Origin of the sequence: Actinomadura sp. WMMA1423, from assembly GCF_006547145.1 — a bacterium.
In the GTDB taxonomy this organism is placed as follows: Bacteria; Actinomycetota; Actinomycetes; order Streptosporangiales; family Streptosporangiaceae; genus Spirillospora.
This window is the reverse complement of the sequence record NZ_CP041244.1, coordinates 4109387-4224729: the sequence shown is the minus strand read 5'-3', so window position 1 is coordinate 4224729 and position 115343 is coordinate 4109387. Positions and strand designations below refer to the sequence as shown.

Below are 115343 nucleotides of genomic sequence, written 5' to 3'. Positions count from 1 at the left end.
GATGATCTCCTGGACCGAAGCGGTGGGAGCGGCCCCCCAGCCCCAGCCCCGGCCCCGCCGGGCCGGCCGGCCGGATCCGCCCCGTGGCAAGGGGCGGGGCGCGGCGGAGTCCGTTGCCGGAGCCGCGCGGCCGCGGGCTCTGCCGAGGGAGGGGCCGTCGGATGGTCCCGGCGTGGCCGCCGGACCGGGCGCGGCGCCCGACCGCCGGCGGGAGCCGCTCGCCGAACTGGCGGAGCGGGTCGGCGCGACGGCCATGTCGTGCCCGGACGTCCTCGGACTGACGGCGGGTCCGCGCGGGTGGATCGCGACCTACCGCGCGGGGCCCCCTTACGCGGGGGTCGCGGTGCGCGACGCGATGATCGAGGTGGGGGTGGTCGTCCGGTACGGGCGGCCGTTCGCGGAGATCGCCGAGGACGTGCGACGTCGGGTGCGTCCCCTGACCGGCCGGCGGCCGGTGGACGTGCTGATCGGGGACGTGCTGACGGGGGACGTGCTGACGGGGGGCGGGGCCGATGCCGGCTGAGGGCCCCGCCGAGCCGAGAGGGCGGTCGGGATGGATGTGAGAGTGCCGTGGCCCGTGGTCGGCCTGGCCTTCGGGGTGGCACTGGGGTTCGCCGGAGCGTTCGGCGGCGCCGGCGCGTTCTTCCTCGTCCTGTTCCTGGGCGGGCTCGGCTTCGTGGTCGGCCGGGTGATCGAGGGCAGCCTGGACCTCGGGGAGATCTTCTCGACGGGCCGCACGGGGCGGCGGCCGCGATGACGGGCGCCCCGACGGCCGGCGCCCCGATGACCGGCACCCGGCGGGGCAGGACGACGATCCGGGACCGGACCGTCGCCCGCATCGTCGCGGAGGCGGTGCAGGACGTCGAGGCGTCCGGCGGGCTCGGCCGGACCATCGTCGGCGTGCCGGTCCCCGGGCGGGGTCCCGCCCGTACGGAGGTGCGCGTGCACGGTGACATCGTCACGGCCAGGGTGACGATGTCGGTGGCGTACCCGGTGCCGGTCCGCGCGGTCGCCCGCCAGGTGCGCGAGAGGGTGCGCGAGCGGGTGATGGAGTTGACCGGCCTCACCGTCCGGCAGGTGGACGTCGTGGTGGCCGAACTGGGGCATCCCTCCAGGGGTGAGAGGACCGTGCTGTGACCGCGCAGGCCGGGGCTCGCGCCGCCGTGGAGCCGGCCTCGCGGCCGGACGGCACGCGGAGGGGCGATCGGGCGGCAAGGCACACGTTCCGCTCGTACCGGGCGCTGCCGGCCCTCGCGGCCGCGCTGCTGATGGCGGCCGCCGGCGTGCTGACGGCGATCGAGGTCATCTCGACGTCCGTGGACCGCCCCGCGCACATCTTCCCTTACGGGTGGGTGCGGGACGCGAGCTGGGACGACTGGTACGTCCGCGCGATCTTCGCCGCTCTCGCACTCGTCGGCGTCTGGTTCGTGCTGGCCGCCGTACTGCCGGGAAAGTCCCGGATCGTCCCGCTGCGCGGGCGGGATCCGAGCCTGATGATGGGCGTGAGCAGGCGCGGGCTCAAGCGGGCCCTCGCCGCCGCGGCCGAAGGCGCCCCCGGGGTCTCGGGTGTCAGGAAGGTCCGGCTGGGCCGCAGGCGGGTACGGGTGGTCGCGGAGACGCCCATGCGCGAGACCGCCGGCCTGGACGCGGGGATCGCCGCCGCGGTGCGGGACCGGCTCGACGCCCTCCGTCCCGTGCCCGACCGCTCCGTCACGGTGCGGATGAAGCACCGGGAGGGATGATGGACCGCCGCAACGCGCACATCAACCGCACCGGCCTGCTCCTTCTCGGCGCGCTCCTCGCCGCCGCGGGCGGGCTCGGCCTCGCACGCGGCCTCGGCTCCTTCGGGAGCGCCCGGGCCTCGGGCCCCGTGCTCACGGCGGAGGCCCGCCGCTTCGCCGACGGCCACGGCTGGTTCTGGCCGGCCGTCGCCGCCGTGGCCGTCGTCGTGGCCCTGGCCGGACTGTCCTGGATGCTCGCGCAACTCCGTTCGAGCCGGTTGCGGGGCCTCTCACTGGAGCCGGACGCCAGGGACGGCGCGACGCGCGTGGAGGCCAAGGCCATCACCGACGCGCTGGAAACCGAGATCGGCGACTACCCGGGCGTGCGCAAGGCGAGGGCCCTGCTGATCCGCTCGTCGAAGAGGGCCGGGCTGCGGCTCGACATCGCCTACGGGCAGGAGGCGGACCCCGCCGAACTGCGGCGCCGCATCCAGGACGAGGCCCTCCCGCGGCTCTGTGCCGCACTCGAACGCGAGTCGATCCCCACCGTGGTCCGGCTGCGCCTGACACCGGGAGAGCGACCGGCGACCGTGATCTGACCCTGGATCGGGGCGCTCAGGCGAAGGGCGGCGGGCCGCTTCCGACCAGCGTGACGACGTCGGACCAGACCGCCGAACCGCCGAGCGCGACCTGCGCCTCGCGCCCGTCCGGCAGCCTCAGCGTCAGGTCGTGGGGATCGCCGGAGTCGAAGTCGCCGATGGTCGCGGTCCCGGACCACTCCCGCTGCTTGGAGCGGAGATCGACGTAGACCTCGATCTCGGCTCCGCCGCTGTCGATCAGGGTGGCGGGCCCCCGGTAGCGGCTCACGCCCGGCTCTTGTCGTGGGGACTGGCGTTGAGTGTGCTCATGAAGACGCACCATAACGCCCGCCTCCGACGTTCCCGCCCCGCACCGCTCCGCGAGTGCCGCAGCCGTCGGCCCCGCTTCTCCGGACCGTGCCGTAGGAGGCGCGTGAAGATCGCGCGCATGAGCGTAGGGAATGCGTCAAGACGAGCCCTTTTCCCTCGACCTCCTTCGTCGCGCATCGCCCCGACTCGGTGCTCGGAGCGAGGAGGCCGGATATGGCCGTGACATCAGACCTCCATATCCACATGCTGCTCGAATCTAGGGTGGATCCGAGCAGGCCTCCGGTGCATCAAAGCGGGGAGGTGAAACGGGGGTCGAGATGAGCATTTTTTCGCGCAGGAGCGGAAAAGTCGAGTTCACCGCCGAGCAGTTGTGCGCGGGCGGAGGCGCGGGTCCGGAATGGAAGGCCCAAGTCGAGTTGGGCCGCGCGATCGTGACCGAGGTCCGCGAGGCGGAGGTCCCCGACTTCGACGCGATCGTCGCCGAGTACCGGTGCGATCCGGTCCGCGCCTTCGGGGCCGGACGGCTCAGGGCCCCGGTCGGCATGGGCGTCGATGTCGGGCTGGTCACCCCGTACGTGCTGGCGATCGTCTCCCTGCTCATGAACGCGACGGCGGGCAGCGCCGCCACCAAGGTGATCGAAGCCGCTCTCGCCAGGGCGCGGGCGGCCCGTCGCGTTCGCGGGGGCGCTCCCGAAGGGACGGTGATCGAACTGGACGGCGCGGAGAGGCGGGTGCTGGCGGAACTCATCACCGACCAGGGGGTCGCCCTCGGTCTGGACCCCGACCAGGCACGGATGCTCGCCACGTCGGTCCTCCACGCGCTGCTCACCGACCGGGGGGACGAAGCTTGAGCGATGCCGCCCGCGGCACGCCGCTGCCCGGGCGACCGGGCCGCGAGTTCCTGTCACTGCCCTCTCCCGGCCGCGCCCGGTACCTGACGCTCATCTGCGTCCTGGTCCTCGCGGGCTCCTACGCCGGCCGGCTGATCGCGAACCAGATGACGATCGCGGCCACGGTGACCTGCATGAAGGCGGTGGCGGCCTCCGGCGAGCGGGGGCCGGCACTGCGGGAGGGCCTGCTCGCCTGCCGGGGGCATGCCGAACTGGTCGGCGAAGTGGCCGGCGGCCTGGCCGTCCTGCCTCCGGGGGTGCTGCTGATGTGGTTGCTGCCCTGGCGGCTGGCGCGCAGGGCCGGCCCGCTCACCGACGCGCCGCAAGAGTGGCAGGACAGGGCGGCCGAACTCGCCGGCGGCGGGATCCGGCGCCGGATCGTCGTGAGGTTCGGACGGCTCAGCCTCCGCGAGCCGTTCACCGTGGCGGGCCCGCGGCGCTTCCAGATCATCCTTCCCCGCGGGGTGCGGGCCCTCCCGCCGCCGCAGGCGGCCGCCGTCCTCCGGCACGAGATCGCGCATGCGGCGGCCGGCGACGTGAGCCTCGTCTGGCTCACCCGCGGCGTGTGGTGGACGCTGCCGGCCGCGCTCCTCGCGCCGGTTCTGGGCGAGTTATGGCGGACGCGGGCGATACCGGGCTCGCCCGTCGACGTGCTGACCAGGCCGTTCTGGTCGGAGTACGGGCTGCGCGCGGCGGGCCTGCTCCTGCTGACGGCGCTGATGGCCGCCGCGGTGCTGCGCTCGCGCGAGCACGAGGCGGACCTCCGTTCCGCCGCGGCGGACGCGGACGCCCTCGCCTTCCTCCTCCGAAGCGGTGCAGGGCGCCCGCCGCGTCGGCGGCGGCGCGCCTTCGCGCGCCATCCCGGTGCCGTCCGGCGCCTGGACGCGCTCACCGATCCGTCCGGGATCCTCGGGACCACGACGCTGGAGACGGTCGCCGTCGGGGCGGCCGTGGCGATGGCCCTGGTGGCGGTCGCGATGATCGTCCTGTCCGCTCCCGGCGGGCCGTCGTGGGACCTTCCGGCCCTGCTCGCGGGCCTGCTCGGGGGTGTCCTGCTCGCGTTCGGGTGGGCCGGAGCGGTCTGGCGCACGGTCATCACCACGCCGGGAACGGGTGTGCGCGGCCCCCAGCTCGGGCTCGCCGCCGGGACGGCGCTGGGCATGGCCGTCGGCATCTGGAACACCGGTCTGGGGGTCTCGCCGGTGTTCGGGTGGCCGAGTCTGCTGCTGGTGCCGCTCCTGGTCGCCAACGCGGGGGCGTGCAGCACGGCCCTGGCCAGGCTCTGGGCGCGCCGTGACCCCGCGGCCGATCGGCGTTTCGCCTGGTTCCCGGTCCACCTGGCCAACGTCGTGGTCTTCGTCGGCGCGCTGTGGATCGCGTTCGGCATCTCGATGATCGCCGACCAGGATCTCGACTTCGCCCTGGAGGCGGGCGGCCAGGCCGGGCCGTGGGCGACACCCGCGGCCATCGCGCTGGCCGCGGTCTCGCTGGCCGCCTGGCTGTGGGGCCGGGCGCGCCGGCCGGGGGAGGGCAGGGCGGACGCGTCCCTGCTGGCGGGACTCGCCCTGGCGGCGGGTGGGAGCGTGGCGGTCCTGCGCTGGGCGACCGCGCGCCCCTCCGAAGCATCGCGCCCGTTCTACGCCCTGGAGCTCGACATCTTCGCGGCCGTGGGCGCGGGCCTGTGCTGCCTGGTCGTCCTCCTGCTGGTCTACGGTCGCGACGGGCTCGGCCCGTCCCTTGCCGCGGCCCCGGCTGCCACCGCGATCACCGCGGCCGTTCTGTGGGCACGGGGCCTGCCCCACGCGAGCGATCCGGCGGCCGCGGTCGTGTACGCGGTGCGCCCGCCGGCGCAGCTGGCCTTCTGCCTGCTCGTCGCGCTCCTCCCGGCCGCGCTGCTGCCGTCCGGCGCGCAGCGGCGCCGCCCCGTGCCCGCGATGGTCCTGGCCGGGGCCGTCCTGCTGTCGATCGCCTGGGTCGCCGTCCTGTACCGGCTCGCTTCCCACCTCCCGCCCCCTGCGTGAGGACCGCGGCGAACGCGACCGGCGGCAGCGGCGGGAACCGGCCGGGAGGGTGGGGCGTTCCGGTCGGCGTCGCCGAGACCTCGCCCATCGCGCCCCCTCCGCACTCATTGAGGGGACGGTGGTCAGAGCCGCCACTCGTCGTCGCGGAGGATCACGACGCGGTGCCCGTCCCGGTCGATGCCCGTCACCGTGACCTCGGGGCCGCCGACCATGAAGTCGGTGTGCACGGCCGAGCGGTTCACGCCCATCGAGTCGAGGGCCTGAGGGGTGAGCCCGGCCGCACCGGGGACGGCTTGGGGGATCCCGCTGCCCCAGGCCAGATGGCAGGTGGCGTTCTCGTCGAGCAGGGTCTCCATGAACGTCAGGCCCGACCTGCCGATCGGGGAGGTGCCGTCGACCAGGGCCACCTCACCGAGGCGGGCGCCGCCGGGATCGGTGGACTGGTGCCCGCGCACGACCTCGGCGCCGTCACCGGCCGCCTCCACCCTGGTGACCCGCCCGCCGGCGAAGGTGAGGCGCAGGTCCCGGACCACCGTCCCGGCGAGCGCGAGCGGGCGCGTCGCGCTGACCGTCCCCTCGACGCGGCGGTGGTCCGGCGTGGTGAAGACCTCTTCGGAGGGCAGGTTCGGGACGAAGAACCGGCCGTCGGCGGCCGTGAAGCCGACGACGGTCCACACGGCCCCCGGGATGAGCCCGATCGTCAGGTCCGTCCCCGGCCCCTCGAAGTGCACGGCGTCCAGGTCCAGTCCCGTGAGGTGGTCGGCCCGCGCGCGCAGTTCGCCGAGGCGGGAGCGCCAGGCGGCGCTCGGATCGGGCTGGTCGAGCCTGGCGAAGTGCTTGATGTGGGACCACAGCCGTGCCGGGTCCTCCTCGCCGAAGACGTGCCGCGACCACGCGCGCGTCGGGTAGGCGACGGCGGACCAGCAGACCAGGTCGCCGCTCTGCAGCCGGTAGCGCGAGGCGAGTCCCGGCATGCGGTCCAGGCCGGCCCGCGCGGCGTCGGTGCCGGCCAGCAGGTCCGGTTCCGCCTCGCCCCGGATGTTGATCAGCACGCCGTGCCGCCTGGCGAGCTCGTCGTTGCGCTGGTCGTGCCACGGCGGGACCTCGTGCAGCGTGGACGCGGGCGCGTGGCGGACCCGGGACCGCTTGGCGTGCGGGTCGAAGTACCAGATGTCCACGTACCGGGCCCCTCGGGCGTAGGCCCCCTCGGCGAGCGCGCGGGCCAGCGGCGCGTGCTCGATCTCGGCGTTGACGGCGACGAGGTCGTTTTCGGCGACCGGGGCGCAGACGTCCAGGATGAGCCGGGCGTAGGCGGTCAGTTCGGCTTCCGGGACGTCCGGCGACGCGGGAATGGGCATGACGGCTCCCTGTGGTTAGGAGAGGACCTGTGGTTAGGAGAGGACCTGTGGTTAGGAGAGGACCTGGGTCTAGGGAAGGTGGGGGGAACCGGCGGTCGCGGGGTGCGCCGCCGGGGGAAGAGGAGAAGTAGCGGGGCGGCGGAGACGGCGGCGGCCGCGGCGAACCCCGCCCGCAGGCCGAGGTCCTGGTTCAGCAGCCCGAGCCCGATGGCGGCGGTCAGGAAGCCGACGTCGAAGAAGAGGGTGACCGTGGCGATGACGGATCCGCGCCGGTGCGGCGGGACGGCCTCGACCGCCATCGACAGGAACGCCGGAAGCCCGAGGGCCTGCCCGAAGGCGAGCAGCGCGGTCCCCACGGCCAGGCCGGGCCCTGTCGGGACGGCCACGAGCCCGGCCAGCCCCGCGGCCGTGAACGACAGCGAAGCGCCGGCGGTGACGCGCGGGGGCAGCGCGCCGAGCGGGCGGGCCCCCAGGATCCGGACCGCCGGCAGGACGGTCCCGTAGATCAGGTACTCGGTGCGCGCGTCCGCCCGCCCCATGCTGTGGGTGTAGAGCGGGATGAAGGTGTTGAACGCCGTGTATCCCCACACGCTCGCGCAGTAGGCGATGCCTGGCACGAGCCCCGCCGGATGGATCAGCAGGGCCCTCTTCCGCCCAGGGCCGGGCCCGCTCTCCGCACCGTCGGGCCCCGCCCCCGCGGCCGCTCCGGGCGGGGGCAGCCAGAAGCAGATCCCCATGGCCGCGGCGGAAGACGCGGCCGCCAGGAGCCACACCCCGCCGAACCCGAAGGCGGCCAGTGAGATCGTGCCCAACGGGGCACCGGCGAGGAGCCCCACGTACACGGCGATGGAGAAGCCGGTGATCCGGCCCGGAGCGCCGTCCGACGACCGGTCCGCGCCGGCGGAGACGCTGGCGGCGGCCAGGCCCACGTAGGCCAGGGCCTCGCCGGCGCCCGCCACGGCCCGGCACAGCAGTGCGGCCGGGAACGTCTGCGCGCCCGTCAGGGCCAGCGTGGACGCGCAGAGGACGGCGGCGCCCGCGACGGCCGTCACGCGGTGGCCGCGCCTGTCGGCGAGCCGTCCGACGAACGGACGCACAAGGATCGCGATCACGCTCGGGGCGGCGACGAGGGCGCCGACCGCGCCCGCCCCGTGGCCCATCGGCCCCGACACGTACCGGGGGAGCACCGGCACCAGCAGCCCTATGGACAGAAAGCACGCGACGGCTCCGGCCGGGACGGGCAGGGCCGCGGCGCGGGTCATCGGGCGTCGGGCAACTCGAACAGCAGCGCCGTCATGCTGACGTGCACGGCGCCCTCCGACCGGGGCGGCCGCGCGCCGCGGTGCACGAGGTCGACCGCCTCCGCCACCAGGGAGCAGACCTGGTCCCAGTCCTCGGGGTCGAGCCATACCTCGGCGTCCGCGCTCTGCCGCTGCCTGCTCATGGCCTCCAGCCGCCGGCGCAGGTCGGTGAACGTCGCCTCCTGCATGAGCCGCCGCCCGGACGACCGGTCCAACCGGTCGGCGCTGGAGGGGTCGTAGCGGTAGCGCTTGGGAGAGCGGCCCCGCCCGGGCCTCGCCGGCCGGTCCTCCTCGACCTGTTCGAGGAAGCCCGCCGCGGCCAGCTGCCGCAGGTGGTAGCTCGCGGAGCCGTGCGCCAGCCCGAGTTCCTCGGCCACCTCCGTCGCCGACATGGCCGTCCCCGTCAGCAGCGACACGATCCGGACGCGCAACGGGTTCGCCAGGGCGCGCAGCGGGACGAGCCGCTCCTTTTCCCAAGACATGTTGGGATAATAACCCGGTGCCGGAGCGCGCCGGCGCAAGGAGATCGTTGACGGGGGGCGGCGGTAGATCCGGCTGTGGTTGGATTCCGGCGTGGACCTGATCCGAGAGTTCTCGCCGGAGCGCTACGCCGACGCCCTGGACGCGTGGAAGTGGGCTGATCTCGGAGGCAAGGTCCCGCTCTTCGCGTCCCCGTTCGGGGACGTGTTCCTGGAGTCCGACGACGGCTGCTGGTTCCTCAGCGTCGTGGACGGCACGCTGACCCGGTGCTGGGACGGCGTCCAGGCCCTTCGGGCGGAACTGAACACGCCGGAGGGCCGGGAGCGCTACCTGATGGCCGGGCTCGCCCGGGAAGCGGAACGTGCCGGGATCATCCTCTCCGCCGGGCAGGTCTACGACTTCAGGCACCCGCCGATCGCCGGGGGAGCCGTCGCGGTCGACAACATCGAGGCCATCGACTTCGTGGTCGGGGTCAACGTCGCCGGCCAGATCCACGGACAGGTGAAGGACCTGCCGGAGGGAGCCGAGATCTCCCTCTCCACCGACGTGGAGCCTCCCGGCTGGGCGGCGATCGAACGGGTGTTGCGCGAGCTCTACGGCGACACCGAACCGGTCGGCACCTTCGCACCTCGGGTGCCGTACTCGGCCGGCGGCCCCGATCCGCTGGACGCGATCCGGATCTACGCGCTGGACGAGCCCCGCCCGCACTGGCACCTGGTGAGCTTCGGGATGTCCGAGCTCTACGGGAAGGTGACCGACGACCCGGAGGTGTCGGGCTCGGGCATCGAGTTCAGCCTCCGGATCGCTCGCGGGCCGCACGACGAGGCGCCGCCGAGCTGGTCGGCCGTGCTGTTGCAGCAGCTGGCGAGGTACGTCTTCGCGGAGCGGCCGTTCGCGCCCGGCCACACGATCCACGTGGCCCGCGGAACGTTCGGCGACCGTCCCGACCAGGGCCCGGGCACCGCGACCGAACTCGCTGCGCTCGCGTTCGCCGTCGACCCGGAGCTGGCCGTCCTGGACACCCCGCACGGCGAGGTGGCGTTCCTCCAGGTCGTCGCGTTGACCGAGGCGGAGTACGCCGCGGCGAGGGGCGGCAACGCGGCCGCCGTCCTGGAGCGGATCGAGCGCGAGGTACCCCTGCACATCATCGACACGACCCGCCGCGGCACCATGTGAACCCCGCGGCCGCCACCGCGCCGCCGGTGGCAGGCGTCAGAGGCGGCCGCCCTGGATGCGCCGGCGGGCCCGGACGCGGGCGGCCTCGGCCGGGGTCGAGCCGGTGGCGCGGGCGGTGCGCAGGATGCCGGCGAGGGTGTCGGCGAGCGCACGTCGCGTCTCGTGTGATCACCGGCTACCACGCCGAGATCAGCCTCCCCGCGCTCAACCGGGCGGTCCAGGCCCTGCTGCACGTCCAGGTGCGGCCTCTGAGCCGCACCGTGATCGACGGCTTCAAGGAGTACGCGATGGGGCTGCCCGAGGTGGTCTCGGTGTTCGTCGTGGCCGGCGGCGACGACTTCCTCGTGCACGTCGCCGTGCCGAGCGTGGACGGCCTGCACGCCTTCCTCATGGACAAGTTCAGCGGGCGGCGCGAGATCGTCGGGTTCCGCAGCTCGGTCATCTACCAGCACGCTCGAAAGCAGGTCATCGAACCACTTGACCTGTGAAGAGGCGACGCGGGCCGGAGCAGCCGGAACGCGCGTGCCCGGCGTGGACCGCCGGGCGCGGGGCGGCTGCGTGGAATAACGGTGGGGCGGCGTCCGCTGTAGTCATCGACGAAGGACACGAGGGGGACAGAGAACATGGCAACCGAGAGGGCACTGCTCGCGGGCGGCTGTTTCTGGGGGATGGAGGAGCTGTTCCGCCGTCAGCCCGGGGTGGTCTCCACGCGGGTCGGCTACAGCGGCGGCGACGTGCCCGACGCCACCTATCGCAACCACGGGTCCCACGCGGAGACCATCGAGGTCGTCTACGACCCCGACGAGACCGACTTCCGGGCGCTGCTGGAGTTCTTCTTCCAGATCCACGACCCCACGACCGTGAACCGGCAGGGCAACGACATCGGCACGAGCTACCGCTCCGCGATCTTCTACACCTCGCAGGAGCAGCGGAAGGTCGCCGAGGACACCATCGCCGACGTCGACGCCTCCGGTCTGTGGCCGGGCAAGGTCGTCACCGAGGTGGCCGCCGCCGGCGACTTCTGGGAGGCCGAGCCCGAGCACCAGGACTACCTCCAGAAGTACCCGAACGGCTACACGTGCCACTTCCCCCGCCCCGGCTGGAAGCTGCCGAAACGCGCCGCCCAAGCCTGACACCGCGGACGACGCGGGCAATCAGCGCGCGTCGTCCGTCCTCCTGACCGTGGCCGCACTCGCGTAGAGTGGCCGTTGAGGGTGTGGCCACACGCCTTTGCGGCGAGAGGTACCGGCCCATGAGGCTCGAACTCACCAACCACGAAGCCCTGCACGGCTGGGGCGTAGTCAACAACAGCGCCGGTTGGCATGCCCAGCGCAACCGCAAGCCCCCCGCGGCGGAACAGGCGGTCGGGTACATCCTCTTCACGGCCTACGACTGCCGGTCCAGCACCACGACCACGGTCGAGTTCACCGACGACGAGCGCGCGAGTCTCGCCGAGCTGGTCAGCGAACACATCGCGGCGTGGGGGAAGCGCGGCCAGGAGAACGCCGCCACACCCCACCTGCGCTCGCTGGTCGTGAAGCTCGGCGGCTCAGATGTCCGTACCGGGCAGCCCGCCGCGCAAGCTCCGCTTCGCTGACGGCGCAGGCGGCGCAGGCGGCTAGTCGGTGTCGCGGGCGCGGTCGGCCAAGGCCTGGTTCATTTCCAGTTCACTGTCCTCAAGGTTCCATTGGTCTGCTTGGGAGACCTGGTTGGTGACCCAGTAGACCATCGTGCCGTCGCGCAGGATCCGGCTGTAGCTGGCGAAGGACCAGTCGTTGCCGCCGTTGTGCCAGACGACCCGGCCGTCCTTGGTGCGCAGGACGCCCCAGCCGTAGCCGTACGCGGCCCGCATGCCGGGAATCCGGGCGTGGGGCTGGAACATCTCGGCCTTGGCCGCGGCGTTGAGGATCGTGCCTCCCAGCAGCGCGCGGTGCCACTTGAACATGTCGCGGCCGGTGGACAGCATGCCGCCGTTGCCGCGCAGGTTCCAGTACGGTCCGTCCGCGGCCCACGGATGGTCGAACGGACGTCCCTGGCTCGCTCCGTTCTCGTCGTACTCCACGGCGACCTGGGCCCAGGAGAATTTCGGCAGCACGTAGCCCGTACGGGTCATTCCCGCCGGTGCGAACAAGTACTTCGCCAGGAACCGCTCGTAGCTGGTGCCTGACACCTTCTCGACGACGGCGGCGAGCACGCTGAATCCCGTGTTCGAGTAGTGGAACTCCGTGCCGGGGCGGGACAGCAGCTTGGATTTCAGCGCCTCCTTCAGCATCTCGTCGCGGGAGACGGGGTCGTAGTCGTCACCGAGTCCGTTGGGCAGCCCGGCCGTGTGCGTCAGCAGGTGGTGCAGGGTGATGCCGCGTTTGTCCGGGGGCACCGGGCCGAGGAACGTGCTGATCCGGTCGGTCGTCCGGAGCCTGCCCATCATCTCCAGCTTCACGATCGCGGCCGCGGTGAACTGCTTGGTGATCGACATGACGTCGTAGACGGTGTCGCAGGTGGCCGGGGTCCCGGCCGCCCGGTCCGCCAGGCCGAAGCCCTTGCAGTGCACGAGTTCGCCGCCGCGGGCGGCGACCACCGTGCCGCCCGGTCCTGCGGGCAGCGTGCGGTCGAGGTACCGGGCGATCGAACGGTCGACGGGTTCGGGCGCGCCGTGGGCGGCCCTCGGCGCGCCCACGGCGTCGGCGCCGCAGCCGGCCACGGCCAGCGCGGCCGTGAGCGCCGCGGTGAGGGAGAGCGGACTGATCCGTTGCATGCGGTCTCCAGAGCGGTGTCTCGCGGGGATGGGCCAGAGGCTGGCGGCGGCGGACCGCGTCGATCAAGGGGTCCCGCCGTCCGAGCTTGTGCGAGACGCTGTACGGCCTGTTCAGCGTGGGACATAGTGGAGCGATCAACGAGCTATCGGGGTGAGATCGTGACCGCACCACCGTCACCGGACGTGGCCGCCGACGAGGCCGAGTTCGTCGCCGCGCTGCGGCGGCTCAAGGCCTGGTCGGGCCTCAGCTACCGGCAACTGGAGCGCCGGGCCGCGGAGGCCGGCCGGGTGCTGCCCTACTCCACCGCGTCCACCGCGCTCGGCCGCGAGACCCTGCCGCGCGAGGAACTGCTGGTCGCCTTCGTCCTGGCGTGCGGGCTGGACGATGACGAGGCGGCGGCCTGGGTGGCCGCCAGGAAGCGCATCGCGGTCGGTGACCGCGTCACCGCGACCGAGCCGAGAACGGCCCGGAGGCGGCGGTGGCGGCCCGCGATCGGCTGGGCGGCGGTGGCGCTGAGCCTGGTGCTCGCCGGCGGCACGACGCTCTCCATGCACGTCGGCGAAGAGGTCGAGACCGTGCAGAGCAGCGTGGGGAGATGACCCTGGCGGGCCGAGCGCGGCCCGCTCACGGACGCCGGGCCGAGTCCGCGCCGTCGCCTTCGCGGCCCTCGCTCACCCGGTCGATGGAGCGCAGGTAGCGCTCGCCCAGGACGGCGAGATGGTCGATCAGTCCGGGCGGTCCTGTGACCTCGAAGTCGAGCCCGAGCATGCCGATGTACACCGCGATGGTCTCGAGGCTGTCGGCTCCCGTGACGAGCACGCACTGCTCGTCGCCGACCGACTCGACCACGCCGACGGTGGCGTTGATACGCGACAGCACCTCCTCGGCGGAGGCGAACACCGTGATCCGGGCGTGCACCTTCCAGCCCGTCGAGGCGACGTCCCGCAGGACGAAGCCCGTGTAGTCGAGCCCGGGCAGCGGGGTCGGGGTGAACACGCGGCGGGTGGGCATGCGCGGGGTGATCCAGTCGACCCGGAACGTCGCCCAGGTCCCGGCCTGCGGGTCGCGCCCGACCAGGTACCAGCGGCGCGTCCAGCTGACGAGCCGGTAGGGCTCCACGAGCTTGGGGCCGGACGTCGCCGCCGTGCCCGAGGGCAGCTCGCCCTCCCGGCGGTCGGAACCGACGGTGTAGTCGAAGCGGAACCATTCGCGGTCGCGGACGGCCGAGGCGATCTGTGCCAGGACCGCGGCGTCGACCTCGGGGTCCTCGACGTTGGAACCGGTGTTGTGCGGCCCCTGCGAGGTGGACTGGTGGATCGCCGCCACCTGGCGGCGCAGCCGGTGCGGCAGCACCTGCTCCAGCTTGGCCAGGGCGCGGGCGCTGCTCTCGTGGATGCCGCTGATGCCGGTCGCGGCGCGCAGCCCGATGGCGATGGCGACGGCCTCCTCGTCGTCGAGCAGCAGTGGAGGCAGCTTCGTGCCGGCGCCGAGCCGGTAGGAACCGGTCGCGCCGCGCGTGGCGTCCACCGGATAGCCGAGCTCGCGAAGCCGCGCGATGTCGTTGCGGATCGTGCGGCTGCTCACGCCGAGGCGTTCGGCCAGTTCGGAGCCCGGCCAGGACGGTCGCGACTGAAGGAGCGAGAGCAGGGCGAGCAGTCTCGCCGAAGTGTCCAGCATGATCTGAATGATGCCGCACCATTAGGAATCAAGTCTTCCTATATGCGTTCTACTGTAAGGGCATGACGACGACGAAGTCCGCTTCTTCCGGTTCCTCCGACGCCTCCGCGATCCGTCCCTTCCGCGTGGAGATCGCGCAGGCCGAGCTCGACGACCTCGCCCTGCGGCTGGCCAACACCCGGCTGCCCCGCCCCGCCGCGGTCGACGACTGGGACCTGGGCACGCCGAACGACTACCTGCGCGAGACCGTCGACCACTGGCGCGACGACTTCGACTGGCGGCGGCAGGAGGCGCGGATGAACGAGTTCCCGCACTACCTCACCGACATCGACGGCCAGAACGTCCACTTCATTCACGTGCCCTCCGCCGAGCCGGACGCCACCCCCCTGCTGCTCATCCACACCTACCCCGGCTCGTTCGTGGACTTCCTCGACATGATCGGCCCGCTCACCGACCCCGTCGCGCACGGCGGACGGGCGGAGGACGCCTTCTCCGTCGTCGTCCCCTCGATCCCCGGCTTCGGCTTCAGCACCCCGCTGTCCGGCGGGGACTGGACGATGGCGCGCGTCGCCCGCACCCTCGACGCCCTCATGCGCCGGCTCGGCTACGAGGCCTACGGCTCGCACGGCAGCGACGCCGGCGCCATGGTCTCCAGGGAGCTCGGGCTGCTCAAGCCGCCCGGATACCTCGGGATGCACGTGCTCCAGCTGTTCTCCTTCCCGTCGGGCGACCCGGACGAGTTCGCCGGTTTCGGGCCCAAGGAGTACGCGGCGCTGGAGCACATGCAGTGGTTCCAGTCGGTCGGCGGCTACAACGCGATCAACGCCTCCCGGCCGCAGACCGTCGCGGTCGGCATCGCGGACTCGCCGGTCGGCCAGCTGGCCTGGAGCGAGCTGTTCAACTCCTTCGGCAACGGCACGAGCCTGGTGACCCGCGACCAGATCCTCACGCAGGTCACGCTCTACTGGCTCACCAACACCCAGGCCACCGCGGGCCGCTACCACTACGCCGAGGCGCACTCCGGCGCCGAACCGGCCGTCAACACCGCGCCGACCGGCGTCGCGGTCTTCGCCGACGACTTCCAGACCATCCGCTCCCTGGCCGAGCGCGACAACACGGGCATCGTGCACTGGAGCGAGTTCCCCACCGGCGGCCACTACGCCTCCCTGGAGGTCCCCGACGCGGTGACCGCCGACCTGCGCGCCTTCTTCGCGGCCCTGCGGAAGAACTGAACCTCAGGACAGCGGAGGGAGCGGGCCGGCGTCGGCCCGCTCCCTCCGTGTTCGCGCCGGGCACCCGCCCCGGCACCCCAGCCTGGAGGGCATCTGACCCGCTTCTGCCCCGCTTCCGGGGTCAGTCGCCGGTGGGTGCGGCATCGAAGCGTACGAGGGCGCGCCAGGCCGCGAGCCCGGCGGCGAGCGCGGCGGTCGCGGTGCACAGTGCGACGATCTGCCAGAGGTCGGTCCAGGGAAACGCCAGCGGTGGACGGTCGACGACCCGGCTCAGCGTGAGGTGTTGCGCTCCGAGCACCGATACCGCGGCGAGGACGGAGACCATGGTCCCGACGGCCACGGCCAGCACCGCCTCGCCGACGACGATCCCGATGATCTGCCGGCGGGTGGCGCCGGTGAGGCTCAGGGCGGATATCTCCCGGCGTCTCGCGGCGACGTTCGTCACGAGGGTGTTGACGAGGGCCAGAAGGGCGTAGGCCACCACGATGCCCAGGATGACGACGTTCGCGAGATGCGAGTCCTCCTTCTCGTCCTGGCCCGCTCGGTCCAGGTATGCGGAGACGGGCTGGATTCGCACACCCGCATCGCGCAGTTCGCTCGACCGCGGCGTCCCGCTCTGACCGGGGAGGTTCCGCAAGAACGCCGTGCCGGGCGGCAGGCCACCCGGGAGGTCGTCGGAGACGTAGGCCTCACCGCCTCCGAGCACCGAATCGACCACCGCGGCGACGCGGACGGTGACGCGGCGGCCGTTGCCGGTCCACGCCACGAGGGACCGGCCGACCTCCAGGTCGGCCGAGGCGGCCAGGTCCTCGCCGACCACGATGGCGTCGGCGGGCAGCGCGCGGAGCGAGCCACGCCGCACATGGGGCGTCACCACGTCTCCGAGGGCGCCGAGGTCGACGGCGCGTGCGTCCACCGCTTCGAGCACCGTGCCGTCCGTCGCGGCCAGGGAGACGACCTCGTCGGCCACTTCGACGCTCCGGACGCCGCCGGTGTGGCGCAGGGCGGAAAGAGCCGCGGGGCCGAAGGCGGCGCCGAGGTCCGGAGTGGCGATGAAGTCGGCGTGGACGGCGGCGGCGCGCTGGCGGGCGGCCGCCTCCCGGCCGACGGTCTGCATGCCGATCATGCCGGCGAACATGCCGACGGCGAGGACCACCGGCGTCACGATGGCGGCGACCCGGCGCCCGCCGTTGAGGGTGCTCTGCCGCAGCACCAGCCCGAGCGCGCCGGAGCGCATCAGCGGCCAGGTCACGGCCCGTGCCACGGGGCGGGCCAGCACCGGCGAGAGGATCGCGAGACCCGCCGCGCACAGGACCGGCACCTCGAAGTAGTTCCCGGGGTTCGCGGCGCTCGACGGGCTGATGACGGCGAGCACGGTCGCGACCGTACCGACGGCGACCAGGATCAGGCTCCCGAGTATCCACCGCGCCGGTGACATGACACGGGGTGAGGCCATCGTCTCCCGCAGGGCGTCGAGTGGCCGGGCGCGGGACGCGCGCCACGAGGCGGTGGTGGAGCCGAGGACGGCCGCCCCGGTGCCGACCAGGAACGCGATCACCAGCGCCCCGGGATGGAAACCGACGTGGAACCACTCCGGAGCCAGCCCGTTGGCCACCATCCAGGAGCGCAGCAGCAGGCCGGCGGGGACTCCCAGCAGGCAGCCCAGCAGCGCCGCGGCGGCGCCGACCACCGCGGTCTCCGCGCGGACCATCCGGCGGATCCGCGCGGGGGAGGCGCCCACCAGGCTCAGCAGCGCCAGTTCCCGTGACCGCTGCTCGACGACGAAGGCGAACGTCGCGATCAGGACGAACACCACGACCAGGACCGAGAGCCCGGTGGTCATCTGCACCACGGACCGGGCTCTGCCGACGCCGCCGACGGTGGCCGGATCGGCCAGCCGCCGCAGGTCGCCGGCGAGCACCGCGGCGCTCCCGCCGGCCAGGCGGGCGCGAACCGCGGAGGCCGGCGCCTGGACGGCCACCGCGTTCACGGCCGGGGACAGGCGAGCAGCCTCCGCGTCGGTGAAGAAGACGGCGTCCTCGAACGACTTGCGCCCGGTCGCGCCGACGACGGTGTACCAGGCCGTTCCCAGCGGCGTCGCCAACCTGACCCGCTCACCGGGTGCGGGGGAGTCGGCTTCACCGGACGCAACGACGATCTGGTGGTCATCGACCGGCCGGTGCCCCGCGACCAGTTCGTAGGAGGCGAGGGAGGACGAGGACCACCCGTGCCCCACGGCCGCGATCCCCGCCCCGGTCCCGCCCGGCCGCCGAACCGCGAAGCTGCGGTCCGCCACGGCCCGTCCGGCGCCGGACGCCCGATCCACGGTCTCTCGGGACAGTCCCGCCGGGAGCGGCAGCGGCTGCCCGGAGCCGTCGACCGGGACGACGACGCTCTGAGCCGCCGCGAAACGCCGCGGCTCCGGAGCGGGCGTGCTCGTCGTCGCCACCAGGAGGTGGACGCTGGCGGCCGTGATCATCGTCCCGACCGCCAGGGCCACGAACGCGCCCACGAATCCGGACCATCGCCGCCTCACGCTGGCGACTGCCAGTTCCCAGGTCAGCCGGTCAATCCCGCGCACGGACGGCACCTTCCTCACCGGGCCGGGTGGCCTCGCGACCGCCCTGTCCGTCGGCCCATCGACCGGACTCCAGCAGCGTCATGCGCGCGGCGATCCGCTCCGCGCTCGCACCGGCCAGATCCCCGGCGAGACGTCCGTCGGCGAGGAAGGCCACCCGCTGTGCGTGCGCCGCGGCCACCGGATCGTGGGTCACCATGATCACGGTCGTTCCGCTCCGCGCCACGGTGTCGCGCAGCAGGGCGAGCACCTCCCGCGACGAACGAATGTCCAGCGCCCCGGTGGGCTCGTCGGCGAACAGCACCCGGGGGCGGGTGACGAGCGCGCGTGCGAGCGCGACCCGCTGTTGCTGACCGCCGGAAAGCTGCGTCGGCAGGTGGTCGGCGCGGTCGGCGAGTCCCACCCGCTCCAGGGAGTGCGCCACCCGGTCCGCGTCGGGTGTACGCCCCGCCAGCCGGACGGGCAGTTCCACGTTCTGCTTCGCCGTCAGCGTCGGGATCAGGTTGAACGCCTGGAACACGAAACCGGTGTGGTCGCGCCGCAGCTCGGTCAGGGCCCGCCGCGACAGCCGCGCCGGATCCTGGCCGACCAGCCGCACGAGGCCACCGTCCACGCGGTCCAGCCCCGCGGCACAGTGCAGCAGCGTCGACTTGCCGGAGCCCGACGGCCCCATGATCGCGGTGAACGTCCCGGGCCCGAAGTCGAGCGACACACCGTCCAGGGCGGCCACCGCGGCCTGCCCCTCCCCGTAGCGGCGAACGGCGTCCTCCAGCCGGACCACCACCGGCAGGCCGTCCGCCGGGTCCGAGCCCCTGCGGTTCCGGCGTCTTCCTATGCGCACTGCAACCCAGCCTTCTCACACGGTAGCGGTTCGAACTCGACGTACCGGCGAGCTCGCGAAGATCACGAAGGCAAGTCTCGGCGCCGGTGACCCCCCTCGCCATCGGGGAGACCCCTGAGCGATCCCGGACCTCTCGGCCCGTCCACTAAGGGTCGTCCCGGAAGCGAAGAAGCGATCCGCGCCCGACCCGGACTCCCCGACCCGGCCGCCTGCGGCCTCATGGTGCCGGCCGACGAGGGCTACCGAGCCGACACCTCATTGTTTGCGGCATCAGACCCCAAAGGCCGGCGCAGTTCCGTCATCTCCGCACCCTGCCAAGTAATATGAAACCAATGCCGCTGGACATTGCGTTTGGTGGTGTTTCGCGACAGGTATGGGTTCTTGGTCGAGAGGGGGCCTCTCCCGAGAACGGAGCGATGCCTTGCAGCAAGCCGGACGGATCCCGCCTCAGGTCATCGAGTCGCTCTCGACGCCCGAGCGGGTGGAGACGCATTTGGGCACCCTGGAGTTCCCGCTGGGCAGGCCCACCGACGAGACCACCGACCGCCTCTACGACCATCTGGACCACCTGCACGCCGTCCGAGGATTCCTCGACGCGTACTCCGGGGTCAATATGTGGGCGGCGCGCAAGGGTTTCCTGGAGGCCGGGATAAGCGACCACGACGTCCTGCTCTTCTCGGAGTTCATGGATTCCGAGACGCTCGTGCTGACAGGGAACGCGGACACCGTCTATTTCGTGACGTTCCTCGACCTGACCGAGGGGCCGCTGGTAGTGGAAATGCCGCCCCTCTCCCTCTGCTTCGTCAATGACATGTGGTTCCGCTGGGTCGCGGACCCCGGTATGGCCGGGCCGGATCGCGGTGCCGGCGGCGAATACCTCTTCGTGCCGCCGGGTTATGAGGGGCCTCTCCCGGAGGGCGGCTTCTTCGTCCAGCCGACCCGTACCACGCGGCTCCTCCTGGGCGGGCGGGCGTTCCTGGAGGGCGACGACCCGAGGCCGGCGGTCGAGCGCATCAAGCAGGGGCTGCGCATCCACCGCTACACCCCCGGGTTCTTCGGGACCGGCATCGGGGAGATCGTCACCGGGGGCACGGCCCCGCCGTCACCGTGGACCGCCGAGACATGGACCGCCGCGCTCCGCAGGCCCGACCCTCCGCGCTTCGTCGAGGGCACGGGGTTCGCCGTGAACACGGTCCCGCCCGCGGACGCGACGTACTTCGACTTCGCGAGCGAGCTCGTGCACGACCAGCCCGCCGAGGCGCTCGATCCCGAGATCGCCGGTGCCCTGGCCGCGGTCGGGATCGCCAAGGGCCGGCCCTTCCGGCCGGACCAGCGGATGCGGGAGATCCTCGCCGAGGCGGCCGCGGTGGGGAACGCGACGGCCCGTACCCTCGCCTGCCGCCCGCGCCCGGACGAGGGGGCGCACTTCTACGGTGCGTCCTCCCAGTGGATCAACGGCCTGCTCGTGGCCGGCTACGACTTCATGACCCCGCCCCCGGACATCACCGACCGGGGAGTCGAGCTCCGTCCGAGCGACGGCGCCCGCAAGCTGAACCTGCGGTCCTGGTGGTGGTACCTGGGCGTGGGCATCAGCCCGGCGTTCACCGCACCGCTGACCGGGGTCGGCTCGCAGTACCTTTTCGCGTTCGCGGACCGTCGGGGCCGGACCCTCGACGGGGGCGAGCACTACCGCCTGGTGCTGCCGCCGGACGTCCCCGCCGCCCGTTTCTGGTCGTGCACCGTCTACGACAGCCAGACCCGCTCGATGCTCTCCACGCCGCAGCGCTTCCCCCGGGCCGGCAGCCAGGACTATCCGACGCCCGCGGCGACCGCCGGCGCGGACGGCACGACCACCGTGCGCTTCGGGCCAGACCGGCCGGGCGGCGTGCCGGAGGGCAACTGGATCCAGACCGTTCCGGGCAAGGGCTGGTTCGTCGTCCTGCGGCTCTACAGCCCGCTGCCGCCGTTCTTCGACAGGACCTGGCGCCCGGGCGAGGTCGAACCGGCGTGAGGTAGGCGGCCGTGGGCGACGCGATCGGTCAGGTTCTCTCCTACGGCGTCGGAGTGGCGCTGAGCCCGTTCCCGATCATCGGTGTGGTGCTGATGCTCGCGACCCCGAGGGCGCGGTCCAACGGCCCGGCGCTGCTCCTGGGCTGGGTCCTGGGCCTGTCCCTGGTCGGCGCGATCGTGCTGCTGGTATCGGGCGGCGCGGGCCCGAGCGACCAGGGGCAGCCCGCCGTCTGGGCCAGCGCGCTCGACCTGGCGCTCGGCGTCCTGCTGCTGTGGGTGGCGGTGAAGGAGTGGCGCGGCCGGCCGCGCGGCGACGAGGAGGTGTCGCTGCCGAAGTGGATGCGCACGGTCGACTCGTTCACCCCCGTCAAGGCGGGGGTGCTCGGGATCGTGCTGTCCGCTCTCAACCCGAAGAACCTGCTGCTCGTGATCGCCGCCGCCGCCGCGATCGCGCGCACCGGCACCTCGGGAGGCGCCCAGGCCGCGGCACTCGCGGTCTTCGTCGTGATCGGAGCGCTCGGGACCGGAGCGCCGGTCGTGCTCTACTTCGTCCTCAAGGAGCGCTCACAGCACATCCTCGACGACCTCAGGCTCTGGATGGAGCGCCACGACTCCGCGATCCTGACGGTGATCTGCCTGATCCTCGCCGCGAAGCTGATGGGCAACGCCATCAGCGATCTCTCCTCCTGACGCCGGCGTGAGGCCGAGGCTCCGGCCGGATCTCCCGGGTGCCGGTCAGCGCGGAGGCGCGTCGGGGTTCGGCGGCGTGCCGGTGAGTTCCTGGGACCACAGGAGGTCGGCGAGGCGGGCGGTGGCCTTGGCCAGGTGGCGGCGGTAGGTGGAGAAGGAGAGGTGGAGGGCCTCGGCGGCGGCCTCCTGGGTGGGGGCCGGGTGGAGGTAGGTGCGGTCGAGGACGCGGCGGAGCGGAAGCGAGCGGGGGTCCTGGGCCAGGTGGTCGACGGCGGCCAGGAGGGCGGCGCGGAGGCAGGCGGGCGTGGGGTCGGCGACCAGGCAGGTGCCGAGGAGGGGGTTGCCGGTCAGCTGGTCGGGGCGGTTCAGGTGCAGGAGCGCCTGGCGGACGGCCTGGTCGAAGCGGTCGCGGTCGAGCGGGGCCGGGCGTAGGAGATCGGCCGGCGGAGGGCCGGTTTCGCCGGTGAGTTCGCGTTCGCAGACGAGGTCGAGCCACCGTTCGACCGGCAGGCGGCGCCAGTCGATGCCGTAGACGGTGTGGGACAGGCCCTCGGAGGCGACGGCGACCTGCCTGGTGAGAGCGAGGTAGTTGAAGATCGGGCCCCAGTGGCCGGGGTCGGTGGTGGCGGTGAAGGACCAGGCCAGCGGCCGGGTGGTCCAGTCGACGGTGGACATGACCGAGGCCGCGAGGGCGGCGTGGGGGTCGCGCTCGTGGCCGTCGGGGCCGATGACGTAGCGGGCGATGCTGATCTGCTCTCCGGGCCTGGCCGGGGAGTTCCGGTCCGCCGTCGCCAGCGCGGCGCGCAGGACGGGATCGGCGTCGTGGAGGGCGGGGTCGGCGGGCCAGACGCACTGGAACGCGCAGCCCGCAAGGCCGGCGGAGGTGCGGACCACGACGAGGTTCTCGGGCTGGGCGGCGAGCCATCGTGCGGCGACGGCCGCGCTCTGGACGCCCTCGAACCGTTCGATCAGCGCCAGGACGGCGGGATGGTCGTCCTGGCGTCCGGGCGTCACCGCCGCGGTCCGCAGTTCCGGCAGCGACCAGACGGGACCCGCCAGCGGCGTCCGCCGGAGCAGGAAGACCTTCTGGTGGGCGGCCAGCCACCGGTCCCCCGCGCCACCGGTCCGGCGCAGGCCGCTGACCGCGTGGTCGTGGACGAGGCGGTGGACGCGCCGGTAGGCCTCGGGCGAGCGGCGCCGCAGGTCGGCGGCGAGCAGGTCCCGTACGAGATCGTGGGCGTGCAGGCCGTCGCTGCCCCGGCCGATGAACGGGCGGCCCTCCAGCCATGCCCAGATCTCCGCGGCGCGCTCTCCGACCGCGCGGCGCAGAAGATCCTCGGTGGTGAGCCACGCGTACGCGCACACCGCCAGGCCGGTGGCGTGCGCCTCGTCGGGCACGCCGCCGACGACCCGTCGCACCAGAGCCGCGACGAGATCGGGCGCCTCGCCCAGCTCGTCCGGCGGCGGTCCCGCCGCGGCCGCGTCGGCCAGCAGCGCCAGTACGAGCGGGTGGCCCCGGCCGAGTTCGGCCAGGCGCGCGGTGAGCGGGGCGGCCACCCCGGCCCGGAGCAGCAGCTCGACGCTCTCGGCGCTGGTCAGCGCGGCCAGTTCACGGCAGACGGTGACCGCGCGCCAGCCCGGATCGCTGCGCCACTGCTGGCTGGGCGGCTCACGCCCGGCCAGCACGACGACCATGCCCGCCGGGACGGACGGCAGGAACTCCTCGCGGATCCAGGTGTCCAGCGCGGCGAGGTACTCATAACCGTCCAGCAGCAGGACGGTTTCGGTGCCGCCCTCGGCGTGCCCGGCCGCTCTGCGGAAGGCCTCCGGTGAGCAGTCGACGTCCCGCCCGTCGACCGAGACCACCGGACGGCCCGCGGCCAGCGCACGCATCCGGAACTGGTGCAGCAGCGTGGTCTTGCCGATCCCGCCCGGGCCGTGGATCAGCAGGACCCGGCGTCGCGTCCCGGCTCCGAGGGACTCGCCGAAGGCGGCGAGCTCGCCGGTCCGTCCCACGAACGCCCGCCGGCGCTCCTCGTCGATGACCGACGCGAGGTTCTCCGCCATTTCCCACTCCCGCGGCCGGGAACCTCAGGCTAGCGCCGTCCGCGGCCGGGCGACAGAGCCCGGAAGGCCGCCGCGGGCCCGGTCGGATCCGCGGCGGCTCGGAGAAGTGGGCGGTCAGTGGCGACTATCAGTGGCGACTACGGCGTCTAGGGCCGGTTCCAGGTGACCGTTGCGCCGAGACCGATCGGAGGGATCGCACCCGGGGGCTCGCCGTCACCGATCATGTTGGTCCTGCCGAGCGCGTTCCCGAGCGCGCCCTCGGCGTTGTCGCCCCAGCACCGGACCTCGCCCGCGGTGGTGACGGCGCAGGTGTGCGCGGTACCGGCGGCCAGCGCGACGACGGAGTCTCCGTTCAGGTGCACCCATGAGGCGTCCGACAGCGGTTCGTCGTCACCGAGGTCTTCGAACGTGCCGAGTTCCGGCAGGCCGAGCCGGCCGTCCTTCGACTGCCCGCCCACGTGCCCCCAGCACCAGACGTGGTGGACGTCGCCCGTCAGCGCTGTACAGGTGTGGTCGTATCCGGCGTCGGTCGTCGTGACGCGCCTCTCGCCCAGGCCCACCGGGCCGGAGTCCGGAGGCACGTCGAGGACCGGGGTGCCGAGCCCGGTCGCGCCGTAGGTGTTGTCGCCCCAGCAGCGGAGCGTCGCGTCCTCCAGCGTGGCGCAGGTGTGCGCGCGGCCCGCCGTGACGTCCACCGCCTTCATCCCGTCCAGGTCGACGTGCCCGGCCGACAGCGGCGTCTCGTCGTCGCCGATGATCTGATTGTTCAGATCCTGAGGCAGCCCGAGCTGTCCGTGGCCGTTGTCGCCCCAGCAGTACACGGCTCCGCTGTCGGTCACCGCGCAGGTGTGATCCTCGCCCGCGGCGATCGCCCGGACGGTGCGGTGGCCCAGGTCCACGGCGCCGAGGTCGTCGGGGTCCTCGTCGTCGCCGATGATCTCGTCGGTGTTCGGATAGCCAAGTTGGCCCTTGTCCGACATGCCCCAGCACATGACGTTGTCCAGGTCGTTGATGACGCACGTGTGGGTGCCGCCCGCGGCGATCGCCTTGGCGGTGCGATCCCTCCCGAGGTCGACCATGATGTCCCCTCCGATCGCCACGTCCGCGGGTTCCTCGTCGTCGCCGATCGAAAGGTTGCTGCCGTCGCCCTGGTCACCGGAACCGAGGACGCCCCACTGGTTCTGCCCCCAGCAGACGACCCCGCCCTCGACGAGGACGGCGCAGGAATGCAGGCCCCCGGTGGCCACTTTCCACGCCAGGTTTCCGCCCAGATCGACGGTGCCCGCCGTGCTCGGCGCCTCGTTGTCGCCAACCCTCGTCAGGCTCGGTACGAGGGCGTTGCGGCCGTGGCCCAGCTGGCCCCTGTCGTTGCTGCCCCAGCACCGCACCGCGAAGGCGTCGTCGACCACGCAGGTGTGCTGGATTCCGGCGTCGATCCGCTCGCGGACCTGGGCCGGTACCGGCACCGGAACGGCGCCGACCGGCGCGAGGAGCGCCATCCCGACGCCGATCACCGTCATTACCGCGAGGCACGCGAGCCGTCCCGCTCGCAGCACCCCGCCGATCCGATCATTTTCCACGTACTTCCTCCTCGGACTGCGGCCGTCAGGTCGACCGCGCCCCGAGGATCGGCCGATCGGCCGCTCACTCTCCAGCTCAGAAACCGGTCATCCTCTGGCCACTTCCGTGGGTGCGCGTGAGTTCGTGGCCGCCGGCGGGGTGGATGACCTGCTGATCCGCCTCGCCGGGAGCACAGGGGGTGATCTCGGCGATCGGAATCGGTGGGCGTGCTACCGGCCGGGTGCGTCGGCCGATGGGGCGAGGCCGGTGAGCGCGAGGTCGACGATGGCGTTGATGTGGTCGGTGTCGGCCACGCGCGGGGTGAGGAGCCGGCGGTAGTAGGCGGCGCCGTAGAGCAGTTCGGTGACGAGCACCGGGTCGGCGTCGGAGCGGACCTGGCCTGCGCGCTGCGCCGCACGGATGCGTTCGGCGGCGGCGCCCGCCAGATGCCCGATGAAGTTGTCCCACAGGGCCCGGTGGAGGTCGGGGTCGTGCTGGGCCTCGCCGATCAGTGCGCGGTAGTGCGGAAAGACGTCCGCGTCGCCGAGGATGCGCGAGGCCGCCGCCATCTGCGCCTTGATGTCGGCGACGAAGTCACCGGTGTCGGGGAAGGTCGCGTCCATCTTCCAGGTGGACAGCAGGCCGTCCAGCAGCACGGCCGCCTTGGACGGCCACCAGCGGTAGATGGTGTTCTTGCCGACGCCGGCGCGGGCGGCGATGCCCTCGATGCTGAGCTTGCGGTACCCGACCTCCTGGCACAGGTCCATGGCGGCCTTGATGACGGCGTTGGCGGCCTCTTCGCTGCGGCGCTCAGGACGTCTGGGGGACATGCGGACAGCTTAGCCCTCAGGCGGCACGGAACGTTCCGTATTGACGCGGGCCGCGGCGACGGGCATGCTGAGGCGGCACGGAACGATCCGTGCCGCCAGTGAGGGGCGAGGCCGTGAAAGTTGAGTTCACCCACGACATCGCCTGCGTGTGGTCGGCGCTCGGCTACGCCCGCTTCCAGCGGGCCGCCGAGGAGCACCGGGCAGGCGGCGGCGAACTGGAAGTCGTCTTCAGGCCGTACCAGACGGCGATCCCGTCAGCGGCGACGACGCCGGGCGGCGGCCCTCTCCAACTCGTCCCCGCCGCGCGGATCGAGCAGGTCGCGCAGGCGGCGGCGGTCGACGGCCTGGTGGTTGACCTCGACCGGATCTTGCCCGCCCGCACCGACCACGCGCACCGGCTCATCGCGCTGGCCGCCGCGCAGGGCGCCGCCGAGGACATGGCCGCCCGCCTGTACCGCGCCTACTTCAGTGACGGCCTGGACATCGGAGACGTGAACGTGCTGCGGGGGCTCGCGTTCGCGCTCGGCGTCAGTTGGAGCAGCGAGAAGGGGAGCGGGCGGGCCGGGCCGGGAGCTGCGCGGATCGCTCGCGTGTCCGGCCCGCGGGTGCCGGTCTTCCGGTTTCCGGACGGGACCGTCCTCGTTGGAGCCGTGTCGCTGTCCACGCTGCGGAGCGAGTTGGGTCGGGCCGACCGAACACGGCGACGCGTCCGGCCAGAGCCCGACCACGCGCCGACCGCGGTCTGACCGACTCTTCACGTACGGCGGCGCCTTTGGGGGCGGCGTTTAGGGGTGGAACGCCGGCGCGGCGGCTTCTTACGGTCGGGCTGCTGTTGGGCGTTGCGGCCGCGGGAGCTGTTGGGGGTGCGGCCGCGGACGATGCCGATCAGTTCCTCCATGAGGTCGGTCGTCTCGGCTTCGAGCCAGGCCAGGCCGATCTGGGATCGAGGAGCGTCGGTCACGGGGCGGTAGGTGAGGTCTCTGCGGTGGTGGAGGCGGGCCAAGGACTGCGGAAGCAGGAGGATGCCGGCCCCCGACGCCACCAACCCGATCGCGGCGGCGGTGTCCTCAGGACGGGTGAAGGCGGGCTGCCCGGGGCGGTCGCCCCAGGTCAGGACCTCGTCGAGCGGCTCGAACACGTCCTCGTCGGCGAGATCGGCGAGCTCCACCTCCTCCACCGCGGCCACCGCGTGATCTTTGGGCACCACCACGACGGTCGTCTCCAGGTACAGCGGGATCACGTGGAGGGCCTCGCGGTCGACGGGCAGGCGCACGAACGCCGCGTCCACATCACCCTTCCGCAGCAGGGGGACGATATCGGCGGCGGGGATCTGCACCAGCCGAAGCGGCACGTCCCGCACCCGCTCGGCCCACACCCCGGCCCACTTCGAGGGCGTCACCCCCGGCACGTAGGCCAGCCGGAACTCACCTTCGGTCACTCCCTCAGCCTAGTCACGTCCAGGGGGCCCTTTCCGCTGGCTACCCTTGAGGTCATGAGCGCGTCCAAGGCGAAGACCCCGCAGACCATGAAGCCCGCGACCGCGGCCAAGAAGCTGGGGATCCTGCTGTCGGCAGCGCCCGCCGAGTTCCAGGAGGGCCCGGTCTCCCGGGACGAGTTGAACGCGCTCCAGGCCGACCCGCCCTCGTGGCTCGCCGACCTTCGCCGCGAGGGCCCCCACCCCCGCCAGGTCGTCGCCGCCAAGCTCCGCGTCTCCGCCTCAGGCCTGGCCCGCGCCGGCATCACCGGCCCCCTCACCACAGCCCAGATCGAGGACCTGAAGGCCGAGAACCCCGACTGGCTGGAACGCGAGCAAGCCATCAGGGCCAAAGTCCGCGAAGAGGAACTCCGCCTCAAGCAGCAGCGCGCCAAGGCCTGATCCACACGACGCCCCGCCCCGTCCGGCCTGGCGAACGGCCTGGTGCCGGCGGCTTGACCGATCAGAAATCCTCCGCCGCGTCGTCAGTCCTGGTAGCTCCTCGCCACCCGCGGAAGGATTGACGACCATGACCGACGCCGGACTGCCGGGCGCCGACAAGGCAGCGTTCATCGCGGCGGCCCGCTCGAACGACACGGCGCAGTTCGCGCTCATCACGGAGCGCTACCGGCGTGAGCTGCAGGTGCACTGCTACCGGATGCTCGCGAACTACGAGGACGCGCAGGACATGACGCAGGAGACGTTCCTGCGGGCGTGGAACAAGCGGGAGTCGTTCAAGGGCCATGCCGCGCCGCGCACCTGGCTGTACCGGATCGCGACGAACGCCTGCCTCGACTTCCTGGAGAAGCGCAACGACCGCACACCCTTGCCGGACGCGGACTCAGAGGTGGGCTACCTGCAGCCCTACCCGGACCAGATGCTCCCGGAGGACCCGCAGGAATCGGCGGTGGCGCGGGAGACGATCGAGCTGGCGTTCATCGTCGCCGTCCAGCACCTGCCGCCGCGGCAGCGGGCGGTGTTCATCCTGCGCGACGTCCTGGGCTGGCCGGCGTCGAAGGCCGCGGGCGTCCTCGAACTGACCGTCGCGTCGGTGACCAGCGCGCTGCAGCGGGCGCGCGTGACGATGCGCGAGCGGCTGCCGGGCCGCCGCCTCGACTGGCGGAGCCCCACCACGCACGAGTTGTCGGACGACGAGCGCGGTGTGGTGAAGTCGTACATCGACGCCCATGAGCGCAACGACCTCGACGGGCTGACGGCCCTGCTGCGCGACGACCTGCGCTTCATGATGCTGCCCGGGTCGGGCACCGTGGACGTCACCGCCAAGGACGCGGTGGACGGCTGGGTCGCCGGCGGGCTCTTCCAGCCCGGCAACGACGACTGGCGCTGCGTCGCCACGACGGTCAACCGCATGCCCGCCGCCGTGCTGTACCTCCGCACCCCCGACGACCCGGAATACCGTCTGCTGAACATCGCGGTCCTGCGCATCGTCGACGGGAAGATCGCCGAGCTCACCGGATTCGACGTCACCGGCAAACCATGGCTGGGCCTGCCCGCGACGCTGTGATCGGGCGCGGAGACCACCGCCCCGCCGGCGCTGCCGGCGGGGCGTCCTCACACCGGCTCACGAGCCGAGCGTTCGGCCCGTGCTCATCGCCTCGTCTCGTACCGGGTCATCATCACGCCGCCGGGGAACGTCCGTGTCTCGACCAGGTCCAGGTTCACCCAATTGTCCAGCGCGGTGAAGAACGGCTTGCCGCCGCCCACCAGGACCGGCACGGTGACCAGCACATACTCGTCGATCAGCCCGGCCCGCATGGCCGCCCCGGCGAGCGTCGGGCTGCTGACGTCCATCGGGCCGTCGTCCTCGGCCTTGAGCCGGGTGATCTCGGTGACCGCGTCGCCGGTGACCAGGCGGCTGTTCCAGTCGACCTTGTCGATCGTCGAGGAGAACACCACCTTGGGCATGTCCCGCCAGCGGCGGGCGAACTCGATCTCCGCCGGTGTGGCGCCGGGCTGCTGGTCGGCGGTCGGCCAGTGGGAGCTCATCATCTCCCACAGTCTGCGCCCGTACAGCGCCAGGCCGGTCGCCCCCACCCGGTCGGACCACCACTGGAACAGCTCGTCGCTCGGGACGCTCCAGCCGAGGTCGTCGCCGGGCGCGGCGATGTAGCCGTCCACGCTCAGGTTCATGCCGTAGGTCAGTTTCCGCATGGCGTCAGCCTCCTGTGAGTCGATCTCACACGTACAGACGGGCGCGGGCGGAAACCTAATCGGTGCCCGATCCGCGTCCGCAGGCGGTCCTCCCAGCCTCCTTCGGAGGAGGGTGTGACGCTGATCCAGCCGTGCAGGACGTCTACCCCGACGACAGCACGGCCACCGCCTGAGCCGCCAAGGCTGCCGAGGACCGGCACGGCGGGGAACGACCGGGGTAAGGGGCAACAAGATGGGCAGGAGAACCTTGGAGTCAGACCGTCCGTTCAGAGTCCGTTACGGAAAGTGAGAGTCAAGTGCCTGGTGCCCTCGTCGTCGGCGCCGGCCTCGCGGGGCTGGCGTGTGCGGTGAGGCTGCACGAGGCCGGGGTGCCGGTGCGGGTGCTGGAGGCGTCCGACGGGGTCGGGGGCCGGACGCGGACCGACAGCGTCGACGGGTTCCGGCTTGACCGGGGGTTCCAGGTCTTCAACACCGCCTATCCCGAGGCCAGGCGCGTCCTGGACATCCCGGCCCTGGACCTGAGGCCGTTCGCTTCCGGTCTGCTCGTGTTCCATCAGGGACGGCGCGAGCGGGTGATGCTCCCGTGGAAGCACCCCCGGCACGCGCTGAGCGGCGCTCTCGCTGACATCGGCTCCGTCCGCGACAAGGCCGCGCTGGCCGCGATGACCGCCCGCGACCTGACGTTTCCAGCCTCCCGGATCCTGCAAGGAGCCGAACGCGACACGGCCGCGGAGCTTCGCCACTGGGGCATCTCCGAGCGGATGACCGAGAAGCTGCTGCGTCCGTTCCTGGCCGGAGTGCTGCTGGAACGGGAGCTGGAGACCTCGAGCCGCTTCTTCCACCTGATCTGGCGGTCGTTCGCACGCGGCACGATCGGCGTCCCCGCCCTCGGGATGGGACGGATGGCGGAGCAACTCGCGGCGCGGCTGCCGGACGGGGCGCTGTCACTGGAGACTCCCGTGGGAGCGGTCACCGGTGATGGGATTCAGACCTCCGACGGGGAGACGTTCGAGGCCGATGCCGTCATCGTGGCGACCGACCCCGTCCGGGCCGCCTCTCTCGTCCCCGAGATCGAGGCGCCCGCCATGCGGGCCGTCACCACCTTCTACCACGCGGCGCCGAAGTCCCCGCTGGAGGAGCCCCTGCAAGTCCTGGACGCCGAGGGGATCATCACCGACACCCTCGTCCTCACCGACGCGGCGCCCGAGTACTCCGCCGACGGCCGCGCGCTCATCTCGACCTCGGTGCTCGGGCTCGACGCCGACGAGTCACTCGTGCGCGCCCGGCTGGACGAGATCTACGGTGACACCGCCGACTGGCATCTGATCGCCACGTATCCGATCGAAGCCGCTCTTCCGGCGACGCCCCCGCCGCTGCGGCTGCGCCGCCCGGTGCGAATCCGCAGGGGACGCTACGTCTGCGGCGACCACCGCGACACAGGATCCATCCAGGGCGCCCTGGTGTCCGGCCGCCGCGCCGCCGAAGCCGTCCTGGCGGACCTGCCCGGCTGAGCCGCGCCCCGGCGGGGCAGTGTCAGCCCGTCCGCATCGGGCCCGACTCTCATGTCGGCCCTGCCGCCCCCGCGCGGCGCTGGTGACACGACACCCGGGCCGACGTGCTTAACTATGGACGATCTCGTCGTTACTGTACCCAGATCGGCGAAGCGGTCACCGGAGGTAGCGATGGGGTCGGGACGGTGGATTCTCGTCGCCTGGCTGATCATAGGGGCGCTCGCTGCGGGACAGCGCCACTACTACGCCCGGTTCGACGGCGGCTGTGCCGCGATCGCCACGATCGGGATCACCTGGGCCACCGGTCCGCTCAACTACGTCGGTCTCAACCCCACCGCCAACTGCAAGGTTCCTCAGCCGAGCAGATGACGCCCCGCTCCGCGGCCTCGTCAGGCCGCCGGGGGCGGCGCGGGCGTGCGGGGGAACAGGCGTCGCAGCACGTCGGTGATGGTGATGACGCCCAGGATCCGTTGGTCCCCGGTCACCAGGGCGAGCTGCTCGCTGGTCTCGCGCATCCGGGTCAGCGCCGTGGAGACCGTGGTGTCGGCGGCGATGCGGAGGGCCGGGCGGGTCAGGTGGGCGATGCCGGCGGTCTCGGGCCGGGTCAGTGTGTCGCGCACGTGGATCACACCCCATGCGGTGCCGGGGGCGGTCACGAGGATGCGCAGGTGTCCGGAACCGCGGGCCGCGGTCTGGACGTCGGCGACGGTCGCGTCCGGGGGGACGGAGGCGGGAGTGGAGTTCGGCTCGACCAAGTCGCCGATCTTCAGGTTCCGCAGGTCCAGAGCCTCGGAGAGCTGAGCCGAGTACCCGGCGTCGAGTGCGCCGACGTTGGCCGAGTGCTCGACCAGGTGGCGCAGCGCGTCCGGGTCCTGGCCGGACTCGACCTGGTCGGCGGCTTGGACGCCGACCTTGCGCAGGCACCAGTTGGCCGACTCGTTCAGGACGTGCAGCAGCGGGCGGGTCAGCCGCATGAAGCCGCGCATCGGCAGCGCCAGCATCGTGGCCGACCGCTCCGGATGGGCGATGGCCCAGGACTTGGGCGCCATCTCGCCGATCACCAGGTGCAGGAACGTGACGATGACCAGTGCCAGCACGAACGCCGCCGGGTCGGCCAGCCACCGCGGCGTGGCCCAGGACTCCAGCAGCGGGGTGAGCCAGTGATGGACGGCGGGTTTGGTGATCGCGCCCAGGGCCAGGGTGCAGAAGGTGATGCCGAGTTGCGCGCCGGCCAGCAGCAGCGTCAGTTCGGACGCGCTCCGCAGCGCCGCCCGCGCCGACCGGCTGGAAGGCGCCGCATCCTCCAGCCGGTGCCGCTTCGCGGCGATCAGGGCGAACTCCACGGCGACGAAGAAGGCGCTCAACGCGATGATCGCGACGGTCGCGGCCAGTACCGCCCATGGACTGCTCATCGCTCCGGCCCCTCCCCGGCGTCGGCGGCCCCGGTGGGCTCGTCCGGCGCCGTCAGCCGGATCCGCACCGACGCCGGCACCTGGTGGTCACCGATCTCAAGGACCTCGACATGCAGGAACCTCCTCGGTGGATGGTCGGTGTGCGCCAGGTCGGCGGGCTCGGCCGGCAGTTCGACCTCCAGTTCGGCCCCCGCCTCGGGTAGTGCACCGCAGGCGGCGATCACCAGGCCGGCCATGGTCTCGTAGTCGCCGTCCGGGAGGCGGTGCCCGATGATGCGCTCGATCTCGTCGAGGTGGAAGCCGCCCGGGATGATCCAGGCGTCCCCGTCCCGGATGGCCGCGGGTTCCTCGGCGGCGACGTCGTGCTCGTCGCTGATCTCGCCGACCAGCTCTTCGGCGAGGTCCTCCAGCGTCACGATGCCGACGAAGCCGCCGAACTCGTCCACGACGCAGGCAAGCTGGTCACGATCCCCGGTCAGCCGGTCAAGGGCCGCCGGCAGTGCCATCAGCGTCGGCACCAGCACGGCCGGACGCATGATCGACGAGACCGGCGCGGCGAGGTCGGAGGCGAGCAGCACCTCGTCCAGGTGCGCCACGCCGACGACCCGATCGCGTTCGTCCAGTACCGGGTAGCGGGAGTGGCCGGTGCTCATCAGCCGCCTGACCTCCCCGACGGCCGTGGCGGCCCCGACGGTGTCGACGCGCGTGCGCGGGATCATCGCGTGCTCGACGTCCCGGCGGGGGAAGTCGAGGATGCGGTCGAGCAGGATCGACAGGTCCGGTGGGAGATCCCCGGTACGGCGCGATTCGGCCACGATGTGCGCCAGGTCCCGCTCGGTCGCCGCGTGCTCCACATCGTGCACCGGCTCGATGCGCAGCATCCGGAGCAGCAGGTTCGAGGCCTGGTCGAAGACCCAGATGAGCCACCCGAGCGCCTTGAGATAGAGCAGCGTCGACCGCGACAGCCATCGGGCGACGGGTTCGGGGCGGGCGATCGCCAGGTTCTTGGGGAACAGTTCGCCGAACAGCATCTGCACCACCGTCGAGAACGCCAGCGCCAGCACCGTGCCGGCCGCGATCCCGGCCCCCCTGGGGAGGCCGGCGCCGCCGATCATGTCCCCGAAGGCCCGGCCGATCAGCGGTTCGGCGACGTATCCGACGAGCAGGCCGGTCACCGTGATTCCCAGTTGGGCGCCCGACAGCATGAACGAGGTGCGCCGCGTCACCTTCAGCGCGCGTCCTGCGCCCCGGTCGCCGGCACCGGCGCGTGCGGCCAGCCGGGACCGGTCCACGGCCATGTAGGCGAACTCCTGCGCGACGAAGTAGCCCGTCAGCACGGTGATCAGCAGGACGACCACCACACCGGCGAGCAGGGACAGCACAGTGATCAACGGTGCCCCGCCCCGGGATCGTCAGCGGCGCCGGGAAATCTGTGGTGTTCCATCGGCCTCTCTGGTCGCGAAGGTCATCAGTTCAAACGACGAATGACCAGGTCAGGTTCCTGACACCTGCCCCACCCCCGCCCTCCCACACGGCACCGCGGGATGAACACCATCGAGCCGGTAGCGTCGCTTCCGCAAGGCCGCAACGGACCCTCGCCCCCGTTGGCGCTGCTCGCCCGCAGGCTCGCGGGCCATGGAGTTGATCGAGCGGTGGTCGGACTGACAGATCCACATCCGGGTGCTTATGATGTCCGCGATGAAGAACAACTCCTCATACAGATCGGGGGAACCGTTCGCGCAAGGTGAGTGCTGATGGCACCCCACTTCGCGAACATTCCGGTCCGTCTGCTGATGTGGCAGCGCGTTCGTGAGTACGCCGTACCACCGTCCATGATCGAGACTGCGACCGCACGGCGTCTGGTCGGTGACTGGGCGGGGGCCTGCGCCGCCGCTCGGGTCGACATCGATTTCGATCTGCGTGCCGTGCGCGACCGCTACGGTACCGAGTTCGTCTCCCGCCTCAGAGCGGATCTGCGTCGGCTGGCACCGGATCTGCTTCGCTGGCACATACCCCGCATCGCTCCTCACGGGCGGATCCGGCCCGGCCTGACCATCTCCCTCAGCCGTTACGGCGGTTCCGGCACCACGCCGTTGCAGTTGGTGGTGCGAACACCGCCGGCTTGGGCGGACGCCGGCCAACGGATGTCCTTGGCCCTCTGGGACGAGCACGGCGGCGGCGCACCGGGCCATCATCCCCACCCGCATCCTGCCCGGCGTTTCCGGCTCGACCTGCACCGGCATCTGTGGGACTCCAGTCGGTGCGGCGAACTGGCGTCGCGCTGCGGTGCGGGCGCCGCGCCGGAAGCGGCACCCCCCGACCGGTCCCACTTGCTCGCCTGGCTGAAAGGGCCGGTCCGGCCCGATCCCCCCGAGGCCGACGATCTCTCGTGGGCGCCGGCGCGGTGGGCCGCGGAGGCCGAGATGTTGCTGGGGGCGGAGGGCGACTCCGGCGGGGTCTTCACCGTTCGGCTCGGCGCACGGGACCGCAGGGCGTTCGAACTCGTCGCCCCTGATGACCACCATGTCCCGACGTTCCGGTCGCTTCAGGAGGTGCTGCCGCCTCAGGTGGTCGCGGCGCTGCCGGTGCTACCGGAGGCGTCGGCCCGGGTCCTTCCGGATCTGGCGTTGCTGCGGGCCGGGCTGGTCGCCGCCGATCGGCTGCATCCACTTGTAGCCAAGGCGTTGTCGGCGTCTGGAGCAGGACCCGCGCCCGGGCCCGGGCATCAGCCCGGTGACCCCCACAGGGTGGAGTGCCGGGGCGACGTCCACCGGATCGTGCTGCGGGACGGGGTGCTGACGGCGGTCGACCATGACCCGGTACAACTGCGCCGGGAAGAGCTGCTGGTGGCACTCGGTGGCCCCGCGCTGCCGTGCCTTCGCGCGATCGACGCGGTGCACCGCGACCCGCAGGCACTGCCCGCCGTCCGGGAGCGGCTCGGCCACGGCGATGTCTGCGGGGCGCTGGCCGTGGTCGAAGGCCTGCTCGGTCGTGGTGCGGTCCTGCGCGACGGACCGCTGCGAGAGACGCTCGAGTCGTGTGCGGCCCGCCGCCTCGACGACGGACTCTTCCGTTCCGGGCTGCGCCCCGTACACCCTCCCGCAACGCGCCCCGCACGGCGCGGTCGGGCGCGACGCCGCACCAGTCCAGCACGGGCGAGCTGACCGGCCCGCGCTCGCACCGCGAATTCCGCACGGCCTGGCCCCACCGTCCTCCGGCCATGCCGTCCATTTCCACTACCCCCAGGTGATGCCCATGATCTCCAGTGCCCCTCCGTCCACCTCGGTCAGGACGACCGGTATGTCCGCCGACGCATCCGGAACCGATCCGCAACTCGTTCTCGCTGACGACCTCCTGGCTCTGCTGCGAACCACCACAACCGAGACGCGCCCCGACGAGCAGCTCGAAGCGCTCACCCTGGCTGTGGCGGCCGACCTGCCCGTGCTGCTGTGGGGCGAACCGGGCATCGGCAAGACCGCGGCTCTGACGCAGCTCGCCGCCTCGCTCGACCTGCCGCTGACGACTGTGATCGCCAGCGTCCACGAGCCGACGGACTTCTCCGGGTTGCCCATCGTCGGTGATGACGCGGCGACGCAAGGGGTGCCCATGGCGCCGCCGCAGTGGGCAGTGGACCTCGTACGTGCCGGACGGGGACTGCTCTTCCTGGACGAACTCTCCACCGCCACTCCGGCCGTCCAGGCCGCGCTGCTCAGGGTTGTACTGGAGCGGAGGGTCGGTGCGTTGCGACTGCCGCCGGCGGTACGGATCGTGGCCGCCGCCAATCCGCGCGCGTCGGCAGCGGACGGATGGGAGCTGAGTCCGCCGCTGGCCAATCGATTCGTGCACCTGTACTGGGTCCACGACCGGGACACGGTGGTGCGCGGGCTGGGCGGGGTCTGGCCCCGGGCGCGGCCGCCCCGGCTGGTGTCGGAGAAGCTGCCGGAGGCGGTGGCCTACGCCCGGCGGGCGGTCTGCGGATTCCTGCGTGCACGGCCGACCCTGATCCACCGGCTGCCGAGCACCGAGACACGGCGCGGCGGTGCCTGGCCGTCACCCCGGAGTTGGGAGGCCGCGCTGACACTGCTGGCCTTCGGCACGGCGGCGTCCGTCTCTCGCGAGGTGCTGGCGTTGCTGGTACGGGGCGCGGTGGGGGACGGGCCAGGGCTTGAGCTTCTTGCCCATCTGGACCGGATGGACCTGCCGGACCCCGAGTCGCTGCTGGCCGATCCCGCCTCCGCCGAGCTGCCGGTGCGGGGAGACCTGCGTCAGGCGACCTTGGAGGCGGTAGTGGCCGCCGTGGGCGCACGTCCACAGCGGGAGCGCTGGGAGGCGGGCTGGATGGTACTGGTCCGGGCGCTGGAGACCGGTACCGCGGACCTGCTGGTCGCCCCAGCGATGGTCTTGGCTTCGCTGCGGCGTGACGACTGGGAGGTGCCGGAGTCGGTGGAACGGCTGGCCGGAGTGATCGGTCTCGCCCGGCGGGCCGATCAGTCGGTACTGCGGGCCACGGGGTCGGCCGACGCCGAGCGTACGGCCGGGGTGGGCCGATGACGAGGACCTCGAAGTTTCCGATGGCCCGCCCAGGACCGCCGCGCCGAGTGCGGGCCGCCGCTCCGGCAAGCCCGACCGGCTCCGGCGAGCCGTACGGACCGCCCGGCCTTCCACTGGACCTGGAAAAGTTGCTGGCTGCTCGACTGCACGCGGTAAAGGTCCGTCCTTATCTGGCGAGCGCGCTCTTCGCGCTGCATGTCGTGGAGGACCGTTCAGTGCCGACGATGGCGGTGGATCCGCACTGGCGCTGCTATGTCTCCCCCGGCTTCGTCGTGCGCACCCCGGTGGAGGAGCTGGCAGGCGTCTGGGTGCACGAGGTCTCCCATCTGCTGCGAGACCATCACGGACGGGGGGATCGGTACGCGAGAGAGCACGGGGAGTACGGGCCGGGTGAGCGGCTGCGGCGGAACATCGCCGCCGACTTCGAGATCAACGACGACATCTACGGTGACGGTCTTCCCCGGCCCGCCGGGGCGGTCCTGCCGTCGATGCTGAGGCTGCCCGCCGGGATGCTCATGGAGGAGTACCTGCGGACGACTTCCCTGTCCGGGCTCACGCCGGACCTGGCATGGCTGGACTGCGGCAGCGGGGCCGACGGACAGGACCGTCCGTGGGAGTTGGGGCCCGACGGGGCACATGGTCTGAGCAGACAGCAGCGGGACGCGGTGCGCTTTCGGGTCGCCGAGGGAATCAAAGGTCGGCCGGGCGACGCGCCGGAAGGCTGGCGCCGCTGGGCGGACGAAGCGTTCCATCCGCCCCAGCCGTGGCGGCAGTTGCTGGGGGCGGCGGTCCGCTCGGCAGCAGGAGCCCCTGGAACAGGAGAAGATCACAGCTATCGGCGTCCGTCCCGGCGCGCGGCCGCTGTCCCCGGTGTGCTCCTGCCGAGCCTGCGCCGTAAGCCGCCCCAGGTCTGTGTGGTGATCGACACATCCGGCTCAGTCAGCGATGCCGAACTGGGCAGCGCGCTGCTGGAGGTGGCAGCGATCTCACGGGCGGTGGGCGGGCGGCGCGACCTGGTGTCGGTGATCTCCTGCGACGCGGCGGCCGGGGTCGCCGTCCCACTCTGCCGAGCCGAGAACCTCCAGCTGATCGGTGGCGGAGGAACCGATCTGCGCTCGGGTTTCACCCGGGCGCTCCGCTCTCGGCCCCGCCCGGACGTGATCGTCGCCCTGACGGACGGCCAGACGCCCTGGCCCGCCGAGCAGCCACCCTGCCGGACCGTAGTGGGTCTCTTTCCTCGTCCAGCGAGCGCAGTAGACGAGGAAAACCCCGACTATGCCCCGGCCAACCCGCCCCATTGGGCCCGCGTCGTCACGATCAACTGAGAGAGCAGCTGGTACCTGCGACTGGAGTCGGGCACCGGTGCGGACGGTCGTCGTCCCTGAGGCACGTGCGCCCACCACCTGTTGGTGGTGGGCGCACCGTGCGGCCGGGTGGCGGGGATCAGGTGCGCTTCCACATCGGCCGCGTCCAGGCCGTGACCCCGGCCGCTCTCATGACCTGAGACCGGCCACCGTCGAATCCGATTTCTCATGTCGATCAATACCGCCGGGTGCTGAACGGTGTGGAGGAGTTCGTGCTGCCGCCGTCGGCAAAGGACCCTGCCGGGGGAGTTCGGCGCACCTGGCCGAGGTGTACGGCACCTCGGGGCATCGCTCAATGATGATCGTTTTGGGTCGCCCGTTCACGGCGGGGCTTCGGCGAGCGTTTCGTGAGGTCGGGAAGTTCGTGGCCCGCTCCCGCGAAGCGGCGGATCCCCGGCTCGGCGGCTCCGTGATTGGAACGATCCACAATCTCGGTGGCGATTACTCCGGTGGGTAACCGCATCGGAAGTCGGGCAGTACGGAGCAAAGGGACAGTAGTTCGCTGAAGTATCTCCCCTTACTCCTGTGTCTTCGTGCATCATGGGTTTCGCCCCATTTCGGGGGCTCGTGCGAGTTAAGGTCCGCATCCGGACCGGGCCGCAGTCCGCTGGGCCTGCGCACGGTTCCATCAGCCAGCCCCTCGCTCAAAGGACAGGATGGATGCCGGTGCCCGCAGGCCGACTCCGCATCGAGCGCGCCCCCCTGGAACGCGCAGTCCTGGTGTGGCTCATCATGGCGATCGTCGGCGGCAGCACCTTGCTGGCCGCTCTGTTCGCCGTCGGCCCGCCGTCACGCGCCCTGGTCGCAGGCGGCGGTGGAGGCATGCTCCTCGCGCTCAGCGTCGCCATCGGGGTCGCCGTGTACTTCGCCGCGGACAACCAGCGGCTGCGAGACCGGCTGGCGCAGGTCACCGCCCAGGACGACCGGCTGGAGAGGCAACTCGCGGAACTGGTCGACGGGCCGCTGCCCACCCTGGTGGCCCGCCTGCGCGACGGCGCCCCGCCCGAGAAGGTGCTGGTCGGCTTCCCGCCGGTGACCGACCGGACCCTCGGGCGGCTGCTGCGCATCGTCGTGGACGGCCTCGCGGCCAGTGAACGCGCGGCTGCGCAGGTGCGGGCGGAGTCGGCCGCGCTCGACGCGGAGATGGCCTGGCTCGCCGACACCGCGCTGCCCGCCCTGGCCACCCGGATCAGGCGCGACCGGGTCGGCGTCCCGGCCGTCCTGGCCGAACTCGCGGACCCCGCCCACGACACGACACGGCGCGCCCTGCGCCGGGTCGCCGAGGACTTCGCCGAGGGCGAGCGGACCAGCGCCGCGGCACTGGCGGCCTGCGCGAGCGCGGCCGCGCGGATCCAGGCGCGGACGACCCGGATGCTCGGTGAGCTGCGCGACCTGGAGGACCGCTACGGCGACGACAAGGTCTTCGGGGACCTGCTCGGCCTCGACCACGACGTCTCCCAGCTGGGACGGCTGGCCGACAGCATCGCGCTCCTCAGCGGCGGCCGGTCGGGGCGGCGCTGGACCAAGCCGATCGTGATGGAGAGCGTGCTGCGCGGCGCCATGGGCCGGATCGGTGCGTACCAGCGCGTCCAGTACCACCTGACCAGTACCGCCGCGGTCGCCGGATTCGCCGCGGAAGGCGTGATCCACGCGCTGGCGGAGCTGATGGACAACGCCGCCAACTTCTCGCCTCAGGGCAGCGCCGTGCACGTGTACGTCGAGGAGGAGGACGCGGGGATCCTGGTCACGATCGAGGACGGCGGCCTCGGCATGCGGCAGCGCGAACGGCAGCGCGCCGAACGGCTCGTCAGCGAGGCCGCCGACCTCAGCTCGCTGCCCGGCACCAGGCTCGGCTTGGCCGTCGTCGGGCGCCTCGCCCGCAAGCACGGTCTGCGGGTCAGCTTCCGCCCGTCCTCGCGCGGCGGAATCGGCGTGATCGTGCTGATCCCCGCCAACCTCATCGTCTACACCCCGCCCGGCGCCACGGACGCGGCGGACGCGGCCGTCCCCGCCGTCCCCGCAGCCCGCCGCCCGCCGGAGCCGAAGCACGAGGTCGCGGCGGCTCAGCCGGCCGGCGCGGAATCCGATGACGTGGTCCTGCCCAAACGCAGACGCGGCGCCGCCCTCGCGAGCGCGCCCGCGGGACGAGCCGCGGGGCGGGAAGCCCGTCTCCGCGACTCGGGGACCCGGTTCGCCGCGTTCCGCCAATCCGCGGCCGGGTCGCCCGCCGCGTCCGCCTCCGGTGCCGAGCCGGACGGGGCCGGGGCCGAGGCGACCGGGGGTGGGGGTGCGGGGGAGGCGGGGTCGGCCGCGGACGAGTGAGATCCGCGACAGGCCCCGGCAGAACGACGGACAGCAGGATTCACAGATGGGAGGAGGGGCGTCCCGGACCACCGGCCGCCCCAGGAACCGATGAACACCGATCAGCGTGATCTTGACTGGTTGCTCGCGGGGCTGCTGGAGCGGGCACCGGGTGCCAGGCACGTCCTGGTGCTGTCCAGGGACGGCCTCAAGATCTGCTTTACGGCCGGACTCGAAGAGGACGGGGCGGACCAGCTGGCCGCCATCGCATCCGGCATCCAGAGCCTGTCGCTGAGCGCGTCCGCCGAGTTCGGCGAGGGCCTCGGAGCGGGTCAGTCCATGGTGGAGTTCGCCGGCGGCGTGCTGCTCATCGTCCCGGCGGGCCAGGGTGCGCACCTGGCCGTGGTCGCGGACGAGGTCGCCGACGTCGGCCTCGTGGGGCACTGCATGAACGAGCTGGTCGAGCAGATCGGCGGGTACCTGACGGCCGCGCCTCGCAGACTTGAGCACGACGCCCGCACATGAACCGCCGCCCTCTGGACAGGGAGGACCCCGACCGGCTCTACACCGTGACCCGGGGCCGCTCCGAGGCGGACGACGACACGCTCGATCTGGTGGCGCTGATCGTCGCCGAGGACGAGCCCGAAGCCGGCATGCAGTCCGAGCACGCCGCGATCCTGCGGCTCTGCCGCCACAACCCGGTCGCGGTCGTCGAGTTGTCCGCCCGGCTGCGGCTGCCGGTGAGCGTGATGAAGATCTTGCTGCTCGACCTGCGCGACATGGGTCGCATCACCGTCCGCCATCCGTCCTCGGCCGCCGCCCCAGCCGCGTACACGGCCGACCTGGACACGCTGAAGCAGGTGCTCGTTGGACTCGAAAGCATTTGACAGGGCGCCGGGCGTGCGGCCCGCCGACCGGCGCGCCGGGACGCCCCTGCCGCATACCGCCCGGGACGCGTTGAAGATCGTGATCGTCGGCGGGTTCGGCGTGGGCAAGACGACCATGGTCGGCTCGGTGAGCGAGATCAGGCCGCTCAGCACCGAGGAGACCATGACGCGGGCCGGGATCGGGATCGACGACCCGGGCCAGGTCGAGACGAAGCGCACCACCACCGTCGCCTTCGACTTCGGGCGTATCTCGCTGGACGAGCAGCGGGTGCTCTACCTGTTCGGGGCGCCCGGCCAGGAGAGGTTCTGGTTCCTGTGGGACCAGTTGTTCTCAGGAAGCCTCGGCGCCATCGTCCTGGTGGACACGCGCCGGCTGGAGGATTGCTTCTACAGCGTCGACCGCCTTGAGGCGCACGCCATGCCGTTCGTGGTGGCGGTCAACCGGTTCGAGGGCCCGCAGCCGTCGCTCGACCGGGTCCGGGACGCGCTCTCCCTCGACGACGGCATCCCGCTGATCGAGTGCGACGCCCGCGCCCGCGACTCCGCCAAGGCCGTGCTCATCACGCTCGTCCGGCACCTCGCCCATCTCCGCGAACCGTCTGCCGTCCAGGAGGTCGCACCGTGACCGAATCGTCCATCCCGCGGTCCGCGCCCGACGGGGACGCCCCCGACACCGCCGTGCGGCTGTACGGGGCCACCGTCACCCGGGACCCCGCCGAGTTCTACCGTGAGCTGCGCCGGGACCACGGCCCGGTGGTCCCGGTCCTGCTGGACGGCGACGTCCCCGCGTGGTTCGTCATCGGCTACCGGGAGGTCAACCACATCACCAACAACCCCATGCTGTTCGCGCGCGACTGCCGGCGCTGGAACGCCTGGGACCGGGTCCCCGACGACTGGCCGCTCATGCCCTATGTCGGATGGACGCCGTCGGTGATGTTCGCCGAGGGGGAGGAGCACCAGCGGCGGGCCGGCGCGATCGGCGACGCCCTCGACGCGGTCCACCGCACCGAACTCGCCGCCATCTGCGAAGAACTCGCCGACGGGCTCATCGACGAGTTCGCCGGGAACGGGGAGGCCGACCTCGTCGCGCAGTACTCCCACCGCATCCCGCTGCTGGTCATGGCCCGGCTCTTCGGGCTGCCCGACTCCGACGTGCCCACGCTCGTCCAGGACGTCGCCGAGTCCCTCGACGCCGACGAGAAGGCCGTCGCGGCCCATCAGCGCATCCAGCAGCGCATGACGGACCTGGTGGCCGAGCGGCGGCTGCGCCCCCTACCGGACTTCCCCTCCCGGCTGCTGGCGCATCCGGCCGGGCTCAGCGCGGAAGAGGTGATCATCGATCTGCTGGTGGTGATGGCCGCCGCGCAGCAGCCCACCGGCAACTGGATCGGCAACGCCCTGCGGCTGATGCTGGTCGACGACCATTTCTCCATGACGTTCCAGGGCGGCAGGAGCAGCGTCGACCAGGCGCTGACCCAGGTGCTCTGGGAGGACACCCCCACCCAGAACTTCATCGGCCGCTGGGCCGTGCACGGCTGCCGGCTCGGGGGACGCGACATCCGCTCCGGTGACCTGCTGGTCATGGGCCTGGCCGCGGCGAACGCCGACCCCCAGGTAAGGCCCGAGGCCGGCGCCGCCACCGGCAACCGCGCCCACCTGTCGTTCGGGCACGGTGAGCACGGCTGCCCGTTTCCCGCTCCGGAACACGCCGAGGTCATCGCGCGGACGGCCATCGAGGTGCTGCTCGACCGGCTGCCGGACATCGAGCTGGCCGTCCCGCCGGACGGCCTGGAGTGGCGGCCGTCCTTCTGGATGCGGGGGCTGCACGCGCTCCCGGTCACCTTCAGTCCGGCCGCCCACGGCCTCGGCGCGGTGCCGTTCACCCCGCGGGCGTGAACTCCAGCGGCAGGTGAGCGGGGCCGCGGGTGAACACACCGCGCTCGACCGGGTCCGCCCCCTCGGCCAACCGGACGTCGGGCATGGCGTCCAGGAGCATGTTCGTCCCGACCTCGATCTCCGCCTTGGCCAGTAGCGCGCCGACGCAGAAGTGCCGTCCCAGCGCGAACGCCAGATGGTCGGCCGCGGCGGAGAACGCGCTCGTGGTCGTCAGATCATCGCGGAAGATGTCGAAGCGTTCGGGGTCCCGGTAGCGTTCGGGGTCCCGGTTGGCCGAGCCGATCAGGCAGGTGACCGTGCTGCCGGCGGGGATCGTTCCGCCGGTCACCGTCACGTCCTCGTCCGGCTGCCGCATGATCATGTGGACGGGCGGCGAGTAGCGCAGCGTCTCGGCGAACGCCCGCGGTATCAGATCACGGTCGCGCTGCACCGCCGCGAGCTGGTCCGGATGCGCGAGCAGGTTCGCGAACAGCGCGGAGACGGCCTTGTCGGTCGTCTCACCGCCCGCAGCCAGGAGCAGGCTGACGAACGCCTTGATGTCCTCGTCGCTCATCCGCGTCCCGTCGATCTCCGCCAGGCACAGCCGCGACAGCAGATCGTCTCCGGGCTCCTCGCGGCGGCGCGCGATGATCGGCAGCATGTGGGCGGCGAGTTCCTCCCGCGTCCGCAGCCCGGCCTCCGCCACGTCCGGATCCTGAGCGAGGTTCCCCAGGAACGCGATGATCGAGGTGTACCACCGCTGGAACCGCGCGTGATCCGCCTGGTCGAGCCCGAGCATGTCGACGATGACATTGATCGGGAAGTGGGTGCTGAACTGGCCGACCAGCTCCACCCTGCCCGCCGTGCGGAAGCCGTCGATCAGGGTGCGCGCGTTCCGCTCGATCACCGGCAGGAATTTCTCCCGCAGCTCGTCACCTCGGAACGCGGGCGCCACCAGGCCCCGCCGCACCGCGTGCTCCCGGCCGCTGAGCTGCAGAATCGTCCGCCCGTGCACGGGTTCGAGCTGCCAGTCGTAATTCGCGGTCGTGAACACCGGCTCCCGGAAGGCCCGCGCCACGTCCTCGTACCGCGAGATCACGTAGCTCTGCGTCCCCTCGTGCCAGTAGAGCGGCGCCTTTTCGCGCAGCACTTGGTAGGCGCCGTAGGGATCAGCGGCGAATCCGTCCGCCAAGATATCGGGAAGCTCCGCACTCGTGGTCATTCCACTCCCATGAATGTGATTCGGTCGACCGTTGTCGTAGGTTAGAAACCTACGGGGTTAAAGTCCAGAAAACCGGATTTTCGGACACGCGATCAACCGACCGAAACCAACCGCCCCGGCTCCCGCTAACCGCGATGGCGGGTAGTCGTCGAGGCGCATGGAGTTGCAGAGGCGTGCGCTGCTGGTACTGAGCCGGACGAGTGCGCGGCTGGGCCCCGAGGGCAGGGCGGAGACCAGGCCGGCGCCCTGCGCCAGCCCCCCACACGCCGAGGCGGGACGTTGGGACGAGGGTCTTCGCCGTATCCGCGTTCTTCGCGCCACGGTCCACCCCACCGCGGCGTGCGACCAGGGTGGGCGCAGCGCCCGAGACCGCGTAAACCTCATGCAGGTGGGCGGGCTGGGCGGATGGCCCTGCCGACGCCGCAGCCGTTCCGCGACGTCATCGACTACACCGTCGCCTCGTCCTGACCGCCACCGATCTGGCCATGCCTCCACCGCCGACTCCACTGACGGCTACTTCCTCGTCCACGGGGCGCCGGCGGCGGGAGACGGCACGCATCAAGTCTGACTCTTGATACGGGTCAGGTTCCCGGCTACGGGGGCGAGGGCGCCCAGCGGTCTGCCAGCAGCCTGAAGCTGGGCACATCGTCGAGCGATATCGAGTATTCGTAGGTCCGTTCATAGCCGATGCCACTGATGCGCCATCCGCCGTCCGCGCAGCGCCGATACGTCTCCTCATAGAAGGCGGAACCGCGGATCAGCACCCGGAATGCCTTGGCGATGACGGTGTCCTCCAGGCACCACGTGCCCTCGGCCCTGTCGCCGTCCACCCGGATCTCGGGCTGGCCCGCGAAGTGCACCGTGGTGATCTCGGGACCGAGATTGTCGCGCATGTAGCCGACGATGGCATCGCGGCCTTCCAGGCGCAGCGCCTCGCCGACCGCGCGGGTTCCGTAGGCGCCCAGGGCATCCTCGGTGAGGGTGTCGGCGAACCCGTCCCAGTCCTTCAGGTCCAGGCAGCGCAAGTAGCGGTACTTCACCTGACGGATCTCTTCCAGGGCGTTCAGGTCCATGCGACGTAGCTTGCTCGACACCGCCGCCGTTGACAAGAACGTGTTCTAATTCCCTGGGCGTCCCTCCCGCTCGGCGTTCGGCACGTCGACCTGTGAGCCGTACCGGTGCCGTGCAGGGGTTCAAGTCACCCTCCGGCATGGCCGAGGCGCCGGCGCCTTCGGCTTCGGCATGCTGGACGGGGATGGCGGCGGCGCCTTTTCGTGCACACGATGAGCGCATGCGGAGAGCGAAGATTATTGGTGGGTGTACCGGCGGTGCGGCTGTGAGGCCCCGCTGACCGGCCGGGCCGTTGTGGCCGCAGCTGCCCGCGTCCCGCTCGGCCCCGCACGCGCGGGGATGGTTCGACGCCGTGGAGACAACCCAGCCGGCGGGGGGCTCGATCCCGGACGCGCGAGGGAGGAATCCAAGGAGATGGGAACCGCCGCGTTTCGAAGTGATGGGGCTGACGAAGAGACTTGGCGGTCAGCGGGTTACAGATGCGCGCTCTCGATGCGGTCGAGGAACTCTCGTGCTGAGTGGTTGCGGCGGTAGGGCTGTAGGTGTTTGGCGAAGCGAGACAGGTGGCCGCGGCAGCGGGCCGAGTCGACTTGGCCGGAGAGGGTGTCGAGGGCTCGGTGTGCGTTGGTGAGGGCTGATTCCAGGTCGGGTTGCGGCTGTTGGACGTAGGTGGTGGCGAGCAGGATCTGCCGTAGAGCGCCCTCGCGTGAGGACGTGTCGTCGTGGAGGGCTTGCCGTAGGTGGTGGCGCGCCCGGTGGTAATCGTGGTTGCGCAGGTGGCTAGCCGGCTTGGCCGTGTGCGTGGGTTGTGGTCATCCAGTAGCTCCAGCCGGGGTCTCCTGTAGGGGAGTCGGTGGAGAGGGCATCGAAGGCGGCGTCGATGGAGCGCCGGATGTCGGTCGCGCGGCGGGCGGTGGTGGCCGTCTGGTCGTTGGCATGTGCTTCCGCGGCGCGCAGCTCCAGGATGGCGGTGACTCGGTTGCTGGCTCCTGGGTAGCCGGTGCGGGCGGTTTGGGCGAGCAGGACGGCCTCGCGGCCGCCGTCGAGGTCTTTGGCCTGGCAGGACATGAAGCCGATGACGTTGGCGCCCAGTGCGCGGTCTCCTGCGGTGTGTGCGGCGTGCAGGCCGGCCACCCAGTAGCGTTGCGCGAGTCCGTGCTGGCCGTCGTCGAACGCGACGAATCCTGCCAGCCGGAGGAGCTCTGCTGCGGTGGAGTGCAGCCGACGGCCGGAGGTGTCGTCGTAGCGGCTGTGGTGCAGCAGCGTAGTGACGTAGCGCAGTGCCCGTGGACGAGTTGCAGTGAAGCCCACCGGGTTCGATGAAGTCCTTCAAGCCAGCGTGATCTTGGCCGGCAAGGAGGAGAATCACCGCGATGGCAGCACCATGCAAGTACCCCCAGGAGCTCCGGGACCGGGCCGTGCGGCTGGCGCTGGAGTCCGGTCGTCCGATCGCGCAGATCGCCGCCGATCTGGGTATCCACCGCGAAGCCCTGCGCACTTGGGTCCGCTAAGCTCAGGCCGACGCCGGTAACCGCCCCGAGCAGCTGACCACCGCCGAGCGTGACGAGCTCAAGCGGCTGCGCTGTGAGAACACCGAACTCAAGCGGGCCAACGAGATGTTGAAGGCCGCCAGCGCGCTTTTCGCCGCCGAGCTCGGCCAGCCTCGGACGAAGTAGTCATGCTGGTCGACCACCTGCGTGACCGCTTCGGAGCCCGTGCCGGTCTGCCGGGTTCCTGGACCTGTGCCCGGGCACCTATTACGGACGCAAACACCGCCCGCCCTCGGCCCGCGCCCAACGCGATGCTGTACTGACAGAGCACATCAAGGCCGTTCATCAGACCAGTTATGGCGCCTACGGTGCCTACCGCGTGCACAGGCAACTGCGCCGACAAGGCGTCCAGGTGGCGCGCTGCACGATGGAACGGCTGATGGCGCGCCCATGGCCTGCTGGGCGTGCACCGCCGCGACCGGCGGCGCACCACCAACCCTGACGAGTCTGCGCCGCGACCGCCGGACCTGGTCAATCGGCAGTTCACCGCCGACCGGCCGGACCGATTGTGGCCGGCCGACATCACGTATGTGCGCAGCTGGGAGGGGTGGGCGTACGTGGCGTTCGTGCTGGACGCCTTCTCCCGCAGGATCGTGGGCCGGCAACTGGCCGACCACCTGCGCACCGACCTTCCGCTGGACGCACTGGAGATGGCGCTGCGGCAACACGGCCGCGAACGGCCGGTGCAACCGGGCACCCTGATCCATCATTCCGACAGGGGCTGCCAATACGTCAGCTTCCGCTACACCACCCGGCTGGCCGACCTGGGCGTGACCGCCTCGGTCGGCTCGGTCGCCGATTCATATGCCAATGCCATGGCCGAGTCGCTGAACGCCACGTTCAAGACCGAGTTGATCCACCGCCGCACCTGGCGAACCCGCGACCAGGTCGAGTATGCCATGGTCGAATGGGTCGGCTGGTACAACCACCGCCGGCTGCGCACCGCCATCGGCGAGGTCCCACCTGTCGAGTACGAAACCGTGTACTACCATTCCATCAGCACACCAGCGCCGATCGGCGCCAGGTAAACCGGACTTCATCGAACCCGGTGGACTTCACCCACGGTTTCCTCGACTGGGTCTCCCGCCAGCGGCTGAAGTACTCGATCGGGTTCAACCTGACCGACGACGTCTGCGCCGCGATCCTCGCCCTGCCCGAGCACGTGTGGCAGTGCGCCTACGACGCCGACCGCCAACCCCGCCCCGGGGCGGGGTTGGCCGAGCTGACCGGCATGCTGGACCTGACGGGCTAGCCGAAGGGGATGCGGGTCATCGTCCGCCGCGAACGCCCCCACCCCGGCGCGCAACTGCGGATCACCGACATCGATGGGCACCGCTTCACGTGCTTTGTCACCGGCACCCGGTGCGGGCAGCTCGCCGATCTTGAGCTGCGCCACCGCCGCCGCGCCCGCTGCGAGGACCGCATCCGCGGCGCCAGGACACCGGACTGCGCAACCTGCCCCTGCACAGCTTCGCCGCCAACCAGATCTGGCTCGAACTCGTCGCGCTCGCCGCGGACCTGACCGTCTGGACCCAGATGCTCGCCTTTGCTGATCATCCGGCCTGCCCACGGTTGGGCCACTCCGCGGCCCAACCGACCTCACGAAAGATTGAGGCTAAAACCGCCTTATGAGGGTGTCCGAATCGGTTAGATCGGAGAATCTTCATCTGCTAAAGATCTCTATAGGCGGATTCTCGCGATCTTGCTCGTCCTGGCTGCATCGAATACCTGGTTTGTCGGCAGCTATGTAGTTCTGAGGGCTACCATGTGTAGTCTGGAACCGGAGCGCGAAAGGTGGGAGCAACGGTGCCGGTTGTGTTCATACACGGGGTCGCTACACGGCAGAACGACAGGTACTTCCAAGCGCGCCTCCACCGCAGCGTCCACATGCGTCGGATACTCTTCCCCGCACTGGTCAAACAGCCAGAACGGGTGACGGTCGTGGAGCCTTTCTGGGGTGCGGTCGCTTCGTCCTTCCTCTGGGAACATGCCTCTTTGCCCGACGACGGCGTGGAGCGCTTTGGAGGTGACGAGGAGTCAACAGAACTCTTGTCGGAGGAGTTTCCCCTCGACGGCGGCGGGCGGGACGACACGATCCTAAGCGTCGCCCGGCGTTCGTTGGTGGACGCGGTAGACGTGATGTCGGCGTTTTCCTGGCAGGTCGCCCGGGAGGAAGGGGACGAGGCGGATCTTGTCATGCTGGCGGACTTCGCGGCTGATGCCGTCGAGTACGCCATAGCGAACCCGCATCCCGAATGGCTCGGGGACGTCGACAACGACGATGCCTTTCTCGGCCATCTGCTCCGTGAGGTTGAACGGCCGGCAGAACCGGCAACGCGGGAGGTATTCGGCGGAAGACCACGGCTGCGTTCGTGGCTGGCTGAAAGCGCGAGCCGTGCTTCGGACGCGCCAGCGCGGATTACCTCGACTGCCGTGCTGCGGGCGGCGCGGCCAGCCGGGCATCGAGCGGCGGCCACGTTCCTGGGGGACGCGATGACCTACTTGCGGCAGCGGGAACAGCATGGCGCGCATGGCCAGATCGCCGCCATCGTGGCATCTGGCCTGGAACAAGCGCAGGCGGCGCGTACTACAGACGACCCGCGGACGCTGGTCATCGCGCACAGCATGGGCGGCAACATCGTTTACGATTTGCTGTCCCACCTGCGCACCGACCTGAGTTGCGACACCCTGGTGACCGTAGGGTCACAGCCCGGGGTCTTCGCGGAACTAGGGCTGTTCCCCGCCGTCGAGCGGCCCGCAGACCCAACTGTCGATCGTGTTCCCGCGCTTACCAACGTCAGGCACTGGATCAATGTGTTCGACCCTGCCGACGTACTGGCGTTCGCCGCCGAGAGGATTTTCGACGGGGCCGAGGATTTCTGGTATCGGACCGGGAAGGGGCTTCTCAAGGCGCACTCGTCCTACTTTGGGCGGCCGAGCCTCTACGTCCGGCTGGCTGCGCGTCTGAGCGAAAAAACAGCATGACAGAGTTGTTCTACAGTTCGACGTCCCAGCAAGAAGAGCAGGGCGGGCTTCATGTGCTAGCCATCGGGGCGGGGCACTATCCACACCTTGGCTCTCCCGGTACCGTGGATGTCTTCGGACATCTGGAGGAGTTGACTTCCCCGGCAGTGTCGGCCCGGTGGTTCGCCGAGCGGCTGCGTGATTCTCCCTCCGCAGAATGGGCTGTCCCGCCAAAGAGCATCGACTTGTTGACCTCGGAGCCAGGGCAGGAGACCTTCACCACGAAGCGGGCACAGATACAGCAGGCCTTCGACCAATGGCATCAGCGATGCCGGTCACATCCCGCCAACATCGGGCTGTTCTATTTCTGCGGCCACGGGTTCCAACATGATAATCACCTGCTGCTCACGAGCGACTTCGCCGAGTCGGTCCACAACCGGTTCGCAGGATCGTTCGATTTTGATAACACCCGGCGAGCTTTGGCCCACAACGGCCCCGTCACCCAATGCTTTATTATCGACGCCTGCCGCAGCCCACTCCCCACGAGCGAGGCCCGCCAGCAGGCTCGTTTCTCCACGCCTTTGCTCGCCTCGTTCTCGGTAAGGAGAAAGGCCTGCCAGGCCGGGCTTACGCTCCGAGTATCACTGGGTGAGGAAGGAGCGGCAGACCGCTATAAGGCCTCAGCCTTCACCAAGGCAGTTACGAAGGCCCTCCAGGGGCATGCCGCGGAACTCGACGGCGAAACAGGTAGGTGGGTTGTCAGCAATCAGTCGATTGGCACTGCCATCGGCGCCATTCTTCAGGAAACGGTGGGGAACGATGTCACCGCGCCTCCGGTGGCGATAGAGCATGATGGCAGGTACCACATATTCCGAAGGCTGAACTCGCCACCCACTGGAACCCTCGAGTTGTCGTGCGACCCAGGTATGGCACAGGCTAGAGCGCGGTTGTCCTATGAACCGCTGCCTGGTGGAGGGGACCAGCGCGTAACACGGCGTAAAGCGTCCGCGATGCCATGGCGGGTCCCGATCCAGGCTGGGCACCACAAAGTGGACGCGCGTTTCCCTGATGGGGACTACACCGACGCCTCCGACATGGTATTCGCCGTGCCGCCGGTCTGTCAGAAGAAACTTTGGGTCGCCCGATGAACGCCGCTCAGAGCCGTAGGAGTTTCAGTGGGGAGATCCTCCTCACCGGGACCATCTGTGAGCCGGGCATGCCTGTCGTCGTAGAACTTTATCCGAGCTCGGATCAAGTAATTAGCCTGATGGTGGAGGTTTGGAGCCCGTTTCGAGTCGATATGGAGCCTGGGCTGTGCGGTGTGCGGGTACTCCTCCCCTCTGGCGCCGTTCTTACGGAGGCTATACGCGTGTCCGGGCTGGAGCATCGCTACGAGATCCGCCTGGATGAAGCGCAACAACCCCAGGTCTGGGGGAACTTTGGTGCCGATATGTATGCCTCCTCATGGGCCAGGCTCTGGCGCCTGGAGGGAGATGCCTGGAGGGTCGTGCCGTGGAGAGCGCAGCGGGAGATGCTGCCTGGGCCGGGGGTTCATTTCCGATTCAGTAGACTCCCGGATCAGGCACACGTGCTGCAATTCGGATGTGACGGGACCGCCCCCCAGATGATCGCGTTGCCCCGTGGGAACCGCGCTAGCGCGACCATACGCCCAATGGCCAGCCCGACCCCGAGATTGACCGCAGTGGTCATGGGCAGCGACCTCGTCGGCGAGGCATTGCGAGGCTATATGGCGCTCGGCGCCGTCAGGCACGCCGAAATAGTCGCCAACCGTGTCCGTCGAGCCTTGAACGAGGCAGAAGGTCCCCAGCTCGGCGAGCGGCAGACTAGCCTGATCGCACTCGCCAGGCTCTTGGTGAACGAAGGCGATGTCCAGGGCCTAATCGAACTAGCACCGTTAGATCGCTCACCATACGCGGATACCACCGATCTGCTTATCTTGCGCGCTTGGCGGCAGATCTTGACAGAAGAGATCTTAAGATACGAACAAGATTTTGATCGTTTCTCTTTTTCGCGCCAGAGAGTGACATTGCGAGAAGGGTTGCTCACTGCTGCCCGGCTCACTTGTCCAAGTTCTCTGGAACTGCTGCGGCTGCTGGCCGAAGGTTTGGATTATCTGCAAAACCGGGGCCGAAGCCGAGTAGTGCAAGCGAGACAACGTGATCTCGGCCCAGCTCGCGACAAGGTCAGTGACCGGCTCGCAGTGGCCGACCACAGCACCGATACGCTAACGATCACCGGGTACGCCCCAGATCGACCATCTCCACGTGCCGATCCTGACTTCGCAGGGCTCCCAGAGCATGCGGTTCCCCTCACCGTTCACCGAACCGGCCCCCTGTCAAATGAGACCATCGACGCGGCCGCCGAGATACTCAGCGAGGTCGATGACTGGCGCATGCAACTGGCGCACTGGGCGGAAGTCGACCGAGCGCTAACCCGAATGCAGACGGCTCTGCAGCGCGGGGTTCCCGACGAGTTGAACCTCTGCGTAAACATCCTGGAACAGATGAACGGCCCGATAGACACCTTGAGGTGGCCGCCGCCGATTACCCATGCACTCGACGGAGTCGATATTCCGGTCACCGTCTCCGCTCTGCTGGGCGAGTTGCGCAGGAGCCTCATACCGCACTGACGGGGTAAGACACGCATGCTCAGGTGCGTCACCGAGGACGGGCGCCTCGAGCGCGTCGGTCAGCTTGCAGCGATTCTGCCGGCTGACCCGGGGATCAGCCGACGGGGGACTGTCCTAAAGATCGTGTGGGTGGGGTGGTGATCCGGAAGGCTGGGGGCGATGCCCCGGCCGGGAAGGATCATCTGTGACCAATCACGATGAGGACGAGCCGCGGGGCGGGTTGGATGTGCAGCTCGCGGCCGAGCTGGTCGAGAAGGCAATGGCGCAGGGGGTGTCGCTGGTCGGGCCGGACGGGCTGCTGGCCGGGATCACCAAGACGGTGCTGCAGGCCGCGCTGGAGGCCGAGATGGTCGAGCATCTGGGCTATGAGCGGGGCGAACGTCCGGCCGCTCGGTCCGGTAATCACCGCAACGGCAGTTCGGCCAAGACGGTGTCGACCGAGGTCGGGCCGGTGCGGATCGATGTGCCGCGGGACCGGTCGGGGGAGTTCGAGCCGCAGATCGTGCCCAAGCACGCCCGCCGGATCGAGGGGTTCGACGAGGCGATCATCTCGCTGTATGCCAAGGGCCTGACCACCGGGGAGATCCGTGCGCACCTGGCCGAGATCTACCAGGTCGAGGTCTCGCGCGACCTGATCTCGCGGGTCACCGACAAGGTCGTGGCCGAGATGGAGGCCTGGCGGGCACGGCCGCTGGACGGGGTGTATCCGGTGGTGCTGATCGACGCGCTGTATGTGAAGATCCGCGAAGGCCAGGTGGCCAACCGTCCGATCTACGTGGCGCTGGGCATCAACTGCCACGGCGAGCGGGACGTGCTGGGCCTATGGGTGGGCACCGGTGGTGAGGGCGCCAAGCACTGGATGACCGTGCTGGCCGAACTCCGCAACCGCGGCGTGCGGGATGTGTGCATCGCCTGCTGCGATGGACTCAAGGGCCTGCCGGAGGCGATCGAGGAGATCTGGCCGCAGGCCACCGTCCAGCAGTGCGTGGTGCACCTGGTCCGCTCCTCGCTGCGGTACGCGTCCAAGGCGCACTGGAGCCGGCTCACCCGCGACCTGCGGCAGATCTACACCGCCCCGACCGAGTCAGCCGCCCAGCAGCGGTTCGCCGAGTTCGAGGCCGAGTGGGGCGAGAGGTATCCGGCGGTGATCCGAGTCCGCGAGTTCGCCGAGATGATGGTCCATCGCCAAGGACGGCGGCACGAGACCTGGATGAGCACCGCTGCCGGTGACGACCTGCGCGAACTGCACTCCCTCGTCACCGGGCTGCGGCGCGACCAAGACGCCGTCACCACCGGGCTCACCCTGCCCTAAAGTTTCCGGCCCCGTCGAAGGCCACGGCAACCGCATCAAAATGATCAAGAGACAGATGTACGGCCGCGCCAACCTCGACCTCCTGCGCAAACGCGTCCTCCTAGCCGACTGACACACTCCGCTTCACGGAACGTGTGCCAGAGCCAGAATTCGGCCGTCGGTGAAACCGCATACCGCTTCCGCGCTTGACGACCGGTCGGTGCGCGATCCAGCATGCCCGAACGGCGGCCTGGGGGAGAGCCTCTTTGTAGGTCTCTGCGCCTGCATCCCGGTCTCCAGGAGGGCCTCCTCCCGGCCCCAGGCATGATCACCGGCCGGCTATCGAAGCCGTGTTATCCCTAGTCAGGAGTGGTTGGTCACGTGGACTCGAACCCACAACCTACGGATCAAAAACTGATCGACATGACGGACCGTCACACCACCCAGAACCTATCATCCTCCGCGAACGACCTGAATGTTCACGATCAAACCGCAGTTCAACGGCTATGGCCTGCGTCTTCGGCGCCGACAGATCCTGCATAATGGTCACCACCTAATGCGATGGACTGATAGTCGTTCTTCGAATGTAGAAACGTTTTAGAATATGCTATGGTAACTCTCATGGCAGCGTCTCCTGAGTCACGGCGGTGGGCCCTCGCGGACTACGTTTCGTCTGGCGGGTGCGCTGGCAAGATAGACGCTCAGAGCCTCGACGTCATTCTGGCTGGCTCTGAAAAACCCGCCCGGGGGCCGGTCCCCGTCGTCGGGCTCGCCGATCGTGACGACGCCGCAGTCCTGAAGATTAACGAAAACCTGGGGTCGGTAGTCACCGTAGACGTCATTCCGCCACCGACCGGAGACGCGTTCGACTGGGGCTGGGTAGCGGCCGCTAACGCCCTGAGCGATGTCTTCGCCATGGGTGGGGTCCCGCAGTTCGCGCTCAGCGTCCTCGGGATGCCCGCCGCGCTGGGCACATCGGTGGCTCGAGCTGTGATCGACGGGGCCTTGGCCTGTCTGTCAGACGATTGCGTGACCCTCGTTGGCGGTCATTCCATCAAATCTGAAACGCCGTTCTTCGGCCTCTCGGTCCACGGATCGACTCTATTGGACCGTATCTGGCGCAAGGCTGGAGCACAACCCGAGGACGTAATTCTCCTCACCCGGCCATTGGGCTTCGGCGTGTTGCTGAGTGCTCTGAGGAACGATCCATTCGACGCGTGCGCAGACGAGCTCTGGCAGCACCTCAAGGTGACCAATCGCACCGCAGCCGAAATCTTGCGCGAATACGACGTGCACGCTGCAACAGACGTTACCGGTTTCGGCCTCGCAATCCAAATCTCCGACATGGCCCGCGCTTCTGCCGTATCAGTCCATTTGGACATAGACAGGGTTCCGGTACTCCCGACTGCCGTCCGCTACGCAGAAGAAGGAATTGTTACCTCACTGACGGAGGCCAATCGTCGCCACTCTGCGAACACGCTGACAATATCCGAGGAAATCTCATCCGCCTCTGGCAAGCTTTCGCTCATTTTTGACCCTCAGACGAACGGTGGCCTTCTCGTGGCCTTGCCTGAGCGCGACGCAAGAAACGTGATCTCGCGACTGCTGGACGCTGGTCTGACGCAAGCATCCATAGTCGGCCGCGTGGCCACAGGCGATGGTCACGTCGTGATCACTACTTCGTAGGAAGGTCGAACACCATCGAAGGCGCGTAGAACTAATGCCGAAAGAGCGACTTGATTCTAGCACCGGACATCTTGAATCCATCGTGATGGTGGTAGCCAGCGAACTGCAAACGGAAAGGCCGACGCAGGCGAGCGGGAATTTCGCCAATGCCGTGTATCTCGGTGATGAGTGCGTGTACAAGTTCGTCCGTCTGCTTGCGGATGAAAGCCCGGACAGCTCGAAAGAGGCTCGAGCCAGGACACTGATTCCGCAGCGAAACCTCAGGTCGCAGAATCAAACCGAGTTTTCGAGCGGCACAGCACTGGGCGGGAAATCACACAGATTCCTTAAGGGTAACGACTGCCTGCTGCACGAGAGTGAGCTGCGGTGAACATTTTCGAAGCCTCCGCCGTGTACCAAACGCAAAGTTATGGATCCTTTCACCTGAACGTGACAACACCCGACCAGCGAGGACGCGTGGATCTTGTACTGGTCAAGGGCGAAGTCCGGGGCCGCTCAGACGTCCTTTGTAGATTGACTTCGAGGTGCACGACATCAACAGCGTTCGACGCCTACGACTGCGACTGCGCGGCACAGATGCGCTCAACCCTGAAGAGGCTCCAGAGCATCGGATGCGGTCTAGTCATTTACCTAGATCAAGAAGGCCGAGGCCACGGCTTGGCCACCAAGGTACGAGCCATGAAGCTGAAGAACCGTGGTCTCGACACATTCTCCGCGATAGAGGCCCTCGGCCTACCCAAGGACATCACCGACTATTCGCGCATCCCACAGATGTTAGCCGGACTCGGTGTCCTCTCCGTACGGCTCTTTTCTAACAACCCTGAGAAGCGTGCCTCACTGCAGGCCGTGGGGATCAACGTCACGTCGCTGGTGCCATGCACACCAGACGCTCCGCCCACAGGTGCCTTGCGTCATCTGGAGGCAAAGCGTAAGCGCGGTCACATCATGGAAGGGTAACATTGCTTTCAGATCTGGACATTCACAAAGCTATCAAAGACCGGTCGGTCGGACTGAGTTACTCATTCCTCCCGAGCGAACACGGAACTTTTGCGCGAGCGACTCGGATTCAACAAGCATGTACAGACCAGGCGGCGGAAGAATTCTTCGAAGATCATCTAGTTCGAAGCCGGTTGGCCTTAACTCTTGGCGCTCTCGTGAGACCGGTCTCTCGAGGAACGCGTGTCCCCCGTCGTCTAAGATTCGGGGGTCACGAACGCATCATCGATCTACAGAGTTGTCGTGACAAAGGCTGGGACCTTATGCCATCTCAGTCAGTAGTCGTCTTTACGAACGAACAACTACGTCTACCTCCTGATGTCATTGGGCTCATCGTTGGTCGCGTTTCTACCTACAACAACGGGTTAGTGACCGCCACATCATACCTTGACTCCGGCTGGGACGGACTTGTAAAACTACACCTAATCAACACTAGCCAGAGGCCGCTTCGGCTGTACTTAGGAATGGAGATCGCTAGACTCTTCTTGGATAGAACGGCTAACGCTTCCCTGGACACGAGTCGCGTCGGCCAGCAGGGTGTTCACTTTGGACTAACCTGGACGAGGATCCTGGACGATAAGATCGACCCGTTCCCGCAGGCCAGCTCTCCCCGGAAGTGGCGACTGACCACCGGTGTCTCTGCAGTCAATGAACTGCTGCAGAGATACGCTGGGCTCGGACTCATCGCTCTTGCCCTCTCAGGTCTCGGAGCCGCTGGCAAAGTGTATATTGACATTCGGGACACACTGTCACAAGCGAACTCACTGCGGCAGACTCGTGACGCCGTGACAGAGATTCGCAGGGCGCTCGTAGTTAGTGGCGCCGCAAGCGTGAAGATCCCGCGAGGGGAGCAGGTAGCTACGTCCGTGGTCACTGTCCCCAACGGATCTCTCTACCGCGGCCGGCAGTCCAACGGCCTCGTCTTTCTACGTGATGCTCCCGGCGGAAGCACGGCAAGCGCAACTATCGAGCAGGGGGACGGGGGCAGAGTACTACTGCGCATAAGCGTGCAACTGAAGCACCCTGCCCAAGATTTACTGGACATTATAGTGAATTGGACGTACCTGCCATGATCGCCCATCGCTCCTCGAAGAACCCTAACTGGGGCTTAGGAGGGTTCGACCTTGACGGGACGCTTGTCCATGGTTCGACCGTTCTTCTGCATGTCGGACAGAGGCTTGGTCAGTTCGATCTCGTGGAAGAACTAGTCTGCGGCTACGAATCATTTAAAATGACTAACGAGGAGGTATCCAACGAAGCGGCGAAGATGTTCCAAGGCCTGACTAGGCGACAACTCATGCAACTACTGAACGGCATTCCACGTCTACGGGACATTGAGCGAGCCATCGGGCTAATGAGACGTGCGGACATACGCTCAGCCATCGCGACAATCACCTTCGAGTTTGCATCTCAGTGGTTCGCGAAGAGGTACGGATTCGATGCTTACTCGGGCATAGAGCTTGAGTTCGGCTCCGAGGGCACCGCGACCGGACGGGTTCGCAAGCACGTTTCCGAGTACGACAAAGTCGAATTTCTCGCTTCGGCCGCCGACAGATACCAGGTAGAAAGGTCCCAAGTATTTTATGTAGGAGATTCTAGATCTGACCTTCCAGCATTCGATTTCGCGGCCTTTTCAGTTGCCATCAACGCGTCGGAGGAGGCGCGCGAACGCGCTACGACTTGCGTTAACAGCGACAGTCTCCTTGATGTCGTCCGGGTCGTCCCGGGTCTAGCGGATGATCTATCGTGGGGCAGTTGACTGTCAGCCTTCGGTGATCCTCTGCTCTCGGTTCAATCCGCTGGTCGCGGTATCTAGGTTGACCTTTATACCAGCCCGAAGCGTCACATGCGCATCCGGTAGTACTAGTGCAGGCACTCCGCGTTCACGTAATATGACGGCCGGGTGTCCAAGGAAGGTCGCATCTGAGAACGCAAAGCCGCAGTTGCTTTCTGCGGTTAGAGAATTGATTAGCGAGAAAAGGTCGATCGAGGCGCGTTTAGCCACAAAGACCGTATCTCGAACCGCTCCATTCGACCTGTCGAGGTCATGAAGGTGACCACGTAGCATCGCGTTATCGTCCTCATTGAGAACAACAACGCGACCGCTAGCGCGGCCTCTGGACAGCACACCCGTCGTGATGTCCGAGTCGGAGACAATGTCACCAGCGAACTCGGCGACGTCGATGAGGTAGGACACAAACATGTCACCCTCAAACAGTAGCCCGAACTCGAGTGATATCGAATCTTCCGTCAACAGGGGAGACAGATAAGCAACTAACTCCGTCAGAACATCGTCGCTAGGGCTGAACGCCTCGGCAAGGGGAGACTCCTCAACTACATGACCATCTAAGAACCTGAACGCACGCTCCTGGTCATTCAGTAGACGTCCAGTGACGCGCATCCTCTTATCTAGCAGATACGAACTCGTTCGAACCGACCCTTTGGGCACAAAATGACCCACTGCCAATTCCACTAGAAACCCGGAACTGATTCGTTTTACTATGCCGGTTGCAGTTGCGTCAAGGACTTCCTGAGTTATGGCGCTGGATACCCAATAGTCTGTCAATCCCTGCCGCAGGACCTGTCTCCTTGTGGCACCGACGTCGTGGTGAGTTGGGTAGCTCCTGATCGCATACCGTTGACACTCTTTGATGAGGAGTTCGACGTCATAGTTCGACGACGGGCTGAACTTGCGCACAATCTGACTGTCGACACGTGGCGGATACAGAAGGACCACACTCAGTCCCGCAGACCATGAGGAGGGAGGCGCGTCATCCTTCGACTCCACGGTGACTCCGGAATCGGTTGCGACGTCGACTCGCGCCGGCGACATCCGCACGCCAATTTCCGCAGCTCGGCGCCGCAGTTCGATCTTGCTATGCCCCTTGGTAATGTCCGGAAGTATTGCGAAATCTTTTAACTCATTCAACGTATACGCGCCGGGAGCAGGCAGAACCAGCGGACGAACCTGGACTGTCATCATCTTTCCGTCAGCCGCTAGTACCCATTCGACCTCAAGGGGCTGGTTGAAGTGCTTTTCGAGGCTCGTCAGCATTCCGAGGAGAGAGTCACGGGCTGCTGGACCAATTGGTGCATCTTGGTCCCCGTCGACTGAGGATGTCCCTTCGAAAATGAGTCGCTCGCCAGGCTCTTTTCCTGACAGCAACCCGTCTGCCAGCTTGTTCCTCACGAAATCGACCAGAATGCGGCCCTTCTTGAAGGAGATAGGATCGGCAGTCGTGGCAACTCCAGCGAGAAGCGGGGTGGCCAGGACCTGCACTATGACTCCTGTGCGTCCCGTTTTAGAACCTTCCCTGACGCTTCGTATTGCTTGGCGGATTTCTTTGAGATCAAGGTCCCCCAAGACGCTGAGATTCGCGCCGGATGCTGCAAGGCTTGGGCTGCCCTCAGTAAGACCGCTACTGCGAATCGCCACCAGGTTCCTTCGGCAACCCGCATTTATAACTTGGTGCTGAGCCAATAAATCCCTCAAGGCCGTGGGGCTAGGGATCGCATCATCGACAGCGAGAACGGAAGCTACAGGAACCTGCACTCCTTCTAGCGCTGTTGCTTCCGCGAGCATGTGCGCCTTCCAGCCATAGAGGTCGACAGGTGCCCGTCCTGCCTCAAGGGGTATCACAATCATCTCCTGGCGTAGTTGCGCGGATCGGGATGGCTTAAACCTGCTGCTGCCGCTAGTGTCGTGAGTCGATAATTCGTTGGCAGTATTCGGCGCGGATGTTGAGGATCTCGTCGGCGGTCTTGGTCCATAGGAACGACTTGGGGTCGGTGATCCACTCGTTGACCCAGCCGCGGACGTCGCGTTTCAGCTCGATGAAGCTGTGGAGGGCGGAAGGGCGGAGTTTGTGGTTGGTGAGCTCGGTGAACCAGGGCTCGACCAGGTTGAGCCAGGACGCGCTGATGGGGTTGAAGTCCAGGTGGAATCGGCGGGTGGCGAAGCAGCCATTTATTGACTGCTCGGTCTTGTGGGTGGCGTAATTGTCCAGCACCGGGTGCAGGGCCAGATCCTTGGGGACTGCGGTGTCGATGAGCTTGAGGCACCGCAGGAACGCCTGGTGGCGGTGGCGCCGGTAGTGCTGGGCGATCATCGATCCCGAGCCCAGGTCCAGGGCGGCGAACAGGCTGGTGGTGCCGTCCCGGACGTAGTCGTGGGTCATCCGGGCCGGGGTGGTCGGTGTGATCGCCTGCATCTTGGCTGTTCTCATCGACCGCGAACACGAGGGCGTTCTCGGGCGGATTCAGGTTAAGCACCGACCGCTTCTCGTCGGACAACACCACCGGATCAAGCTTCGGGCTCGGCATCCCCATAATGTACCGACTAACAATGAGCAATTGACTCAGGACACTGGATGTATGCGTGCTTGAAACACTCTTTATGCATGCCTCGGGGAAACGTTTCGATCTAACGCTGCTCGGGAGGAGTGATTTATCAGGAACGATGCACCTCCTCAAGAACCGATCTGGTGCCTTGCGGAACTAATGACGCAACATCCTGTCCCGACTCGATCAAGGCCCTCACCGCCTCCCCCGACGCTCGGCGATGCATCTGCACCCGCCGCACAGCAAACCCGTAAGCCAAGAAGGCCCTTTCCTTCACTTCATCCCAAGGGTCAAGCAAATTCATTAACTGCACTGTAACTTGCGGTATGAATGACCAAGATGCCTCGTTATGAATATCAAACGGAACGATCAGAACGTCTGTAGTTCGGATGTGATTTCTTGCCGAAGTAAGGGATCTTTGGACCATGCGGGCGCGATCCACGTATGAATATGGATTCGCCTGTGGGAGGTGCCTGTGCGAATCAGAGGCGTCAGGGCGCGCGCTGTCTGGCCACGGATTTGTAATGCCGATCAGTAATAGCTTTGGCTCGAGGGCGAGAGCAGCGAGAGCGTACTCATAGTGTCCTAGATGAAACGGCTGGAAGCGCCCGTGAATCATGACGACCGAACTCATAGGAAGTCTCCGATCGTTGGAGCCAGTAGACTCTCGCGATGACGCCAAGCTAGGGTTATACAAGCTTGACTAGCCGCGCTTAGGCTGTTTAACGTAACCAAATCATTGATGTGTTGCTCTTCGAAACGTGTGAATTGCAGACCAAATACGGATTTAGAGTGGCCTACCAGCAGTCCTTCCGTGTTTCGTTCCACCACAGACCACCCTGCATCGTCGAACACCGACTGGTCGATGACCATGGCAGTCAACATCTGCGGAGACAATTCCATTGGATCCATGCCCAAGCCCATGTAGTGGATTCGTAGCTGGCCATTCTGTCGCGCCCGCTCGAGCTGCACATACGGCGAATCCAACTCATAGTTGATCGTTACTCCGCTGGATCCGTCCGCCTCGGGATGACCGAGAATCTCTTCGCTAAACTCTCTCATAATGTTCAGCCATAGGTTGCAGTCCCGAGCGGCGGAGTACGGCGACTGGGTGGCGGGCTGGAAGATGCCAATCGGGGATACCATGTAATGTCCGGCAAAGGTGGCGGTCGCTCTGTTATCGCGCTTATGCAGGATGAATTCCAGTTTTCCGTCAGCACGTCTGATGAGAGTGATGGTGTTGATCGCAAGCGACAGTACGCGAGATTGGGCATCGAATAGGCGCGAGGACACAGCTGAGCGAATCGGTAGCAACTTCACCAGTTCCCGCGGGTTGCGTGAACGCAGATCCTGCGGAAGTGTTGCGAGTTCGTGACAGACACTTTCTGCCCAGTGAATTGCTTGGAAGTATGTTCCGTCGGAGAACATGAGGGTAGGGAATTCGAGATCGGCTTGGTTGACGTCTGTGAGCCGATAGATCCGACCATCAAAGAAGAGACTCGGCCGTGCCAGCTCCTCCATGGCTGCCGCGTACGTGGGGTACTTGAGCCCAGCGGAATTCAACGGAAGGACGTCTCGTTTTAGGTGCTTGTCGAGGAAAGATCCAGACGTCGCGCTAGTGTACAGTACGCGCACATTGGTGAGCGGCACCAGCCGGTCAAGGTGCGTCGCTGCCCTGAGTAGCCTTGTGCCAGGGATGAATTCGTGCCGCATGGGCCCCGAACGGTGAAGTCTATATGCAATGGCGTTCAGGGTAGGGCGCTGCTCCCATAGGGTTACCCGGCCCTCACGGAAGCTCTGCTGACTCTTCGCAATTTTGTTACCCCGTGTTGCTCGGACCGCAAAGACGGTACTGATCAGCGCGAGTGGTAGGCCCACGGCAGCAATGATCAGGGATGCCGTCTCCAAGATGTCCCCCTTATCGGAGTCGCGCCCCGTAGGGGCGACCAACTCAGTCCACTGGTTGCATCGGCAACCCGCCCTAGTATCTCCGTGGAGGGCCAAGGCGTGTGCTTCTTCTTGACGAAGCTGCCCGGAAAGTAGCCCAAGCCATCGCACGGTGCGGCGCTCGATTATTGGGTCACGCGGCCTGACCTGCAGCTTGCGGCGCAAGTTGGTGGGTTCGGACGTGACTCGGGTCGGCCGACACTGGCCACGCCCATGCAGGGGGTGTATGAGAAGGCTGCCTCGTGATCTATGCATTACTTGAGCACCGATTACCTCAATTTTCACATTTGCATCATTGAGCCTTTTTCAGCGTGAGGGGGGTCTCGCGGAGCTGCAGGGTGTGGATGGCCTTGGCGAGGCGGCCGGTGCGGTGGGGGCAGCAGCGCAGCTTCCGCAGGATCTTCCAGGACTTGAGTTGGGGGTTGGCTCGTTCGCCGGGTCCGCGGAGCTTGGCTTGTGCACGGTTGGCGTCCTTCTGGGGCTCGGGCTTGTCGCGTCCCTTGTAGGGCGTGAGGATGTGCGGGCCGGCGCCCTGGTAGGCCTTGTCGGCCAGCACGAGCAGCTCGGTAGCGGCCAGTGCCCGGATGACGCCCCAGATTCGGGCCGCGGTCAGGTCGTGGACCGAGACTGGCAGCGGTCCCGACACCCACAGCAGGGTCCCGTCCGGAGCAGCGATGACCTGGAGGTTCATGCCGCGGCGGCGATGCTTTCCCGAGTAGTAGGGCCGGTCGGCGGTGACCCGGTCGATCGAGACCAGGGTGCCGTCCGGCACCAGGTAGGGCAGCCCGGCTTTGACCGCTTTGGCCAGCGCCGCGCCGAGTTTGGGCGATTGGGCGGCGAGCAGGTCGACGGTCTCGAGGCGTAGGTCTCGCCCTTGCGCAGGTAGACCAGGGTCATCAGAGCCTGCATGCCCGGGGGAAGGCACCGTCCTATGCTGCCGATGGCCCGGCGGTGGCGGCGGACGACACCGGTGGCGTAGGCCAGGGTCCGGCGCCACAATGGCAGCGAAGCACGGTACAAAAGCGTGTGAAGCCTCTGGTGGCGACGGGACGTTGTGAGAGACCAACCGTCCTACCAGGGGTTTCTTGACGTCCGGCGCCGCCCGCGCCGCCCGCGATCATGCTTTGACCAGCGCACACCGAACTGCCGCTGAAAAAGACTCATTGGTGTCGGATTCGGTGCCGACTTTCTGGCAGGCGGCGAGTAGTTCGACGCCCAAGGGGCGGCGCATCTGGCGCGGAATGCTCCAGGTGCCCTGGGCGGCGGGGTGTGGCTGATCCGTCGTCTGCCGTTGAGTGGCTTGAGCGTGATGGCCGCCTTGCTGTCCGGGCCTGTGGGGTTTCAATATCCGGATTCTGGCTTTGACCTGGGGCTCGGTGTCGCTTCAGACGTGGTGATCGCTATGCGGCGTGTTGCGGTATTCGTTGATCACACCGCTGAGGAGGTGTGCCCCCGGCGGATGGCAGCGTTGCTGCTGATGGGAATCGGTTCGGGCCGGGGAAGTATGCGGTCGTTGCCCCAGGGAACGAGGCGGACGGTGACCATTGAAATGATCGGTGTAGATCCTGAGCACGGCTTTCAGATGGCGTCGGGAGAAGGTCAGTAGCCGGTCGGTGCACTCGCGGCGGACGCCACCGCTCGGCGAAGGCGTTTTGCTCGTCGGCTTTGCGGCGGTGTCCGCAGTACGATGATGCTGGCCGCTCCGAAGACCGCGTTGAAGGCATCGGTGAACGTGGCGTCCCGGTCGCGTACAAGGAAGCGGAAGCGTTGAGCGCTCTCGTCCAGGTCCATCAGCAGATTCTGGTCTTGCGGATGCCGAGAACGTCGTCCATGCAGGTGAGAGTCCATGCGGCTGTTGTTCAAGCACCAGATGCGGTGGTCCTGGTTGTCCCGCTCCGAACGTCCCCTTCACCTCAGCCTCACCTGTCACCTTGTATCTGACCCTAAGGCATGTACTAAACGAGGTACAACTAGGTTGCGTCACCTCGGCGGATCTTCGCGGGCCCTGGTGCGCTACGGTGCCCCGACGATCAAGAACCGTTCGCGAGAGGAGGAAGGGAACACTGGATGATCCGGTCGACATCGACCAGTTGCAGGTCCTGGTGAAGTCTCATCGCGAACAGCTCGGCCTCAGTCTGCGCTCCGCCGCAGAGCAATCGGGCGTACCCTTCAACACCCTCGCGCGCGTGGAGAAAGGGCATCTACCTGACCTGGCCAACTTCCGGCGACTCGTCCTCTGGCTCGGCCTGCCGGCAGAACGGTTCTTCCAACCCACGATGTTCCGGGTGGAGACCACCCCTGAGGTTATTGCAACCAGGCTCGCGCAAGACCCCAACCTCACGCCTTCTGCGGCTGAGTCGATCGCTGAGGTCGTCCGCGAGCTCTACGGGACGCTGGCGAAGAAGGACGCGGAGGTGACCGTGCACCTCCGCGCGGCCAAGACCTTCACCCCCCGAGCCGCGAAACTCCTCGGAGAAATCCTGTCGGAGATGCAGCATCAGACTCTCCACGTCCAGGACGGGGGACATAGCGGTGCGCCGGGGCTTCAAGGCCGAGGCCGAACGTTTGGCTGACAGGACCAGAAGCGACATGGGCCTCACGCCCACCACGCCCGTCGATGTCCGTGTACTGGCCCACCACCTCAACATCGAGGTTGTTCCTGCGGACCAGCTCATCGACATCCGAAAGCTCCAAGAGCTCATCGCCGAACAAGACGGCGCCTTCTCCGCCGCTTCGTTTCACCTCCCCGACGATCGCGTAGTTATCGTCTGCAACCCGCTCAACGACCCGGCACGAACGAACAGCGACATCGCCCACGAGATCGCCCACATCCTGCTGCGCCACGATGTCAGGGAACTGCAGACCATCGGGGGGAACGTCTTCTTCACCTGTGACCCTGACCAGGAGGAAGAAGCCAACTGGCTGGCAGGCTGCCTCCTCCTCCCACGCCAGATCCTCCTCCGCGAAGCCTTCGCTAACGCGTCCGCCGACCACATCGCCGCCAAGTACCAGGTCAGTGCGCAGATGGCCCGATTCCGCCTCAACACCAGCTGTGTGAACCTACAGGTACGACGCGCCCAGCAGTCGCGATCTCGGAGGCCACGAGCGTAGGCGGCCCGTGTCGCACTCTTGATCATGACTGCTCTTCACGACCGGCTTGATGGGGAGTGCTCGATGGCGCCGCCAGTGTCAAAATGCGAGCCTGCGGACTCACGGCCTAAAAGTGTGCTGCTGACCGTTCCCGCAGCTCTGGGCGCCAGTTCTGTGGGCGACATGACCGGCTTAGGCGGGCGGAGAGTACCCGGCTTCGGGGCGCTATCAGGGTGGGTGCGGGGCCCGGAGCGGGCCGCCGAGCCGTCCTCGAGCCGGCAGGGGGACGGAGTGGGGCGAATCGGGCGGCGGACAAACCGGGGCGTCCTCGCGTTTCCCCTGGTCAGGGTTGGTGGGTCGCGTGGGACTCGAACCCACAACCTACGGATTAAAAGTCCGAAACTGTCGTATCGGAGCGGTTCTCAGAGTGTCATTGTATGCCGAGCCGTCCGTGTTCCGCCCGATTTCCCTGCCGCCCAGTGTCGCTGCATGCCGATTCGTTTCAGAACCGCCGAGCCGACAAGGAGCCGCCATGGCTGTAGGGATCGCGTGGCTTGCTCGACGGTGGCCTCGCCTGAGCTGTACGAGCGGCGTCATGGTCGATGCGCCTTCTCGCGTGCCTGGACGGTCACCGAGGTCTCCTGCTTAGCCCTGGTGCGGGCGATCCGGTGCGGCGGCGGTCTCCCCGGCGTGTCGGTCAAGGTCAGTGGCGCCGGCGCCGCGCTCGGTGGCCTGTTCGGCGGCGTGGGCGGCGTCGGCGTCGGCCAAAGCGGTCTGCTCGCGAGCTTCGGAGGCCTCACGGGCGGCTTCGGCCGCGGCGGTGCGGGTCTGCGTGGTCTGGGCTTTCACGACGCAGGGCAGGCCGAGGTGCCTTCGCGCTGTCGGCGTTCTTGTTGGCGGCCAGGCGCTGGTGGCGGCGGCGGTCACGCCACCACTCCAGCCGGTCGACAGACTCCTGCGGGAAGATGGTCTGGACCAGCATGACGATGAGGCCCATAGCAATGCAGCCATAGGCTCCCACGATGAGCCACCAAGGTGCCCCGGCCAACTCGGCGACCAAACCGCCTATGCCGACCTGGGTCAATGAGGCGGCCATCCGGGTTCTGGTCTGCATGCGAACTCCTCTGCCGGGCGTACGAGCTCGTACGCGGATCTCAGGTGCCCGGGCGTTCCCGCGCGAGCTTAGATCCAGTCCAGCGAAAAGAACGAACGAAGGGTTAACGGTGGATGTCACACCCGGCCGTCTTTGTAGCGGTCGAAAGCGTCATCCCACGCGCGCTGCATGACGAACTCCAAGATCAAGGAACTCTGCCGGAACGCCCAACCGGCGAGGCACTCAACGAGATCGGGGCGGCGTCCCGCCGCCGCGGCGCCAGCGACCGAGCCGCCCGGCCAATGCCACCACGCCCGGGTGACGGTGAAGCGTATGCGGACACCCCAGTAGGTTCTGGCCTTCTGGGCGATGCGCCCGAACTGACGCGAGTCACCGTACGCCTCTTGCAGGGCGCGCCTCACCTCGGGTTCAGAGCTGGGGATCGAGTCGATGATCTCGGTCATCGAGCGCAGGGTTGCCGCGCGGGCGTCGTCCATCGCGCGCCGTTTCTCCTCGAGGTCGATGAACCCATACTCGTGGGCCTTGTCGACCGGGAGACGGAGCCTCATATCGACCTCAGAGTGTTCCCCTCCAATCTCGGAGGGCCAGGATAGATCGTCTCCGGTCTCGGCGGGATCGTCTTCACCGTGCCAGTCGATCAGGATGGCTTCGATAAAGGCCACGATCTGGTCCGCGCGGATGGTGGAGGCGGCGCGGACGACCGGCTCGAACTCGGGGAACGGAGCGCATCCCGCAATGCCCGGGGCGGGAACCAGCGGCCACACCACATGCTGTTCCTGATGGGGGAAGGCAAGGACCCGTTCTTCGGCCAGCCAGTCCGCGTACGGATCGGGCACCGGCGCGGTCTGGGCCGCGACGCTGCGGCCGTGCCAGTGCGCCGGCAGCCGTACCGTCCATCCCGGTGGCCGAATCTTCCGCTCAAACTGATGGTGCGGCTCGATCAGCCAGTCGGTGAAGTCCTGACTCTCGACGCGGCGCTCCGCCCGCCATACCGCGGTAGCGCCGCGACCCAGCCCCCCCTTCTTCGGCACCCCGGCCAGGGCCCGGTCCCGGGCTTTCCCTCCGTCACGCAGGTCGACCAGGTGCCGCTCCCACTCCTGTCCCTGCCGGTACAGCATCTGCTCGTTCTGGTCAGCAGGTGGGCCCGTCAGCAGGTGCCGGGCGAGATTGGCGGCCACCTGGAAGCGCATCGGGGCGTGCCAGGCCACCTGTTCTTCCAGTTCCTCCGCAATCAGCAGCAGCCGCAACTCTCGGGGGTTTCGGGGAGGGCTCCCGGGCCCCTCTGCCCGTAGGGCTTCGGCTTCAGTGAGTACGGCCACCTCCGGTGCAGTGCTCGTCGCCGCGGCGGCCAGGTGCCACAACCCGCGGGCCGAACCGTGCCGCAACATTGGCCGCAGACCATCGAGGAACTCGTCACTGAACCGCTCCTCGAAGGCGATCGCCGTCACCACCGCGTCGGTCAGCGACCGGCTCTGATAGTCACGGTGGGCGCGAGGTGACTGACCCGGAAGATGCAGGGAGACCGCGCGGGCCCGCGGCACAAGATCAGACGGCAGCCGCAGCCGCAGCGGCCGATCCGGCCTTGGCGCTCTGCGCCCCAAGGGAGGCCGTGGATAGCGCAGTACGGTCGAGACGTGGGTGAGCCGCTCATCTGGATCCAGGGACTCCTGCCGTTCCACGTGCTCGCCGAGGAGTTGACGGAGCGTCCCATCACGCGACGCCCCCCTCCTGGCCACGATCACCTGCAGAGCGTCCAGCACGCAAGGCAGAATCCTCACATTGGTCTCCACATAGCCCACGCCATCCAGTATCCGACGCGCGGTCCCGCGAACTCGGTGAGCCGTCCCGGTTTCTAAACGAGGTTCAAGGGTGTCGTTCAGGAATGGACGTGGCGGGTGGCATTGGTGACGTCTGGCTTGGTCGAGGTGGTGTGCCTCGCCTGGGTGATCCGGTGGAGCGCACGATGGTCGGATGGGACGTGTTCAGGGGTGCCGGTGGCGTGTGCCGCCGGTGTGGCGTGTGAAGATCCGGCTTTGGGTCGGCGGTGGGGGCACATGCCCCGGGCTGGCGACGGGGCGGAGCCATGGGAGCTGGTATCTGCGGCTGGAACTGGGCAGCGTTCCGGGCGGATCCGTCGGCGGGTCTGGCAGGGGCGGGTTCCCCCACCCGGAAGGCGGTTGAGGAGGAGCAGCGGCGGTTGCGTGAGCCGACGGCTTGTCCGTTGACGGCGGCGGCATCGACGGTGGCCGGTACACCGATCACGTGGAGTGTTATCAGGAGCCATTGCTGGGTGATCTGCTGGTGGCGGAGGTGTCGGTCGGGCATGTGCAGCGGATGTTGGCCACGATCGCGCACGACCACAAAGAGAGGGGACGGCCGGTTACGGCGGCGACGCTGCACCGGATTCGGGCGACGTCGAATGCCGCGCTGCGGGCGGGGTTGATCGAGGAGAATCCGGCGTTGCTGGTGGTGCTTCCATCGGCGCGGCGGCCGCGTGCGGTGGTGTGGATTGCGAGTCGGGTCGAGCAATGGCGGCGGAGGGGAGCGTCCGAGCGTGGCGGTGTGGACGGTCGCGCAGACCGCGCAGTTCCTCCTTCGCGAGCGGCGCGGCGCCCCGGCGCCGCCCCATACCCGGGTTACGCAGCGGCCCTATCTGGGCGAAATCGATCTGCAGCTCGGCGCCGGGCTCACCATCGGCGACCCGCACCGTCGCGGCGGTGCGCCCGAACCCGCATCGCTCGACACAGAACCGGTGCAGCGTCCGATACGGCACCACGACCCCACGCCGCTCCAGCAGCACAGCGATCTTGGTCACCGACAGCCGATCCTTGCGCACCCACTCCTGGACCCGGGCGTGCTCGGCCTCCAGCGCCTCCCACGACGCGCCGTGCCCACCGGCATGAGCCGGCCGCACCGTCTCCACGACCTGCCCGATCAGCTCATCGGTCAGCTGACCGGCACCACGTCGCGGGCCAGCCCCGCCGCCTGTGCCGCCTCGACATACCGACGGGCGGTCTTACGATCCACACCCGCCCGCTCGGCGACCCTGCGCACCCCGGCCTCCGACAGCCAGACACGCAGCACCTCACGCACTTCACCCACGGCAACCTCCCGGAACGCCATCCCCCGAACCCCCAGCTCGACTGACCTGGAGAGATCGGTAACCGACCTTGATCAAAACCACCGGCGCAATACACCGAGTGGTCCCATCACCGGCAACCGGGTGGTCCCATGCTCGTGGCAGAAAACCCTCAGGGCGGTCCCATGACGCTGGCGGGCGACACCAGGGCCGGAACGGGCCGACCGGTCTTGTCGCAGCGCTCCTGACGCCGGCTACTCACAAGGTCTCCGCCGTCGACCCCGGCCGGGCCAGGCCTACCTGCTCATCAGGCCTACCAGGGTGCCGGCGCGCACCTCCTCACGCCCTACAAGGGACGCGACAAGCCCGAGCCGCAAAAGGACGCCAACCGAGCACACGCCAGGCTCCGCGGCCGCGGCGAACGCGCGAACGCGCAGCTCAAGTCACGGCGAATCCTGCGGAAGTGCGCTGCTGCCCCCACCGCGCCGGTCGCCTCGCCAAAGCCATCCACACCCTGCAACTCCGCGAGACCACAGCACGCTGAAAAGGCACACGGGTGTCCCAGATGTGGGCTGGTCGTTGGTGTGGCGGGCGGACAGTTCTTGATCGACTGCCACTGGCGCATCCGGCTTCGTGGCCACGGCCAGGAGTGGTCCTCTTAACCGATGACCGCTACCGGTCTTCGGGGTGTCGACTTCGATTCACATGCTGCTGCTTGGAGGATATCAAGTAAGGACTGCGGAGCTTTAAAGTATGTCCAGATTGCTTGCACTAACTTCCAATCTACGAGCAGAACGGCTGTTGCCTTGGAGCTATCGATTAGCTGCAGCCGGTTCGCGATGCTGGCTATCGTTGCGGCTCCGTGGCTCGACCTGCAGTTTTGGCCGGAGAGCCGATCGTTGAGGAGCCGCTCGGTGCCCCATTTCCTCGAGATTCCGCTCAGGGACGGTGAGCGCATGCTCATCGAGATGACCGACGAGGAGGCCGGTCTCTCTCCGGTCGGGCGCGGCCGCGACGTCATCGAGACTCTCCCCGAGAGTTTCACCGCGGCGTTGGGTCGTGTGCGGCTCTTCACCGAGGAGATCTTCGAACAGACGCGGCGGTATCGACGTCAACCGGATCGAGTGGCTGTGGAGTTCGGGCTCAAGTTCTCCGCGAAGTCGGGAATCGTGATTGCGGAAGCGGCGGGGGAAGCTTATCTCAAGTTCATTCCTGAATGGACGCGGGGGGTGTCTGCTGCTCAGCCCCCGGAGAGCGACGACGATGACGGGCTGAGCGGTGGTGATGATCTTGACCAGTGACACCTCGCCGGAGAGGACCGAAGTGGGCAGCGGGTCCCCCGATACGCCAATTGCCCGCGCCTTGGCCAGGATCCTCGATCAGGAGAACAGGCATGTCGGTTTCGGGCTCTTGGTTGCTGCAGGCCGGGTAGTCACCTGTGCTCACGTCGTCGCCGAATCGATGGATGAGGCAGCAACTCTGGTGACGCCGCCTAAACGCAGGCGGGTGCGACTGGACTTTCCATTCTGCGCGCCTGGGCGGATCCTGACCGCGGCCGTTGCGGCGTGGTGCCCCATGGCCGAGGATGGCAGCGGTGACGTAGCGGGTCTCGATCTGGATGACCAGGTCCCCGACGGTGTGCGGCCGCACCCCATGGCACATGGTGGGGGCGTCCGCGAGCACGAAGTGTTGGCCTACGGATACCAAGATCCCGACAGTGAGCGCGCACCCACCTGGGTGCCGGGAACGATAGTGGGTGAAGCACGGCCAGGCTGGCTCCAATTAGGTCTGCACGAGCAGACGGGCGGCCTTCGCGTCCGACGCGGGTTTAGCGGCTCACCCGTCATGGACAGGCAGAATGGTCAAGTCGTTGGTCTCGTCACACAAGCCTATCTACCTCAGAACATGTGGTTGGCCTATGCCACCAGTACGGAGGTCGTACTCCGAGCATGGCCCGACCTCCATTCTGCCATGCTGCCGGCGTGCCCCTTCCGGATGCTGGCTCCTTTCGAACCCGCTGACCGGGACCTGTTCTTCGGCCGAGAGGAGCAGGCTGCCCAGACAGTCGACAAGATCCTGGGCAACGACCATATGCTGGTCACCGGTGCCTCGGGAGCAGGAAAGACCTCACTTATCAAAGCGGCAGTCATTCCGACGCTCCAAGAGCACGGCTGCGGCGTGCTTCCGGTCCGGCTGACGCGCGATTCCCTATGGAGCTCTATCGCTGCCGCGGTAGCCGAGCGAGAGCATCCGGCCTCGGGAGACGAACGCACGGCCGCGGAAAAGGCGCTCACAGACGAGTTCAAGGCTGCTGGATCAACCGATGCTGCAAGGAGACTCGCTGAACTTCTTGGCAACGACCGGGTCGTCCTTGTCGTCGATCAGTTTGAGGAAGTCCTGCGTGATCGGCAAGATGATTCGTTGCAGGACTTGGTGGCCGAACTCGGGCGACTCCCTTCGATCCGCCGTGGGAGCGGGGGACCACTTGTGCGAGTCGTCATCGTTATGCGGGAAGACAAGCGCGCTGAACTCCTTAGGCTTGCGCCGTTCAACGCAGCGCCGCCGGCAGAGCTTCTCCTCGGGCCCATGAGCGAGGAACAGTTGCGTGCGGCCATTGAAGGTCCTGTGCGCCGCACCCGCTTCGTTCGGTTCGAGGAAGGGTTGGTGGATCTCATTATGGATGAGATCCATGTCCAGCCTTACTCGCTGCCGACGTTGCAGGTTGTGCTAACGGAGTTGTGGGGTCGCCAAGAGCCGGACGGACTGCTGAGACATGTCGTCTACCAAGAGTTGAACCAGGGCGCCGGCCCTCTGTCGACGCACCTGGAGCGGGTGTGGCATGAAGTAGGGTCCGATGTCCAGGAGGCAGCACGACGCCTGTTCCTTCACCTCGTTGTTCCGTTGGAGGGCGGCGGCTTTGCGCGGCGGATCGTGGCGCGCGAGGAGGTCGATCCGCAAGTATGGGGCGCGGTCGATGCGTTGGCGGGACACCGACTACTTGTCTTGCGCGGCACTGCGTCGGGTGATGCCTCTGTCGAGCTTGCGCATGACGCGCTGATCGAGCAATGGGGCGCCCTTGCCGAGCATTTGGCGGCCAACCGCGATCTGCTCGCCTGGCGCGATGACCTACGCAGGATGGTCGCGGCGTGGACACAAAATAACTGCCGCCCGGGACATTTGCCACATGGTTCTGCTCTCACTCAACAGTTGGCGCGGATGCGACAGTATTCCGTGGATGTGGGGCCACGCGAGCGCGAGTTCCTCAATGCTGGCCGCACCGCGCGCAGGAAGCGCAGGAGGCGGTACGGAGCGGCATTCGCCACGGTGACTGCTCTGCTAGTTAGCCTTGGCGTCGTCGCACTGACGCAGGGAAACGCCGCGACCCAGAACGAGCGCGACGACCTTTCTCGACGGCTGGCCGTTCAGAGCCAGACCCAACTGGAGTCGGAACCCACGATGGCCGCGCTACTGGCGGCGGCGGCGTGGAAGACCTCGAATACTCCTGAAGCCCGTTACAGCATGCTAGCGGTGGAGCACAGCCCGAACCGCGCCACGCTCACGGACGCAACCGGCACCACGCACGGTGGAGCCTTCAGCCCGGACGGAAAGATACTCGCGACGGGGGGAGGTAACAACGATGAATCCGTTCGCCTCTGGGATGTGCGTGCTCACAAATTTATAACGCAGTTGCAGACAGGCCAGGACACAGTCTGGAATGTCGCCTTCAGTCCTGACGGCCGACAGATCGCGGCAGCATGCAAGTTCAACGCCGTCGTACTAGTCGACCTGACAACTAAACGTCAGCAAGTGTTGAAGATTCCTTCGGGGAGTATCGATGATGTCGCTTTCAGCCCCGATGGCCGCCTTGTGGCGGGCGCGGGGCTCGGTGTCCATGTGTGGGATGCCGCAACGGGCCGTGAGGTCATCGCGCCGGTCCGCGCCGGCGAAGGGACTTCGTCGGTGGCCTTCAGTAGAAGCGGTGATCGGCTGATCACTGCGGGCGCGGACGGCATCGTGCGGTTCTGGACCCTTTCGGGCAAACCTGCGGGCACGATCGTGGCTTCTCGGGGAGCCCGGCCAGAGGACGTAGCCCTCACCGGAATGGACCTGAGCGCCAGCGGCTCCATGCTGGCTACTTCGGACGGCCGGGGCCGCATCAGACTTTGGGACGTGGCCTCCCGTCGACCGCTGCCAGGAACTCCTACGGGAACGACCCCGGCTTTCAGCCCCGATGGTCGGATCCTCGCCTACAGCAGTGACAACGCGATTCGGCTGTGGGACATCGAGGGTCGTCAACCCATCGGATCGCCCCTGTCCGGCCATGACGGCGATGTGCACGGAATCTCGTTTAGTCCTGATGGCAACACGCTCGCCACCACGAGCGTCGACAGCACAGTCCGTTTGTGGGACATCGCAACTTACCGCCCATCCCTCCCCCCGCTTGTCGTCGCGTCAGGAAAGGACTTGGCCGCCGGCCAGATCAGTGGCGGAGCGGCCTCACCCCCGGATGTTCCGGGAGGCGTGGAACGACTGGCCTTTAGCCCGGACGGTCACACTCTCGCCACCGGCGGAGCCGATGTGCGGATGTGGGATATGGACAGCCGCACACAACGCGGCGATCCCCTCACCGTTGTCGACAGAGGCGACGGCTCCAGAATCATTGTCCGTGACGTGGCGTACAGTCCCGACGGGCGATATCTTGCCGCGGTCAACGGCGGACTCATCGACCCCTCCCTGATCTGGGACTTGCATGCCAGCCCTCCGGCGCCGAGACCTTTCCAGGAGAACGGCGAGCCACTCAACCTCTGGAGCCTGGTCTTCGCTCCCGATGGGCGTCGCCTAATCACCATCGATAACAACGGTCCTGTTCGTATTTGGGAAACCGAATCGCTGCGACAGCTCGCACAGATTCCAGACGACGTCTCGAATGTCAATGACATCGCCATCAGCCCAGACGGTCGACTTCTGGCCACGGCGGACACCGCCCACCTCACCGTCCGGCTCTGGGACCTGGACCGTCGTAAGGTCATCGCCACCATCAAGACAGGCCACACCGAATCCGTCGCCTCGCTCGCCTGGGCTCCGCAAGGGCCGACGCTGGCCAGCGGTGGGTATGATCCGACCCCCCGGTTCTGGAACGCTGATACACATCTGGCGATCGGCACCCCGCTCAAGGGACACACCAGTGCGGTCTTCGCCCTTGCCTTCAGCCCGGATGGCAGGACACTGGCAACGGCGGGCGCCGACCGAACCGTGCGCCTGTGGGACGTCAGTACTCGGCAGCCGATCGGCCCGCCGCTCACCGGACACACCGGTGACGTCATGTCCCTTGCGTTCCGACACGACGGCAAGCTCCTGGCCAGCGGCAGCAGAGACGGCACGGTTCGCTTCTGGGACGTCACACCGACCGCAGACCTCGGTGCGACGATGTGTCGGATCGCCGGCCGTTCGCTCACCTCGGCCGAGTGGCGGCGGTACACCTCGGGACAGGAGATGCCCTCTGTCTGCGGATAATGCCGCACAGCGTGGCCAGAATGGCCCGGAGGCGGGACAGAGATGATCGGCCGTCCGGCCAACTCGTTGCAGCACAGCCGCCGCATCCGGGTTCTGGGCGCCAGCGCTCACCCGGACGCTGCGTGGATGACCCAGGCGGTCCTGAACCTAGTCATGGACCTTGAGGACGCCGGCTGCCCGGCACAATTTTTAATCCGCGACCGCGATGGCAAGGTCACTGAGCTGTTCGACGCCGTCCTAACCGATGCCGGCATCCAGGCGGTGCTCACCGGGGTGCCGATGCCGAGGATAAACGCGGTGATGGAACTGTAAATCCTGATTGCCGCCGTGAGCTCCTCGACTGCACCCTGATCTGAAACCAGCGGCTCCTGCTCCAGGCCCTCCGCGAGTTCGAGACTTTCTACAACCAGCATCGGCCTCACCAGGCATCGCCAACGCCCGCCCGTTGAGCCACCGCCTCCATCGATCACCGAACTGGAGGAGATCCCTCAACTTGAACGTCCGAAGAACGCAACGTCGTGGCGGAACCCTCAACGAGTACGAACGTGCCGCTTGACCTGCGCGGACGAGGTTTCGGCAGCGACAAGGGCGGAATACGGGGTTGGCTCAGAATCGCCTCGTCGGGACTGCTGTATTGGGAGACTCAGACGGCGGGACGTGGATGGCCGCCTCAGGAAACAATCTCGCCAGCATTCTCGCATCGAGTCCTTCGGCGGTGAGGCTGGCGGCGGTGAAGCGGCCGTGGCTTGTTTCGCCTAGGGCGAGCACACGCCACCGTTTCTTCCGGCGCTCGAGGAAGAAATCCTGGGTGTTGTGCACGCCTACTCCCGGCCCCTGCATACTGACGTAGGCGTACCGACCTCTGCATAGGCTGATGCGGAGGGCAGCGCCAGATGGCAACTGGAGGAGGCGTCCGAATTCAGGGGCATTGCAGAGCGGAGGTGCTGCGGCGCTGTTCTTCGACGGCACCGCCGCGACCCGGGACGGCGATGCGCCGGATGCGGGGTGGTTGGAGCATCCCGTGATTAGCGCCGCCATGCAGGACGCGGCTGCGCAGGCGACCGCTGCAGACGCCCTCATCCGCATGGCCGTGGATGCGAGACAGTTGGGGCGAGCAGATGCCAGTCTGCTGTCTTGGTGGGCGATGCCACGCTGGCGCAGATGGTCCTGACTGCTGCATCGGGGTCGGTATTCCAAATCAGCACCGATCCGTTGGTGTAGGTCGCGACGACTGCGTGGCCGTCGCGGCTGGCGGCGACTGAGGAGACCGAGGGCGCTCCTGCAGCAGTGAGGCGCCCGATTTGAGACGCCTTGCCGTTGGCGTCGATCTGCCAGAGCAGCACGACGCCCCCGTCGTCGCCGCTCACGAGCCGGGTGCCGTCCGCGCTGAGCGCGAGTGCGGTCACCGGAGCGGCATGCCCGGTCAAGGTGGTCAGCAGATGCGACGCATCCGGTTTCGAGACGTCCCAGATCTTCACTGTGTGGTCACCGCCCGCACTGATGAGTCGGCCCCGTCCCGGATCGAAGCGGAGCGCGGCGACGTTCCCCGGGTGCGCGTCCAGGGTCTTGACCAGGTGAGGGCGCGAAGGTTCGTCGATGTCGAACACACGCACCTGCGCACCGCTCCCGTCGGCGAGCAGATGATCCCGCGCGTCGAGCGCGACGCTCTCGGCGATCTGGTTGCCCTGGTCGTCTACGGCCAGTTCGTGGGGGTCGGAGGGGTCGGTGAGGTTCCACAGCGTGGTGAGCCCCACCCCGGTCGCCGCCAGTGTCCGGCCGTCGTCTCCGAAAGCCAGCGCGTCAGTCCTGCCCGCCCTGCCGGGCAGGCGCGCCAACTCGGTGATTCCGCCATCGGTCCATCGCCAGAGTTTGATGACGTTATCGGCGCCGACGTTGGCCAGCAGGGAGCCATCGTTGCTCACTGCGATGGCCTGCACGAAATTCTGGCCTACGATTCCCGGGCCCTGGCTGCGCGACAGCACACGGGGACGGCTGCCACTCAGGTCGACCAGGGTGACGCGGCCGAGCGCGTCGGCGAACGCGAGCGCCCGGTCGTCGGGGCGAAGCACCGCTCCGGCCTCGAATCCGTCGCCCATCCGACCCCAGCGTGCGCCCGCGCAGTTCACATCCGTGCGGGCGCGAATCTCGATGCGGAACTCATGCGCTGAGGCGAGCAGCCGTCCGTCCGAGGTCACGGCCGACGGGGGCGGAAGGGTAGCGGTCGACGCGGGCGACTCGGGAGAGTCCCATGGGCAGGCCGCAGGGGCGATGGTGACTGCTGGGGAAGCCGGGACGGTCGTTGTGGCGCTGTCGGCGGCTCCGATCCGGTGCGGCTTACGCGGATCGCGGACATCCCACACGCCGTCGCGTCCGATGACTGTAGCGCCGCCTGCGCTGAGGTATCCGTTGCGGGTTGCGATGGTGCTCAGCCGCTGTGGGTTCTGCGCCTCACGGACATCGAGGATGAGCGTGCGGGTACCGCCGATCACCAACGTCTGCCCGGCCCGATCCTGTGACAGCGCCGGGACGGTTCCGGTGCGAGGCACCATGCTCACCGATAGCCGCGGTGCCTCGGGTCGGGACACGTCCCACTCGCGTACCTGTGAGACGCCGGGATCCGCTTTCCCCTCGTCGGGATCCAGCGCCGTGTACAGGCGGTTCCCGTCGGGGCTGAACAGCATACGGGTCGCGGCGGCGGGGGAAGGGGGAAGCGAGACCATTCGGGCAGGTCCGCCGGGACGCTTCAAGTCCCACAGGCCGATACCTCCGCCTGAGGTAGCGACGGCCGCCACCCGTCCATCGCTGCGCACGGCCATCGACGTCACGGCGGTGTTCCCGGCTTGAAAGGAGGAGACGAACCGGCGTTGCCGAATGTTCCACAGGCGCACGACCGAGGACGTACCCACCAGCAGGGTCGTGCCGTCGGGGCTGTACGTCAGTGCGGTCACTTCGTCGGGTGCCTCAATGACGCCCGGTGCTGCCAAGCCTTGAAGGACGGCGTCGATCGCCTGCGGCGTATGTGAGCGCTCGTAGGCCAGTACGGCGAGTTGCTTCGCGACGTCCGGACGGGTCGCCATGAGTTGCCGAGCGGTGTTAGCCAGGCTGACCGAGTCGCTATCGGCCTGTGTGCTGCTGCGCTCATCCCACACGACCACGATGACGGCCGTCAGCATGGCCAGAACCGTGACGGTGATGGTGGCCACGATGCCTTGTCCGCGTCGCCGGGCTCGCCAGCGGCGGCGCGCGGCCGCGATGAATTCACGCTCGTCGGCGCTAAGCAGTGCCCCATCAGCATGCAAGCTCAGCTGGTCGAGTTCGGCGCCGGAGGGCAGGTAGGCCGGGTTCTTGTCCCCGTACAGCCACGCTGTACGCCTGCGACGCAGAGCGTCGCGGCGGACGAGGAAGTCATGGTGCGCATTCAGGTGGGCGGCGAGTGTAGGCCAGTGGTCGATGACGGCGTCGTGCGCGAGCTCAGCCGTCGCGGCGGTGCCGTGCCCGCGCAGCACGACCAAGCGGCTGCGGGACAGTGCCTCGGCGGCCAGGCGCTGCGGTTCGGTGAGCTCCGACAGGTACGCCCGTCGCCGCACGAACGCACCCGCTCCTCGAGCCTCAGGATCGATCGGGACGACCAGGTGGAGCATGAGTTCGAAGGCTCGTGCCCGGACGTCGGGTGCGGTCGCGTGCCAGACCTTGTCGAGATGCGCGGTCAGCGGTTGTTGGTCACGGCTGAGCCGCAGGTAGTCGCTGAGCCGGAGGGTGCCGTCGGAGGCCTTGGCCGTCCACAGCCCATCCAGGACTATCTGCAGGATCGGCAGTGAGTAGGGGCGGCCGCGGAGGTCGTCGAGGATGCGGTCGACCAGACCGTGCTCGTACCGGGCGTACCCGGTTGCGCGTAACGGACCCTCGATCGCCTCGCGGAGTTCGCCGAGGTTCAACGGCCGTACTCGCACCTCGGCAGGTCGCCGCGCTCGGAAAGCAGGCGCGTTCAGCAGGTCGGTGAGCAGGTCCTCGCGGACGACCAGGACTGCGCGGGCGGCCGGCCGGCCGTCCGCACGCCGGAGCATGGTCAGGTCGACTAGCTCGGCCAGCACGCGGTCGGCCTGGGCAGGGTCTTCGCGCATCAGCTGCTCGAACTGGTCCCAGACGAGTACCACAGGCCGGCCGTCCAGCGAGTCCGACAGGCGATGCATGCGCTCGCGCGCCCCGCTAGGCGGGCTGCGGTCACCGTCCAAAGTTTCCTTCGGCACGTTCACCGCCGCTGCTATCGCAGCCCACAGACCTCCATCCGGGGTGGCGCGCAGAGAGACAACGGCATGTCCGGTTTCCTCGAGTAGTGGGACGACCCCCGCTTCCAGAAGCGAGGTCTTGCCCACGCCCGATGGCCCTTGGACGATCGTGACCTCGTTGCCGGTGATGACCTCGAGAGCTGTACGTGTCGCTCTCTCGCGCCCGAAGAAGACGGCACTGTCGGCGGCTCCGAACGGCGCCAAGGCACGGAAGGGGCACGCGCGATCGAAGAATTCACGCAGCTCCGGCCACGCTTGGTAGACGTGATCACCTGACACCGCGTAGGCGAGCCACATGTTGCTGCCCAACCAGGCGACCGCGACAAGGCCAATCACCTGGCCGGTACGCCGGTCCCAGACCGGCCCGCCACTGAACCCGCGGCGGATCCGCAGCCCGCCGGTGGAAGGGCGTGCGCCGATCTGGAGCCGTCCCCCGGCGACCTCACCAGCGATTTGGCCGGGCACCCAGGTGGGCGCTTGGGCGGTATCGGCCTCTTGGTACCCGTAGGCGAGCACTTCGTGGTCATCGTAGGCGCCGCCGCGCGCCATTCCTGAGTGCCGTGCCCATGCGGGCGGCTCACCGACGATCTCCAGGCCGGCGATGTCGCCGGTGTTCTCGTCATCGTCCATCGGCACCCAGACGGCGACCCGAGCCATGACTTGCGCATGCGGCCGGACGAAGGGGAACGCCAGCCGGACCGTGCTACTCGGCGCGTCTACCAGGTCGCTTGACTCCCCCACGGCCTGCGCGACCACATGGGCGCAGGTGACGACCTTGCCTGGCGCGGCGAGCAGACCGAACCCGCAGTGCTCGCCGTCCTCGTCCAGGACACTGACGAGCGCCGCGGCGAGTTCCTGCACGCCGACCGAACCGGCGTCGGCCCGCGCTGGCGCCGGGTGCTCGAAGAGGTCATCGACAGACAGAGGGCATCTCCTGACTCGTGGTGTAGCGCCGCCATTCGGATTCGGTGAGCGGACGTCCTGCGATGCGGCACATCTGCGCGGCTAGGTCGCCGGTGGGCGTCTGGTCCCAGAAGCGGACGAGCCCGTCGGGGCCGCCCGTGGCAAGGATCCTGCCGTCAGGGCGGAAGGCCAGGTCGCTGATGCCGCCGCGGTGTGCGCTGATCGGCGGGCCGATCGGCTGCCGGGTGTCGACGTCCCACAGCCGCATCGTCTCGTCCATGCTCGCGGTGACCAGGGTCCTGCCGTCGGGGCTGAACACCAGCTGGCTCACGCCCTGGGTGTGGCCCTCGAGCGGGGTGCCGAGAGGCAGGTGCGTGCGGGCGTCGAACAGGCGTGGCGTCGGGTCATAGGCGCCGGTGGCGACGACGGATCCGCGCGACGAGAACGCGACGGTGTAGATCGAGTCCGCGTGCCCGGTATTGATCCTCGCGACGAGCTTGCGCTTTTGAAGATCCCACAGCCGCAGGGTGAGGTTGCCGTCGTCGGCGCTGGCCATCAGCCGGCCGTCGGGGCTGAGCGCGATGTCGTTGATGTTGGTGACATCGTCGGAGATCACGGCGAGTTGCTTCAGGGAGGCGGTGTCCCAGATCCGCACGGGGCCCCTGTTACCCGTCGTCACCATCCGCCCACCGGGTTGGAACGCGACGGCCGTCAGCACGGAATCATTGGGATCTTCGCCGTCCATGATGATCGGCCGCGCGACCGGCGGATCCGCGCGCAGATCCCACAGCAGCGATGGCTCGCCCGGCCTGGCGTTGATCGTCGCCAGATATCGGCTGTCGGGGCTGAAGGCCATATCACCGAGCTCGGACTCCCCGTCGGAGCCCTCGGAGACGCCCAGCGGCTGCCCGCGCTGCGTCCGGCTTGCCAGATTCCACAGATGGACGTGTCGGTGTCCCGTGGCAAGCGTCCGGCCGTCCGGGGAGAAACGCACCTCCCCGGTTCCCGCCTCGGAGGATTCGTCCGGCGCTCCGGGCGCAGCGGACGCGGGAATGGGATCGGCGACGCGCAGGGCGGGCATCGAGGGCCGGTAGGCCGAGATATCCCAGAGCCGAACCGTGGTGTCGGCACTGGTGGTGGCCACCGTTCGGCCGTCGCGGCCGAAGGCGATGTCGGTCACGCTCCCGACGTGGCCGGTCAGCGCGGCGCCGATGGGTTGCCTGGCCGCTACATCCCACAGCTTGACGACCTTGGCGTCGTCGGCGTCGGTAAAGCCGATGATGGAGCCATCCAGGCTGAAGGCGGGCAGACCGCCGCGGAAGGAGCCCGGCAAGGCGCGGCGGGTGGCGACGTCCCACAACCGGACGCGGTGCTTGCCATCAGAAGTGACCAGCATGCGTCCGTCCGGGCTGAGGTCCATGCCGAGGACCGCTTGGTCCGGCGGTCGAATGACGGTGTCGGAGGTGGGCGGGGGTGTCGCGGGCGTGTCCGCGACCTTGATCGTCCCGGCCGGGCGGCCGGTGAGGGTCCAGAACCGCACGTGGCCGTCCTGCCCACCGGTGATCAACTGTCGTCCGTCTCCAGTGAAGGCGACCTGGTCGGAGCCGTCCGGTGTATCGATCGGCGGGATCACCTGTTCGCCGGTGGCGGTGTCCCATAGATAGACGCCGCCGCCCGCCCCGGCCACCAGTCTCCCGTCCGGGCTGAACGCCACGTTCTCGATGGTTCCCGGCGGAGTGTTGAGCACCTTCCTGCCGGTGCCGTCCACGTTGATCAGGACGACCGAGTGCACCTTGGAACCGGCGGCAACGCGCCTTCCGTCGGGGCTGAAGGCCACGCCGAAGACGCTGTCCTGGCCGGTGTGGAGCTGGCGGAGGAACCTGTGTGCGTGCATGTCCCACAACCGGACGGACTCGTCGTTGTTGCCACCGCCGGTGGCGAGGATTTTCCCGTCCGGGCTGAAGGCCCCGGCCAGTGACGACCCGGCGGTCCCGGTCAGCGTCGCACGATTGGGGGTGTGCTGCACGGCGAGCATGCTGTAACGCGCCTCCGGGGTCTCGGAGGTCTTCCATGCTGCGGCGGCCAGCAAGGCGGCTAACGTCGGGTCGGATTGCAGCTGCGTCCGGCTTTGCTGTGCGAGTCTCCGCGAAAGGTCGTCGCGCTGCGTCTGGGAAGCGGCGTCACCTTGCGACAGCCCGTACAGGACGGTGACCGCGATCACCGACGCCACCGTGGCCAGGGCGGTGCCGAACCAGACTCGGCGCTTGGTGCGTCGGGCCCGTCCGGCGCGCAGGAACTCTCGCTCGGGCGGGCTCATGTGCGTGGAGTAATCGCGCATGCGGGCCAGGCCGTGTCTGAGCGCTGGGCCGTGCAGAAGCAGGCCCGGCCGCTTGCCGTCGCGGCGCCAGGTGGTCATCGTGCGGCGCAGGTCCTCGCGCCAAACGAGCAATTCGCGGTTGTCGGCAAGGTAACGGGCGAGCGTCGGCCACTGTTCGATCAGAGCGTCGTGAACCAGCTCGGCGGTGGCGTCTCCGGAGGCGGTGCCGCGCAGGACCAGCAAACGGTGTCCGGCTAGAGCGTCGACGGCTGCCCACGTCTGTGCCTCGATCTCACCACGAGTAACGACTCGGCGTGCGAACCCTCCGTTCTCCAGCGGCACGACCAAATGGAGGAACAGGTCTTGCGCGGCGGCCCTGGTGTCCTCGGCCAGTGACCGCCACACCCGCTCCAGGTGTGCCGCGAGCGGGCCGCCGCCGTGCCCGAGCTCCTGGTAGTCGGTGTGCCGCAGCGTGCCGTCGGGGCCTTGGCGCGACCACAGCTCGGTGAGGACCACCTGAAGAGCGGGCAGCGAATATGGCTGGACATGGATTTCGTCGATGATGAGGTCGGCGAGACCTTCCTCGAAGTGAGCGAAGCCGCTGCGCCGAACCGGTTCCTCGATGACGGTGCGCAGCTGTCGCCGGTCCATCGGGCCGAGCAGGACCTGGTTCGGCGGCGAAGCGTTGTAGGGAGCCAATGCGAGCAACTCACCGATTCTGTCATCGCGCATGACGATGACCACCCGAATGATCGGGCCGCCTTTCCACCGGGCAGACGGCAGCCGTCCCAGCTCGGCCACCAGGTCGCCGTGTTGGACCCTGGTGTGCAGAACGTCCTCGAACTGATCCACGATCAGCACGACACGGTCGCCGCCAAGGAGATCGGCGAGCTTGCGGGCGGCCTTCTGCGTCCCGGCCGCGGTCAGCTCGCGGGTGAGCAAGGCTTCGCTGTGCAGCCGCTCGGCCCCAGCGCCTGGATGCCGTCGTTCAGCGAGCGTGGCTGCGATGGAGCCCCACAGGGTCTCGCGGGTAAGCCGGATTGAGAGAACCTGGTGGCCGCGCTCGCGTAGTTCGGGGGCGACACCGGCGCGGACCAACGACGTCTTTCCGGCTCCCGACGCCCCCGCCACCAAGGTGTGCTCGGAGTTCAGGACACACGCGACGGTTCGTGCCACGGCCTCGTCGCGACCGAAGAACAACTCGCGGTCGGAAGCCTCGAATGGGACGAGCATCCGGAACGGGCAGGAGGCCAGAGCCGAGCGCCGCAGCTCCGGCCATGCGTCCAGGACGACCTCGGCCGTCGTCGCATAGGCCAGCCACATCTCCTCGCGCAAGTAGGCCTGGGTCACTAACCCGATGACCTGACCGTTCTGCTCATCCCACACCGGTGACCCGCTGAACCCCTGGCGGATGCGGAGGCCACCGGTCTCCTCATGGAGGCCGAGCTGCAACCAGCCCGGACGCGCCTCGGCGATGACCCGTCCGGGCACCCATGTCGGCACGCTTTCGGAGTCCGGGTCCTGGTACCCGTAGGCCAGCATCCGGTGACCGTGGATCCGCCCGGGGCGAGCGATGGCGTGCGGACGCACGCCGGCGGGAACTTCGTCGTCCAGTTCAAGCCCGGCGACGTCGCCGCTTCCGTCCTTGTTCATCGGTCGCCAGGCGACCACGGCCGCGGTGAGCACGCGTCCAGGAGCGACGAAGGGAAAGTCCAGCCGGACTCGGCGGCGCTGCGGCGGACTTCGCAGCGTCATGTCTTCACCCATTGACTCGGCCACGACGTGTGCGCAGGTGACGGCCCTGCCCGGCGCCATGAGCAATGCGAATCCCACGTGCCGGCCCTGCTGGTCGAGTACTCGGGCCAGCGCTCGGGCCAGCGGGGTATCCGGCGATCGGGGCAAGGCAGAGCGCTCGTGGTCCTTCGTCCGGACCGACGGTCCGTTACTGCTCAGCGACATCACCGTTTCCGTCCGTGTCGCTGCGTGCGTCGCCATCGTCCGCGTCATCATCGTCGCCCGCGAGGGGATCGGCCTCGAGGGTTCCGCGGGCCCATTCCGCGACGAACTTCAGGCTCGCCTCACCGCCGGCCTCGGCGATCACCAGCCCCGCTTTCGCCGAGAACTTTAGGCCGAACTCGATGGCTACTCTGTCGGGTTGGCGGGGATAGCGGCCGACCTGGTCAAGCACCTCTGCCGTGAAGGACCGCACTCGCGCCAGCGAGGCCGTGAAGCTCTCTGGCAGACGCTCGATGACGTCGTTCGTCCGGCGCCCCACGGGTGCCAGGCCGCTCTCGTTCTCGCTCATCTCGACGAGGATGCTGTCGCCGTCGCGCAGCGGGATTTCGATGAAGTAGGGCACCGGGACTGCTCCTCGCCACAAGAACGTCAGCCGGTCTGGGTGCGACCGGCGGCATTGAAGAGAGGCCAAGATATTCGACAGGTCGCACTTTCCGCAGCTGAAACGCCATGCCCCTCTGTTTGCCGTTTCTGTCGTAGAAGACTACTGCTACAAGCAATGCGGAAGAATATAGTATCTCGGCATACGTTTCAACGGAGTCAGCTCGGCGATGGTTTCTAGACGGAGGCATTGGATGATCTAGGCCATCAGCGGCCACGAAGCGGCGTTCTTGAGCTTCCCCCGGTTCCGCAACACCTCATCTGAGTTGACCTTGATTAACTTGGGAAGGAAGTGTCTCGTGCCACCACCTCACCCGCCCGAGCTCAGGCGTCGCGCCGTCGAGTTGGCCCGGACCGACGACAAGTCGGTCACCGCGCTGGCCAAGAGTCTGGGTATCAGCCAGTCGTGCCTGCGCAACTGGATCCGCGGGGCCGACATCGAAGAAGGCCACCTGGACGGCCTGAGCGCCGGCGAGCACAAAGAGCTGGTCGAGCTGCGCCGAAGAGCCCGACAACTGGAGTTGGAGAACGAGATCCTCAAGCGGGTTTGCCGCCTACGTCGCTCGCGAGAACGTGCTCCCAAAAATGAGGTACTCGCTGGTCCGTGAACTTGCCGAGAACGACATCCCCGTCGCGGTGGCCTGTCGAGTGTTAGGAGTTTCCCGGTCCGGTTACAGCGACTGGATCGGCAGACCCGCCTCGATTCGGGAGCAACACAACACCGAGCTGGTGAAAATGATCAAAGAAATCCATGAGGAGTCAAGCCAGAGCTACGGCTCGCCGCGGGTGCACGCCGAGCTGACGTTGGGACGGGGCGAGCGGGTGAGCCGCAAACGGGTCGAGCGGCTGATGCGCGAAGCCGGAATGCAGGGGAAGTACTGGCGTAAGGGGCGCCGGAACCTCGTGGGCGTGGTCCGATCTCCACTGCCGCAGAATTCCGGCGCCAATAAAATGAGATGGCGTCTTAAGGCGGCCACGGTGGACGTTGATCCGGGGACCGGCTGCTGCTCCTCTTTCTAAGGGCCGCGTGCAGTTCGTGGCGTCCTGACGCCAGCAGGTGATGCGCCGTCATCACCGTCTCCTGACCGCAGGTGAGGTGCACCAGTGCCGTGTCCATCGCCGATAGGGCGTGTCCGTCCGGCTGTTTGGCCGCTTCCTGGTCACGGAGTCGTGTCGCCTGCCTGGTCATGACCACCGAGAGGTGGTGTAGCACCTCGACCGTAGCTGTGAGCGGCTCCAGCGCCTTGATGGTCTGTGCCAGAGTGAGGGCGTCGGTGGATTGACGTACCCTCCGCAGGACAAGTTCCGCCAGGTCCGCCAGGGCGTCCAGTACCTCGATCATGCTGATTCCGGCAGTGCCGTGGTGGGCTGGTTCTGCTTGAGGGGCCGGTTCGCGGGTCACGGCCGTCCCATGCTGGCCCACTGCTCAACGACCTGTTCGTCGACTGGCTCGGTGGCCAGGGTGGCGGACGTGGGTGGTAGCCCTGCTCGGCGGTCGGGGGTGGCTTGGCGCAGGGTGGGCTGGTGTTTGATGAGGCGGGTCGCGCCGTGGGTGGTCAGCAACGCCCACGAGGCCAGGACTGTCGCGGTCAGCGCGAGGAGCGGGGGGACGTCCTGCGAGGGCGGCAGATCATCGGCGGGTTCCTCTCCGGATGAATCGGTGGACAGTCTGGGGGCGATGGTGGTGGCGAAGCGGGTGGGGGCCAGGGGCCCAAATTCCCGCAGGACGCTCAGGGCCTGGTAGCGCGGTCGGCGACGCTGGAGGATGTCGTCGCCGACGGCGACCCGGTTGTCAGCCCACCACGCCATCCATATCCCGTCCGGAATGGATCCCCAGTGGCAGGCGATGAGCGGCACGCCGAGCCCGTCGTAGCCGATGCCGTCTGCCCACCGAAGGAGGCCAGCTTGGGTGGGTGGTTCCGCGATCGGGGTCAGGCCTCGATAGGTGTCCTTTGCGGCGTTGCGCGAGGTGTAGCTGACCATTTGGCTGCCGAGGGTCACAGCGGCGGCGGTGACCGCCTCGTCGAGCCCGTACACGTTCGCCTTGGCGAATCGTGCGGCCTCGTCGGCCGCCAGTGCTCTGGGCTGCCGGTCGGCGGGGAGGGCGGCGATGGCCGGTGGGGCGTTAAGCCTTCCGGCGAGGGCGTGCTCGCTGGCCCATAGTGCTTCGCCGTACCTGATGATGCAGCGATGGGTCGCGCGGCGCAGGTGGAACAGGTGATCGATCCGCTTGTGGGGATCAGGGGCGGCGAACGGGTCGATGTTGAGAGGATCCGGCGGGGTCATCGCACGAGTTCTTTCGGTTCCGTTGGGCGTTGGGCGTTGGGCTTGCTTCGAAGCCACCGGGGCGCGGCGTTGGGGGCGCTGGCGAGTACGGTGGCCACCACTGGGGCAGCCAGCAGCACTGCGGCTCCGACCGGCCCGGTGAGGGCGAGGGCGTTGAAAAGCGTGTGCCCGATGATGATCGGGCCGACCCGGTGGGTGACCCGGTACATCCACCAGGCCGCGGCGGCGAATGCGACAGATGACAGGGCGGCGGCGCCGAGGTAGGCGTGCGGCACCACGCGCAGGACGCACACCGCCAGGAGGATCTGCCAGGCTGGTCGGCGTGCGGCGGCCATCAGCACGGCGGGCAGCGCGAGCAGGGGGATCTCTTCCCGCAGCCCGGCGGTCAGGGCTTGGGCTGCGAACAGAACCGGGTTGTGCAGGCCGGTGGCGTCGGCCTGCTCGGCCTGGCTGGTCACGGCCGGGCCCAACCGTGCGATCCAGGTGTCGGAGAGCATCGCGATGGTGTGCCCGGCCAGGACCACGGCGCAGGCTGCGACCGCGTCCTTATCCCAGCGCCGCGTGACCTTCGAGGCCAGTCGGCTTTGCCAGAGCGGCGTGTTGGTGTCCGCAGCGATCTGTGCGCATAGCCACGCGCCCGCCCCGGCCAGTAGCAGTGTCGCGGCGGTGTCGGCGGCTTGGCCCAGGAGCGGCATCAGCACGGCGCCGGCGATGGCGAGTCCTGCCGCGCGCCCCATCGCACCGCGATGCGTGGCGTGGCGGGCGCGGATCAGCAGCCAGATCCCGGCGGCGGTGAGGCTGAGGGCAGAGACGTTGACGTGGAGCGGGAGTCCAGGCCAATCGGTGTCGGCTCCGGCCATCTCTGCGAGGTTGTTCAGAGCCGTCGCCGCGTGGGGACCGAACAGCACGGTTATGGCGGCCGTGTCACGTAGCAGTGGGGACTGCGACATTGCGGGTTGCTCAATTCTGGGTCGAATCGGGGACACCGGTTCTTCGGGGGAGCGCGGTGGTGATGTCGGCCGAGTGATGTGTGACCACCGGCGCTCCTTCATCGGCGGGGCTCAGGGGACAGGGCGGTGGGCGATGCGGTCGGCTAGGGCCGCTCGCAGTGCCATCGGCGGATGCGTCGGTGCCAGGAACGCGGCTATGGCACCGGTGAGCCGAGACAGGCCCGTGCGGGTGGGCTGCGCGGCGCGGCGCATCGTCCAGAAGGCGCGGGCGGCGTCGGGGCCGGTGGTGCGGGCGGCGGCGTCGGCGGCGAGTTCGTTAGTCCAGCGCAGGAGCATCGTCGCCGCCCATACGGCTGGGGCAACGGCCATCAGAGCGGACAGGGGAAGGAGCAGGCCCATGCCCAGCCAGCCCGCCAGGCCGACCACCGCCAGCAGGTGGTTCAGCTGCAGCCAGGGGCGGCGGACGTGGTTGGTCTCGTGCGTCAGGACGTAGGCCAGAACGGCGGGCTTGTCCAGGACCCGGTCGCCGACCACGATGATTGGATGCCGCCGGTTGGGCAGCACGCCGGCGTTGAGGCGCATACGAGCGCAGTCACAGCCGGTGGTGTCCAGGGTGCAGTGATGGTCGGGCAGCCGGTCGGGGGAGTACACGTGGACGCGATCGGCTGCGGGGAACCGTTGGCGGATCCGCTCTTGGGCTCGAGCCAGGGCCGCGCGCGCGTCCGGATACAGGCCGGTGGTGAGTTGCTGCTCGTAGGCGTCGGCAGTGGCCCAGTCCACGCCTTGAAGGGGGTCGGCGCGGAAACCCACCCAGACACCCAGGACCGCCCAGGCGCCGACCAGGACGGCCAGGGTGCCGGTCACGCCCGTGGCCCAAGCGGGGGACAGCAGGGCCCGGGTTGCGATACCCAGGCCGGTGCCGCTGGCCAGGAGCAGTGCGGGGACGATCAGGATCCTTCGTCTGCTGGCAGCGTGACCGTCCTTGACGACGTACTTGGCGTGCATCGCCTCAGCGAAGTTGCGCTGTCGCGCCGATGTCTGTGCTGCTGGGGTGGGAGAGGTCGTATCGGCCACTTCTTCGCGTTCCCTATGGGTCGGATTGATTCTCTGGCGGAGGGGCTGGGGTCCTCCCCGCCCCGCGCCGGGCGGGGAGGACGGTCATGGCGGACTGGGCTATGCCGCGTGCTCTGGCCTGGTTTGCGTGTGTGCGGGTGGCAGCGCGGTGACGTGGGCCAGCCGGCGTGACCACTGGCCCTTGCCGTCGCCCAGGGCCGATTCGGCCAGGCGTCGCAGCTGGATGTCGCCGGTCCCTGCGGGCGCGTCGATGTGGAAGGCGTCGCGAACCATGCGTTCTATGGGACGGTCGCGGCGCAGCCCGGCCGCCGCGTGGATCTTCATCGCGGCCAGGACTGATTCCATCAGCGATTCCACGCCGCGGTACTTGGCGCTGATCAGCTCGTTGTCGCAGGGCTGCCCGCGGTCAAGCATGTGCGCGGCCTGATAGGCGAGGGTGCGGGCGGTCATCACCCGCTCGTTGATCTGCCCGATCCGCTGCTGGATGGTGGGCAGTTTGGCCAGTGGCTCGTTCCGGCGGTGGCGTTCCTTGACGAACGCGACGGTCTGCTCCAGCAGGGCCTGGTGGATGCCGAGCGCGACAGCCGTCAAGTTCGGGCGTCCGTACAGGACGCTGGAGCTGTAGGCGACGTCCAGCCCGTCGCCTTCGCCGCCGATCATGTTGTCGGCGGGGACCCGCACGTCGTTCAGGACCAGTCCACCGAAGGAGAATCCGTGCAGCCCCAGCGATTGCTGATGCGGGAGCACGTGGAGTCCGACCTGGTTGTCTTCGACCAGGAACGCCGACAGCGACCGGGACCCGGCTGAGGCGGGTCCGGTGCGGACGACCACGCCGTGCGGGCCGCCGAGGTGGGAGTTGCCGACGTACTGCTTGCGGCCGTTCAGCACCCAGTAGGCGCCGTCGCGATGGGCGGTGGCCTGCATGTCCAGCACGTTGCCGCCCGACCCTTCCTCGGTCACCGCGATCGTCGGCATGCAGTCACCTGCCGCGATCCGCGACAGCCACAGGCGTTTTTGCCCCTCGGTCCCGTAGTGGATGACCTTGGCGGCTCCGAGCTGGGACGCCTGGACCATGGCGCCCATCGCCCCCGACACCCGCGCCAGCTCCTCGATGAGGATCGTTTTGGCGAGGTGGCCGGCGCCCATGCCGCCGTACTCGCGGGGGATGGTCACTCCGAGCCAACCCTGCCGGGCGATCAGAGCGGAGGTCTCGACGTCGACGGATTGGCTGGACTCCATCCGGGCCACGCGCGGTGCGACCTCGGCGAGCGCGAAGGCACGGACGGCCTTGCGCAGGTCCTGGTGGTCGTCGGTCTCGAACACAGACACCATCCCCTTTCACATTCGTGGGGCCACTGCCGGACGGTCGGATCCGGCAGACGTCATCGCCGCGGCCTACTCAGCCGCCTTGTCGGCCGCCTGGTCAGCAGCCCTGGTAGTCGGCGCTGCGTCCAGTGCTGCGGCTGGCGTCGCCGTCGATGAGCTTCATCAGCTGTTGCGCGTGGTCCTTGATGAGTACGCGAGAGGGTTCTCCAGTGGACAGCGGCAGCCCGGTGGTGCCGACGATGCAGACGGTCCCCAGGAGTTGGCCGGTGGCCTGGTGGATGAGCGGGGCACCGGCGTAGGTACGGATCCCGATCAAGTCGACGACCGCGTTGGCGGCGAAGCGTGGGTGGGCGTACACGTCGGGCAGGACCAGGGCGTTGCGGCGTTGGACGACCTCGGGGCAGTAGCCGTGGTCGCGCCGCATGGTCCGCCCGACCCGGGGCTTGCCGTCCGGGCAGTGCAGGCCGATGAACTGCTGCTCGCTGGTGACCAGGTTGACCATGGCGTAGGGGACCTCGGCGCCTACGCCGAGCTGGGCGGCGAACGCGGTGGCCAGATCGGCGGCGAAGGCATCGAACCGCTCGGTCGCCTGGCCCAGGCCCAGGTCGGTCAGCAACTGGATCCGCTGCTGAAGCTCTGTCTCGGCGCCGGTATCGGCGGGGGTGTCGTAAGGCACGGGTGGACTCCCAAAGCAACGGGGTGTGAGGTCAGGTCCGGGCGGACAGGGCATGGCGGACCAGGATGATCAGCACGTTGATCACCGAGCGGGCATCGCGGGCGTCGCAGTCCGCCACCGGCACATCGGCGGGCAAGCCCAGGGCCTGGCGGACCGCCTCCGCCGGGTAGCGGTGGGCGGCGTTGTCGAACTGGTTGACCGCCACGACGAACGGGACATCGCGCTGCTCGAAGAAGTCCAGTGCGGGGAAGGCGTCGGCCAAGCGGCGGGTGTCGGCCAGCACCACGCCGCCGACCGCGTTGTGGGCCAGTTCGTCCCACATGAAGTCGAACCGGTTCTGGCCGGGGGTGCCGAACAAGAACAGCGTCATCGGCAGCGGCTTGGTGAGCGTGCGGCGGCCGAAGTCCAGCGTCACTGTGGTGGTGGTCTTGCCGTCCACGCCGGCCAGCGAGTCGACGTGCGCACCGGCGGCGGTCAGGCGCTCCTCGGTGGTCAGCGGCGGGATCTCGCTGATCGCGCCGACCATGGTCGTCTTCCCGGCACCGAATCCGCCGGCGATGAGAATCTTCAGCGCCAGCCGACGGGCCGCTTGATCCAGTTCAGGCGACGGCGAAGTCATGAGCTTCCAGCCCTTCCAGCAGCGCCTGCAGCAGGTGGGCACTCGGGCGTCCAGTGTCGGGGTCGGGCGGCGCGGCGGGTGGTGCGATGACCAGCGCGCCTGTGTCGATCAGGTCCGACAGGAGCGTCTTGGCGACCAGGATGGGCTGGCCGATGGTGGCGGCGATCTCGGCGACCGAGCAGCCGCCCGCCCGGCACAGCCTCAGGGCGTGTGCGGCCTCAGGTGGCAAGGCCCCTGCCTGGGTAGTGCCCGGAGCCGCGCCTGCGGTGGTGTGGGTCGCGGTCAGTACTGTGTCCAGCCGCATCTGGTACCGGGGGCAGGCGCGGCCATCGGGGACCACCACGTAGGGCCGGACCTGCTGCACGTCCTGATCGACCCAGGGCACGCAAGCCGCCGCAGACGGCTGGCCTTCGGGTTGGGCGGCGCTGTGGGCGTCAGTGCTCATCGTTTGAACCTGCATCTCGCAGTCCCGCGCTGGCCTCGGATTCGGTACTGGAGACTTGAGGTGCCGGGGTGTCTGCGCGGGGAGTGCGGGTCGCGGTGACCAGGTGCCGGGCGACGCTCGCGATCAACATGGCCATCCCGTCCGCGACCAGTCCGGTCTGCGCGTCGGGCCCGGCCAGCACGCCCAGCACGCACCCGACCACCGCAGGCCGACCCGTCCCGGCCTCGGTGACGTGCGCCGGGGCGTCGGGGTGTTGGTCGGGGGTGTTCATCAAGATCAGGTATTGGGCGTCGTGCTGGACGATGATCTGCTGGACCTCGCCGACGGGCGGGGAAGTGATCTTTCCGGCGGCTCCACCGGCGGAGTACAGCGCAGCGGCCACCGCTGCGGCATGGTCGGCTTCATCCGTGGTCAGACCCACGGCCGCGAGCACCAGCCCGTCCCGCGGCACCAGGAACGCGCCCTTGATACCGGGTACCTGGGCGCGGAAGTCCTCCAGCAGCCATCCCATACCTTCGCGCGATGCGCTGGCCGGTGCACTGGCCACGCCGGACCCGGCGAGAGCGGTGGAACTCAACGCGGCAGAAGTCGTAGGGATCGTCATTTGAGCATCTCCTGGTCGAGGTCGGCGGATGCGGCTGGGAGCTGCCGATCAGCCGGATGGGTGGTGGTCGCGGGGCTAATCCGTCGGATCACCGGCAGGCGGGTCGGCCGGAGGAACGGTGGTCCCGGAGCTTGGGGAAGCAGAGTCTGCGGGGCCATGGGTCGGCCGGATACTTCGTGGGGTTGCGAGGGCGGCCCGCACCGGCGAAGTCGGCCAACAGGCTCGGGACCGGCCCCCGGTTAGGGCCGTCCTCGCGCTGCGGCCCCTGGCCTTGACCGGCCCTCGACCCCGTCGCGGCCTGCTGGCCGCCCTCGGCGCCAGCCGCAACGTCGGCTACCGACCTCTGCGGGCGGCCCGGCCCCCGACGACGCTGGGGAAGCTTGGGCATCCCGCCAGTGCTGTCGGCTCCGGGCGGAGCAGCGATGCCGGTCGGCCCGGGGGGCTCGGTCGGCGACGTAACCGCGCTCCTCGGCAGGGCAAGCTGTGACGGCGCTGTCGATGCCAGAGGCGGTAAGGCAACGGGGCGGAGCGGTTGCGCGGCAAGGCCGGCGGCCCTGGCCGGAGTGCCCGACTGCGGTGTGGTGGGCCGAGGTCCCTTGAGCAGGACGGCCGGGAGGGCGACCACGGCCCGCGTGCCTTCCGGTACGACCGGGTGCAGACTCACCTGGATCCCGTGGCGCTGCGCCAGCCTGGACACCACCAGCAGCCCGATCGGCCCCGCGATGATCTGGTCCCGGACACTGACGGTGTCCGGGTCGGCCAGCAGCCGGTTCAGCGCCGCATAGGCGTCGGCCGATATCGGCAGTCCACGGTCGGTGATCTCGATGCTCACCCCCGACGGCGCCGGAACCGCCGTCATCTGGACCTGGGCATTGGGCGGGGAGAACTTGGTGGCGTTCTCCACCAGCTCAGCCAGCAGCAGCGTGATCTCCGGCCCGGCATATCCGGGCAGGTCCCCATCCACATCCGGGGGCGGCACCTGGACCCGCACCCTCCGGTAGTGCTCGATCTGCGCGACCGCCTGGCGCATCACCTTGGCCAGCGTCAGCGGCTCATTCACCTGCCGCGCCGTTGCACCACCCAGAACCGCCTGCCGCTCCAGCCCCCTCAGCGTCCGCGTCGTCAGGTGATCGATCTTGAACAGCTCGTGCAGCAGGACAATGTCCTCCACCTCCCGCTCCACCGAGTCCAGCAGCGCCAAGGTTCGGCAGACCAGCAGATGCAGGGGCCGCCCCAGACGGGTGAGGAACTGCTCCTCCAACTCGTAGTCACCTCTGCCCGACTCGACGCCGACGTGCGCCGAACGGGCACGATCGCGCACGTCGATATCGATCGCCCTGGCAACGGCATCGGCAGCCTTCTCTGGCTCGGTGGCCGGAGCGAACGCCTGAAACCAGCGCGCTCCGATCCACCGGCGCCCCCGGAAAGGCCGCTGCCAATGCCAGTACAACTCGCTCGTATCGCCGGGCCCCGGCAGAAGCACCACCAGCCGGCCCACGTAAGGGTGGCGGTCCACCCGCTGCGCGGAAACCGCCATCGCACCCGCAGGCTTCCCCACCAGCCCCGCCGCCGACGCACGCAGCCCTCGGGAGGCCAGGCGACAGGTCAGTTCGTCGGCGTGCCTGCGCGCATCCTCGGACGGTTCGCGCACCTGGTCCTTGCCAGGCCCGACACCGAAGTCCACGTCACCGGTCACCTGACCTTCCTTCCAACCCGGCAGGAGCCTCGACATCGACCGCTGGCGCAACAAGGGCGAGTTCGAGACACCACATGTATGGAGCGACCGCGCCGTGGCCGCGCTCCCCGGGATCCACCAACTCCAGCCCGTCAAGACCCCGGCGACCTGGCCGCGGGCGAGCCTGTGCGTACGGCGATGGGGATCTGGCGTGGGACGCTCTCCCGCCACCGTGATCCGAGACCGCCGGAGAAACGGGCTGGGACGAACGTGGCGCGATTCCGTGAACGGGTTCGAGTGACGCACGAACCGTCTGGGCGCGGTCGGTTTCAGATGCCCACGGTGACGGCGCACCCCAAGTGAGGGCGAATGAAGGGGACACGGTCGCGCACTCTTCTCGTTCGGCGGAGAACCTTGCAGTTCAAGTCAAATGAGTGCGGACACCAGGAGAAAAGGGGAGGACGGGCGAGGCTCAGGGGAGGAATTCCTCCCCGCGGCCCGCCGGGGGGCGCTGGCATGACCGCTGACAGATCTCGCATCGGCGCCTTGGGGAAGCGCAGGAGACGCCAGATGATGGCCACTGACGTGGGTGGAAATACTTCGCGCCATGACCGGCGGGCGGAACCGGCAAAGGCCACGGCGCACTTCCCCGGCCCTTGCTAGGGGACGTCATGCCCACCGGGCTGATTTCGCCGGTACGGCATGTCTGGAATTTGCAGGGCAAAGCTGCGGCACCGGGGAGTGGTGAGAAGCCGGCGTCATCGACTGGGGCGGGATCTCGCGAAGGAGCCCGAACGGTGCCCGGCGCACACGAGCCGATCCCGTCTCAGGGGTCGGGTTGTGGGGGCGCGAGGTGGACATACGATTCGTTTGTGCGAACCTTGGTGCTCTGGGACATAGACCACACGCTGATCAGCATCGGTGAACTCAGCAACGAGATCTATGGCGAGGTCTTCCGCCGGGTCACCGGGTGCCCTCTGAAGAAGCTCGCAGACATGACCGGGCGCACAGACCTCGCGATCACTGCCGAAACCCTGCGGCTCCACGGTATCGACCCCACCGACGAGATCATGAAGACCTTCGCCGAGACGCTGGCTGAAGCGTTCTCGGCGCGGCAGAACGACATCAGGACGCGCGGCCAGATTCTGCCGGGGGCACGTGCCGCAGTTGAGGCGCTCGACAGCCGGAGCGACGTGATTCAGTCCGTGCTGACCGGCAACATGCGTCCGATCGCCGTGTGCAAGCTGGCCGTGTTCGGGCTGGATGAGTTCGTTGATTTCGAGATCGGCGCGTATGGCCTGGATGACGCCGAGCGGCCGCCTCTGGTGAAGCTCGCCCAGGCGCGCGCGGAGCGCCGGTACGGCGAGACGTTCGACGCCTCCACCACGGTCTTGGTCGGCGACACTCCGAACGATGTGCTCGCCGGCCACCAAGGGGGCGCCCGCGTGGTGGCGGTCGCCTCCGGGGCGAGCAGCGCAAACGATCTGCGGGCGGCCGGCGCGGAACTCGTCCTTGAATCCCTCGCCGACACCGACGCCGTTATCCGGGCGGTGCTCGACGTCAGCCGGTCGTGACGCGGTCCACCAACGCCTGTACCTCTGGGACGTCGTAGGGCTGCATCCGTGAGACCAGCTCGTCGAACCGTTCGTCTATGCGCGCCGACCCGATCCGCGATGCGAGGTCGTACGCTTCGCCCGCCACACGGGCCGCCTGCTCCGGTTCGTCCTGGAGCAGATGAGCAGTGGCAAGTCGCGTCTTGTAGTGCGCGATGTCGCGGGCGTGGTCCGGCGTGGTGGTCTCGGCGAGGTGAAGCGCGTTCGTAAGCGCAGCGACAGCCTCAGCAGGTGAGAGCAACTCCTGAAGTGCCAGGTCCAGCAGGCACGCGCCGCGCTGAGCCACGATCTCGACTTCGCTGACGTAGGCCGTCCATTGAGGCTCGTCGTGGGGGTCGTCACGGGCGTGCTCTGTGGCGGCGAGGTCGAGCTGCTCGCGGGCTGTGTTGACGTCTCCTAGCCGGGCGTGCGCGCGTGCCGCTCGGTTGTGCAGCGCAGCGCGGGTGCGAGGGGTCGCTTCGGCGCGGGCGAGGCTGAGGGCGGCTTCGGCCAAGGCGCGCGCCCGTTGGGGCCTGTCGCGGTAGAAGGCGTGCAGGCTCATGTATCCCATGGCGTGTGAGGCCAAGCCCAGGTCGTCGGTCTCGTGCGCGGCGTACACCGTCGCGGACAGGTAGCGGGAGGCGTCTCCATGTCGGGTGGCGTCGATCGACAGCCACCCTGCCATCTGGGTTAACCCTGCTACTGCCGTCAGAAGCCGCCGCTGAGTTCGGAGCTTGAGGGCCGTATCGTTGAACAGCCGGAAGGCCGCAGTGACGTGCCCTTCGATGACATGGCACAGTTCGTTTCCGCCGAACTCGTCGTCGAGCCGGTAAAGCCTGCTGAGCAGCGCTTCGACCCCCTCAACCGCCAGCGGGCGGGAAGACTCGGCCTCCGCGGATGGGGGCGACACCAGCAGGGACAAGGGATGGGCGTCACCAAAATTCGGGGAAGTCTGAGCGTCGGTCTCCGCGCCGAACAGCTCCTCCCAGGTGCGGTCGGTCGCGCGAACGTACAGCTCGCGGTACCGGGCGGACGGCGCCCACTTGCCTGCCTCCCACTGTTTGATCTGGTCGACCAGGCTCGCCACGTGCGGCAGGCGGACCCGCTCGTCAGGGTCGGCGGCGGCCCGTAACCGGCGCGCCATCTCCGAACGCGACCAGTGCGGCGGCGCCTCCCGGGCCGCGCGCAGGCGCCGCCCGATCTCCTTGCTGCCGGGGGTCACTGCGATGCACCTTCCGACGACGTAGGGAGGATTTCCTCCCCTGCCCACCTCCAGTCTTCCCCTGGAGGTGTGGCGCCTGCCACCGGTTCACTAATGGTGACCGCACGACGACCATCGATCGAAGCCAGGACGGCCCCCATGAACTTGATCCTGCACCACCAGGGGCAGGACAGGAATTCACTGAGAGCAGTCTTGATATCACTTACGGCGATCATGCAAGCTCGCCAGACCTGAATTGGCCCCGTCCGGCTCGGCCCATCCCGGCCGACCGACTCCGACGAACCAGACATTTCAAGGAGGCTTTTCCGCGATGACATCGCAGAGTGCCCCGTCCCTAGACCGGGTCGCACCCACCCCCGGAGGCGCGTTGTGAGTGTGGACACCGCGAGCCGCGCGGACCGGGCAGAGGAGCTCCGCAACGCCCTGGTCGACACGATCATCGCCGACCACGAGGCCAAGGGCCTGACGATGCCCACCGAGGTGGAACGGGCGATGCGGACGGTTCCCCGCGAGGTGTTCACCCCGGGCGTCCCGCTGGAGAAGGCATACGAGAACACCGCGGTTATCACCAACCGGCGCGGCGACGAGGCCACCAGTTCGGTGTCGGCGCCATACCTGATCGCGGAGATGCTCGGTCAGGCCTCCGACGCGCTCGGGGGCTTGGAGGGCCGCGATGTCCTGGAAATCGGCAGTGGCGGCTACAACGCCTCGCTGCTGGCCGAGATCGTCGGCCCGGCGGGGTCGGTCACGACCATTGACATCGATCCCGAGGTCACCGATCGGGCGACCGCATGCCTGAAGAAGGCGGGCTACAACGACGTCACCGTCGTGTGCGCGGACGCCGAGCACCCGGTCGAGCCGAGCCGCCGCTTCGACCTGGTCATCGTCACCGCAGGGGCGTGGGACATCCCGCCCGCTTGGCGGGAGCAGCTCACTAGTGACGGTGTGCTCGTCGTCCCCCTACGCACGTTCGGGATGACCCGATCGTGGGCGCTGCGGCGATCAGAAGACCACCTGGTCAGCCACAGCCACCGCCAGTGCGGGTTCGTTTCAGTGCAAGGCGACGGTGCTCACCAAATGCGCTACGTCGACATCGCCGACGGCGTCCACCTGAGGCTCGATGAGGGGCAGCAGACCGCCCCCGACGTCCTCTCCGACATGGTCGCTGGCATCCTCACCCAGCCTCGCCGGGAAGCGTGGGCTGGCGTGAGCCTGCCGCCCCGCACCGTGCTGGCCGACCTGGACCTCTGGCTGGCCGCCCGCCTCACACGCGAGGCAGGCGAGTTCGTGATTCTGACGGCGCAGGAGGCGGCCGTCGAGTCTGGAATCGTCGCGCCGTCGTGGCGGTTCGGAGCCCCCGCCACCCTCGATGAGGGCACGTTCTCCTACCGGTCGGCGTTGCGCTGGACCGATAGGAAGTTTGATCTCGGCGCATACGCCCACGGGCCCGAGGCCGCCGCGGCGGCCGGGCGGATGGTCGAGCACATGCGCGCGTGGCTGGACGCCGGCAGTCCGTCTCCGGCCCTGCAGATCCTGCCCGCTCGCACTCCCACCGGCGAATTGCCGGACGGGACCGTCCTGGACAAGCGGCACAGCCGCATCGTCCTTACCTTCCCCACCGTCAACTCTGGATGAGAAGGGAACCCTCCTGATGGGCGACGACGAGTACACGCTGGACCTCCGCCTGGTCGACTCCGGGGACATCGCCAGCGGCCACGCCACCAGCACCGACGACAACTGCGGCTCGGGCAACACCGGCTCGAACGCCTGCACCACCAACGCCGACATCGGCGGCGTGCGCTGACCCCCGCCGGGCCCGGCTCTTTGCGCACGGGGCCGGGCCCGGCACCCGTGCGCGACCACCTTCCTTCCAACCTTCCGGGGCGGTGAGCGACCCATGTTCCAAGCGACAGGTGCGGCGCTGATCAGAGCCGCCGCCTACCCCGATGACCTGGTCCTGCCCGCCTGGCCTGACCTGACCGCCGACCAGCCCGCGCAGTGGCTGCAGTGGCTGCGGCAGGCGTGGGCGCTGCCGGAGTTCGCGGCCACCGTCACTCCCGCCGCCCCCGACTTGGCCGCCCAGGTCACCCGCGCTCTGGACGGAGAGGCGGTCCAGACGCGCCGGTTACGGCGCATGGTGGAGGCCACGATCCGGTACCTGCTGAGGTGGACAACCCGCGCGACCCCCTTCGGTCGCTTCGCGGGCGTGGCGCCGGTTGAACTCGGCCCGCACGCAGCGGTCCACTGGAGCGGGCGGCACCGTGCGGTGGCCCGTCCCGACGACCGTTTCGTCGCCAAGTACATCGCGCAGGCCGAGCGGGATCTACCGGTCCTGCGCACGGTCTCGGTGATGACCAACCCCCTCGGATACGCCCGGGGCGGGCGGTGGGTGCTGCCGTGCGCCCGCGCCGAGCACGACCGGATCTGGGACGTTGAGATCGCCCTGACCGATCCGGTACGGGTGGCGGTCGAGACGGCCGCCTCCGCGATCGCGTTCGGGGACTTGGCCGCCAGGGTGGCCGACACACTCCCTGGCGGTACGGCCGAAGCGGAACAACTGCTGACCGCGCTGGTGAACGCAGGGGTGTTGCTGTCAGCGATCCGGCCACCTATGACGGTGACCGACCCGGCCGCACACCTGGCCCACCACCTGAACCGACCCGAGCCCAGCCACCAGACCGCAGTCGACCTGCGGGTCGGCTGCTCGGTGACGCTGACCCCCGCCGTAATCGCCGCAGCCGAAGACGCGGCCGGAACGCTCACCGCCGTGGCGCCACGCCTGCCCGGCTGGGCCGCCTACCACCGCGCGTTCATCGAACGGTGGGGCCCAGGCGCCGCCGTGCCGCTGCGCGAAGTAGTGAACATCCTGGGATTCCCTGCCGGGTACCGCGGCTCACCCCACCGCGACCCGGCGGCATTCACCACCCGCGATGCGTTGCTCGCCGACCTTGCCCAGCGGTCGGCCCTGGACGACTGCGCAGACATCGTGCTGAATGATGAGCTCGTCGCCGCGCTGCGCGGCGACGATGCCCGGCCACCGATACCGCACACCGAACTGCGGTTCACCCTTGCCGCGCACACACCACGCGACCTCGACCGGGGCGCGTTCACGTTGACCGTAACCAGCGGTGCCCGACACGCCGGGGTCGCGGCCGGACGGTTCCTGCACCTGCTCACCGCCGGCGAGCTGGAGCGCTTCCGCGACGTCTATGCGGGCCTTCCGACCGCGATGCCCGGCGCGGCCATCGTGCAGTTGTCCGCGCCTCCGCTTCAGACCCGCCTGGCCACCGTGGCCCGCACGCCCGAGCTGCTTCCCGTGCTGCCGGTCGGGGACTTCCACCCCGATCCTCACTGGACGGTCGCGGACCTAGCAGTGGCCGGCGACGGCGAGCGGCTGTGGCTGGTATCGGCCACCACTGGGCGGCCGGTCGAGCCGCTCCTACTCAACTGCGTGATGTTGCCGACTGCCCAGCAGCCGCTCGTGCGGTTCTTGACCGAGATCTGGACGGCATGGACGGCCCCGTGCGCCAGGTTTGATTGGGGGCACGCCAGCGGTCTGCCGTTCCTGCCGAGGGTCCGGCGGGGCCGTGCCATTCTGCATTCGGCCCGCTGGACCATCTCGGCGGCCGCACTTCCCGGCCGCGCCGCGTCATGGCCGCAATGGGAGGACGCCTGGCAGCGACACCGCGAACAGCACAGTGTGCCGCGTGAGGTTCTGATCAGCCAGGATCGCGGGTTCGACGATGTGCGGCTGCGCCTGGACCTGAATGAGCCCGCCCACCTGGCGGTGCTGCGCAGCCATCTCCACCGGTACGGCGGCGCCGCCCTCACCGAAGCCGACGGGCCGTCCGGCTGGATCGGTGGCAGGCCCGCCGAACTCCTGCTCACCCTCACCGCGACACCGCAGCACCCCCCGCGTCCGGCCCGACCAGCCCGTCCAGCCTGCACCCTGCAGCACCGGCCCGGACGGTCGCGGTGGCTGGATGCCCGCCTGTACGGCCGATCCCCGGACATCCTCACCGACATCCTCGCCCGCCTCCCCGGCCTCCCCGCGGACTGGTGGTTCCTGCGCTACCCCGACCCAGCCCACCACCTGCGACTACGAATCCCGCTGCGCGATAGGCGCGAGTTCGCGAGCGCCACTCATGACCTCGCCCAGTGGGCGGAGCGCCTGCACGACGACGGACTGGTGGTCGACTACACCCTGGCGACCTACCGGCCTGAAACCCGCTACGGAAGCGGGCCGACCCTGATCGCAGCCGAGAAGGTTTTCGCCGCTGACTCCCGCACCGTCCTCGGGCGGCTGTCAGGCGACCGGGAGGCCGCTACCGCCGCCGGAATGATCAACATTGCTCACGGATTCACCGGTGGCAACGGCCTGCAGTGGCTCGTCAACCACATGCCGCACCGCAGCGGACCGCGCCTGGATCCCGCGCAGCTCGCCCGCGCCAGCACTCCCTACCCGGACGACGACCCGGACACCTCAGCACTGGCGGGGACGCTGGCCACGTATCGGGCCCGCGCCGACCAGGACGGGCTGGATACCGATCAGGTCCTGGCGGACCTGCTGCACCTCCACCACACCCGCATGATCGGCGTCGACACCGCATCCGAGGAGCACTGCCTACGGCTGGCGCGCGCGATCGCCCACACCCACCTCCATACCGGACGCCACGACCGAGACACCGTGGCCGACATCCCATGAGCAGGGAGCAGAACCTCGCCGAGGGAGCCGCCGGCGTCGCCCTTCTCCACCTGGAAACCGGCAACTGGGACGCCGCCTACGCGACGCTGCAGGAAGCCGTCTCCGGCGGCGTCAGCGTCGCCACCGGGGCCAGCCTCTACTACGGGGCTCCGGCCCTGGCGTTCGTCCTCGCCGCGTCGGACCAGCCGGAGCTCACCCGCGCCAAGGCCGTCGCCGCCGCAGGTACCGCGACGGTGACACGCCAGCGCCTGGAGGCCGCCCACCGGCGTATCGACCAACAGCGGCGCCCGGCCTACGCCGAGTTCGACCTCATCCGCGGCCTTACCGGACTCGGTGTCGCCCTCCGCCGCATCGGCGCCGTCGATCTGCTCCGCGACGTGCTGACGTACCTGGTCCGGCTCACCGAGCCGCTCGACGAACTCCCCGGCTGGTGGTGCCCGACCGGTCCCCACTGGAACAAGCCCGGCCCCGCCGGAGGCCACAGCAATCACGGGATGGCCCATGGAGTCACCGGGCCCCTCGCCCTGATGGCACTGACAATGATCGACGGAGTCCACACCGACGGGCAACTAGCGGCGATCGCCCACATCTGCCAGTGGCTCGACCAATGGGAACGCCAGACCGATGCAGGCCACGCATGGTGGCCACAGATCATCACCCTGGACGAGTTACGCCAAGACGCTGAGGGCCAGCCGGGCCCGTTGCGGCCATCCTGGTGCTATGGGACCCCGGGCATCGCCCGCGCCCAGCAACTCGCCGCCTGCGCCCTCGGGGACACCGACCGCCAGAAGAAGGCCGAGACGGCCTTCGTGGCGTGCATGAGCGACCCCCAGCAGTTGGCGCGCCTCACCTGCCGCGGCCTCTGCCACGGAACTGGCGGCCTCCTGGCGGCTGGCCGGCGCATCGCCGCCGACGCCCTCAGCCCGATTCCCGTCCCTCGACTGCTGGACCTGCACCGGCAAGCCATTGCCGCCCCCGACGAGCCACCCGGCCTCCTCGACGGAACGGCCGGTGCGAACTTGACCGCCACTGGGATCGCCACATCCTGGGACGCCTGCCTCCTGCTGTGCTGACGAAAGGCCAGAGCGTGGACGAAACCTCCCCGGAAACCTCCTGGACGCAGGTGAACATCGACTTCCCCAGCCAGGACCCCCAGGAGCGCGAACGCCAAGCCGTCGCCCATCTGGGCTCGGTCCTCCCCGACGCCGAGGTGGACGGCCTCATCACCTCTTGGTTCTTCATCCGCAAGGACCGCTGGCGCATCCGCTACCTACCCACCGAAACAAGCAACCGCGGCGACTGCTCCGTCCACCCCCTGCTCACCCAAGGCGTCGCCTGGACCAGCGACATCTACGAACCCGAGATCCACGCCTTCGGCGGCCACGCCAGCATGGACACCGCACACGAACTGTTCCACGCCGACAGCCGCAACCTGCTCGCCTTCCTCAACGGCGCCCCCACCGACCGCAGAGAACGATCACTGATCCTCTGCACCGCTCTCATGCGGGCCGCAGGCCTGGAACTCGAAGAGCAAGGCGACGTGTGGGCCCGAATCGCCGAACAACGCTCCGTCCTGCGCCGGGAACCACCCGAGCCCGCCACGTGGGCCTCCTTCACCGACGACGTCCGCCAACTTCTGCTCGGCACAGCCCGGCCAGAAGACATCGGAAACGACTGGCTCACCGCGTTCGAGAAGGCAGGCAGACAACTGAAAGCCTTGCGAAACAGCGGCCGCCTTACACGAGGAATCCGCAGTGTGACCGCTCTCCATGTGATCTTTCATTGGAACCGGATCGGAATCCCCGGCATTGCACAGGCTGCACTCGCGCAGGCCGCGAACGAAGCGATCTTTCCCGGCATGGCCGCCGCTGACCTGGCTTAACCAGGTGCTTTCCTGGCCGAGGCCGTGCTGACGCCGGTTCCACCCCCTGCGGACGAGGACATCGCCCCGCGAAGCGCCGCATCAGGACGGCGCCCGCCGATATGCGCCTTTGGCCCGGCGGCTCCTGGCCGCCCGCACGTCGGACGAGCACAAGCGGATCCTTGCCGAGAGCTGCCAGGAGCGGCCTCGACCCCGAGCGCCCCTGACCGGGTACAAGCCTCCGGTCCCGCCCGCACGGGTGAGCCCGCACACCTTGACGCCGCACTGTCCGCCCACGAGCCCGCCGGGGCGGACGCCGAGCAGTGGCAGCGGGCTGCGGGCCGCGTCGGCGCCGCTGCCCGCGCCCTGCGCGACCTCCCGCACGGCGACCTCGCCTGATGGGCGGCGGTCGCGTCCGATACCGCCGGGCTGCTCAGCCTGCTGGTCGACCGCGTTGACGACGGCGAACTGGCCGCCGCCGCCCACACCCTGGCCTGGCCAGCCCAGACACCCCCCTCGCCGAGCACCCGCGCCCACCACGGCGCCCACCGGTCCCCGGCGGGATCAGACCTGGCCGAGGTCGCCCGGTTCGTCCGCGCCGCCACCCGCCGCGGCAGCACTGAGAACGCCGCGGTCGCAGTGGGGATTGCCGCGCTGGTCCTGGCCCTGCTGGCCGTGGTCCGCCTCATCCAGGCCTGGCACGCCCGCCAGCAGCACCGCCGGCAGGCCGCCGTCCTGCACACCGGATACGGGCGCTGCCGGACCGCCGCCCGCGCCCACGTGGCCATCCACTCCGTTTCCCAGGTCATAAGCGCAAACAGGTGAACCATCTTGAGTGCGGAGGTCGGCCATGGCGTCCTCAAAACGGCGAATCCGCCAAAACTCGAAAAGTGAGGCACATCTGTGCATTTCTCGTTGCTGGGAACCGGGGCCGTCATCCGTGTACGACCTCTTAGGCTGCACCGCCAGCATCCCCTGCGTCGAAATCCGGAACCGCCGCGGCGGGGGCACTTCTATTCGTCAGGACCGGGGCTCGTGGGGGGGCGCCGGCCGCGGGGACGGCACGGACGCGTCGGCCGGGTTCGGCGGCGCGGCCGAGGGGGCGGCTGGCGGGGCCGGTTCGGGCTGCCCAGTCATCCAACGCAGCAGCCGGAAGGCGCGCTCGCACACCGGGTCCGGGGCGAAGACGGCGGTGAGCAGCATCAGCAGCATCACCGCGCACTCGGCGGCGTACAGCACGACCGCCAGCCCTGGATCCAGCAGCATCACCACCGTCGGGACCGCCAGCAGCGTCGCCGCCAGCCCGAACGAGCCCCGCCGGGTGGGCGGCCGACCGACCGGCGGCGCCGAGACCGAGGCGGCGGGGACCCGGGACCTCATCAGTCCGACCCGGACGGACGGTGCCGGATGCCCGCCAGCGCGCGCGGCAGCTCTCCCGCCCATGCTGCCCAGCCGGCGACGATGACCGCAGGAGCGTGCGCGAGGAAGTCGTGTAGCAGCGCCTGGTGCCGTTCGGGCGCGAAGTCGTAGAGGGTGACCTCGACGTCCTCCAGCCACCGCCGCCGGGCTGGCGGTGCCATCACCGCCGCCGCGACCCGCACCAGCCGCCCGTCCGCCACCTTCCGGTGCCGCGCCCCACAGCCCCGCAGGCGACGGCCCCACTCGGCCCGGAAGATGCTGCGGCTCCCCGTTCGCCTGTCGCGGCGGACCGATCTGCGGGCGAGGATTAAGGCGCTGGCCGTGACGCCGGTGCTGACGGTGGCGCCGACGCTGGCTGGCCCGCCGTCGACGGCGGCGGCGATGAGAATGAGGGCAAAGGCGAGGGCGAAGACGACAGCGACAAGACGACGGTCATAAGGGGACATCAGAATTCACCGCCTTCTCCGGCCAGGTCGCGCAGCGCGGCGCGGCGCGGGCGGCGGGCGGCCGACAGGGCGGCGCTGGCCTGGGCGGCGCCATCGGCAGTGAGGCGGTAGTAGCGGCGGGCCGGGCGTCCTTCGGTGTGCGGGTCGATGTCCTCTTTGCGGGAGGTGACCCAACCCTCCTTCTCCAGGCGCAGCAGGATCGGGTGGACGGTGCCGGGCATCAGCCCGGTCTCCTCCGAGAGTTCCCGTCCGTACAACTCGCGGGCGGGGTTGCGCAGCAGCGCCTGCAACACCAGCTGGGTCTGCAGCGTCATCCGTGGCGGCATGTCAAAACTCTAACTAGGCTTCCTAAGCCTTGTCAAAACTCTAACTAGCCCCTGCAGTCGCCCGCTGCAGGGCGTCCGGCGCCGTCCGGGGCCTGGGCAGCGACCCGGCTGAGAGCGCCGCCCGAGGGGTCAGGCGGAGGCCTGGGGGCGCTTGAAGGCGATCAATGCTCTTGCCCCCGATGCCCCCGAGGCCCCCGGAGCGGCCCGAGGCGGCCCGAGGCGGTGGCCCGAGCCCCTCGGCGGCCTCCCGGCCCGCGGATTGGCAGCCGTCAGCCGATCGCCTTCAGCTGCGGGCGAGGGCCGCGTGCCGGACGCCAGTGGGCAGGAACGATCGTCCGTCAGGATCGGCGGGCTCGTCGCTAGTCCGGCGTTCTCCCGCGCGGTAGCACCGAAAGGCTCCGCGCACGATCATGCGCCGCTCGCCGGTCCCTAGAGAACGGACCTCATCAACATGATGCCCGGCCCGTATCCAGGCGACCGCGCCAGCGACCGCCGCACCGGTGGTTGAGGTCGGCGGCGATGGCGTCCGGTTCTGCTTGGGTGAATGTGCTCAGGTCGCGGTTCTTTGGGCAGGTACTGGCGCAGGAGGCCGTTGGTGTTTTCGTTGGTTCCTCTCTGCCAGGGGCTACGACGTTTGCAGAAGTAGACGGGCATGGCCGTGTCGGCGGTGAAGCAGGCGTGTTCGGCCATCTCGCGACTGCGGTCCCAAGTCAGCGTTCGCCGCAGGTGGGGTTCGATCTGCAGCGCGGCGCGGGTGAGATGCGGCCGGACTTGGTGGGCTTTGAGGCCGTCGGGAAGCGCGACGAGGCAGACCAGGCGGCTGGTGCGTTCGACCAGCGTGGCCATGGCAGAGGGCCGAGTTCCCATAACCAGATTGCCTTCCCAGTGGCTACCGGTCTTGCGGTCGTCGGCCTCGGCGGGACGTTGGCTGATCGGCAGCATGTCGCGGATGCGGCCGCGGCCGCTGGGCTGGCGGGCCTTACGCGGAAGCCGCATCAGGCGGCCGGTGCGCAGTTGACGGGACAGCTGCCGGTTGATGGGCCGGCGCCTGGGGTCGCACAACGCCAGGTAGATGGTCTCGTGGGAGATCCACATGGTGGGTCGTCGGGCGAGTCAAGGCGCAGTCGACCGCTGATCTGCTGTGGTGACCAGCGTCGTGCAAGCAGTTCCTCGACCACGATTCGCAGATCCGGGCGCTCTGCCAGCTTCGCCTTCTTGGGGCGACGGGCTCGTTACTCGGCGGCTGCATCGTCCGTGCCGGCGCGGTAGGCCTCACGGCCGCTGTTACGCACGATCTCCCGGGACACCGTCGAGGCCGGACGGCCCAGCCCGCGGGCGATGGCCCTGCCGGACAAGCCCGCGGCGATGCCCCGGGAGATCTCCTCACGCTCTTCAGCCGTCAGGTGCCGCAACGGCCGGCATCGCGGGGGACTCTTCAGTCCACCGGTCTGCAGCAGGAACCGCCGCACATGCTGCAGCTGCGCTTCTATACCATGGCAATACAGCCCAGCGACTCACCACTACGCCAACGATTCCACAGCTCCTCCTGCCGAGCCGTCGAGAACCCGTAGTCCCGCACTCGCACCTCCGAAACGATCAAGATCATCTTCGGTGATGCATGACCCCTTGAATCCAAGATCGTTTTCCGACACCCCCATGGAAGCAATGGGTTACAGGCCGGATGCGGTCGTTGCCACCGATCACGGCATCGTGAACGGTGGGTGTGGTGACCGCGTCAAAGCGTTGTGGGCGAGGTGGCGCCAGGCGGCGCGCATGGCCGTGTGAGGCGGGGGCTGGAGCCGGTACGGCGGCGCTGGGCACAGGCGCGGGCTCGGCGTGAGGGCAAACCGTTACGGGTGCGGCCGTTGGCGGCGGGGTTCTGGATGCTGACCGCCGCTGGGGCGGCGGCGTTGGCGATCTGGCTGACCACCGCCTGGTTGCTGGACGTCGCCGATGACGCCCCGCCCGGCACCGATCGGGCCAAGATCCGGGTGGATGCCGTCCGTACCGGTCTGGCCGCCGGCGGCGGCGCGGCCGCGTCGGTCGGGCTGATGCTGGCGTTCCGGCGGCAACGCCATCAAGAACTCGCCACTGCCCTGAACGATCAGGACGCGATTGAGCGGCGGATCACCGAGCTGTACAACGCGGCCGCCGAACAACTCGGTTCCGACAAGGCCCCGGTGCGGCTGACCGCGCTATACACCTTGGAACGGCTGGCCAACGACAATTCACGGCACCAGCAGACGATCGTCAACATCATCTGCGCCTACCTGCGCATGCCCTACAGCCCGCCCCGCCCATCCGACCCTGCCGAAGAGCACCGCGAACGGGCACGTCGCAACGCCGCCCGCTACCGCGCCGCTCGCGACGGTCGGGCCGCTCCGGCCGAACCTGGTACCCATGGCCCGGACCCGCGAGAGGAACACGAGGTTCGTCTCACAGCGCAACGCATCCTCACCACCCACCTGCGCTCCGACGCTGGACAGCACTGGGCTGACATCTCCCTGGACCTGACTGGCGCCACCCTTTCCGGCTTCGCCTTGGTCGACTGTGGCCTCGCGTCTGCCACCTTCACCCGCGCTGCCTTCACCGGAAACGCCGCCTGGTTCAACTCAACGACCTTCTCCGGGGAGACCGACTTCAGTGAGGCGACCTTTGACGGGTTCGCTGTATTCAGGACGGCTACCTTCGCCGGGCGCGTCTGGTTCACCGAGGCGGTTTTCACCAAGGACGCTGAGTTCGGCGAGGCGACCTTCGCCGAGGAAGCTATGTTCGATGACACGACCTTCACTGGAACCGCCGTGTTCCGCGCAGCCACCCTTAGGTCCGCGGGGTTCATCAGGACGGTCTTCACTGAGCGCGCCATCTTCAGCTCGGCGATCTTCGTCTGGGACGCCTGGTTCACCTCCGCGACCTTCATCGGGGAAGCCCTGTTTGCCGGGGCAACCTTCTCCGAGGCCCGCTTTGACGAGGCGGTCTTCACCGACATCGTTGATTTTGGTGGCGCGTCCACCTCTAGGGTCGACTTCGAAGCAGCGATGGTGACGGACGCTGGACTGGCCCATCAGATCCCGGATGGCTGGCGAGTCGAGCCAGCAGAGGGAGACGGAGGCCGCTTCGTGCGGACCACGACGCCCCCGCCGTCCTCAGATTCCTGAGAAATGCTGTCGAAAAACAATCTTTTATGAGGAGGCGGAGGCGGCGGAGTCGGCCATGAGCAGTCGGCCATGAGCAGTCCGGACAGAACCGCAGGCAGCGGCCGGTGAGCGCTCCATGCATCAGGCACTGCCTGGTCGGCGGCCACCGCCCAGCTCAAGTCAGCCGGGCACCGAGCACCGGCCCGCCCGGCTGCGCTTCCTGCAGTGGGCCCGACCTGGGATGTTGCAGCGGGGGCTTGTGCTGTTGGGAAATCGGCGCATAAAGCAGGCCCCATGGGGGAGTACTCGCCGCGATCACAGACGCACCCCCGGTGAGGCGCACATGATGCGCGCCGGGTTCGGCGAAGGGAGCAGAGATGGCTGGCAAGTTTCAGTTGAAGAAGGGCACCACCGGCAAGTTCCACTTCAACCTGGTCGCCACTAATGGTCAGGTGATCGCTACCAGCGAGGCCTATGAGAGCAAGGCGTCGGCCCTGAAGGGGATCGAGTCGGTTCGCAAGAACGCCCCCGAGGCGGAGCTGGACGATCAGACCGGCGCCTGACCCGCGCGCCGACGCGCCGCTACGGGCGTCCCCGCGGGGGCATCACGGTACGGGTGGCCCTGCTGTCCCAACCGCCTGTCCGATCCATCTGTCTGAGCGGGCGGGGCCGGACCCGCACGGCACGTCGTCGATCAGCCGCGCGAGTCCGGGCGTCCGATCATCTGGGGCCCGGTGGCTGGTGGGGTGGCCATGTCGATGTCGAGGCGGCGGTTACCGCTTGCGGCGGCCCCGCTGGCTGGTGTCGTCCTCCTCCATCTCGATGCGCTCCTTGCGGACCTCGCCACCGACGGTCTCCTGTTCGGTCACGGTCTCCTTGGAGGCCCGCACCCGCTCCACCGGAGTGGTCTCCTTGGACACCACCGGCCGCTCCTCATGCAGGACGACCTCGTGCTCGGCCTCGGTGATCTCCTCCCCGCGCAACGCCGCGTCCCGGTTCTCATCGGTGATCGGCTCGCGCTCGACCCGGACCTCTTCGTGGCTGACCGGGACGGTCACCTGCTGCTCCTCGGTGACCACGTACTTGCGCAGCCGGGCCCGGCCCGACTCCCGGGTCTCCGTCCCGACGTGCAGCTTCTCTTCGGAGCGGGTCATCGCGTCGTCGGGCTCGTGTGCCCGCTTAGGAGCCGCCTCCGTGGGAGCGCCGGCCGGCTCCGGGCCGCCCGAGCCGATGCCGTAGTTGCGGTACAGCTGCTGCACCTCGGCCGAGGGAATGTGCTCGCCGCCGGCTTCGAGGTCGACGTCGGGTGCCTGCTTGATGAAGTCCTTTTCGTATCCCGCCTCGACATGGTCGGAGACCAACTCGGCCCGCTGGGCGGGCACGTAGGTCTCCTTGGCGCCCAGCATCCCGGTCTTGACACCCAGCCACTCGGGGCGGCCGGTCCGGTCGTCCAGGAAGACGTGCTTGACGTCGCCGACCTTGCTGCCGTGCTCATCGTAAAGCGGGTGGTCCAGCACCCTGGGAATCTGTTGCTCTGTAATCATCTTTTTCCTTCCTCTGTCATGGAACCCCTACCGCTGAGAACCCAGGGGATCCCTCTTCAGAGGCAAATGTCCCCCAAAGACTGATTTGTCCACTATTAGCTTGCGAGACAGCGCACGTGGTGTCCGTGCGCTGCTTCGACCGCAAGGCACCCCTACTGATATACGACGAGCCCACCGCCGCACTCGAAGCCTTCGCCCATCGGACCCGCGCTCGGCGGCAAAGTCCTCCGCCCGAGAGGTAAGGGCCGCCGTGAAGAGCCCGGTCACCTGTGCTGAGGAGCGGGTACGTCTGAGAGCTTCCTCCGCCGACGGCGCCGGACCGGGCTTCCGTCACCAACCACCGCTGAATCCAGGTCAGGAATGCCGTTGGAGGTCGGTGTGCATCTGGTGGGTCTTTTCGTCGGGTTCGGTGTCGAGGTCTGCGAGTCGGGCTGTTAGGAGCCGATAGGTGCGTTGGGCGGCGTCGGGGTGGCCGAGTTCGGCTTGCAGTTGCATGACGCGGCGGTAGAGGGGTTCGGCGTAGGGGTCGTGGGTGATCGCCTGTTCCAGCGTGTTGAGGGCTTGCTCGGGGTGGTCCTGTTGGAGGAGCTGGGCGAGGCGGGCCAGGGCATCGATGACGGCTCGGCGGAGGTGTTCGCGGTGGTTTTCGGCCCAGTCGTGGGTGAGGTCGGTGGCGAACTCGGCGGTGTAGAGGTCACTGACCGGTGTGAGCGCGGCGATGCGTTCGGGGTCGGTGGCCGCGTGACGGGCCTTGGTGAGGGCGGCGGTGAGGCGTTGTTCGTCGACGTCGATGAGGTTCGGGTCGAGGCGGTAGCGGCCTGCGATGTGGGTGACGTACATGGGTTCGCGGAGGCCGGTGGCGGTGCGGAGAGTCTTGCGGATGTTGGCTACGGCGGTGTTGAACTGGGTGGTTGCGGTTTCGGGTTGGTGGTCCGGCCAGAGGGCGTTGATGGCTTGGTCGCGGGTGATGCCGCTGGGGTGGAGGGCGAGGTAGGCGAGCAGGTCGCGGGCGCTGCGGCGGACTCCGGTGGTGATGGGGCCGTCGGTGGTGTGAAGGCGGACCGGTCCGAGTACCTGGAGTCGAATCGGGCGGGGGTGGTCCTGGTCGGTGGGAGCCGAGATGAGGGGTTCGTCGGGTGCCGGGGCGTGGGGAGTGATCTCCGAACTGTTGTCGGAGGTGGCTCGTGGTCCCGGGATGTCGACCGTCTTAGGTCCGGGGGCGCCGGTGGCGGTGCGGAGGGTGTGGAGCATGGCGTCAGCGTCGTCGCTGGTCAGGTGGAACAGGCAGGCTCCGGTGAGGGTGTCGGCGTGGGGTCCTTCGGCTTGGGCGACGGTGGCGTCGGCAGTGAGATGCAGGGTGGTTCCCGTCGGTGCGGGGCCGAGGATGAGAGTGCCGATGCCGTAGCGGGTGCCGAGCTGGGCGATGGCCTGGACGGTGGCGGTCGTTGGTTCGGGGACGGAGGCGGTCAGGAGCAGGACGGGGAGGGGGTCGGTGGGGTCGGCGGCGCGCACGGCATTCAGGTCGGATTGGTCGGTGTTTTCCAAGAGCCGGGCGCGGCGGAGGATCTCGGCCTCCAGTTGGGAGGTGGCCGCCGCGAGGTTGGGCGTGATGGTGAACCCTGGAATGTCGGTGAGGGCGGCACCGGGGTAGAGGGCGTCGGCGTCGGGTCGGGGGATGAGGAGTTCGGCGCGGTCGCGGGGTGCTTCGGCGAGGAGTTCGGTGGTGATGGCTCGGGCCACTGCGAGTGCGCCATCGCCGGTCAGACCGAGAATGAGCCCGGCGAGCGGCAGGTAGATGGGGGCGCGATCGCGAGTGCCCAGAGCGATCGAGTCAGGCGGCGTGGCGTCATCCCTCGCGACGAGTTCAGCGTCGGAGGGGATGGGGGCGTCGTGGTTGGCGTAGGCGAGGTCCAGATGGGCTTTGCGGGCCTTGGCGACCGGTTCCGGCAGCGCAGCTGACTCGTGTGCCGAGACGTCGCCAGGGTTGGTGTGGAGTCGGCGGCGTCGGTGCAGGCGGGTGGCGGCGACGGCAATGCTGAGCGCTGCGGCGAGGCCCAGGCCGATATAGGAACCGGACGGCAGGGTGATCCCCGGACGGTCTTCGGCGGTGGCTCGCGGCGTGGACGGCGAGTGGCTGGCAGGCGGGTTATCCGCCGGTGGGGCGACGACCGGGCTGGGCACCTGCGAGGGGCGGCTTCCAGAGCCGTTGGGTCCGTGGGAAGAGTGTGGTGGACGGCCGTGATCGTGGTCGGTCTTCGGCTCTGAAGGGCGTTCAGGGTGGGCGGCGTCAGTGCCGCGTTCCGTTGGAGGCCCGTCCGCTCGCTTGGGGGCTGGAGGGATCCGCACTCGTTGACCTGGGTGGAGCTCGTCGGGATTGGTGAGGGCCGGTATACCGGGCGGCTGATCGATGGTGCGGCTGGCTTTGAAGATTCGGGGGTAGCGGTCACCGGAGCCGTAGGCGCGGCGGGCCAGACTCCACAGAGTGTCCCCGCGATGGACGACTCTGGTCTTTGGCGTGGGTTCTTGAGGTGCCGATGAGGTAGGCGTCTCGTCGGCGAGTAGTGGTTCCCACTCTGTGCTGTGGGACGGGGACGCACTGGGCTCGCCGGTGGGCGGGGTATCGGTGGTGGCGTGGGCGGTAGCCGACGCCGGGAGGGTCACGATCGTGGCAGTGCCGAAGACAAGCGTGGTGGTGGCGACCAGGTCTCGCGCCAGCGACTGCAGGGGCCGCACAGGGCGCGGCAGCATGGGTGTGGTCCGTCCGGCCAGGCAGCTGACGGTTTCGCTGCAAATCGCGACAGCGAACATGGCCCATGCCATCCACCCGAGCAGCCGGACCGCCCAAAGGAACAGCCAGTTGCCGGTGTCGGGTCGCGACAGCGTCGCCATCACCTGTTCCCAGGACGGAACGTAGTCGGGGAGTGGGGACCCTGCCACGGCGTACAAGCCGATCGGAACTCCGACCAGCAGAACGACGCAGACCAGCAGGGCTCCGATTCCTTGCAGGATCTCGGCGGCGCGAGCACGCGCGATATGAGTCATGGCTGGGCGGGTCCTTGCACTCCGGTGGTCAGGTTCGCGGTCGCGCTACCGTCGGCGCGCAGGTGGCTGATTCCGATGACCGGCAGGAACAGCGCGGGCCGAGTGACGGTGACGTGGACTCGGATGGCGCGGGTCCCGGACGTCGTCACGCTGCCGGTGTAGCCGCCCGCTCGTAGGTAGGCGCGGGCGGAGTGGATTGCCGCGCGGCGGTCGACGATGAACCTGCCGTCGGTGTAGGCGCGGTCGAGGTCGACGCTGCCCGCGCCGGCGCGAGCAGCTTCCTGGGCGGCGGTGTTGGCGTCCTGGCGTGCTTCAAGCTTTTGCTCGAAGTCG

General features: G+C 68.6%; 105 protein-coding genes and 4 pseudogenes (2 of these 109 running past the window's edge). 57 read left to right on the top strand and 52 right to left on the bottom strand.

The genetic code is table 11. The features are described 5' to 3' along the window. From FKD65_RS19530 to FKD65_RS19505, 6 genes are all read left to right on the top strand, one after another. A protein-coding gene (locus FKD65_RS19530; RefSeq protein WP_240810245.1) for an Asp23/Gls24 family envelope stress response protein crosses the window boundary here: on the top strand, positions 1–5 show its end. It extends 478 nt beyond the left edge of the window; the window shows 5 of its 483 coding nt (coding positions 479–483); the start codon falls outside the window, past its left edge; the stop codon is at positions 3–5. A 167-nt stretch (positions 6–172) separates the two neighbouring features. Beyond that, entirely contained in the window at positions 173–523 is a 351-nt protein-coding gene (locus tag FKD65_RS19525; protein ID WP_240810244.1) for a hypothetical protein, read from the top strand. A gap of 42 nt (positions 524–565) precedes the next feature. Beyond that, positions 566–757 carry a hypothetical protein gene (locus FKD65_RS19520; protein ID WP_240810243.1) on the top strand — a complete coding sequence of 64 codons (192 nt, stop codon included), beginning with the start codon at positions 566–568 and terminating at the stop codon, positions 755–757. Continuing rightward, a complete protein-coding gene (locus tag FKD65_RS19515) occupies positions 754–1137 on the top strand; it encodes an Asp23/Gls24 family envelope stress response protein (protein ID WP_240810242.1) in 384 nt (127 codons plus the stop codon). The genes FKD65_RS19520 and FKD65_RS19515 overlap by 4 nt, the downstream gene beginning before the upstream one ends. After that, a complete protein-coding gene (locus FKD65_RS19510) occupies positions 1134–1742 on the top strand; it encodes a DUF6286 domain-containing protein (RefSeq protein WP_141578858.1) in 609 nt (202 codons plus the stop codon). Before FKD65_RS19515 ends, FKD65_RS19510 begins: the two co-directional genes overlap by 4 nt. After that, positions 1742–2320 carry an alkaline shock response membrane anchor protein AmaP gene (locus FKD65_RS19505; RefSeq protein WP_141578857.1) on the top strand — a complete coding sequence of 193 codons (579 nt, stop codon included), beginning with the start codon at positions 1742–1744 and terminating at the stop codon, positions 2318–2320. Before FKD65_RS19510 ends, FKD65_RS19505 begins: the two co-directional genes overlap by 1 nt. A 16-nt stretch (positions 2321–2336) precedes the next feature. Here the strand turns inward: FKD65_RS19505 and FKD65_RS19500 are convergent, their stop codons facing one another. After that, positions 2337–2588 carry a DUF4873 domain-containing protein gene (locus FKD65_RS19500; protein ID WP_141578856.1) on the bottom strand — a complete coding sequence of 84 codons (252 nt, stop codon included), beginning with the start codon at positions 2586–2588 and terminating at the stop codon, positions 2337–2339. A gap of 358 nt (positions 2589–2946) precedes the next feature. Here FKD65_RS19500 and FKD65_RS19495 point away from each other — a divergent pair, with 358 nt between their 5' ends. Together FKD65_RS19495 and FKD65_RS19490 are read left to right on the top strand one after the other, a co-directional pair. Further along, complete coding sequence (locus tag FKD65_RS19495) at positions 2947–3480, top strand: hypothetical protein (protein ID WP_141578855.1); 534 nt, start codon at positions 2947–2949, stop codon at positions 3478–3480. Further along, positions 3477–5540 carry a hypothetical protein gene (locus tag FKD65_RS19490; RefSeq protein WP_141578854.1) on the top strand — a complete coding sequence of 688 codons (2064 nt, stop codon included), beginning with the start codon at positions 3477–3479 and terminating at the stop codon, positions 5538–5540. Before FKD65_RS19495 ends, FKD65_RS19490 begins: the two co-directional genes overlap by 4 nt. A gap of 122 nt (positions 5541–5662) precedes the next feature. Here FKD65_RS19490 and FKD65_RS19485 read toward each other — a convergent pair whose 3' ends face one another. The 3 genes from FKD65_RS19485 to FKD65_RS19475 are packed head-to-tail and all read right to left on the bottom strand — an operon-like array spanning position 5663 to position 8681. Further along, positions 5663–6898: an aminopeptidase gene (locus FKD65_RS19485; RefSeq protein ID WP_141578853.1), complete on the bottom strand. Its 1236-nt coding sequence runs from the start codon at positions 6896–6898 to the stop codon at positions 5663–5665. Then, positions 6856–8160, bottom strand: a complete 1305-nt coding sequence (locus FKD65_RS19480) for an MFS transporter (RefSeq protein ID WP_141578852.1) — start codon at positions 8158–8160, stop codon at positions 6856–6858. Before FKD65_RS19480 ends, FKD65_RS19485 begins: the two co-directional genes overlap by 43 nt. Continuing rightward, positions 8157–8681 (bottom strand): transcriptional regulator, encoded by a 525-nt coding sequence (locus tag FKD65_RS19475; RefSeq protein WP_141578851.1) that lies wholly within the window; start codon positions 8679–8681, stop codon positions 8157–8159. Before FKD65_RS19475 ends, FKD65_RS19480 begins: the two co-directional genes overlap by 4 nt. A 91-nt stretch (positions 8682–8772) precedes the next feature. Here FKD65_RS19475 and FKD65_RS19470 point away from each other — a divergent pair, with 91 nt between their 5' ends. The 4 genes from FKD65_RS19470 to FKD65_RS19455 all read left to right on the top strand — a co-directional run bounded on the left by FKD65_RS19470 (position 8773) and on the right by FKD65_RS19455 (position 11452). After that, the gene (locus tag FKD65_RS19470) at positions 8773–9855 is read left to right on the top strand and encodes a suppressor of fused domain protein (protein WP_141578850.1); all 1083 of its coding nucleotides are present in this window, start codon (positions 8773–8775) and stop codon (positions 9853–9855) included. A gap of 164 nt (positions 9856–10019) precedes the next feature. Continuing rightward, complete coding sequence (locus FKD65_RS19465; protein WP_141578849.1) at positions 10020–10343, top strand: Lrp/AsnC family transcriptional regulator; 324 nt, start codon at positions 10020–10022, stop codon at positions 10341–10343. Positions 10344–10478: 135 nt separating this feature from the next. Beyond that, positions 10479–10988, top strand: a complete 510-nt coding sequence (gene msrA / locus FKD65_RS19460; protein WP_141578848.1) for a peptide-methionine (S)-S-oxide reductase MsrA — start codon at positions 10479–10481, stop codon at positions 10986–10988. 119 nt (positions 10989–11107) lie between these two features. Next, on the top strand, positions 11108–11452 hold the full coding sequence (locus FKD65_RS19455) for a hypothetical protein (protein WP_141578847.1): 345 nt from the start codon (positions 11108–11110) through the stop codon (positions 11450–11452). Positions 11453–11473: 21 nt separating this feature from the next. Here FKD65_RS19455 and FKD65_RS19450 read toward each other — a convergent pair whose 3' ends face one another. Next, on the bottom strand, positions 11474–12610 hold the full coding sequence (locus FKD65_RS19450) for a serine hydrolase (protein ID WP_141578846.1): 1137 nt from the start codon (positions 12608–12610) through the stop codon (positions 11474–11476). A gap of 159 nt (positions 12611–12769) precedes the next feature. On the opposite strand from FKD65_RS19450, the gene FKD65_RS19445 reads away from it, so the two are divergent. Beyond that, a complete protein-coding gene (locus FKD65_RS19445; protein ID WP_205718719.1) occupies positions 12770–13210 on the top strand; it encodes a hypothetical protein in 441 nt (146 codons plus the stop codon). A 25-nt stretch (positions 13211–13235) separates the two neighbouring features. Here the strand turns inward: FKD65_RS19445 and FKD65_RS19440 are convergent, their stop codons facing one another. Further along, the gene (locus FKD65_RS19440) at positions 13236–14288 is read right to left on the bottom strand and encodes a YafY family protein (RefSeq protein WP_141578845.1); all 1053 of its coding nucleotides are present in this window, start codon (positions 14286–14288) and stop codon (positions 13236–13238) included. A 62-nt stretch (positions 14289–14350) separates the two neighbouring features. On the opposite strand from FKD65_RS19440, the gene FKD65_RS19435 reads away from it, so the two are divergent. After that, on the top strand, positions 14351–15520 hold the full coding sequence (locus FKD65_RS19435; protein ID WP_141578844.1) for an epoxide hydrolase family protein: 1170 nt from the start codon (positions 14351–14353) through the stop codon (positions 15518–15520). A 121-nt stretch (positions 15521–15641) separates the two neighbouring features. Here FKD65_RS19435 and FKD65_RS19430 read toward each other — a convergent pair whose 3' ends face one another. Together FKD65_RS19430 and FKD65_RS19425 are read right to left on the bottom strand one after the other, a co-directional pair. Next, the gene (locus FKD65_RS19430; RefSeq protein ID WP_141578843.1) at positions 15642–18101 is read right to left on the bottom strand and encodes an ABC transporter permease; all 2460 of its coding nucleotides are present in this window, start codon (positions 18099–18101) and stop codon (positions 15642–15644) included. Next, positions 18088–18939, bottom strand: coding sequence for an ABC transporter ATP-binding protein (locus tag FKD65_RS19425; protein WP_368367262.1), 852 nt, complete (start codon positions 18937–18939; stop codon positions 18088–18090). The genes FKD65_RS19430 and FKD65_RS19425 overlap by 14 nt, the downstream gene beginning before the upstream one ends. A gap of 421 nt (positions 18940–19360) precedes the next feature. Between FKD65_RS19425 and FKD65_RS19420 the strand changes: the two genes are divergently transcribed. Together FKD65_RS19420 and FKD65_RS19415 are read left to right on the top strand one after the other, a co-directional pair. Beyond that, on the top strand, positions 19361–20950 hold the full coding sequence (locus tag FKD65_RS19420; protein ID WP_205718718.1) for a DUF1254 domain-containing protein: 1590 nt from the start codon (positions 19361–19363) through the stop codon (positions 20948–20950). Positions 20951–20961: 11 nt separating this feature from the next. After that, positions 20962–21639, top strand: coding sequence for a GAP family protein (locus FKD65_RS19415; RefSeq protein ID WP_141578841.1), 678 nt, complete (start codon positions 20962–20964; stop codon positions 21637–21639). A 45-nt stretch (positions 21640–21684) separates the two neighbouring features. Here FKD65_RS19415 and FKD65_RS19410 read toward each other — a convergent pair whose 3' ends face one another. The 3 genes from FKD65_RS19410 to FKD65_RS19400 all read right to left on the bottom strand — a co-directional run bounded on the left by FKD65_RS19410 (position 21685) and on the right by FKD65_RS19400 (position 26096). Next, the gene (locus FKD65_RS19410) at positions 21685–23706 is read right to left on the bottom strand and encodes an AAA family ATPase (RefSeq protein ID WP_141578840.1); all 2022 of its coding nucleotides are present in this window, start codon (positions 23704–23706) and stop codon (positions 21685–21687) included. Between the two features lie 146 nt (positions 23707–23852). Beyond that, the gene (locus tag FKD65_RS19405; RefSeq protein WP_141578839.1) at positions 23853–25286 is read right to left on the bottom strand and encodes an RCC1 domain-containing protein; all 1434 of its coding nucleotides are present in this window, start codon (positions 25284–25286) and stop codon (positions 23853–23855) included. Positions 25287–25496: 210 nt separating this feature from the next. After that, positions 25497–26096 carry a TetR/AcrR family transcriptional regulator gene (locus tag FKD65_RS19400; protein WP_141578838.1) on the bottom strand — a complete coding sequence of 200 codons (600 nt, stop codon included), beginning with the start codon at positions 26094–26096 and terminating at the stop codon, positions 25497–25499. 113 nt (positions 26097–26209) lie between these two features. On the opposite strand from FKD65_RS19400, the gene FKD65_RS19395 reads away from it, so the two are divergent. Next, entirely contained in the window at positions 26210–26842 is a 633-nt protein-coding gene (locus tag FKD65_RS19395; protein WP_168221107.1) for a DsbA family protein, read from the top strand. 8 nt (positions 26843–26850) lie between these two features. Here FKD65_RS19395 and FKD65_RS19390 read toward each other — a convergent pair whose 3' ends face one another. Next, positions 26851–27534, bottom strand: coding sequence for a LysR family substrate-binding domain-containing protein (locus FKD65_RS19390; RefSeq protein ID WP_240810241.1), 684 nt, complete (start codon positions 27532–27534; stop codon positions 26851–26853). Positions 27535–27588: 54 nt separating this feature from the next. Here FKD65_RS19390 and FKD65_RS19385 point away from each other — a divergent pair, with 54 nt between their 5' ends. Further along, positions 27589–27972 (top strand): DUF5997 family protein, encoded by a 384-nt coding sequence (locus FKD65_RS19385; RefSeq protein WP_141578836.1) that lies wholly within the window; start codon positions 27589–27591, stop codon positions 27970–27972. Positions 27973–28099: 127 nt separating this feature from the next. Further along, complete coding sequence (locus FKD65_RS19380; protein WP_141578835.1) at positions 28100–29095, top strand: RNA polymerase subunit sigma-70; 996 nt, start codon at positions 28100–28102, stop codon at positions 29093–29095. Positions 29096–29178: 83 nt separating this feature from the next. Here the strand turns inward: FKD65_RS19380 and FKD65_RS19375 are convergent, their stop codons facing one another. Continuing rightward, positions 29179–29742, bottom strand: a complete 564-nt coding sequence (locus tag FKD65_RS19375) for a dihydrofolate reductase family protein (protein ID WP_141578834.1) — start codon at positions 29740–29742, stop codon at positions 29179–29181. A 296-nt stretch (positions 29743–30038) separates the two neighbouring features. Between FKD65_RS19375 and FKD65_RS19370 the strand changes: the two genes are divergently transcribed. Both FKD65_RS19370 and FKD65_RS19365 read left to right on the top strand, forming a co-directional pair. Further along, complete coding sequence (locus tag FKD65_RS19370) at positions 30039–31253, top strand: NAD(P)/FAD-dependent oxidoreductase (protein ID WP_141578833.1); 1215 nt, start codon at positions 30039–30041, stop codon at positions 31251–31253. A gap of 114 nt (positions 31254–31367) precedes the next feature. Next, positions 31368–31622, top strand: coding sequence for a hypothetical protein (locus FKD65_RS19365; protein ID WP_240810240.1), 255 nt, complete (start codon positions 31368–31370; stop codon positions 31620–31622). 20 nt (positions 31623–31642) lie between these two features. Here the strand turns inward: FKD65_RS19365 and FKD65_RS19360 are convergent, their stop codons facing one another. Continuing rightward, positions 31643–32665, bottom strand: a complete 1023-nt coding sequence (locus FKD65_RS19360; RefSeq protein WP_141578832.1) for a hemolysin family protein — start codon at positions 32663–32665, stop codon at positions 31643–31645. After that, a complete protein-coding gene (locus tag FKD65_RS19355; protein ID WP_141578831.1) occupies positions 32662–34056 on the bottom strand; it encodes a hemolysin family protein in 1395 nt (464 codons plus the stop codon). Before FKD65_RS19355 ends, FKD65_RS19360 begins: the two co-directional genes overlap by 4 nt. A 363-nt stretch (positions 34057–34419) precedes the next feature. On the opposite strand from FKD65_RS19355, the gene FKD65_RS19350 reads away from it, so the two are divergent. From FKD65_RS19350 to FKD65_RS19315, 8 genes are all read left to right on the top strand, one after another. Then, the gene (locus FKD65_RS19350; RefSeq protein WP_141578830.1) at positions 34420–35829 is read left to right on the top strand and encodes a hypothetical protein; all 1410 of its coding nucleotides are present in this window, start codon (positions 34420–34422) and stop codon (positions 35827–35829) included. A gap of 136 nt (positions 35830–35965) precedes the next feature. Then, positions 35966–37216, top strand: coding sequence for an AAA family ATPase (locus FKD65_RS19345; RefSeq protein ID WP_205718717.1), 1251 nt, complete (start codon positions 35966–35968; stop codon positions 37214–37216). Continuing rightward, on the top strand, positions 37213–38541 hold the full coding sequence (locus tag FKD65_RS19340) for a VWA-like domain-containing protein (RefSeq protein ID WP_240810239.1): 1329 nt from the start codon (positions 37213–37215) through the stop codon (positions 38539–38541). Before FKD65_RS19345 ends, FKD65_RS19340 begins: the two co-directional genes overlap by 4 nt. Positions 38542–39240: 699 nt before the next feature. Continuing rightward, positions 39241–40902, top strand: coding sequence for a sensor histidine kinase KdpD (locus FKD65_RS44990; protein WP_205718716.1), 1662 nt, complete (start codon positions 39241–39243; stop codon positions 40900–40902). Positions 40903–40992: 90 nt separating this feature from the next. After that, a complete protein-coding gene (locus tag FKD65_RS19330) occupies positions 40993–41406 on the top strand; it encodes a roadblock/LC7 domain-containing protein (RefSeq protein ID WP_141578828.1) in 414 nt (137 codons plus the stop codon). Beyond that, positions 41403–41768, top strand: a complete 366-nt coding sequence (locus tag FKD65_RS19325) for a DUF742 domain-containing protein (RefSeq protein WP_141578827.1) — start codon at positions 41403–41405, stop codon at positions 41766–41768. Before FKD65_RS19330 ends, FKD65_RS19325 begins: the two co-directional genes overlap by 4 nt. A gap of 13 nt (positions 41769–41781) precedes the next feature. Further along, positions 41782–42393, top strand: a complete 612-nt coding sequence (locus tag FKD65_RS19320; RefSeq protein WP_141578826.1) for an ATP/GTP-binding protein — start codon at positions 41782–41784, stop codon at positions 42391–42393. Next, positions 42390–43664, top strand: coding sequence for a cytochrome P450 (locus tag FKD65_RS19315; protein WP_141578825.1), 1275 nt, complete (start codon positions 42390–42392; stop codon positions 43662–43664). Before FKD65_RS19320 ends, FKD65_RS19315 begins: the two co-directional genes overlap by 4 nt. Here the strand turns inward: FKD65_RS19315 and FKD65_RS19310 are convergent. From FKD65_RS19310 to FKD65_RS19295, 3 genes are all read right to left on the bottom strand, one after another. Next, complete coding sequence (locus tag FKD65_RS19310) at positions 43648–44865, bottom strand: cytochrome P450 (RefSeq protein WP_141578824.1); 1218 nt, start codon at positions 44863–44865, stop codon at positions 43648–43650. The genes FKD65_RS19315 and FKD65_RS19310 overlap by 17 nt on opposite strands. A gap of 593 nt (positions 44866–45458) precedes the next feature. Then, on the bottom strand, positions 45459–45938 hold the full coding sequence (locus FKD65_RS19300) for a nuclear transport factor 2 family protein (protein WP_141578823.1): 480 nt from the start codon (positions 45936–45938) through the stop codon (positions 45459–45461). Between the two features lie 778 nt (positions 45939–46716). Further along, positions 46717–47247: a hypothetical protein gene (locus FKD65_RS19295; RefSeq protein WP_141578822.1), complete on the bottom strand. Its 531-nt coding sequence runs from the start codon at positions 47245–47247 to the stop codon at positions 46717–46719. Positions 47248–47309: 62 nt separating this feature from the next. Between FKD65_RS19295 and FKD65_RS19290 the strand changes: the two are divergent. The 11 genes and pseudogenes from FKD65_RS19290 to FKD65_RS19225 all read left to right on the top strand — a co-directional run bounded on the left by FKD65_RS19290 (position 47310) and on the right by FKD65_RS19225 (position 58832). After that, positions 47310–48514 (top strand): annotated as a pseudogene (locus tag FKD65_RS19290) (IS3 family transposase). A gap of 29 nt (positions 48515–48543) precedes the next feature. Further along, a pseudogene (locus tag FKD65_RS45580) lies at positions 48544–49049 on the top strand (transposase); the annotation flags it as partial. Between the two features lie 369 nt (positions 49050–49418). Beyond that, positions 49419–50471 carry a hypothetical protein gene (locus FKD65_RS19270; RefSeq protein WP_141578819.1) on the top strand — a complete coding sequence of 351 codons (1053 nt, stop codon included), beginning with the start codon at positions 49419–49421 and terminating at the stop codon, positions 50469–50471. Beyond that, positions 50468–51598: a caspase family protein gene (locus tag FKD65_RS19265; protein ID WP_141578818.1), complete on the top strand. Its 1131-nt coding sequence runs from the start codon at positions 50468–50470 to the stop codon at positions 51596–51598. Before FKD65_RS19270 ends, FKD65_RS19265 begins: the two co-directional genes overlap by 4 nt. A gap of 524 nt (positions 51599–52122) precedes the next feature. Continuing rightward, positions 52123–53100: a CATRA system-associated protein gene (locus tag FKD65_RS19260; RefSeq protein ID WP_141578817.1), complete on the top strand. Its 978-nt coding sequence runs from the start codon at positions 52123–52125 to the stop codon at positions 53098–53100. Between the two features lie 184 nt (positions 53101–53284). Then, complete coding sequence (locus FKD65_RS19255; RefSeq protein WP_141578816.1) at positions 53285–54412, top strand: IS256 family transposase; 1128 nt, start codon at positions 53285–53287, stop codon at positions 54410–54412. Positions 54413–55012: 600 nt separating this feature from the next. Further along, positions 55013–56077, top strand: coding sequence for a selenide, water dikinase SelD (selD, locus tag FKD65_RS19245; protein ID WP_168221106.1), 1065 nt, complete (start codon positions 55013–55015; stop codon positions 56075–56077). Positions 56078–56111: 34 nt separating this feature from the next. Further along, entirely contained in the window at positions 56112–56447 is a 336-nt protein-coding gene (locus FKD65_RS19240; protein ID WP_141578814.1) for a hypothetical protein, read from the top strand. Continuing rightward, positions 56444–57034 (top strand): hypothetical protein, encoded by a 591-nt coding sequence (locus FKD65_RS19235; protein WP_141578813.1) that lies wholly within the window; start codon positions 56444–56446, stop codon positions 57032–57034. Before FKD65_RS19240 ends, FKD65_RS19235 begins: the two co-directional genes overlap by 4 nt. Before the next feature lie 302 nt (positions 57035–57336). Then, the gene (locus FKD65_RS46635) at positions 57337–58146 is read left to right on the top strand and encodes a hypothetical protein (protein ID WP_141578812.1); all 810 of its coding nucleotides are present in this window, start codon (positions 57337–57339) and stop codon (positions 58144–58146) included. Continuing rightward, complete coding sequence (locus FKD65_RS19225; protein WP_141578811.1) at positions 58128–58832, top strand: HAD family phosphatase; 705 nt, start codon at positions 58128–58130, stop codon at positions 58830–58832. Before FKD65_RS46635 ends, FKD65_RS19225 begins: the two co-directional genes overlap by 19 nt. A gap of 3 nt (positions 58833–58835) precedes the next feature. On the opposite strand, the gene FKD65_RS19220 is transcribed toward FKD65_RS19225, so the two are convergent. The 5 genes and pseudogenes from FKD65_RS19220 to FKD65_RS19200 all read right to left on the bottom strand — a co-directional run bounded on the left by FKD65_RS19220 (position 58836) and on the right by FKD65_RS19200 (position 64381). Continuing rightward, a complete protein-coding gene (locus FKD65_RS19220; protein WP_141578810.1) occupies positions 58836–60509 on the bottom strand; it encodes a hypothetical protein in 1674 nt (557 codons plus the stop codon). 259 nt (positions 60510–60768) lie between these two features. After that, complete coding sequence (locus FKD65_RS19215) at positions 60769–61284, bottom strand: transposase (protein ID WP_168221105.1); 516 nt, start codon at positions 61282–61284, stop codon at positions 60769–60771. 239 nt (positions 61285–61523) lie between these two features. Further along, positions 61524–62033, bottom strand: a complete 510-nt coding sequence (locus FKD65_RS46630; protein ID WP_368367274.1) for an adenylyltransferase/cytidyltransferase family protein — start codon at positions 62031–62033, stop codon at positions 61524–61526. 11 nt (positions 62034–62044) lie between these two features. After that, positions 62045–62935 (bottom strand): hypothetical protein, encoded by an 891-nt coding sequence (locus FKD65_RS19205; protein WP_141578807.1) that lies wholly within the window; start codon positions 62933–62935, stop codon positions 62045–62047. A gap of 718 nt (positions 62936–63653) precedes the next feature. Further along, a pseudogene (locus FKD65_RS19200) lies at positions 63654–64381 on the bottom strand (transposase family protein). A gap of 289 nt (positions 64382–64670) precedes the next feature. Here FKD65_RS19200 and FKD65_RS44985 point away from each other — a divergent pair. Then, entirely contained in the window at positions 64671–64967 is a 297-nt protein-coding gene (locus FKD65_RS44985) for a hypothetical protein (protein WP_205718714.1), read from the top strand. Here FKD65_RS44985 and FKD65_RS44980 read toward each other — a convergent pair. Beyond that, positions 64961–65152, bottom strand: a complete 192-nt coding sequence (locus FKD65_RS44980) for a hypothetical protein (protein ID WP_205718713.1) — start codon at positions 65150–65152, stop codon at positions 64961–64963. The genes FKD65_RS44985 and FKD65_RS44980 overlap by 7 nt on opposite strands. A gap of 299 nt (positions 65153–65451) precedes the next feature. Here FKD65_RS44980 and FKD65_RS19190 point away from each other — a divergent pair, with 299 nt between their 5' ends. Together FKD65_RS19190 and FKD65_RS19185 are read left to right on the top strand one after the other, a co-directional pair. Further along, on the top strand, positions 65452–65934 hold the full coding sequence (locus FKD65_RS19190) for a helix-turn-helix transcriptional regulator (protein ID WP_205718712.1): 483 nt from the start codon (positions 65452–65454) through the stop codon (positions 65932–65934). After that, positions 65894–66472 carry an ImmA/IrrE family metallo-endopeptidase gene (locus tag FKD65_RS19185; RefSeq protein ID WP_141578805.1) on the top strand — a complete coding sequence of 193 codons (579 nt, stop codon included), beginning with the start codon at positions 65894–65896 and terminating at the stop codon, positions 66470–66472. Before FKD65_RS19190 ends, FKD65_RS19185 begins: the two co-directional genes overlap by 41 nt. A 775-nt stretch (positions 66473–67247) precedes the next feature. Here FKD65_RS19185 and FKD65_RS19180 read toward each other — a convergent pair. The 4 genes from FKD65_RS19180 to FKD65_RS44325 all read right to left on the bottom strand — a co-directional run bounded on the left by FKD65_RS19180 (position 67248) and on the right by FKD65_RS44325 (position 70667). Beyond that, complete coding sequence (locus FKD65_RS19180; protein ID WP_141578804.1) at positions 67248–67565, bottom strand: hypothetical protein; 318 nt, start codon at positions 67563–67565, stop codon at positions 67248–67250. 116 nt (positions 67566–67681) lie between these two features. After that, on the bottom strand, positions 67682–69364 hold the full coding sequence (locus FKD65_RS19175) for a hypothetical protein (protein ID WP_141578803.1): 1683 nt from the start codon (positions 69362–69364) through the stop codon (positions 67682–67684). Between the two features lie 581 nt (positions 69365–69945). Further along, a complete protein-coding gene (locus tag FKD65_RS19170; protein ID WP_141578802.1) occupies positions 69946–70488 on the bottom strand; it encodes a hypothetical protein in 543 nt (180 codons plus the stop codon). A gap of 23 nt (positions 70489–70511) precedes the next feature. Continuing rightward, positions 70512–70667, bottom strand: a complete 156-nt coding sequence (locus tag FKD65_RS44325; RefSeq protein WP_168221103.1) for a hypothetical protein — start codon at positions 70665–70667, stop codon at positions 70512–70514. 309 nt (positions 70668–70976) lie between these two features. Between FKD65_RS44325 and FKD65_RS19165 the strand changes: the two are divergent. The 4 genes and pseudogenes from FKD65_RS19165 to FKD65_RS44975 all read left to right on the top strand — a co-directional run. Then, positions 70977–71188, top strand: a pseudogene (locus tag FKD65_RS19165) (IS5/IS1182 family transposase); the annotation flags it as partial. A gap of 370 nt (positions 71189–71558) precedes the next feature. Beyond that, positions 71559–71945, top strand: a complete 387-nt coding sequence (locus FKD65_RS19160; protein ID WP_141578801.1) for a CU044_2847 family protein — start codon at positions 71559–71561, stop codon at positions 71943–71945. After that, positions 71935–76158, top strand: a complete 4224-nt coding sequence (locus FKD65_RS19155) for a trypsin-like peptidase domain-containing protein (RefSeq protein ID WP_168221102.1) — start codon at positions 71935–71937, stop codon at positions 76156–76158. The genes FKD65_RS19160 and FKD65_RS19155 overlap by 11 nt, the downstream gene beginning before the upstream one ends. Before the next feature lie 42 nt (positions 76159–76200). After that, complete coding sequence (locus FKD65_RS44975; RefSeq protein WP_205718711.1) at positions 76201–76470, top strand: hypothetical protein; 270 nt, start codon at positions 76201–76203, stop codon at positions 76468–76470. A gap of 294 nt (positions 76471–76764) precedes the next feature. Here FKD65_RS44975 and FKD65_RS19145 read toward each other — a convergent pair whose 3' ends face one another. The 4 genes from FKD65_RS19145 to FKD65_RS19130 form a co-directional block, all read right to left on the bottom strand. Beyond that, positions 76765–76977 (bottom strand): hypothetical protein, encoded by a 213-nt coding sequence (locus tag FKD65_RS19145; RefSeq protein WP_141578799.1) that lies wholly within the window; start codon positions 76975–76977, stop codon positions 76765–76767. Between the two features lie 257 nt (positions 76978–77234). Next, positions 77235–81305 (bottom strand): trypsin-like peptidase domain-containing protein, encoded by a 4071-nt coding sequence (locus FKD65_RS19140; protein ID WP_141578798.1) that lies wholly within the window; start codon positions 81303–81305, stop codon positions 77235–77237. Between the two features lie 49 nt (positions 81306–81354). Then, positions 81355–85623, bottom strand: a complete 4269-nt coding sequence (locus FKD65_RS19135) for a trypsin-like peptidase domain-containing protein (protein ID WP_168221101.1) — start codon at positions 85621–85623, stop codon at positions 81355–81357. After that, complete coding sequence (locus FKD65_RS19130) at positions 85607–86023, bottom strand: CU044_2847 family protein (RefSeq protein WP_141578796.1); 417 nt, start codon at positions 86021–86023, stop codon at positions 85607–85609. The genes FKD65_RS19135 and FKD65_RS19130 overlap by 17 nt, the downstream gene beginning before the upstream one ends. Positions 86024–86360: 337 nt before the next feature. Between FKD65_RS19130 and FKD65_RS19125 the strand changes: the two genes are divergently transcribed. Together FKD65_RS19125 and FKD65_RS19120 are read left to right on the top strand one after the other, a co-directional pair. After that, a complete protein-coding gene (locus FKD65_RS19125) occupies positions 86361–86669 on the top strand; it encodes a transposase (RefSeq protein WP_168221100.1) in 309 nt (102 codons plus the stop codon). Further along, positions 86647–87081: an IS3 family transposase gene (locus tag FKD65_RS19120; RefSeq protein WP_141578794.1), complete on the top strand. Its 435-nt coding sequence runs from the start codon at positions 86647–86649 to the stop codon at positions 87079–87081. Before FKD65_RS19125 ends, FKD65_RS19120 begins: the two co-directional genes overlap by 23 nt. 378 nt (positions 87082–87459) lie before the next feature. On the opposite strand, the gene FKD65_RS19115 is transcribed toward FKD65_RS19120, so the two are convergent. The 9 genes from FKD65_RS19115 to FKD65_RS19075 all read right to left on the bottom strand — a co-directional run bounded on the left by FKD65_RS19115 (position 87460) and on the right by FKD65_RS19075 (position 95737). Further along, positions 87460–88347: a hypothetical protein gene (locus FKD65_RS19115; protein WP_141578793.1), complete on the bottom strand. Its 888-nt coding sequence runs from the start codon at positions 88345–88347 to the stop codon at positions 87460–87462. After that, positions 88344–89207, bottom strand: coding sequence for a hypothetical protein (locus FKD65_RS19110; protein ID WP_141578792.1), 864 nt, complete (start codon positions 89205–89207; stop codon positions 88344–88346). The genes FKD65_RS19115 and FKD65_RS19110 overlap by 4 nt, the downstream gene beginning before the upstream one ends. Before the next feature lie 201 nt (positions 89208–89408). Further along, a complete protein-coding gene (locus FKD65_RS19105; protein ID WP_141578791.1) occupies positions 89409–90302 on the bottom strand; it encodes a hypothetical protein in 894 nt (297 codons plus the stop codon). Between the two features lie 168 nt (positions 90303–90470). Next, positions 90471–91703 carry an acyl-CoA dehydrogenase family protein gene (locus tag FKD65_RS19100; RefSeq protein ID WP_141578790.1) on the bottom strand — a complete coding sequence of 411 codons (1233 nt, stop codon included), beginning with the start codon at positions 91701–91703 and terminating at the stop codon, positions 90471–90473. A gap of 91 nt (positions 91704–91794) precedes the next feature. Continuing rightward, on the bottom strand, positions 91795–92373 hold the full coding sequence (locus tag FKD65_RS19095) for a GAF domain-containing protein (RefSeq protein ID WP_205718710.1): 579 nt from the start codon (positions 92371–92373) through the stop codon (positions 91795–91797). A gap of 31 nt (positions 92374–92404) precedes the next feature. Then, positions 92405–92992 (bottom strand): ATP/GTP-binding protein, encoded by a 588-nt coding sequence (locus FKD65_RS19090; RefSeq protein ID WP_141578788.1) that lies wholly within the window; start codon positions 92990–92992, stop codon positions 92405–92407. Beyond that, the gene (locus FKD65_RS19085; RefSeq protein WP_168221099.1) at positions 92973–93377 is read right to left on the bottom strand and encodes a DUF742 domain-containing protein; all 405 of its coding nucleotides are present in this window, start codon (positions 93375–93377) and stop codon (positions 92973–92975) included. Before FKD65_RS19085 ends, FKD65_RS19090 begins: the two co-directional genes overlap by 20 nt. 49 nt (positions 93378–93426) lie before the next feature. Continuing rightward, a complete protein-coding gene (locus FKD65_RS19080) occupies positions 93427–94041 on the bottom strand; it encodes a roadblock/LC7 domain-containing protein (RefSeq protein WP_141578786.1) in 615 nt (204 codons plus the stop codon). Between the two features lie 88 nt (positions 94042–94129). Continuing rightward, positions 94130–95737: a sensor histidine kinase KdpD gene (locus tag FKD65_RS19075; RefSeq protein ID WP_141578785.1), complete on the bottom strand. Its 1608-nt coding sequence runs from the start codon at positions 95735–95737 to the stop codon at positions 94130–94132. 851 nt (positions 95738–96588) lie between these two features. Here FKD65_RS19075 and FKD65_RS19070 point away from each other — a divergent pair. Further along, positions 96589–97290 (top strand): haloacid dehalogenase-like hydrolase, encoded by a 702-nt coding sequence (locus tag FKD65_RS19070; RefSeq protein WP_168221098.1) that lies wholly within the window; start codon positions 96589–96591, stop codon positions 97288–97290. Here the strand turns inward: FKD65_RS19070 and FKD65_RS19065 are convergent. Beyond that, positions 97277–98530 (bottom strand): helix-turn-helix domain-containing protein, encoded by a 1254-nt coding sequence (locus FKD65_RS19065; protein ID WP_141578783.1) that lies wholly within the window; start codon positions 98528–98530, stop codon positions 97277–97279. The two genes, FKD65_RS19070 and FKD65_RS19065, sit on opposite strands and share 14 nt — an antisense overlap. 369 nt (positions 98531–98899) lie before the next feature. Here FKD65_RS19065 and fxlM point away from each other — a divergent pair, with 369 nt between their 5' ends. The 5 genes from fxlM to FKD65_RS19040 all read left to right on the top strand — a co-directional run bounded on the left by fxlM (position 98900) and on the right by FKD65_RS19040 (position 105117). Further along, positions 98900–100165 carry a methyltransferase, FxLD system gene (gene fxlM, locus FKD65_RS19060; RefSeq protein WP_205718709.1) on the top strand — a complete coding sequence of 422 codons (1266 nt, stop codon included), beginning with the start codon at positions 98900–98902 and terminating at the stop codon, positions 100163–100165. Positions 100166–100181: 16 nt separating this feature from the next. Beyond that, positions 100182–100334, top strand: coding sequence for an FxLD family lanthipeptide (locus tag FKD65_RS19055; RefSeq protein WP_141578782.1), 153 nt, complete (start codon positions 100182–100184; stop codon positions 100332–100334). 93 nt (positions 100335–100427) lie between these two features. Further along, a complete protein-coding gene (locus FKD65_RS19050) occupies positions 100428–103235 on the top strand; it encodes a lantibiotic dehydratase (RefSeq protein WP_141578781.1) in 2808 nt (935 codons plus the stop codon). Next, on the top strand, positions 103232–104308 hold the full coding sequence (locus FKD65_RS19045; protein ID WP_141578780.1) for a lanthionine synthetase C family protein: 1077 nt from the start codon (positions 103232–103234) through the stop codon (positions 104306–104308). The genes FKD65_RS19050 and FKD65_RS19045 overlap by 4 nt, the downstream gene beginning before the upstream one ends. A gap of 14 nt (positions 104309–104322) precedes the next feature. Then, entirely contained in the window at positions 104323–105117 is a 795-nt protein-coding gene (locus tag FKD65_RS19040; protein WP_141578779.1) for a thiopeptide-type bacteriocin biosynthesis protein, read from the top strand. Between the two features lie 81 nt (positions 105118–105198). On the opposite strand, the gene FKD65_RS19035 is transcribed toward FKD65_RS19040, so the two are convergent. The 7 genes from FKD65_RS19035 to FKD65_RS44965 form a co-directional block, all read right to left on the bottom strand. After that, positions 105199–105582 carry a hypothetical protein gene (locus tag FKD65_RS19035; protein WP_141578778.1) on the bottom strand — a complete coding sequence of 128 codons (384 nt, stop codon included), beginning with the start codon at positions 105580–105582 and terminating at the stop codon, positions 105199–105201. 78 nt (positions 105583–105660) lie between these two features. Next, positions 105661–106068, bottom strand: a complete 408-nt coding sequence (locus FKD65_RS19030; protein WP_141578777.1) for a hypothetical protein — start codon at positions 106066–106068, stop codon at positions 105661–105663. 48 nt (positions 106069–106116) lie between these two features. After that, a complete protein-coding gene (locus tag FKD65_RS19025) occupies positions 106117–106476 on the bottom strand; it encodes a hypothetical protein (RefSeq protein ID WP_141578776.1) in 360 nt (119 codons plus the stop codon). Then, positions 106476–106961, bottom strand: a complete 486-nt coding sequence (locus FKD65_RS19020) for a hypothetical protein (RefSeq protein ID WP_141578775.1) — start codon at positions 106959–106961, stop codon at positions 106476–106478. Before FKD65_RS19020 ends, FKD65_RS19025 begins: the two co-directional genes overlap by 1 nt. Further along, on the bottom strand, positions 106961–107287 hold the full coding sequence (locus FKD65_RS19015; RefSeq protein WP_240810238.1) for a PadR family transcriptional regulator: 327 nt from the start codon (positions 107285–107287) through the stop codon (positions 106961–106963). The genes FKD65_RS19020 and FKD65_RS19015 overlap by 1 nt, the downstream gene beginning before the upstream one ends. Before the next feature lie 429 nt (positions 107288–107716). Next, positions 107717–108382: an IS30 family transposase gene (locus FKD65_RS44970; protein ID WP_205718708.1), complete on the bottom strand. Its 666-nt coding sequence runs from the start codon at positions 108380–108382 to the stop codon at positions 107717–107719. A gap of 137 nt (positions 108383–108519) precedes the next feature. Further along, entirely contained in the window at positions 108520–108756 is a 237-nt protein-coding gene (locus FKD65_RS44965; protein WP_240810237.1) for a helix-turn-helix domain-containing protein, read from the bottom strand. Positions 108757–109170: 414 nt separating this feature from the next. Between FKD65_RS44965 and FKD65_RS19005 the strand changes: the two genes are divergently transcribed. Both FKD65_RS19005 and FKD65_RS19000 read left to right on the top strand, forming a co-directional pair. Beyond that, positions 109171–110445 carry a pentapeptide repeat-containing protein gene (locus FKD65_RS19005; protein ID WP_141578774.1) on the top strand — a complete coding sequence of 425 codons (1275 nt, stop codon included), beginning with the start codon at positions 109171–109173 and terminating at the stop codon, positions 110443–110445. 356 nt (positions 110446–110801) lie between these two features. Beyond that, a complete protein-coding gene (locus tag FKD65_RS19000; RefSeq protein ID WP_141578773.1) occupies positions 110802–110987 on the top strand; it encodes a YegP family protein in 186 nt (61 codons plus the stop codon). Positions 110988–111197: 210 nt separating this feature from the next. Here FKD65_RS19000 and FKD65_RS18995 read toward each other — a convergent pair whose 3' ends face one another. From FKD65_RS18995 to FKD65_RS18985, 3 genes are all read right to left on the bottom strand, one after another. After that, the gene (locus FKD65_RS18995; RefSeq protein ID WP_141578772.1) at positions 111198–111968 is read right to left on the bottom strand and encodes a DUF2382 domain-containing protein; all 771 of its coding nucleotides are present in this window, start codon (positions 111966–111968) and stop codon (positions 111198–111200) included. Between the two features lie 354 nt (positions 111969–112322). After that, positions 112323–115010 (bottom strand): BTAD domain-containing putative transcriptional regulator, encoded by a 2688-nt coding sequence (locus FKD65_RS18990; RefSeq protein WP_141578771.1) that lies wholly within the window; start codon positions 115008–115010, stop codon positions 112323–112325. Beyond that, positions 115007–115343, bottom strand: the 3' portion of a protein-coding gene (locus FKD65_RS18985; protein ID WP_168221097.1) for a pilus assembly protein TadG-related protein. It continues 59 nt past the right edge of the window; only the last 337 of its 396 coding nucleotides appear in the window; its start codon lies beyond the right edge, outside the window; its stop codon occupies positions 115007–115009. The genes FKD65_RS18990 and FKD65_RS18985 overlap by 4 nt, the downstream gene beginning before the upstream one ends.

Excerpts from the sequence above, each read along its gene's own strand:
- FKD65_RS19515 (WP_240810242.1), top strand. The coding sequence starts at position 754 with ATGACGGGCGCCCCGACGGCCGGCGCCCCGATGACCGGCACCCGGCGG.
- FKD65_RS19505 (WP_141578857.1), top strand. The coding sequence starts at position 1,742 with ATGGACCGCCGCAACGCGCACATCAACCGCACCGGCCTGCTCCTTCTC.
- FKD65_RS19495 (WP_141578855.1), top strand. The coding sequence starts at position 2,947 with ATGAGCATTTTTTCGCGCAGGAGCGGAAAAGTCGAGTTCACCGCCGAG.
- FKD65_RS19485 (WP_141578853.1), bottom strand. The coding sequence starts at position 6,898 with ATGCCCATTCCCGCGTCGCCGGACGTCCCGGAAGCCGAACTGACCGCC.
- FKD65_RS19480 (WP_141578852.1), bottom strand. The coding sequence starts at position 8,160 with ATGACCCGCGCCGCGGCCCTGCCCGTCCCGGCCGGAGCCGTCGCGTGC.
- FKD65_RS19475 (WP_141578851.1), bottom strand. The coding sequence starts at position 8,681 with ATGTCTTGGGAAAAGGAGCGGCTCGTCCCGCTGCGCGCCCTGGCGAAC.
- msrA (WP_141578848.1), top strand. The coding sequence starts at position 10,479 with ATGGCAACCGAGAGGGCACTGCTCGCGGGCGGCTGTTTCTGGGGGATG.
- FKD65_RS19455 (WP_141578847.1), top strand. The coding sequence starts at position 11,108 with ATGAGGCTCGAACTCACCAACCACGAAGCCCTGCACGGCTGGGGCGTA.
- FKD65_RS19450 (WP_141578846.1), bottom strand. The coding sequence starts at position 12,610 with ATGCAACGGATCAGTCCGCTCTCCCTCACCGCGGCGCTCACGGCCGCG.
- FKD65_RS19440 (WP_141578845.1), bottom strand. The coding sequence starts at position 14,288 with ATGCTGGACACTTCGGCGAGACTGCTCGCCCTGCTCTCGCTCCTTCAG.
- FKD65_RS19435 (WP_141578844.1), top strand. The coding sequence starts at position 14,351 with ATGACGACGACGAAGTCCGCTTCTTCCGGTTCCTCCGACGCCTCCGCG.
- FKD65_RS19410 (WP_141578840.1), bottom strand. The coding sequence starts at position 23,706 with ATGGCGGAGAACCTCGCGTCGGTCATCGACGAGGAGCGCCGGCGGGCG.
- FKD65_RS19400 (WP_141578838.1), bottom strand. The coding sequence starts at position 26,096 with ATGTCCCCCAGACGTCCTGAGCGCCGCAGCGAAGAGGCCGCCAACGCC.
- FKD65_RS19385 (WP_141578836.1), top strand. The coding sequence starts at position 27,589 with ATGAGCGCGTCCAAGGCGAAGACCCCGCAGACCATGAAGCCCGCGACC.
- FKD65_RS19380 (WP_141578835.1), top strand. The coding sequence starts at position 28,100 with ATGACCGACGCCGGACTGCCGGGCGCCGACAAGGCAGCGTTCATCGCG.
- FKD65_RS19375 (WP_141578834.1), bottom strand. The coding sequence starts at position 29,742 with ATGCGGAAACTGACCTACGGCATGAACCTGAGCGTGGACGGCTACATC.
- FKD65_RS19365 (WP_240810240.1), top strand. The coding sequence starts at position 31,368 with ATGGACGATCTCGTCGTTACTGTACCCAGATCGGCGAAGCGGTCACCG.
- FKD65_RS19360 (WP_141578832.1), bottom strand. The coding sequence starts at position 32,665 with ATGAGCAGTCCATGGGCGGTACTGGCCGCGACCGTCGCGATCATCGCG.
- FKD65_RS19350 (WP_141578830.1), top strand. The coding sequence starts at position 34,420 with ATGGCACCCCACTTCGCGAACATTCCGGTCCGTCTGCTGATGTGGCAG.
- FKD65_RS19345 (WP_205718717.1), top strand. The coding sequence starts at position 35,966 with ATGTCCGCCGACGCATCCGGAACCGATCCGCAACTCGTTCTCGCTGAC.
- FKD65_RS19340 (WP_240810239.1), top strand. The coding sequence starts at position 37,213 with ATGACGAGGACCTCGAAGTTTCCGATGGCCCGCCCAGGACCGCCGCGC.
- FKD65_RS44990 (WP_205718716.1), top strand. The coding sequence starts at position 39,241 with ATGCCGGTGCCCGCAGGCCGACTCCGCATCGAGCGCGCCCCCCTGGAA.
- FKD65_RS19330 (WP_141578828.1), top strand. The coding sequence starts at position 40,993 with ATGAACACCGATCAGCGTGATCTTGACTGGTTGCTCGCGGGGCTGCTG.
- FKD65_RS19325 (WP_141578827.1), top strand. The coding sequence starts at position 41,403 with ATGAACCGCCGCCCTCTGGACAGGGAGGACCCCGACCGGCTCTACACC.
- FKD65_RS19310 (WP_141578824.1), bottom strand. The coding sequence starts at position 44,865 with ATGACCACGAGTGCGGAGCTTCCCGATATCTTGGCGGACGGATTCGCC.
- FKD65_RS19300 (WP_141578823.1), bottom strand. The coding sequence starts at position 45,938 with ATGGACCTGAACGCCCTGGAAGAGATCCGTCAGGTGAAGTACCGCTAC.
- FKD65_RS19265 (WP_141578818.1), top strand. The coding sequence starts at position 50,468 with ATGACAGAGTTGTTCTACAGTTCGACGTCCCAGCAAGAAGAGCAGGGC.
- FKD65_RS19260 (WP_141578817.1), top strand. The coding sequence starts at position 52,123 with ATGGCCAGCCCGACCCCGAGATTGACCGCAGTGGTCATGGGCAGCGAC.
- selD (WP_168221106.1), top strand. The coding sequence starts at position 55,013 with ATGGCAGCGTCTCCTGAGTCACGGCGGTGGGCCCTCGCGGACTACGTT.
- FKD65_RS19240 (WP_141578814.1), top strand. The coding sequence starts at position 56,112 with ATGCCGAAAGAGCGACTTGATTCTAGCACCGGACATCTTGAATCCATC.
- FKD65_RS46635 (WP_141578812.1), top strand. The coding sequence starts at position 57,337 with ATGCCATCTCAGTCAGTAGTCGTCTTTACGAACGAACAACTACGTCTA.
- FKD65_RS19215 (WP_168221105.1), bottom strand. The coding sequence starts at position 61,284 with ATGCAGGCGATCACACCGACCACCCCGGCCCGGATGACCCACGACTAC.
- FKD65_RS46630 (WP_368367274.1), bottom strand. The coding sequence starts at position 62,033 with ATGATTCACGGGCGCTTCCAGCCGTTTCATCTAGGACACTATGAGTAC.
- FKD65_RS19205 (WP_141578807.1), bottom strand. The coding sequence starts at position 62,935 with ATGGAGGAGCTGGCACGGCCGAGTCTCTTCTTTGATGGTCGGATCTAT.
- FKD65_RS44985 (WP_205718714.1), top strand. The coding sequence starts at position 64,671 with ATGGCCGCCTTGCTGTCCGGGCCTGTGGGGTTTCAATATCCGGATTCT.
- FKD65_RS44980 (WP_205718713.1), bottom strand. The coding sequence starts at position 65,152 with ATGGACCTGGACGAGAGCGCTCAACGCTTCCGCTTCCTTGTACGCGAC.
- FKD65_RS19180 (WP_141578804.1), bottom strand. The coding sequence starts at position 67,565 with ATGCAGACCAGAACCCGGATGGCCGCCTCATTGACCCAGGTCGGCATA.
- FKD65_RS44975 (WP_205718711.1), top strand. The coding sequence starts at position 76,201 with ATGATCGGCCGTCCGGCCAACTCGTTGCAGCACAGCCGCCGCATCCGG.
- FKD65_RS19135 (WP_168221101.1), bottom strand. The coding sequence starts at position 85,623 with ATGTCGCTGAGCAGTAACGGACCGTCGGTCCGGACGAAGGACCACGAG.
- FKD65_RS19120 (WP_141578794.1), top strand. The coding sequence starts at position 86,647 with ATGAGGTACTCGCTGGTCCGTGAACTTGCCGAGAACGACATCCCCGTC.
- FKD65_RS19115 (WP_141578793.1), bottom strand. The coding sequence starts at position 88,347 with ATGACCCCGCCGGATCCTCTCAACATCGACCCGTTCGCCGCCCCTGAT.
- FKD65_RS19110 (WP_141578792.1), bottom strand. The coding sequence starts at position 89,207 with ATGGCCGGAGCCGACACCGATTGGCCTGGACTCCCGCTCCACGTCAAC.
- FKD65_RS19105 (WP_141578791.1), bottom strand. The coding sequence starts at position 90,302 with ATGCACGCCAAGTACGTCGTCAAGGACGGTCACGCTGCCAGCAGACGA.
- FKD65_RS19100 (WP_141578790.1), bottom strand. The coding sequence starts at position 91,703 with ATGGTGTCTGTGTTCGAGACCGACGACCACCAGGACCTGCGCAAGGCC.
- FKD65_RS19090 (WP_141578788.1), bottom strand. The coding sequence starts at position 92,992 with ATGACTTCGCCGTCGCCTGAACTGGATCAAGCGGCCCGTCGGCTGGCG.
- FKD65_RS19080 (WP_141578786.1), bottom strand. The coding sequence starts at position 94,041 with ATGACGATCCCTACGACTTCTGCCGCGTTGAGTTCCACCGCTCTCGCC.
- FKD65_RS19055 (WP_141578782.1), top strand. The coding sequence starts at position 100,182 with ATGGGCGACGACGAGTACACGCTGGACCTCCGCCTGGTCGACTCCGGG.
- FKD65_RS19050 (WP_141578781.1), top strand. The coding sequence starts at position 100,428 with ATGTTCCAAGCGACAGGTGCGGCGCTGATCAGAGCCGCCGCCTACCCC.
- FKD65_RS19045 (WP_141578780.1), top strand. The coding sequence starts at position 103,232 with ATGAGCAGGGAGCAGAACCTCGCCGAGGGAGCCGCCGGCGTCGCCCTT.
- FKD65_RS19030 (WP_141578777.1), bottom strand. The coding sequence starts at position 106,068 with ATGCTGGCGGTGCAGCCTAAGAGGTCGTACACGGATGACGGCCCCGGT.
- FKD65_RS19025 (WP_141578776.1), bottom strand. The coding sequence starts at position 106,476 with ATGAGGTCCCGGGTCCCCGCCGCCTCGGTCTCGGCGCCGCCGGTCGGT.
- FKD65_RS19020 (WP_141578775.1), bottom strand. The coding sequence starts at position 106,961 with ATGTCCCCTTATGACCGTCGTCTTGTCGCTGTCGTCTTCGCCCTCGCC.
- FKD65_RS19015 (WP_240810238.1), bottom strand. The coding sequence starts at position 107,287 with ATGCCGCCACGGATGACGCTGCAGACCCAGCTGGTGTTGCAGGCGCTG.
- FKD65_RS44970 (WP_205718708.1), bottom strand. The coding sequence starts at position 108,382 with ATGTGGATCTCCCACGAGACCATCTACCTGGCGTTGTGCGACCCCAGG.
- FKD65_RS19005 (WP_141578774.1), top strand. The coding sequence starts at position 109,171 with ATGCTGACCGCCGCTGGGGCGGCGGCGTTGGCGATCTGGCTGACCACC.
- FKD65_RS19000 (WP_141578773.1), top strand. The coding sequence starts at position 110,802 with ATGGCTGGCAAGTTTCAGTTGAAGAAGGGCACCACCGGCAAGTTCCAC.
- FKD65_RS18995 (WP_141578772.1), bottom strand. The coding sequence starts at position 111,968 with ATGATTACAGAGCAACAGATTCCCAGGGTGCTGGACCACCCGCTTTAC.
- FKD65_RS18990 (WP_141578771.1), bottom strand. The coding sequence starts at position 115,010 with ATGACTCATATCGCGCGTGCTCGCGCCGCCGAGATCCTGCAAGGAATC.